Genomic DNA, 112,901 nt, shown 5'->3' with positions numbered 1-112,901 from the left:
GCCGGAGTTCCTGCCGCTGTGGGCCAAGGCCAACGGCGCCGACATCCTGTCCGCGGACGGCCGCACCGCCAGGCTCGACGACCCGAAGGTGGCCGAGGCCCTCGACTACGCCGACCGGCTGGTGGAGTCGCAGGGCGGCTGGAAGAAGCTGAAGGCGTTCACCGAGACCTTCGACTACTTCGGCGAGGAGAACCCGTTCGCCACCGACAAGCTCGGCGCCATGCTGACCGAGCAGTTCGTGGTGAGCGCCATGGCGGGCGCGACGCCGGACGCCGACATCACCGTGGTGCCGTTCAGGGACCGCCAGGGGAACCCGGTCAACAACGTGGGCGGCAACGCGTGGGTGATGCCCAAGGGCGCCAAGCATCCCGACGTCGCCTGCCGCTGGATGAAGACCATGACCTCCGCCGACACCTGGATCGCGGCGGCCAAGGCCCGTGCCGACAAGCGCGCCAAGGAGGGCAAGGTCAACATCGGCACCTACACCGGCAACGCCAAGGCCGACGACGTCATCTTCTCCCAGATCGTGAAGCCCAGCGGGCACAAGGCCTACGACGACGCGGTCAAGACGATCCGCTCGGTGCAGCAGGCCGGGTTCGTGGTGCCGCCGTCGGCGGCCGCGGCCGAGTTCACCAAGGCGTGGCAGGACGGGGCCAACCGGGTGCTGCTCGGCGAGAGGAAGCCGGCCGACGCCATGAAGCAGGCGCAACAGCAGGCGCAACAGGCCATCGACGAGGCGACCCGGTGACCGACCCGGCGATCCGCTCTTCGGTCCGCCCGGTGATCCGCCTCACCGCGGTCCTCGGGGGGCCGCGGTGAGGCGGATCCGCCCGGAGACCCGGTGGGCGTACGTCTTCCTGCTGCCGTGGCTGGTCGGCCTGGTGGTCTTCCAGCTCGGCCCGATGGCCGCCAGCCTGGTGCTGTCGTTCACCGACTTCGACCTGATCGGCAGCCCGGAGTTCGCCGGCCTCGGCAACTACACCAAGATGGCCCAGGACCCGAAGGTCCTCCGGGCCATCGGCAACACCGTCTACTACACGGCGCTGCACGTGCCGCTGTCCATCGCGCTCGCGCTCGCGCTGGCGCTCATGCTCAACCGGATCACCGGACGGGCCGCGGGCGTGTTCCGCACGGTCTTCTACCTGCCGTCCATGACCCCGTACGTGGCCGTGGGCGTGCTCTTCCTGTTCCTGCTGAACGGCCAGGCCGGAATGGTCAACCAGTTCCTCGGCCTGTTCGGGATCGAGGGTCCGCAGTGGACGACCGACCCGGACTGGATCCTGCCGGGCATCGTGCTGATGTCGCTGTGGAACCTGGGCTCGACCACGATCATCCTGTTCGCGGCGCTGCGCAACGTGCCGCGCGAGCTGGCCGAGGCGGCGATGATCGACGGGGCCGGCCCGTGGCAGCGGTTCCGGTCGGTCACGCTGCCGATGATCAGCTCGGCGGTCTTCTTCGTGGTGATCATCAACACGATCTCCGCGCTGCAGATGTTCGACCAGGTCTACGCGATGTTCTTCGGCAACCAGATCGCCCAGCAGTCGTACGGCGACGCGGCCCTGTTCTACGTCGTCTACCTGTTCCAGCAGGCCTTCCAGTTCCTGCACATGGGATACGCGTCGGCCCTGGCCTGGGTGCTGTTCCTGGTGATCATGGGGATCACCCTCATCCAGGTGAAGGTGGGCAACCGGTTGGTCTACTACGAAGCCGAGGAGCACGCCGGATGACCACCACGCTGGACCACGCACGGCCCCGGGTGGTGACCGGCGGCCCGGCCGACGACGCGGGACGCGGGACACGGAAGGTCTTCTTCCTGGTCATGCTGGCCGCGGCGTCGGTCCTGTTCCTGTACCCGTTCGTCTGGCTCGTGGTCGCGTCGCTCAAGCCGCGGTCCCGGACGTTCGCCGACCCGTTCGTCCCGTGGCCCCACCCGTTCGCGCCGGAGAACTACCTGGCGGTCTGGGACGCGGCGCCCATGCTGACGTGGCTGGTCAACACGTTGATCGTCGGCGTCGTCGCGGCGGGCGCGGCCACCCTGTCGAGTGCCTTCGTCGCCTTCGGGTTCGCCTACTTCCGCTTTCCCGGCCGCAACCTGCTCTTCGGCAGCGTGCTGGCGACGATGATGCTGCCCGCGGCGGTCACGCTGGTGCCGACCTACCTCATCTGGAACTCGGTGGGGCTGACCGGCACGCAGGTGCCGCTGTGGGCGGGCAACCTCTTCGGCTCGGCGTTCTACATCTTCCTGCTGCGCCAGTTCCTGCTGGGCGTGCCGCGGTACGTCTTCGAGGCCGCCCGGGTGGACGGGGCATCCTACCTGGACCTGTTCTGGCGGATCGCCGTGCCGTTGTCCAGGCCGGCGCTGATCATCGCCTTCGTCTTCGAGCTCAAGGCGAGCTGGTTCGACCTGATGAAGCCGCTGATCTATCTCCAGGACCCGGCGCTCTACACGCTGCCCCGCGGCCTGAAGGCGGTCGTCGACCAGTTCTACCAGGGCGGTGATCCCAAGTGGGAGATCGTCCTGGCGGCGAGCGTCATCACCACACTCCCCCTGGTCGTGATCTTCTTCATCGGCCAGCGCCACTTCGTCCAGGGCATCGCCACCACCGGACGCCGCTGAGGGACCGGGGCGCCGCCGGGCCGCCGGGGGTGCCGCCGGGCCACCGGGCCGGCGGATCGGCGGGCCACCGGGTCGGCGGATCGGCGACCCGGTCCGTCCGGCGGCCGGGCTTCCACCGTCGCTTTTCGCCATCGCTTTCGCCGCCGCTTTCGCCGCCGCCCGGACACCGGCGCCGTGGCGTCAGGCTCACGGGCCCGGCGGCCCGGTCAGCCCGGCCGCCGCTCCAGAGGCGTGCCGGGCCGGTACAGGACGGCGTCGATGCCGACCGCCGCCGCGGCCTCGACGTTGACCTCCCGGTCGTCGAAGAAGGTGACCTCGCCGGGCTCCGCGCCGAGCCCGTGCAGGACCTTCTCGAAGATCTCGGGATCGGGCTTGGCCAGGCCGAGACGGCAGCTGTAGAAGAGGTGGTCGAACGCCCGCGCCCACGGCGCCCGGTCGATGGCCGCGGCCAGCGGTTCGGGGGCGTTGGACAGCAGTGCGAGCCGGTGGCGGCCGGCGAGGGCCCGGAGGGCGTCCAGGCTCGCCGGGTTGAGGCGCGACCAGCTCGCGGTGTCGGCCGCGTCGAGCGCGGCCACCAGCGGGTCCCCCTCGGAGAACCTGCGGTCCAGCACGTCGCCCCAGTAGGCGTGGGAGGGCCTCCCCCTGTCGTAGAGGTCCCGGTGGCGCCAGTAGCGGTCGAGGAACGTCTCGGTGTCGAGATCGGCGAGGACCGCCATGGCCGTCACGTCCTCGGCGGGCTGCGGCAGCGAGATGACCTCGCCGTAGTCGAGCAGCGTCCAGGTGGTCACGCCTCTCCTCCGTCTCATGACGAACTTCGTCTCCGCACCGGAGCCGGTTGCGGCGGCCCGCCGTACCCGGCCGGCCGCCAGGGCGGACCACCGGAGACCGCCCCGGCGGCTCACCGTACGGAGGACCACCGAAGCCGATACGCAAGCCTCGCCGGTTCATTTGAACATCTCACATGTTCGAAGGCAAGTGCGGCCGGAGCATCCGGCACCGGGGAGGCGAGCTTTCACGACGCCGGACGGCGGACGGCGACGGACGGTGGACGGCGACGGCGGCGCGGTGGACGGCGAGATGGTGGAGGGCGGCGGCGCGGCACCGGACCGTGACGGCGGCGCGGTATGGGACCGTGAACGGCGGAGCGGCGCCGCCGGCGGTCAGTCGCGGCGCATGACGAGCCGGACCGTCGAACCGGCCGGCCCGGACACGATCTCCACCTCGTCGCACATCTGGCGCATCAGCCAGAGCCCGTAGCCGCGGCGGGACCCGACCTCGGGCGCGATCATGCCCGCCAGGGGATCGGTGAGCGTCCCCGCCTCGTCGCTGACCTCGGCCACGACACGGTCGGCGCACCGCCGCAGGACGAGGACGCCCGAGGTGCGGGCGTGGTCCAGGACGTTGTTGGCGGCCTCGCTTATGGCGAGGATGAAATTCGACTCCTGCCTCTCGCCCAGCTTCGCGGGGGTCAGGAACTCCCGGGCGCGCTCACGCAGCTCCGACAGGTCCCCTCCGATCGGGAAGCTCGCCACCGCGTCCCCACAGGCGTCACCGGCCATGGGACGGCTCCTCGACGATCGGGACGACCCGGTCGAGCGCGGAGAGCCGGAAGAGACCCCGCAGATGCTCTCCCACGTCGGCGAGAACGAGCTGGACGCCCCGGCCCGTCGCGTCGGTGTGGGCGTCGAGCAGCATGACGATCCCCGAGGAGTCGCAGAACGGGACGTGGGTCATCCGGATCACCAGGCGGGCGGGACGTCCGGCGAGTTCCTCGCCCACCGCGGCGCTCAACGGCTCCACGGCGTCCCGGTCGAGGTCACCGATCGGGATGAGGACCCGAGCGCCTTCTCGATCCGTCTGCCTATCCAGACGAATGCCCATATGTCCCCACGGTGGAATAGATCGATCGACCAGGTATCGTCACACTACCCAATGGATGGAAGGCAAACTCCGAGGTGAGGCCCCACGGCGGCGAGATGGGCGAGCGGGTCCGCGAGCACGACTGGGCGCGCACCCCGCTCGGTCCGATGGAGCGGTGGCCGGCGGTGCTGCGGACCACCGTCGACATCGTCCTGTCATCGCGCACCCAGATCATCCTCTTCTGGGGACCCGAGCACATCAGCGTCTACAACGACGCCTACATCACCGCGCTCGGCGCCAAGCACCCGGCCGCCCTCGGCCGGCCCGGCGCGGAGGCCTGGCCCGAGATCTGGGACACGCTGGGTCCGCTGCTCGAACGGGTACGCGAGTCGGGAGAGTCGTTCTGGGACCGTGACCGCCCCTTCCTGCTGGCACGGCACGGCTTCCCGGAGCAGACCTACTTCGACCTCTCCTACGACCCCGTCCGGCTGCCCGACGGCACCGTCGGCGGGGTCCTCTGCCTGGTCAGCGAGACGACCGGCCGGGTGCTCGGAGAACGCAGGATCCGCACCCTGAGCCGCGTCGGCCTGGCCGCGAGCGGGATGACGACGCGACCGGACGTGGCGGCGGCCGTGGTCGCCGCTCTGGCCGGACACGGCCGCGAGGACGTGCCGTCCGCCCTCGTCTACCTTCTCGGCGACGACGGCGGCCTCCGGCTCGCCACACCCCGGGACACGGCCCCCGGGCGGATCGCCGCCGGTGACGAGCAGGCGGCCGCCGCCCGCCGGGCACCGGTCATCGCGGCGTCCGGCGGGCGCTTCGGCGTGCCCGGCCCCGTCGTCGTCCTGCCGCTGGGCTCCGGGACCGGGTTCCAGGGCCTGCTGGTGTGCGGGATGAACCCCCTGCTGCCCGTGGACGAGGCCCACCGGGAGTTCTTCCAGGTGCTCGCCGAGAGCGTGTCACGGGCGCTGACCGCCGCCGAGGCCCACGAGCGGGAACGCGACCAGACGCGCGCGCTCGCCGAACTCGACAGCGCCAAGACGGCGTTCTTCGCCAACGTCAGCCACGAGCTGCGCACGCCGCTGGCCCTGATCCTGGGACCGCTGGAGGAACTGCTCGGCGACCCCTCCCTCGAACCCGCGCGGCGCGCCGTCCTCGCCACGGCCCGCCGCAACGCGACACGGCTGCTCACCCTGGTCAACGACGTGCTCACCCTCACCGGCGCCGGATCCGGCCGGCTGCGCGCCCGCTACCAGGCGACCGACCTGACCACGCAGACCGCCGGGCTGACCGGGGCGTTCCGCTCGGCGGTGGAGAGCGCCGGGCTCACCCTGCGGATGGAGGGCTCCCCCCTTCCGCGGCCGGTCCACGTCGACCGGAACCTGTGGGAGCGGATCGTCTTCAACCTGCTGTCCAACGCCCTGCGGCACACCTTCACCGGCGGGATCACGGTCGGCGTGCGGGACGGCGGCGAGCACGCCCTGGTCACGGTCACCGACACCGGGGCGGGCATCCCCGCCGAAGAGCTGCCCGGCCTGTTCGAACGCTTCTACCGCGTGCCCGGCGCGCCCTCCCGCAGCCACGAGGGCGTGGGCATCGGCCTGGCCCTGGTCCGGGAGCTGGTCGCCATGCACGGCGGCCGGATCGAGGTGACCAGCCGCGTCGGCGCCGGCACCACCTTCGCGATCAGCCTGCCGTACGGCTCGGCCCACCTCCCCCCGGAGCAGGTCGCCGAGGCGGCGACGCCGTACGAGATGGAGCCGGTCGACGCGTGGCCTCCGCCGCCGGAGCCCGGCGCCCCCTTCCCCGTGGCGCCCGCGGCCCCCGCGGTCGTTCCCGACCGGCGGGGCCCGGACGGACGGGACGCGACGGACGACCCTCTCCCGGACGACTCGGACCATCCGCTCCCGGGGAACGCGGACCATCCGCTCCCGGACGGCGTGGACGGTCCCCCTCCGGGGCGGATCGTCGTGGCGGACGACAACGACGACATGCGCGACTACCTCGTCCGTCTGCTGAGACCGTACTGGACGGTGACCGCGGTGGCCGACGGGGCCGCCGCCCTGGAGGCGGCGCGGACGTGGGCGCCCGACCTGGTCGTCAGCGACGTCATGATGCCCGGCATGGACGGGCTGGAGCTGGTACGGCGGCTGCGTGCCGACCCGGCCACCCGCACCGTTCCGATCGTCCTGCTGTCGGCCCGGGGCAGCCGGGAGGAGGCGTTCGCCGGGCTGGCCGCGGGCGCCGACGAGTATCTCGTGAAGCCGTTCCCGGCCCGTGAACTGCTCGGCCGGGTCCGTGGAATCCTGCGGCTGGCCGAGGCACGGTCCCGGCACAACCGCCGGCTGCGCGAGCTGACCGAGGCCGCGCTGGCGATCAACGAGGCGTCGACGGCCCACGAGGTGCTCGCCCTGACGGAGCGGTACGGCCGGCTGCTGGCCGACTCCCCCGGGGCGGCGGTGAAGCTCACCTCCGGCGGTCTCACGGTCACCCCACCGGACGTGACCGTCGCGAACGAGACCGCCCCGGACGGGACCACCGCGGATGGAACCGTCATGAGCGGGGCCACCGCGATTGGAACCGTCATGGACGGGACCACCGCGGATGGAACCGTCATGGGCGGAGCCGCCGTCACCGGCGAACCGGCGCTGGACCGGCTCGCCCAACTCGCCCTCGCGCGCCTGGCGAACCTGGAGCGGCTGGAACTGGAGCACCGGATCGCGACCACGCTGCAACTCGCCCTGCTGCCCGAGGTCCCCTCCGACGGCGACCTGCGGATCGCCGGTCGCTACCTGCCGGGCAGCGACGAGGCGGGGGTGGGCGGCGACTGGTACGACGTCATCCAGATCTCCGGGAACGAGCTGATGCTGGTGATCGGCGACGTCGTCGGCAAGGGCGTCGAGGCCGCCGCCACGATGGGCCGGGTGCGCAACGCGCTGCGGGCCTACGCCATGGAGGACCCCGAGCCCGGCCGCGTCCTCGCCCGTCTCAACCGGATGGCCTGCGGCCCGGGCGAGCGCATGCGCTCCACGGTCCTGTGCGTACGGATCTCCCGGGCCACCGGGCACGTGCGGTACGCCGGTGCCGGGCATCCGCCGCCCCTGGTCTGCCGGGCGGACGGGGAGCCCGAGTATCTCGACGGGGCGCTCGCCCCGCTGATCGGGGTGCTGCCCTCGGTCGACTTCCCCACCTCCGAGGTACGCCTGGAGCGCGGAGACCGGCTGCTGCTCTACACCGACGGCATCGTGGAGAGGCGGCCGACGGGCATCCTCACCGGCATGGACCGGCTCCTCGCCGAGGCCGCGCGGACGGCCGGCCTCGACCTGGAGGCTCAGCTGGAGTCGCTGCTCTCGCTCGTCGAGGGCATGGACAACCGGGACGACGTGGCCCTCCTCGGCTTCGTCCATCCGTAGGACCGAACCGGGACTCCCAGGTCAGGGCCGCGAGGCCGGGACGACGAAGCTGGAAACAGCCTAAACTTCACCCATGATTCGCCCCGCAACGCCGGATGACGTCCCCGCCGTCATCGGTATGATCCGCGACCTCGCCGACTACGAGAAGGAACTGGACAAGGTCCAGACCACCCCCGAGGAACTGCGCGAAGCGCTCTTCTGCGACTCCCCCGCGGTGTTCTGCCACCTCGCCACCGAGCGCGACGAGCTGGGTGAGGAGAAGCCCGTTGGGTTCGCGCTCTGGTTCCTCACCTACTCCACCTGGGTGGGCAGGCACGGGATCCACCTCGAAGACCTCTTCGTCCACCCCGACCACCGGGGCGGGGGGCACGGCAGGCGACTGCTCGCCGAGCTGGCGCGCATCTGCGTGGAGCGCGGCTACGGCCGCCTCGAGTGGGCGGTCCTCGACTGGAACACCCCCTCCATCGAGTTCTACCGGTCGCTGGGGGCCGTGCACCTCGACGAGTGGGACATGTACCGGCTCACCGGCGCGGAACTGGAGAAGCTCGCCACCCGGTAAGACCCCTGGGGGAGCGGCCCCGGCGGGATGCCCGGCACGTCCCGGTGATGAACCTTTCATTCGTCCTCTCGCCCCCGCGATTCTCTGACCTGCGTCGATGACGCCTGCCTCCCTCTCCGCGACCGCACCGCGTTCACTCCCCGGGAACGACGGCCTAAAGTCCGTTTCGCGTGAGCGCTTCACTGCCATGCCATGAACCAGCGGTTCGTCATCCCCGGAAGGGGGAGGTAATCCCGTGAAGAAATGGCCAGGCGCCGTCGCCGCGGGCGCGGTAGCCCTCCTGTCCGCGTTACTCGCGGTCATCCTCGTCCCCGGTCCGGCGTCGGCGCACGGCGCGATGATGGTGCCGGGCAGCCGTACGTACTTCTGCTGGCAGGACGGCCTGTCGCAGACGGGGCAGATCGTCCCCATCAACCCCGCCTGCGCGGCGGCGGTCGCGAAGAGCGGCCCCAACTCCCTGTACAACTGGTTCGGCGTGCTCCGCTCCGACGGCGCCGGGCGTACCCGCGGGTTCATCCCCGACGGGCAGCTGTGCAGCGGCGGCAACTCCACCTACAGCGGGTTCGACCTGCCGAGCGCCGACTGGCCCGTGACCCACCTGACCGCCGGAAGCTCCATCCAGTTCCGGTACAACAAGTGGGCCGCGCACCCCGGCTGGTTCTACGTCTACGTCTCCAAGGACAGCTGGGACCCCACCCGGCCGCTGACCTGGGACGACCTTGAGGCGGAGCCCTTCTACACGGCCGACCACCCGCCGAGCGTCGGCGCGGTGGGCACCGCGGACGCCTACTACTACTGGGACGCCCGGTTGCCCTCGGGCAAGTCCGGCCGGCACGTCGTCTACTCGGTGTGGAAGCGGTCCGACAGCGCGGAGACCTTCTACAACTGCTCCGACGTCGTCTTCGACGGCGGAAAGGGCGAGGTGACCGGTGTGGGCCGTCCCGGCTCGACGCCGACCGCGACCCCCACGGTGACGCCGACCTCGACCCCCACCTCGACCCCGACGTCCACGCCCACCTCCACCCCGACCTCGACGCCGGGCAACGGCGCCTGCACCGCCACCTACCGGACGGTCAGCACCTGGGGAGGCGGGTTCCAGGGCGAGGTGACCGTGACCAACCCGGGCTCCTCCCCGCTCAACGGCTGGACGGTGAGCTGGACTCCGGGCAGCGGCACCACGATCAACAGCGTCTGGAACGGCACCTACACGGCGTCCGGATCGGTCGCCGTGGTCAGGAACGCCGACTGGAACCGGACCATCGCGGCGAACGGATCGACCACCTTCGGGTTCGTCGCCAACGGCACCAGCGGCTCTCCCGCTCCGACCTGCACCAGTCCCTGACGGATCCCGCTGAGAGGCGGCCCCGGCCTGCGCCCGCATCCCGCGCCGGCCGGGGCCTCCGCACTCCTCCCGGCAGGTGCTCCCGGAGCGCCGCGGGAGGCCGCGGCCACGGAAGCGATCACGGAAGGAGGCCCCGCGGTGGCGACCCGGAGGATCGCGCCCCTGCTCGGCGTCGTCTCGCTGGGGGCCGCGGCGGCGCTGCTCGCGGTGTCCTGCGCCGGCCGTACGGCGGACACCCGGCACGCCGCCGGGCACACCGGGGAGATCCGGGGCACCGCCGGATCCCCGGCGGACACCCGGCACACCGCCGGGGACGCCGCGCCCCCCGGGGGCTCCACCGCAACCGCGGCGAAGACCCCGGACGCCGCCGGGACCGCGACGGCGTCCGCCGCCGGCTGCACCGCCACCGTCACCCTCGTCGAGTCCTGGCCCGGCGGCTACCGGGGAGCCGCGACGATCAGCAACGTCTCCGGCCGGCCGATGCGTGACTGGTACATCCAGTGGCTGCTCCCCCAGGGGGCGAAGCTCACCCAGGCGTGGAACGGCACGCCCATGCAGAGCGGCCCCATCGCGATGATCCACGCGCCCGAGGGGGCCGTCCTCGCCCCGGGGGCCACCGTCTCCGAAGTGGGCTTCGTGGGCTCGGCCGCCGCTCCCCCGGCCTTCACCGAGATCACCTGCGGCTGACCGACCAGCCGTGCGGGGCGACGACCCCGTCGAGCCCGCGTGAGGCGGGGTCCGCGTCCAGCACGGTCGCGGGGCCGACGGGCAGCTCGGCGTCGTCGAGGTTGAGGGCGAGGTCGAGCGCCTCGCCGTCCGCTTCGAGCGTGATGACGTACTGCCGGTTGCTCAGCACCCGCGTTCTCGAACAGGCGCGGTGCAGCCACGGATGCCGGCGGCGCAGCCCGATGAGCCTCTGGTGGAGGCGGAGCGTCTCCGTGCCGGAGTGGTCCGGCGCGGCGGGCCCGCGCGGCGGGAACTCGGGCCTGATCGCGTCGTCACCGCCGGCCCGGTCCTCCTTGACGGCCCGGAAGCCGAACTCGTCGCCCGCGTAGACGGCGGGGGTGCCGCCGACGAGCGCGAGGAGGGCGACGGCGTGCGGAAGGTGCCGGGGGTCGGTGATCCGGCTGGCGATGCGGGTCACATCGTGGTTGCCGACGAACGTGGCGGGCGCGAAGGCGCCGAGCATGTCGTTGTGCCGGCGGAGCGACCAGTCGAGCTCGTAGAAGTTGCCGTGCTCGATGCTCGACCAGATCGCCTTCCACAGCTCGTACTGGGTGACGGTGTCGGCGGTGCTCTCGGCGACGAACGCCGCGTAGTCGCCGTGGATGACCTCGGCCTCGAACCAGGCGCCGGGGTGGGTGTGGCGCACCTGGGGCAGCACGTCCGCCCAGAAGGCGGTGGGGACGCGGTAGGCGGCGTCCAGCCGCCACGCGTCGGCGCCCCGGTCGAGCCAGTGCCGCATGACGTCCACGACGTACCCGCGTACGGCGGGCTCGTCGTGGTCGAGCGCGACGAGCTGCTCGTGTCCCTCGAAGGTGTCGAGCCGTACCCGCCCGTCCTCGTCGGAGGCCGGCCTGAACCACCGCATCGCCTCACTGCCGAGTCCGTCCCGCAGCGCGGCCTGGACCCGGGGGTGACCGCGGCCGACGTGGTTGAACACGCCGTCGAGCTGGATCCGGAGCCCGCGGGCGCGTGCCGCGGCGACGAGCGCGTCGAAGTCGGAGTCGTCGCCGAGGCGCGGGTCGAGCCGGAAGTGGTCGAGCGTGTCGTAGCCGTGCGTCTCCGACAGGAAGATCGGGCCGAGCGCGATCCCCGAGGCGCCGAGGGAGACGGCGTGGTCCAGCCAGTCGATCACGCGCAGCAGCCGGTGCTCGCCGGGGCGCACGGGGCCGGAGGGCGGCTCGGGAAAGGCTCCGACGAAGCCGAGCGGGTAGAGCCGCCACCAGATCGCGTGCCGGACCCAGCCGGGCTCAGGCGTCATGGGGCCTTCCGATCCGGTCGGGGATCCGGGCGGCGTCCGTGGGATCGGGTGCTCGCCGCGGAGCGGGTTTGCGCGGGAACCATAGCGCTGGTGCTGCCCGCTTTCCGGTCGATGACACGGTCGCGCGTCTGCCGGTGCACCCATCGGCGCCGCCCGGCACGGCGTCGGCGGAGCAGGTTGCCTAAATGCTTTAGGAAATCACATAATCCTTTCAGGCGACTGGGAGGAGAGCCGTGGCGCGCGCGGGGCTGTCGACGGAACGCCTGGTCCAGGCGGGGGCGGAACTCGCCGACGAGGTCGGCTTCGACCAGGTGACCGTCTCGGCGCTCGCCAGGAGGTTCGACGTCAAGGTCGCGAGCCTGTACTCACATCTGAAGGGCTCCCAGGATCTCAAGACCCGGATCGCCTTGCTCGCACTGGAGGAGCTCGCCGACCGGGCCGCCACCGCCCTGGCCGGACGGGCGGGCCGGGACGCCCTGGCAGCGCTGGGAAACGTCTACCGTGACTACGCCCGGGAGCACCCCGGCCGCTACGACGCGACGCGCCTCCGGCTCGACCCGGAGACCGCGGCCGCGAGCGCCGGAGGCAGGCACTCGCAGATGACACGGGCGATCCTGCGCGGCTACGACCTGGCGGAAGCCGACCGGACGCACGCCGTACGGCTGCTGGGCAGTGTCTTTCACGGCTACATCAGCCTGGAGGCGGCCGGCGGCTTCAGCCACAGCGAACCCGGCACGCAGGAGACCTGGGAGTGGATCCTGGACCACCTCGACGGCCTGTTGCGAAGCCGGCCCACGCCCTGAGACGCGTCGGGCGGCCGGCTCGCCCGCGGCCCGGGACGGCCCCGGGACGGGCCGCACCGGGGCCGTCCCGGGATCCCGGGACGGCGGGAAGCCGCGGAACGGGGCCTCAGCGGTCCTCGCGGAACTCCACGTGCCGCCGGGCGATCGGGTCGTACTTGGCGAGCGTGAGCCGGTCGGGGGAGTTCCGCCGGTTCTTGCGCGTCACGTAGGTGTAGCCGGTGCCCGCGGTCGAGCGCAGCTTGATCACGGGACGGAGCTCGTTTCCAGCCATGGCCCTCTCCTCTTCCGGTCGATCTCTCTGACCGACCCCTCCGGTCGATCTCTCCGACCGACGGGACGCACAACACGACGACAACGATTTCCATTCCTTTCAAGTGAGGGCTTTTCGCTCCGCCTCCGGCCCGACAACCGGATAACCGGTTGAGGAGCGGGATCGCGACTGCTAGACATGCCGAGATTCCGATGAGAGCGAGCATGAGGAGCGGATCCGTGCTGACCGGAGAACTGGTGCGGCTGCGGCCGATGGAGCCGTCCGAGGCGGAACACCTGTGGCGCTGGAACAGCGACCCGGAGGTGATGCGCTGGATGGACGAGGGCTACCCGCAGACGCTCGCCCAGGTCGCCCGGCGCTGCGAGGACCGCCCGGTCAACTCCTACGACGACGTCCTCCTCGGAGTCGAGACCCTCGACGGGGGCCGCCTCATCGGGCTCGTCCGTCTGAGCGACGCCCAGCCGGAGATCGGCCGTGCCACATTCGACGTCTACATCGGCGAGAAGGACTGCTGGGGGCGCGGCTACGCCACCGATGCCACCCGGGAGATGTGCCGGTACGGCTTCGGCAGGATGCGGCTGCACTCGATCGAGCTGAGCGTGGTCACCGAGAACGTCTCCGCGATCCACGTCTACGAGAAGGTCGGGTTCGTCAGGGAGGGCCGGCTCCGTGAGGTGTTCCGCCGCGACGGCCGGTGGTACGACATGTTCCTGATGAGCATGCTGGAGGGCGAACTGCGCGACTGACCCGTCCCGGTACGACACCGAACGGAGATCCGTACGACCGGACGTGCCCGCGGGGCGAAGCCGTCGACATCATCTTGACGTCATATGACATCAAGTGAGCGCCATGAATGACGTCACTTCGCTTGACATGGCGTCACTCGTGGCGTCATAGTGATGCCCATGGACGTCACGCCCTTCGTCGAGAATCTCCGCCGCGCACTGGCCGCTTCGGCGGCGGTCGCCGACGCCGAGACCCGGGCCGCCGTGGAGAACCTCACCACCTCGCTCGACTCCGCCGTCAGGCTCACCCTCATCGAGGTGCTGTCGGCGGCGGCCGACGAGGTCACCCGCGAACTCGCGCCCGGCTCGGTCGAGGTGCGGATCCGCAACCGCGAACCCGAGTTCGTGGTGACACCGCCGGACTTCGGGGAGGCCGCGGACTTCGCGCCACCGCCCGGGGCGCCTGGAACGTTCACGCCGCCCGGCGCCCCGTACCCGCCGGGGCCGCCCGGCCTCCCCGTGCCGCCCTTCCCCCCGGCCCCGCCGTCGCCCCCGCCGCCGGCGGGCGAGGAGGGCACGGCCAGGATGACCCTGCGCCTGCCCGAGTCGCTCAAGAGCCGCATCGAGGAGGCGGCCGGCGCCGAGGGCGTGTCGGTCAACGCGTGGCTGGTCCGCGTGCTGTCCACCGCCCTGCGGGACGGCCCGCCGGAGCCGCGCTCCCGCGGGGGCGGCAAGCGCCTCAGCGGCTGGGCGCGCTGAGACGCCCGTACCCGCCCGCCCGCGCCTGAGCCGCGGGCACCCACGTCCCGGGCCTTCCGGCCCCCGCGCCCGTCCGTCCGCGCCTGAGCCGCAGGCACCCACCCCCGGGCATTCCGGCCCCCACACCGTTCCTGGTCCTCCGCCCCCGAAAGGGAGATCTCGCCATGCCCTCGTTCCCCTCCCCCGAACCCGTCACCCTGCGGGTCAAGCTGCCCGCCGGCCTCCTGGAGGTCACCGCCGCCCCACGTGAGGACGCCGTCGTCGAGGTCCGGCCCTCCCGCTCCTCAAGCTCCGCCGACGCCGAGGCCGCGAGCGGGACCCGCGTCGAGCGGCTGGCCGACGGCACGATCCTGGTCGAGGCGCCCGAGCAGCGCACGATGCTGGGACGTCAGGCGCGCGTGGACGTGCTCGTCGCCCTTCCCGAGGGGTCGGCCGTCACCCTCCAGACCGCCTCCGCGGACATCCGGACCTCCGGCCCGCTGGGGGACGTCGCGGTCGGCTCGGCCTCCGGCGACGTCCGGATCGAGCACTGCGCCCGCCTTGAGGTCAGGACGGCGAGTGGTGACGTCACATGTGACGTCACCGGCGCCGAAGCCGGCGTCAGAACCTCCTCCGGTGACATCCGGCTGCCCGAGCTGCGCGGCGGGGCGGAGATCACCACCTCCAGCGGGCGCGTCGAACTGGGCGCCGTCAACGGTGACATCACCGTCAGGAGCGGCTCCGGCGACATCACCGTCGAGGCGGCCGGCGCGTCCTTCCGGACGATCAGCGCCTCCGGGGACGTCACGATCGGGACGGCCGGCGACCTCGTGGAGACCCGCACCTCCTCCGGTGACGTCGGGATCGGGGCGGTCACCCGCGGCCGGGTGTCGGTCAACAGCGTGTCGGGCGACGTCAGGATCGGCGTCGCCGACGGGGTCAGCGCCTGGCTCGACGTCTCCACGATCTCCGGCGACCTCCGTTCCGGCCTGGAGGAGGCGGAACGGCCCGGTGACGAGGCCCCGCGAGCCGAGATCCGCGTCAAGACCGTGAGCGGTGACATCTCCCTGGTGCGCACCCCCCACCCGTAGGACCCGCGCCCGGATCCCACCGTGCCCCCCGCAGCCCCCGCAGCCCCCGGAAGGGAAGAGCCGTGAACAACGATTTCCAGATCACCGCCCTGTACCGGACGACGCACGCCGAGGCGATCGCCGAAGCCGAGCTCTCGCGCCTGACCCCCCGGCGTCCCGGTCCCGCCCGCCGGTGGACCGCCCGCGCCATGCGCCGGCTCGCCGACCGGATCAGCCCCGAGCCCACCGGAGTACGCCCCGGCCCCGCCCGCCACCGCCCGACCACCATCTGACCACCGCCTGACCACCGTTCGTCATCGCCCGGCCCCGCCCGGCCCCGCCCGGCCCCGCCCGGCCCCGTCCGCCATCGCGCGACCACCGTCCGGTCCCGTCCCACCGCCGCGCGACCACCGTCCGGTCCCGTCCCGCCGCCGCCTCCCGCCCCTCACCCCGTTCCCGGACCCCGGGGCACCGATCTCCCCCGGATCTCACCCGGACCCTGTCGGGGTCGCGCGGTAACTTTGGGGCTGCCCACAGGGCCGCCCGCCCCGGCTGCCCGTCCGAGGAAAGAGAGATCGTGACCACGTCAATTCATCAGCGGATCGCCGACGAGCTGGGTGTGCGCGAGCGGCAGGTACAGGCGGCCGTGGAGTTGCTCGACGGCGGCTCCACGGTTCCGTTCATCGCCCGTTACCGCAAGGAGGTCACGGGAGCGCTCGACGACACGCAGCTGCGCACGCTGGAGGAGCGGCTGCGTTACCTGCGGGAGCTGGAGGACCGGCGGGCCGCGATCCTGGAGTCGATCCGTTCCCAGGGCAAGCTCGACGACGCCCTCGAGGCGCAGATCGCCGCGGCCGACTCCAAGGCCCGCCTGGAGGACATCTACCTCCCCTACAAGCCCAAGCGGCGGACCAAGGCGCAGATCGCCCGCGAGGCCGGTCTCGAACCGCTCGCCGACGGCCTGCTCGCCGACCCGTCCGTCGACCCGCAGGCCGCCGCCGCGGCCTTCGTCGGCGAGGGGGTGCCCGACGCCGCCGCCGCGCTGGACGGGGCGCGGGCGATCCTCGTCGAGCGGTTCGCCGAGGACGCCGACCTCGTCGGCGGGCTGCGCGAGCGGATGTGGAACAAGGGCCGCGTGGTCTCCGCGGTCCGCGAGGGCAAGGAGGAGCAGGGGGCGAAGTTCTCCGACTACTTCGACTTCGCCGAGCCGTTCACCAAGCTGCCCTCCCACCGGATCCTGGCGATGTTCCGCGGGGAGAAGGAGGAGATCCTCACCCTCACCCTGGAGCCCGAGCCGGAGCCCACCGGTTCCTACGAGGCGAGCATCGCGCACCGCTTCGGCGTCACCGACCGGGGCCGTCCGGCCGACAAGTGGCTTGCCGACACCGTCCGCTGGGCCTGGCGCACCCGTATCCTCGTCCACCTCGGCATCGACCTGCGGACCCGGCTGTGGCAGGCGGCCGAGGACGAGGCGGTGCGCGTGTTCGCCGCCAACCTCCGTGACCTGCTGCTCGCCGCGCCCGCCGGCACCCGCGCCACCATGGGCCTGGACCCTGGTCTGCGCACCGGTGTGAAGGTCGCGGTGGTCGACGCCACCGGCAAGGTGCTGGAGACCGCCACGATCTACCCGCACGAACCGCGCCGCCAGTGGGACCAGTCGCTCGCCACGCTGGCCGCGCTGGCGAAGAAGCACGACGTGGAGCTGGTATCGATCGGCAACGGCACCGCCTCCCGCGAGACCGACAAGCTCGCCGGCGATCTCGTGAAGCTGGTACCCGGGCTGACCAAGGTCATGGTGTCGGAGGCCGGCGCGTCCGTCTACTCCGCCTCCGCCTACGCCTCCCAGGAGCTGCCCGGCATGGACGTGTCGCTGCGCGGCGCGGTGTCGATCGCCCGGCGCCTCCAGGACCCGCTGGCCGAGCTGGTCAAGATCGATCCCAAGTCGATCGGCGTGGGCCAGTACCAGCACGACCTCGCCGAGACCAAACTGTCCCGTTCGCTCGACGCGGTCGTCGAGGACTGCGTGAACGCGGTGGGGGTCGACGTGAACACCGCCTCGGCGCCGCTGCTGGCGCGCGTGTCGGGCATCACGGCGGGCCTGGCCGACAACATCGTCGCCCACCGCGACGCGTCCGGCCCGTTCCGGTCGCGCCGGGCGCTCAAGGAGGTGCCCCGCCTCGGCCCCAAGGCGTTCGAGCAGTGCGCGGGCTTCCTGCGTATCCCGGACGGCGACGACCCCCTCGACTCCTCCAGCGTCCACCCCGAGGCGTACCCGGTGGTGCGCCGCATCCTGTCGGCCACCGGCGGCGGCATCCGCGAGCTGATCGGCAACGGCACGGCCCTGCGGTCGCTGCGGCCCCAGGACTTCGTCGACGACACCTTCGGCCTGCCGACCGTCACCGACATCCTGTCGGAGCTGGAGAAGCCCGGCCGCGACCCACGCCCGGCCTTCAAGACCGCGGCCTTCAAGGAGGGCGTGGAGAAGATCTCCGACCTCGAACCCGGAATGGTGCTGGAGGGCGTGGTCACCAACGTCGCCGCGTTCGGCGCGTTCGTCGACGTCGGCGTGCACCAGGACGGCCTGGTCCACGTCTCCGCGCTGTCGCACACCTTCGTCAGGGATCCGCGCGAGGTCGTCAGGCCCGGCGACATCGTCCGGGTGAAGGTGCTCGACGTCGACATCCCGCGTAAGCGCATCTCCCTGACCCTCCGCCTGGACGACGAGCCCGCCCGGGGCGGGGGCAGGCGCGACCAGGCCGACGGCGGTCGGCGCGGCGATCGGCAGGGTCAGGGGGGCCGGCAGGGCCAGGGCGGCCGGCAGCAGGGCCAGGGTGACCGCGGCCAGGGCGGCCGGCAGGGGCGAGGCGACCAGCAGGGGCGGGGTGACCGGCGGCGCGACGCGCCGGGCGGGGCGATGGCCGACGCGCTGCGCCGCGCCGGGCTCACCGGCCCCGGCGGCGACCGGTAGGCGCCGACGCGCCACACGGTACGGCCGCCGCCCACACGGGCGGCGGCCGTACCGCGGGTCAACGCCGTACCGCGGGTCAACGCCGAGCCACCGGTCGAGGCGGTGCCACCGGTCGGAGCCGTGCCGCCCGGTGGCCGCGTCCGCCGTCCGGACCCGGGCGGGCCAGGCGCCGGGCCCATCGTCCGGGCCCATCGTCCGGGCCCGCCGTCCGGGCCCGCCGGTCAGCCGCGCGGCGCGTACATGATCACGGCCATCCCGGCCAGGCAGATCAGCGCGCCCGCCACGTCCCAGCGGTCAGGCCGGAACCCGTCCATGACCATTCCCCAGACCAGCGAGCCCGCGACGAACACCCCGCCGTAGGCGGCGAGGATCCGGCCGAAGTCCTGCGCGGGCTGGAACGCCGCCGCGAAGCCGTACGCGCCGAGCGCGAGGACACCGCCCGCGATCCAGAGCGGCCCGCGTCCCTCGCGCACGCCCTGCCAGACCAGCCACGCGCCTCCGATCTCGGCGACCGCGGCGAGGGCGAACAGCGGCAGGGAGCGGAGGACGGTCATGGGTACGACGGTACCCGGCGGCGATCAACAGCCCGACCAGGGCCAGCACCGCCACCTCGAAGACCACGACCAGCCGCTGGGTCACCCCTCCGGGGATGTCGTCGCCCGCCAGGGGGATCCCGAGCATCCGCACCACGTACGGCAGGACCACCAGCACCAGCACGCTGAGGGACGCCAGGCTCAGCAGCCGCACCGGCCGGGCGTAGGGGCCCGCGGCGTGCCGTCTGGAGAGGATCAGGCCCGCCACCGGCATGGCGAGGAAGGCCGCGAACGCCGCGTAGCGGTGGATGCCCCCGGACATCGACAGCGGCAGGCCGGGCGCGTCCGTGGGGAAGACGCCGATCAGCAGCATGCACAGGCCCCAGGCTCCGACCAGCAGTGCGGCCCCGCGGTCCGCGGTGCGCCGGGCCAGCGCGATCCCGAAGGCCGCGGCGCCGGCGGCGAAGAACGCGAGGGACACGGGCAGCAGCCACCCGTCGGGGGCGAACGCGTACTCGCTGATCAGCGTGTGCACCGGATCCAGCCCCGTGGCCACGTGCAGCCCCACCATCGACGCGGCTCCCGCGCCGATCGCCGCGTAACCGCCGCGGATCATCCCTGTTCCGGAGAAAACCTGACTCGCCATGACTCAAAAATGGCGTCCGACCAGGGGCTCGGAGTATTGGAGATGATCCCCAGGCGCCCCTGAGCCGTCCCCGATGCGCACCGGCCCGGGGTGGGGCCCGCCCTTCGGGGACGCCCCGCATGCGACGTCCCTGAGCTGCGCGGAAACCGCCGGGGGTAGGGCTTTCCCCCTCAGGGTCGGTCCCCCGGGACGCCTCCGGAGCGGAAAGCCCCCTCGCGGGACGCCTACCGCAACCGGCGCCCGCCGCCGGGACCGGCACCCGTCGCCGAAGACCTCCGGCCCCGGCGCCGGGACGCCTCCGGGACCGGTTCCGGAACGCCTCCGGGACCGGTTCCGGAACGCCTCCGGGACCGGGTTCCCGTTCGCGGGACGCGTCCCCGGAGCCGCGTGTCCCGCCCGCCGGACCTCTCCGGACCGGGCGTCCCGGGGGGCCGCTTGACTTCGAGCGCGCTCTAAGGGGCAGGGTGAGACATATGGGGATCACCATCCAGGAGGCCTCGCGCCGCTCGGGGCTCAGCGCGCACACGCTGCGGTACTACGAGCGGATCGGGCTCATCCACGAGGTGGAGCGCGACCCGAGCGGGCACCGTGCCTACACGGAGACCGACCTGGCCTGGCTCGACTTCCTGACCAGGCTGCGCTCGACCGGTATGCCGATCGCGGACATGTGCCGCTACGCCGACCTGTCCCGCCGGGGCCCGGGGACCGCCGCCGAGCGGCGGCGGATGCTGGAGGTCCACCGGGAACGGGTCAGGACGCGGATCGCGCGGCTCACCGAGGACCTGGGGTCCCTCGACTACAAGATCGACCTGTACACCGCAATGGAGGCACGATGAACAGGCGCCGTCTCGGCCGGAACGGCCCCGAGGTCTCGGCCGTCGGACTGGGCTGCATGGGGATGTCGGAGTTCTACGGCGCGGCCGACGAGGCCGAGTCGATCGCGGTCGTCCACCGCGCCCTCGACCTGGGGGTGAACCTCCTGGACACCGCCGACATGTACGGCAGGGGGCACAACGAGGAGCTGGTGGGCCGGGCGATCGCCGGCCGCAGGGACGAGGTGGTGCTGGCCACCAAGTTCGGCATCGTCAGGAGCGACGACGTCAACGCCCACGGCGTCGACGGAAGCCCCGCCTACGTCAGGAAGGCCGCCGAGGCCTCCCTGAAGCGGCTGGGCGTGGACCACATCGACCTGTACTACCTGCACCGCCGCGATCCCGATGTGCCCATCGAGGAGACCGTGGGGGCGATGGCCGAACTGGTCGCCGAGGGCAAGGTCGGTCACCTCGGCCTGTCGGAGGTGGGCGCGGAGACGCTGCGCCGGGCGCACGCCACGCATCCGATCGCCGCCCTGCAGAGCGAGTACTCCCTGTTCACCCGTGACATCGAGGCGGAGATCCTGCCGGCCGCGCGGGAGCTGGGCATCGCCCTGGTGGCCTACTCCCCCATCAGCCGGGGCCTGCTGGGCGGCACCCTGCCGCCCGCCGGGGAGCTTCCCGACGACGACTTCCGCAAGCGCCACCCCCGGTTCACCGGGGAGAACGGGGCCCGCAACGAGGAGCTCGTGGCGAAGGTGCGCGGGATCGCCGAGGAGGCGGGCTGCACCCCGGCTCAGCTCGCCCTGGCCTGGCTGCTCACCCGGGGTGAGGACGTGATCCCGATCCCGGGCACCAAGCGGCTGCGCTACCTGGAGGAGAACGCGGCGGCGGCCGGCGTCACGCTGAACCCGGACCAGCTCGCCGCGCTGGAGGCGGCGGTGCCGGGCGGCGCCCGGGGTGAGCGGTACGTGAACATGTCGCTGATCGAGCGCTGACCGCACCGGGCCGGAGCACCGGGCCCCCATCCTCCGGGCGGCGCGAGAGTCGTGACTCCTATCAGTCTCACGGCGGATGCCGCGCGTCCGGGGCCCGCCCTACCCTCGCCCCATGAGCCTCCGCCTTCCCCCCACCGCGGCCGGCCGACTGCTCGCGCTGACGCTGGCGACGGCGGTCTGCGCCGCCGCCGGTGCGGGTCTCACCGTCGCGGGCCTCGCCGTACGGCGGCACCTGCGGATCGGCCGCCGCGCGCGGGAGCGCGGCGAGACGCTCGCCCGCGAACCGGTACGCGCGAAGCGCACCGTGAACGGCCGCGTGACGAACAGCCGCGTGACGAACGGCCGCGCCGTGAACGGCCGTACGGCGAACGCGCGGGCGGCCGGCGGCCTGACGGCGGGCGAACGGGCGGACGGCGAGTGGACGGCGAGTGAGGAGCGGGCGCGGATCGCCCGGGAGCTGCACGACGTCGTCGCGCACAACGTCAGCGCGATGGTCATGCAGGCGGGCGCCGCGCGTCTGTCGCTCCGGCCAGATCAGGTCACCGAGCGCGAGGCGCTGCACGTGGTGGAGGAGACCGGCCGGGCCGCGGTGGAGGAGCTGCGCCGTACGCTGGGGCTGCTGCGCACCGGCGCCGAGGACGACGGGCTGGCGCCGCAGCCGACCCTCGCCCGCCTGGACGAGCTGATCGAGCGGATGCGCGCGGCGGGCCTCGACATACGGCTGAGCGTCGAAGGCGAGCCGAGCCCGCTGCCCCTGGGCCTGGACCTGTCGGCGTATCGGATCGTGCAGGCGGCGCTGGACAACACCCTGCGGCGCACGGGTCCCACCGCCGTCAGGGTTCGGATCGCCCACCGGCCCCGGGAGCTGGTCCTGGAGATCACCGACCGCGGCCCGTGTGACGGCCGCACCGGAGCGGCGGGCGGATCCGGATCCGGGCTGGCCGGTGTGCGGGAGCGGGTCGCGCTCTTCCACGGCAGCCTCTCCGCCGGCCCTGAGCCCGGTGGAGGATACGGCGTGCGGGCGGCCTTCCCGCTGGCCGCCCACGCGGCCAGGCCGGACAGGGTCACGGGATAGGACGGCCTCTCACCCGGCCTCCCCGGTCAGGCCGTCAGGCCGGGCAGGACCACCGGCCCCTCCGCGGCCGGGCCGGACAGGGCCACGGAACAGGGCGGCCCGCTCTCACCGGTCCGGCCGGTTCGTCCCGGCGGAACCCACGGATCCACGGACCCCACGGACCCACGGGCCCACGAAAGGGACAAAGATCACCTAGGCGATAGAAACGCCTACATTCACCCTGTCCGTAAGGCCCCCGTGACCCTCCGGCAACCTGGGATGGTTACTGTCCCGTGACATGCACAGTAAGAAGCTCGCCGTCCTCGGCGTGGCCGGGCTGACCGCCCTGGCCATCCCCCCGTCGGTCGCACACGCCTCGGCCGGCAAGTCGGTGACGGTGACCGTGATGGGCACCTCCGACCTGCACGGGAACACCCTCAACTGGGACTACTTCAAGAACGCCGAGTTCGACGACGGCAAGGGCAACGACGTCGGCCTCGCCAAGGTCTCGACGATGGTCGGCAAGATCCGCGCCGAGCGCGGCGCCGACCACACCCTGCTGTTCGACTCCGGCGACACCATCCAGGGCACGCCGCTGGCCTACTACTACGCCAAGGTCGAGCCGATCACCCAGACCGGCGAGCTCCACCCCATGGCTCGCGCGATGAACGCCATCGGCTACGACGCGGTGACCCTGGGCAACCACGAGTTCAACTACGGCCTGCCGCTGCTGGCCACGTGGATCAAGCAGATGAAGGCCCCGGTGCTCGGCGCCAACGCCGTTGACGCCACCACCGGCAAGCCCGCCTACCAGCCGTTCGTCATCAAGACGATGAAGGTCAGGGGCGAGAAGCCGGTCCGCGTCGGTGTGCTCGGCCTGACCAACCCCGGCGTCGCGATCTGGGACAAGGGCAACGTCGAGGGCAGGCTGCGCTTCGACGACCTGGTCAAGACCGCCAGGAAGTGGGTGCCGGTCATCCGCGGCCTCGGCGCGGACGTGGTCGTGGTCACCGCGCACGCGGGCGACAGCGGCATGTCCTCCTACGGCGGCGACCTGCCGGTCGAGAACGCCGCCGCCCTGGTCGGCGAGGAGGTCCCGGGCGTGGACGCCGTGCTGTTCGGGCACGCCCACAACGAGGTGCCGCAGCGGTTCGTCACCAACAAGGCCACCGGCAGGCAGGTCCTGCTGACCGAGCCGGCCAAGTGGGGCCAGCGGCTCAGCGTGCTGGACTTCACGCTGACCAAGCAGAAGGGCCGGTGGACGGTCACCGGCAAGTCCTCCACCACGCTGAACACCAACACCGTCGCCGAGGACCCGAAGATCGTCGCGCTCATGAAGAAGCAGCACGACACCACGGTCGGGTACGTCAACAAGGAGGTGGCCACCTCCAAGGACGAGCTGCTGGCCGCCGAGTCCCCCTACAAGGACACCCCGATCCTGGACTACATCCAGAAGGTCCAGACCGAGACGGTGAAGAAGGCCGTCGCCGGAACGGCGGACGCGAACCTGCCGGTGCTGTCGATCGCCGCGCCGTTCAGCCGGACCGCGACGTTCCCCGCGGGACCGGTGAGCATCCGCGACATGGCGGGCCTGTACATCTACGACAACACGCTGATGGCCGTGAGGCTCACGGGCGCCCAGCTCAAGGACTACCTGGAGTACTCGGCGAAGTACTTCGCGCAGCTCGCCCCGGACGCCCCGGTCGACCTGGCCAAGCTGACCAACGCCGGCAACATCCCCGACTACAACTACGACCAGCTCTCCGGCGTCCGCTACGAGGTGGACATCGCCAAGCCGGTCGGCCGGCGGATCACCGGCCTGTCCTACGACGGGCAGCCCGTCGCGGCCGACCAGCGGTTCGTGGTCGCGATCAACAACTACCGCCAGTCGGGCGGCGGCGGCTTCCCGCACGTCTCGACCGCGCCGGTGGTCTACAACGCCCAGGTGGAGATCCGCCAGGCACTGATCGACTACGCCACGGAGACCAAGGTCATCGACTCCGCCGACTTCGCCGAGGCCAACTGGAGGCTGACCCGCGACGGCAAGCCGCTGTTCTAGGCCCCTCATCGAGGATCCCCGCACCCGGCGGGGCGCCCGGCCCGGCTCAGCCCCGGGAGGCGCTCCGCCGGGGCAGGACGGTGACGGGTTCCGCCATGTACCACCGGGTGAACCGCTCGCCGCGGGCCAGCGAGTCGAGCCTGCGGGGCAGTTCCCGGCGGGAGAAGGGGTCCGCGCCGGCGTTGCGGATGTGGATGCCCACGGCGTACATGTCGCGGACCTCCATCAGGGTGGCGTAGCCCGGCCACGACCGCAGGTCCCGGCCGTAGGCGAGGGCGAAGGCGTCCACGTCGGCGGCGGTGAGGCCGAAGCGGCGCTGTCCGTGGTAGGTGTGGACCAGGTCCCATTCGCACGGCCCGACCGCGACGCCGTCCCAGTCGCAGAGCACGACGTGCCCGTCGGTGCCGCGCAGGAGGTTGTCGATCCAGGCGTCGCCGTGCAGCAGCACCGGGGCGCCCTTCACCTCCAGGCCCGACCACCGCTCGGTCAGCTCGGCGATGCGGTCGCGCAGCCAGGTCCGCTGACCGGGGGTGAGCACGGCGGAGCGCTCCACCTCGGCGCGGATCCCGGCCAGCGGGTTGGCGAACCGTTTCACCGCCACCGGCGGCACCGGCAGCAGGTGCAGGGTGCGCAGGATCTCGCCCAGCTCGGTGGTGGTGGGGCGCTCGGCCGCCGCCGGGACGTAGTGCCAGAAGGTGACCACCCCGCCCTCGTGGACCACCGGCTGCTCGCAGATCGTGTCGGCCGGCCGTACCGCGGGGAAGCCCTGCTGGGCCAGCCACCGGGCCACCGCCAGGACCATCGGCAGGCGGGCCCGCGCGTCGGACGCGGTGGCGATCCGCACCACGATCTCCCCGCGCAGGTTGAAGACGGCGTTGCTGCGCACCCGCAGCAACTCGGCGCCCCGGTGGTCGATCCCCAGGCCCTCGCAGACGTCGCGCAGGACCGCGAACGCGTCCCGCGCCAGCGAGCCGCCCGGACCGCCTGAACCACCGGGACCGTTGGAACCACCCGAGCCGCCTGAACCACCCGGGCCGCCTGAGCCGCCCATCAGACGGCCCGCGCCGCGTCGTCGAGCAGGTCGGCCAGCCGGCGCGCCGGCGTCGTACGGTGCCGGGTCTGCGGCATCCCCGCCAGCACCGCCCGTGCCCGGTCGAGGACGATGGAGGTGCGGTGCTCCGCCGGCACCTGGAGGAGCGCCTTCTCCGCCAGCAGGCACGCCTCCTCGACCTCGCCGCCGCGGACGAGGTGCGCGGCCCGGTCGAGCAGGATGAGCACCGGGTCGATGGCGTAGGCGCCGGAGGGACCGGGCGTCCAGTCGACCTCCTCGCCCAGCTCGATCAGGGTGCCGATCCGGTAGAACTGCATCCGCCGTTCGGAGAAGCGGAAGGCCAGGTGGTCGTGGCCCTCGGGGGGCATCCTGGCGAAGATCCGCTCCGCTTCGGCGAGCGCGACCCGGGCGGCCCGGTGCTCGCCCAGCCTGGCGAGCGCGCGGGCCTCGGCCGCCGCGCCGAGGGCCGCGGGAGAGCTGGGCGCGCTGCCGGCCAGCGTCCGCGCCTCCCGGGCGAGCCGCACGGTCTCGGCGAGGTCGCCGTAGTAGTAGGGCAGCATGGCCTCCTGCGCCCGGACCAGGGCGCGCAGCCGCAGGTCGCCCGTGTCGTCGGAGGCGGTGCGGGCGGTGCCGTACCAGGTGTGGGCCTGGCGGGTGTCGCCGAGCTTCATCAGCGCGTCGGCCGCCAGCAGCGCGAGCATCACGGTGGCGTTGAGCAGGCGCCGCTGGGCCATGGCGGGCTGCCGGGCCCCGACGAGGGTCCGCACGTCGGACAGTTCCAGCATCAGCCGGTAGAGCATGGGCAGCGGGGCGCTGGTGACGTATTCGCGCCGGTAGCGCAGCACCTGCTCGTCGAGGCGGTCGAGCTGCTCCTCGGAGACGGTGGCCGCGACGAGCGTGCGGTCGAGGTCCTGGCGGATCCGCTCGACCTCGGCGAGCAGGCGCCCGTTCAGCGGCAGGCGCCCGCCGAGCAGCGCGTGGTGGAACAGCGCGCGGCGCTCCATGCCGTCGTCGCCGCCGGCCTCCTCCTGGGTCTGGTACGGCGTGCGGCCGTCCCCCGCCGCGACCACCACGACCCTGGCCCCGCCGCCGTCGTCCTCGCAGTAGTCACCGGCCAGGCCGAGCCGTACGGCGTTGGCCCGGTACAGCCGCGCCAGCAGGTCGATGGTCTGCGGCCGCGGCCGGGCCCGGTGGTTCTCCCACGCGTTGAGCAGGTCGATGCTGGCCCGCGCCTCGCCCAGGTCGTGGCGCTCGCACAGCTCCTCCAGCTCCTCGACCGCCTGCCGGGCCGACCATCCCCGGGCCAGCCGGTGCGCCTTGAGCAGGCTCACCCCGCAGCAGCCGTGGACGGCCTGCGCCGTCTGCCAATGGGTCCATCGCCTCGCCTGCGCCTGCTCGCGCCAGCGCCGCGCGCACGCGGGCGGGTGCTCTCCTCGGGCCACGGCGCCCTCCCCGGTCGCTGTTCACCCATCACGGACGGGGGCGCACCACAGCGTGAGCGCTCCCGCGCGTCGCTTTCCCGTTATCGTGCTTTCCGCACGGAACACCGGGAATTTTCCTCCCTATTCCACCAGTTCGGTGGGAGATAGCAAGATGGGACATTGCCTGTCGGGCCGGGAAAACGCACTCTGCTGGGAAGAACGACACCAGCATCCGCCGGGAGTGATCCGGATGACGGCAGAAGACGGCCAGGCCGTTGATCATCTGCGGCGCCTCGCCGCCCAACTGGAGGCCCACTCCTTCAAGGTGTGCCTCGACGCCCCCGCGGGACCGCTGCCCCGCCTTCACGTGACGAACCCGATGGCCCCCACGGTGTCCGAGGACGTCCTCGCCGCCCACGAGGAGGACGGCGAGTGGTGGTTCTGGCTGTCGTGGGCCGGCCGCATCGGGCACGCCGAGGACGTCGCCACGGCCGCGGAGCGCGTGGCCAGCGTGCTGCACGTGGCACGCCGATAGGTGATTCTTGGCGGCCACATGGGTAAAACGTGTTCAGCCCCGAGACAGGAGTGACCGTTGAGAAGGATCCAGATCATCCAGCGGCCGCGGCCGCCCCGCACACCGGCGCCGCTCGACATGCGGACCCCCTCGGGAAAGCTCCTGCCCTTCTAACCCCTCCAGCCCCGCCGGAGGAAGCCCCCCTCCGGCCCGGCCGGCGCGGCGCGCCGGAGCGAGCGCCCCACCGGCACACGCCATCCGTACCGAGGCCGTACGGAGGTCACGCCCGAGCCTCACCCGAGGCCGCGCGGCGAGACCGTCCCGCGACCGTGCGGTGGCCGTGCCATGGGCGTTGCAAGGAGGATTCAAGCAGGTTGCAGGCGGTCCGGAGGACCTTGGGACCATGAGCAGCCGTCCCTTCCCCGTCAGCGTCAGCGTGGTGGTCCCCGCCCTCAACGAAGCCGCCAACCTCCCGCACGTCTTCGCGACCCTTCCCTCGTGGATCGACGAGGTGATCCTCGTCGACGGCAACTCCACCGACGACACCGTGGCCGTGGCCCGGTCCCTCCGTCCCGCCCTGCGCGTGGTCGTCCAGACCCGCAGGGGCAAGGGCAACGCCCTCGCCGAGGGGTTCGCCGCCGCCACGGGCGACATCATCGTCATGATCGACGCCGACGGCTCCACCGACGGCCGTGAGATCTTCGCCTTCGTGACCGCGCTGGTCGAGGGCGCCGACTTCGCCAAGGGTTCCCGCTACGCCCCCGGAGGCGGATCCGACGATCTCAGCCCGATGCGCTCGCTGGGCAACAGGGCGCTGACCATGATCACCAACGGGCTGCACGGCACCCGATACACCGACCTGTGCTACGGCTACAACGCCTTCTGGGCACGCCACCTCGACGCCCTCGGCCTCGACTGCGACGGCTTCGAGGTGGAGACCCTGATGAACATCCGCGCGGCCCGCGCCGGCCTGGTGATCCGTGAGGTGCCCAGCCACGAACGCAGCCGCATCCACGGCGTCAGCAACCTGAACGCCGTACGGGACGGCTGGCGGGTGCTCCGCACCATCCTGCGCGAGCGCCGCTCCCACCGCGCGGCCGAGTCATCGGCACCCGTACGGGCGGCCGCGACGATCTGAAACAGCCTCCTCCGACCTCAGGTCCGGCTAACGTGCGTCTCAACCCGGCCGGACAGGAGGTCCTCATGCGTGAACGGCAGGCCCAGGAGGCGGAGCGGCGTTTCGGCGAGGCCGTACGGCGCGCCGCCGCCGAAGGCGCCGAGGTGGCCGACCGGCATGGTGAGGAGGTCGCCGCCGTCATGGGCATCGCCGGATGCCGTCGACCCGGGGGCGACCTCCCTGATCTCAGGGAGTTTCTCCTCTCGGCGCCCGGCTGGGACGACGGCGTCGAGTTTCCGCGCGACCGTGACCTTCCCCGGGGGATCGATTTTCGCTGACGGGCATCGGTCATGTGCCCGGTATGAAGGTGATCTCCGGATCAAGGAGGCGGAACCGGGCTCCGCGCACCGGAGGAGACGGCCCGCTGTGGTCTGCGGGGTCTTTTCCCACCTCAGCAGGTGGTGGCTTCCAGGGCCTCGGTGACGGAGGGGAAGACCTCGAAGACCTGGGTGAGACCGGCGAGGTTGAGCCGCCGGGCCAGGTTGCCCTGGATGCCGGTGAGGATGAACCGGAAGCCCCTGACCTGGCCGTTGTGCCGTGCCTGGAGCAGCTCGCCGATGCCGGAGGAGTCGCAGAAGGTCAGGGCGGACAGGTCGAGGATGACGGTCTTCGACGGCGCGGCACCCCAGACCTTGCTCAGCTCGGCCCGCAGGATCGGCGTGTGGTAGTGATCCAGTTCGCCGCTGGCCTGCACGACGATCGTCGAACCATGCAGTCCTGACGTCGCCGTGAAACTGGGCTCCGGCTCATTACCCACGAACATGATCAACCTTCTACAGCGGCCCTTCTCAGCCATGCAACCTTCTCACACGGAGCGGACCGCCTTGGTGGTGCGGCCGTCCGGCGCCCTCGGCGCCCGGCGTCTCCACCCGATCCTCGCACGCGCCCGGTGGTGTGCGGCGCCCGCGGGTCCGGCAGGGGTTCCCCCTTCCGTGACGCCCGTCAATCCCCTTCGGGTGACAGGTGCCCCACGTCGACGGGAGTATTCAGGATCCGGGCCGTCGTCTCACGGAAGGGCCCGCGACGCCTCCGCGTGGAAGGTGTCATCGTGGATGATGCCGTCTCGACATGTGGACAAAAGATGCGAAATCCCCGAGGCGTTGACGTAGTCTCTCCGAAACTCCACCTAAAGGGAGTCGGAGATGAAAAGGGTACAAATCGTCCAGAAGCCCCGTCCGCCTCGTCCGCCCGTGCCCCTCGACCTGCGCACGCCCTCAGGCCGAAGGCTCCCCTTCTGACGGCTTCCCGCGCCGTCCGTCCTTCCTCCGCAGGAACAGCCGGTTGGCGAACCACAGGACCACCCCCACGGCCAGGAGCGCGCCCGCGCGAAGGTAGACCTCCCCTTCGCGGCCCGTGACGGGCAGCGCCAGCACGACACAGACCACCGCGCCCAGGACGGGCATCCACTTCGGGGCCCGGTAGTGCTCGTGCTCCACCGGGTCCCTGCGCAGGACCAGCACGGCCACGTTGACGATCGCGAACACGCACAGCAGCAGGAGCACGGTCGTGTCCGCCAGGCCGCTCACGTCACCGGTGATCACCAGCGCCACCGCGACGCCCACGGTGAACAGGATGGCCACCCACGGGGTGGACCTGCGGCGGTGGACGGCCGCGAAGACCCCGGGCACGATGCCCTCGCGGGCCATGCCGTACACCAGGCGCGAGGCCATCAGCATGTTGATCAGCGCGGTGTTTCCCACGGCCAGCAGGGCGATGAGCGCGAACAGCTTCGGCGGGAACGCCAGGCCCGCGACCTTGACCACCTCCAGCAGCGGCCCGGTGGACTCGGTCAGGGTCCTGGTGTCCACCAGCATCGTCGCGGTGAAGGCGACGGCCATGTAGATCAGCGCGGCCACGGTGATGCCGCCGAACAGGGCGCGGGGGAAGTCCCGCTGCGGGTCGCGGCACTCCTCGGCGAGGTTGACCGAGTCCTCGAAGCCGAGCAGCGCGTAGAAGGCGAGGGCCGTGCCGCCGAGGACGCCGAGGAACGCGCCGTTGACCGGGTGGAACTGCACCGCCCGGGCGGGCTCGCCCTCACCGGAGACCAGGGCGTAGATCCCGATCGCGACGATGACCAGCAGGCCGAACGCCTCGATGATCGTCAGGACCACGTTGACCCTGACCGACTCGGAGATGCCGGCGAAGTTCACCAGCGTGACCAGGCCGAGGAAGATCAGCGCGCCGATGACCGTCGGCAGCGTGACGAACTCGCCCAGGTAGTTGCCGCCGAAGGCGCGGGCCGCCGCGCTCGCCGAGGTGATCCCGCTCATCAGTACGGTGAACGCCACCATGAACGTGACAAAGGGGATGCCGAACGCCTTGTTGGCGTACAGCGCCGCGCCGGCCGCCCGGGGATACTTGCCGACCAGTTCGGCGTAGGCCGTGGCGGTGAGGGCCGCGAGCACGAAGGCGATGAGGAAGGGCAGCCACAGCGCCCCGCCGACGTAGCCGGCCACCTTCCCGACCAGGGCGTAGATCCCCGCGCCGAGGATGTCCCCGATGACGAACAGCAACAGCACCTTGCGCCCGATGACCCGCTTCAGCGAGTGCTGGACGGTTTCGGGATCGACGGTCGCCTCAGCCATACCGTCCCCTTACCCGAAGCGGGGCGAGGATCACGCCGAGTCACAGCCGCCGCCTTTTTAAGCATCTGTCAAGTGCCCGGCAAGTGACGCCTCTAGGGTGCACCTGTCGTAAAAGGCAATGAAAGGCAAAGATGTTCTCCCTCCTCCCCTCCCGCCGTATCGCCGCCACCGTCGCGGGAGCCGTCCTCCTCTCCCTGTCCGCCGCCTGCGGCGCGGGCGCCGACGCGGCGATGTGCGCCGACGCGCTGAAGCTCATGAACGACTACAAGACCGACGTGGCGGGCGTCGGTGTGGACATGGAGAAGCTCAACGCGGTGAACGAGAAGTTCGCCTCGGACATGAAGGCCATGGCCGCCAAGGCCGACGGCGACCTCGCCTCGGGGCTCAACGACCTGGCCGCATCCTTCGGAAGCCTGAAGGTCGACCCCAACAACCCGGGGGCCGCCGCCGGAGCGATGCAGGGCCTCAGCGGCAAGATCGTCTCGGCCGGCACCAAGATGAACGCCGCCTGCTCCTGACGCGCGCCGCGCCTCCCCGATCCCTCCCCGATCTCCCCGGGAGGCGCCCGCCCCACCGCACGGCCCGGCCTGCCCGAGGGGCCGGGCCGTGCGGCCGCACGCCCCGCCGTACCGGCCGCGCGCCGCCCGCCGTACCGGCCCGCGCACGGATCACCCGCCGGCCCCGTACGACTCCTTATAGCTCAGCCCCGCGCTCCGCGCGCCTGCTCGTAGCAGCGGTCGAAGCCCTCCAGCACGGCCGGCCAGGAGCTGCGGACCGGCTCGGTCGCGCGGTTGTGCGCCGCGATCGCCTCGCGCAGCCCGCGGTCGCGCACCAGCCCGGCCACCGCCGCGACCAGGCCGTCGAAGCTCTTTCCCAGCAGCCCCTCCTTGCCGGGCCGCACGAAGTCGGCCACCCCGCTCTGCGCCCGCGCGACCACCGGCACGCCCGCCGCCCTGGCCTCCAGCGCCGCCAGCCCGAACGACTCGCGGGGCGCGGGGGCGACGAACACGTCCGCGGTGGCGAGCAGCTCGCGGATCCGGTCGCGGTCGTAGCGGCCGGGCAGCGACACCCACCCGGTCATGCCGTTGGACCGCAGGTAACGCTCCATCTGGGCGCGCGCCGGGCCGTCCCCGACGATCGTGGCCCGCATCGGGACGTCCCGGGGGACCTGCGCCCTGGCCTCCCTCAGCAGCCGTAGCAGCCGGACCGGCTGCTTGCGGGGCGCCAGCCGCCCCACCGCGACGACGTGCACCGGCTCACCGTCCTGCGTCCGCCGGGCCGGGCCGGCGGCGCGCCAGCCGGAGACGTCGAGGCCGTTGGAGACGACGTGCACCGGGACGCCCCGGCCGGCCACCGCGCGGATCGGCCGGGCCGCCGCCTCGCTCACCGTGGTGCCCACCAGCCCCCAGCGGTGCCACTCGAACGCCAGCCGCAGACCGGTGTAGACGGCGCGGGTGACCGGGTCCCACATGCTGTGCACGGTCACCACGGCGGGCAGCCCGAGCCGTACGGCCGCGCGGACGCCCATCCAGGCGAACGGCGAGACCGCGCCGGTGTGCACGTGGACCACGTCGGGCCGCCGGGCCCTCATCAGCCGCAGCAGGTGCCCGACCCCGAACGGGTGGACCGGCAGGTCGAAGGGCAGCCCCGCGACGATCCGGTGCACCCCCGGCAGGGGCTCGCCCGGCGTGGCGGTCGCCACCTCGACGTCGTGGCCCGCCTCGCGCTGTGACCGGATCAGATCGGCGACCTGGACCTCGATCCCGCCCAGGCGCGGCAGGTAACAATCGCTGACGTGGAGGATCCTCACCGTGCCAGCGTATCCCCGCGTGAGATCATGCCTGCGTGCCCGTCTGGGGAGGCCCCATGAGCGGGAGACGGACCGCGCGAACGGAGTGAGGGCGATCAAGACCGTCAGGACAGCCGTGTTCTTCCATGCCCATCCCGATGACGAGGCCCTGCTGACCGCGGGGACCATGGCCATGCTCGCGGCCGAGGGGCACCGGGTGGTCCTCGTGGTGGCGACCTCCGGCGAGCGCGGCCAGGCCGACCTGGAGCCGGGCGAGGCGCTGGGCGCGGCCCGGGTCGCCGAGCTGTACCGGTCGGCGGCGGCGCTGGGCTGCGCCCGCGTGGTGAACCTCGGGTACGGCGACTCCGGGCTGGCGCCCGGCGGCGGGGTCGCCGACGACCGCCCGGACAACGCGTTCATCGACGCCGACACCGAGGAGGCCGCCCGGCGGCTCGCGGCGATCCTCACCGAGGAGGACGCCGGCCTGTTGACGACCTACGACCCGGCCGGGGGCTACGGCCACCCCGACCACGTCCAGGTGCACCGGGTAGGCGCCCGGGCCGCGGAGATCGCCGGCACCCCGATCGTGCTGGAGGCCACGGTCAACCGCGACCCGCTGCTCAAGGGCATCCGCCTGATCAGCCGCTTCTACCCGCAGCTCGACATCCGCGCCTTCGAGGGCGCCTACTCCCCCGGCGAGGCGATCACCCACCGGGTGGCCGTGCGGCGCTTCGCCCGCCAGAAGCGGGCCAGCATGGCCGCCCACGCCTCCCAGGCCACCGGGGCCGACACCCGGACGCTGGGCGTGATGCTCAAGGTTCCCGGACCCCTCTACCGCCTCGTCTTCGGCACCGAGTGGTACGTTCAGCGCGGCCTGCCGCCCGGCACGAGGCTGAAGCATCCCTTCGAAGTTCCGTCGAAAGGATGAGCCCCGGACCGGCAGACTGGTTCATGGGGGTGCGATGAAGAACAAGTGGGTCCAGATCGGGTTGTCGGCGGTGTCGCTGGCGCTGGCCGCCACGCTGGTGCGCTTCCTGCCGGAGATCCTGGAGGCGATGACCGGCGAGCACGTCTCCTGGTCGCGGATCGGCGCGCAGTTCGCCGGGCTGAGCTGGCAGATGGTCGCGCTGATGACGGCCGTCTGGCTGGCGAGCCTGCTGGCCTACACGTTCGTGCTGACCGCCTCCCTGCCGGGCCTGACGCACCCGCAGGCTCTGACGCTCAACGCGGCGGGCAGCGCGGTGAGCAACCTCCTGCCGTTCGGCGGCGCCGCCGGGGTCGCGATGACCGTCGCGATGACCAAGGGCTGGGGTTTCCCGCTCCGGGCCGTCGTGGTCTCCACCCTGGTCAGCGGCGTCTGGAACACCCTCTTCCGGTTCATCCTGCCCGCCGTGGGCATCGTGGCCCTGCTGTTCAGCGGCCAGGACCTCAACCCCGCCGTGACCGGCGCGGCCTGGGCGGGCGTGCTGTCCATCCTGGCCCTGGTCGCCGTCGTGACCGCCGCCCTCTACTGGGACCGCGCCGCGGCCCTCCTCGGCCGCCTCCTCGACGGCCTCGCCAGGCTGCTCCCCGCGAAGGTCAGGCCCGACCGGCACGGGCCCTCCCAGGCGCTGGAGAAGCTGCGCGCCGACACCTCCGAGATCGTCCGGCGCCGCTGGCCCGGGCTGACACTTGGCATGATCTTCTTCCTCGGGCTGCAGTGGCTGATCCTGGTCTGCTGCCTGCACGCCACCGGCGCCTACACCGGGCTGGCCCAGTCGGTCGCCGCGTTCGCGTTGTCCAGGGTGCTGACCACCGCCCTGGTGACCCCGAGCGGGGCCGGGATCATGGAGGCCGGCACCGTCGGCGCGCTGGTCTTCTTCGGCGCCCCGGTCGACTCGGCGACCGCCGCCGCGCTGCTCTTCGGGTTCTGGACCTACACTGTCGAAATCCCCTTCGGCGGCCTGGCGCTCGGCGCGTGGGCGCTTCTGCGCCGGCGTGAGAACGCCGCCCCGGCCCGCGCGGAGGAGCCGGCCCGCCGTTAGATGGGGAAAGACCTTGTGCGCGATTCGAAGGCACGCATAGCGTGGCGCCTGACATGGTGGCGTTCCGGGTTCTCGGGCCGGTCGAGGCGCATTCGGATGATGACGAGCTCGACCTCGGCGGGCTGCGTCAGCGCGCCGTCCTCGCCCGGCTGCTCGTGGCGCGCGGGCAGGTCGTCCCGGTCGACTCGCTGCTGTACGACCTGTGGGACGACGACGGGGCCCGCGGCGCCCAGGCCAACCTCCAGGTGTACGTCTCCAGGCTGCGGCGGGTCCTGGAGCCCGGCCGTCCGCGCGGGGGCCCCAACCGGCTGCTGGTGACCGTCGCCTCGGGGTACGCCCTGCGGGCCGGACCCGACCAGGTGGACGCCCTGCGGTTCGAGGCCCTGGTCCGCACCGCCGGGGAGCAGCTGGAGGGCGACGACCCCGTCTCGGCCCGGGCGCGCCTCACGAAGGCGCTGGCGCTGTGGCGCGGCACGCCCTACTCCGACTTCGCCGACCAGCCGTGGGCCGAGGCCGAGGTCAACCGGCTGGCCGAGCTGCGCCTGGTGGCGCTGGAACGGCACGCCGACAGCGGCCTGCGCCTGGGCATGCCCGCGGAGTCGGTGCCCGACCTGGAGGCGCTGACCGCGCGGCATCCGCTGCGCGAGGAGGGCTGGCGGCTGCTGGCCCTGGGCCTGTACCGCTGCGGGCGGCAGGGCGACGCGCTCGCCGCGCTCCGCCGGGCCCGCGCGATCCTCGCCGACGAGCTGGGCATCGACCCCGGCCCGGCGCTGCGCAAGCTGGAGTCCGACATCCTCGCCCAGGACCCGGGGCTGGAGCTGGCCGTGCCGGTCGTCCGGCAGCGCGCCGCGGTCCCGGCCGACACCTGGCCGCCCAGGCCCGCGGCGGGCGCGGGCGGTACGGCGGGCGCGGTGGAGCCGCCGCCGCTGGAGACCGAGCCGTTCGTCGGCCGGGACGCCGAGCTGGGCCGGTTGACCGCGGCCGCCGCCAGGACCGCCCGCTTCACCGTCTCGCTGGTCGGCGGCGACGCGGGCGCGGGCAAGACCACGCTGGTCCGCCGGCTGGCCGCGCGGCTCACCGCCGACGGCTGGGTCGCCGCCTCCGGCGCCTGCCCCGACAGCAGCGCCACCCCGCCGGGCTGGGCCTGGGTGGAGATCCTGCGGACCCTGGTGGACGCGGCCGGGCCCGGCGAGTACGCCCAGCTGCTCGCCCCGCTGCTGGACGACGCGGCCCCCGAGCCGGACGACGACCAGGCTTCGGGGGGTTTCCGGTTGCACCGGGCGGTGGGCGGTTACATCGCCGCGGCCGCCCGCTCGGCGCCGATCCTGCTGACGCTGGAAGACCTGCACTGGGCCGACGACCAGACCCTGGCGCTGCTGCGCGCGCTGCCGAGCCTGCTGTCCACCAGCCGCGTGCTGCTGGTGGTGACCTGCCGCGACAGCGAGCTGAGCGACCGGCAGGCCGAAGTGCTGGCCGCGCTGGCCCGGCTCGGACCGGTCCGGGTGGGCCTGGACGGCCTCGACGCCGACGCGGTCGCCGAGCTGGTCCGGGCGACCTGTGTGCGGGAGGTCGACGAGGACGCGGTCGGCACCATCGCCGAGCGGACCGGCGGCAACCCCTTCTTCGTCCGGGAGACCGTACGCCTGCTGGACGCCGAGGCGACGCGCGACCGCGCGACGGCCGCCGAGGTGCTCTCCGGCGTGCCGTCCGGGGTCCGCGACGTGCTGCGGCGGCGGATCTCCCGGCTTCCCGCCCCGGCCCAGCAGATCCTGCTGCAGGCCGCGGTGATCGGCCGTGACGTCGACGTGGACGTGCTGGTGGACGTCGCGGGCGACGAGGACGCCGTGGTGGACGCGGTGGAGGCGGCGCTGCTGGCCGGGCTGGTCACCGAGCCGGGGCCGGGCCTGCTGCGGTTCGACCACGACCTGGTCCGCGACACCGTCTACTCCGACGCCTCCCGGCTGCGCCGTTCCCGGCTGCACGCCGCGGTGGCCGCGGTGATCGAACGCAGGAACCCCGGCGACGTGGCGGCCCTGGCACACCACTACGACGCGGCGGGCACCACGGAGACGGCGGGCAAGGCGGTCCACTACGCCCGGCTCGCCGCCGCGCAGGCCGAGCGCCGCTTCGCCCACCGCGAGGCCGCCACGCTGTGGGAGCGGGCCGTGGCCGCCTTCGACCGTTCCGGCGTGACCCACACCCCCGAGACCACCCGCGAGCGGCTGTTGCTCACCCTGAACCTCATCAAGGCGCTGGCCCTGTGCGGGGACATGGCGGCGGCCCGCAGGCGGCGGCGCGAGGCGATGGACGCGGCCCGGCCGCTGGGCGACCTGGAGCTCACCGCTCGGGTCGCGGCCTCGCTGGCCGTACCGCACAAGGGCATGGCCCGCGACTTCACCCGCACCGCGTGGGAGATCGTCGATGTCGCCGAGCAGGCGCTGGTGGAGCTGCCGGCCGCCGAGCAGTCGCTGCGGGCGAGCCTGCTGGCCACGCTCGCGCTGGAGCTGGAGGGGTCGGCCACGCCGCGCGGCGAGCAGGCGTCGCTGGAGGCCGAGGAGCTGGCCCGGCGGACCGGTGACCCGGCGCTGCTGGCGACCGCGCTGAGCGGACGGCTGCGCCAGTCCTACGGCATCACCCCGGTCGGCGAGCGCGAGGTCATCGGCCGGGAGCTGCTGGAGGTCGGCGAGGCGAGCGGGCAGGTCTCGGTCCAGGCCCTGGCGCACCTGGTGCTGATGGAGTGCGCCGCCGCGTCGGGCGCGTTCGCCGACGCCGACGCGCACGTCGCCGCCGCCGAACGGCTGGCCCGACGGTACGGCCTGCCCGCCCCGGCCGCCGTGGGCGCCTGGTACGCCGGGCAGCGCCTGATGATCGCCGGTGACTTCGCGGGCGCGGAGCGCGCCTACCGCGACGCCGCGCGGCTGACCGCGCGGGCCGGGATGCTGGAGGGCCGCCAGGACCTGCCGCTGATCACCGCGTTCTGCCTGCGGCTGGTGAACGGCCGGGCCGCCGAGATGGTGGAGCCCCTGGCCGAGGCCCACCAGCGCGGGGCCAAGTGGACGACCGACGCCTACGCGGTGGCGCTGGCCTCGGCCGGGCACGCCCGCGACGCCGGGGCGGTCATCGCGGTGAAGACGCCGGTGCGGCCCGACTTCCTCTACGAGCTGGCGATGATCTGGCGGGCGCTGGCGGGCATGCTGCTGGACGACCGGGAGCGGATGACCGAGGCGTACGACACGCTCAAGCCGTTCTCCGAGCGGATCGCCGGGGCGGGCACCGGCGTGGTGGCGCTGTGGCCGGTGGCGCTGACGCTCGGCGACCTGGCGCTGCGGCTCGGGCTCACCGACGCGGTGCGGCCGCACTACGAGAAGGCGCTCGCGGTGGCGCGGCGGGTCGGGGTGACCCGGTGGATCGAGGCGGCGCAGCGGTCGCTCGACGGCTGACCCGGCAGAGGGGCTCCGGCCGCTCGTCCGCGGTGAAGACCGCCGCGCTCGGGACGGAGCCGGTGCGGCGGACCGTCGTTCCCGGAGCGGGGCCGGTGTGGCGGGCCGTCACGCCCGGGGCGGAGCCGGCGTGCTCCAGGGTCGTGCCCGCGTAGGCTCCGGCGAAGGCGAGGCTCGCCACGAGCAGTTTCGCGACGTTCGCGGTTCCGCTCGCCAGCACCGTGACCCAACCGCTCCGCGGACCCATGACCGCACACCTTCCTCTCCTCGTATCAGGTGTACGCGGGTACGGTTGATCTCTGCTTGACGTCCGCTTGCAGGGGTTCCGTAGTATCGAACAGGTAAGCCTGACCTAATATCCGACATATCCGTCGTGTGTCGACGATGCGAGCGTGAGGGGGGTGTTCACCGGTGCGATCTCCGGCGGCGGGCATCCCCGATCCCACCTCCGCCGCGCTGTGGGGCCTGCCGCTGTGGCTGTGGGTCGTCCTCGGCGGCATCGGGCTGTTCGGGGTGTTCCAGGTCTACTACTGGGTGGGCCACCGTCTCGGCTCCCGGCTCTACGCCTCCCGCCTGGGCCGCAGGCTCGGCCAGGAGAACATCCGCAGGGTGGAGGACGCCGTCCGGAAATGGGGGGCGCTCGCCGTCTACGGCTGCTTCTGGGTCCCCGGACTGCGGCACACGCTGCCCTGGACGGCCGGGGTGCTGCGGATCTCCTACCCCTGGTACGTCGTGGCCAGCGCGCTCGGCTGCCTGACCTGGGTGCCGGTGACGTCCTTCGGCCTCTACTCGGTGATCTGGGGCTGGCTGCGACTGGCCGCGCGGTCGCCCGCGCTGGCGGCCGTGGCCGCGGTCATGGTGGTCGCCGCCGTCACCGTCCTCGTCATGCGGCGCCGCCGTCGCCGTCGCCGCGAGGCCGAACGGCGGCCCGAGGACACCCTGACCGCCGTCTGACCGGCCTTACGGCGGTCACCGGAAAGACGTCTCACCCGAAAAACGGTCAAGGGTCGTATGCCGGCCGCCGGTTCTGTCACCATGATCCCATGCAGATCGGGGGAATCCGCCTGGGCGCCTGCGCCGCCCTCGCCGCACTGACCGTCCTCGGTGCCGGCGTGACCGCGCCCGCCCACGCCCAGCCGGGGCCCGCGCCCGCCCACGCCCAGCCAGGGCCCATGCGGGCCGGTGGCGCCGCGCCCGCCACCGCGCGGGCCGGTAGCGCCGCGCCGGCGGTCACCGGGAAGGCGGCCTACCTCTTCGACGCGGCCACCGGGACGGCCTACTTCGACAGGCAGGCGAGCAGGCGGCTGCCGGTCGCCAGCCTGACCAAGGTCATGACCGCCTACGTCGTGCTGCGGCAGGCGAGCCTCGACTCCGTCGTCAGGATCGACGCCTCGGACGTGCGGCACGCGCGGACCAACGACGCGACCTCGGCGGGACTGCGGGCCGGTGAGCGCCTGACCGTCAGGGACCTGCTCTACGGCGTGATGCTCCCCTCCGGGGCGGACGCCTCGCACGCCCTGGCCCGCGTCTACGGGCCGGGAGCGACCCGGTTCACGGCCAAGATGAACGCCGCCGCGCGTGCCCTCGGCCTGTCACTGACCCGCTACGCCAACCCGGACGGCCTCCCCAAGCCGGGCGGCGGCTACTCCACCGCCATCGACCAGGCCAAGCTGGCACAGACCGCGCTGAACGACCCGGTGCTGCGGACCATCGCCTCCACCAGGCGTCACGTCGTGCGGGCGTCGAAGCTTCACCGGGCGCACACCTGGACCAACAGCAACAAGCTGCTCGGCAGGACCCCCGGGGCACTGGGCGTCAAGACCGGTTACACCCGGGCCGCCGGGTACTGCCTGTCGTTCGCCGCCGAGCGCGACGGGCACCTGCTGATCGGCGTCGTCCTGGGCGAGCCGAGCTCGGACCGCCGGTTCAGCAGCGCCGGCCGCCTGCTGGACTGGGCGGCCGTACAGGCCGCCGGGTCACCGGACATGGACTCCGGGACCGTCGGGGACCTCTGAGCTCATTGCGACGCTGCGCGTCGCGGCTCGGGGGCTGATAACCGGTGCCTTCCCTCGTCGTTCACTCGCTACGCTCGCTCTCTCCTCAGTCCAGACACCGGCGCCCCCTCGCGGGCTCATGGCGACGCTGCGCGTCGCGGCTCGGGGCTCTTGACCCGATGTCTTCCCTCGTCACTCCGCCGCTCCGCGGCTGCGCTCCTCAGTCCAGACACCGGCGCCCCTCGCGGGCTCACGGCGACGCTGCGCGTCGCTGGCGTGCAGCACGGCGTCGAGCAGGCCGGGGAAGAGCTCGTCGAGGTCATGGCGGCGCAGCGCGTTCATCTTCGCGGTGCCGCGGTAGACCTGGCTGATCACCCCGGCCTCGCGGAGCACCCGGAAGTGGTGGGTGCTGGTCGACTTGCTGACCACCAGGTCGATCGCCGAACACGGGGCGCCCTCGTCGTCCACCCCGGACAGGAAGGCCACCACCCGCAGCCGCATCGGGTCGGACAGCGCGTGCAGCACGGCCTCAAGCCGGATGTCCTCGCGGCGGGGGTGGTCGAGAGCCCTGTCGGACGTGACCCGCATGACGACTCCTTCCCTCGGGATCATCGATTGTACGAGAACCATCATAGTTTGACATTTCTCGTACTACGAGGGTTATCGTACTAGGGTGCCCGGACGGCGAGCTCCGCTTCCGGCACGGAGTGCCCGGAACCGGGCGACCCGTACGACGACGAAGGAGCGAGGCCGTGAGCGCGCTGTTCGAACCACTCACCCTGCGGGGCCTGACGATCCCCAACCGCGCCTGGATGGCGCCGATGTGCCAGTACTCGGCGGAGGCCGACGGTCCGGAGCAGGGCGTTCCGCACGACTGGCACCTCTCACACCTGGCCGCCCGTGCGGTGGGCGGGGCCGGCCTGATCATCACCGAGGCCACGGCCGTCACGCCCGAGGGCCGCATCTCCCCCTTCGACCTCGGCATCTGGAACGACCGCCAGGTGGAGGGATTCGCCCGGATCACCCGCTTCCTGAAGGAGCACGGGGCCGTTCCCGGCATCCAGCTCGCGCACGCCGGCCGCAAGGCGTCCACCGACGTCACCTGGCGCGGCGGCGGCCCCCTCGGCCCCGACCGGTACGGCTGGCAGCCCGTCGCGCCGAGCCCGCTGCCCTTCACCGACCGCCACCCGGTCCCGGCGGAGCCGAGCGTCGAGGAGATCGGGCGGCTCGTCGAGCACTTCGCCGCGGCGGCCCGGCGGGCGCTGGCCGCCGGGTTCCAGGTGGCGGAGGTGCACGGTGCGCACGGCTACCTGATCAACCAGTTCCTGTCGCCGTACACCAACCGCCGCACCGACGCCTACGGCGGCTCGTTCGAGGGCCGCACCCGGTTCGCCCTGGAGGTCGTGGACGCCGTGCGCGCGGTGTGGCCGGAGGAGCTGCCCGTCTTCTTCCGCATCTCGGCCACCGACTGGCTGACCGAGAACCCCGAGGACGACCGCGAGGGCTGGACCGCCGGCGACACCGTGCGGCTGGCCAAGGAGCTGCTCGCCCACGGCGTCGACCTGCTGGACACCTCGACCGGCGGCAACGCCCCGGGGGCGCGCATCCAGACCGGCCCCGGCTACCAGGTGCCGTTCGCCGCGCGGGTGAAGGCCGAGACGGACCTGGCCGTGGCGGCCGTCGGGGAGATCACCGAGCCCCGGCAGGCGGAGGAGATCATCGCCTCCGGCCAGGCCGACGCCGTACTGCTCGGCCGGGAGCTGCTGCGCACGCCGTACTGGCCGAACCTCGCCGCCCGCGAGCTCCACGAACTCGGAGCCGAGCCCCGCTGGCCGGACCAGTACCACCGGGCTGTCTGACCCAGCTTTCCCCATGTTTCGGACATAAGATGATTAATATAGAAATAGGCACTTACGCTTATTTATGTATTATTTATGCACATCCAGTGACTTTTGCCGAACCGTAGGTTCTTTGCGGTGTCATGGTCGATTCCTGTCCGGCAGTGTTGTCCCCCAGGGAAACCCCGAGGACGAATCCTGTCCTCGCCTTCACCCGGAGGGTCACCATGAGGACGAAGATCACCGCCCCTGCCGTCGCCGCGGGGGCGGGGCTGCTCGCGGGCACGCTGTTCGCCACGCCGGCGGGAGCGACCGTGACACCGGTGGCGGCGCCGCAGGCTGCCTCGCAGAGCATCGCGGCCACCACGCAGACCGCCGGCCTGCAGTACCGCCCCTGCCCCCGCCATCGCGGCTGCCACCGCGGCTGGCACCGCTGGCACAGGTGGAACAACTGGGATCGCTGGGACAGGTGGGACCGCTGGGACAACGGCGGACGGTGGAACAACTGGAGCAACTGGAACAGCTGGAACGACTGGGGCTGGTGACCGGGGTGACCGGTTCGTCCGTACGGTGGCCCGCCGGACCACCTGCGGACGAACCCCGGACGAGCGGGGCGCCGCGGGCCCGGAACAGGCTGTCCTTGATCGTGGCGAGACGGGCCCCGGGTGAGCGGGGCGCCGCGGAGGGACCCGCCGCGCCGGCCCGGAACTCACCGCCCGCGCATCAGGCCGTGACAGGCGATGGCCGCCGCGGCGACCACGTTGAGGGAGTCGACGCCGAGGTCCATCGCCTGCGGGCTCATCGGGATGCAGACCGGCTCGTCGGCCTCGCGCAGCCAGCGCGAGGAGAGCCCGTCGCCCTCCGAGCCCAGCAGGAGCGCCACCCGCCCGGTCATGGCGGCCCGGTCCAGGGGCGTGGCCGACTGGTCGGGGGTCAGCGCCAGGGTGCGGAACCCGGCCGCGCGCAGCTCCGCCAGCCCGCCGTACCAGTCGGTCATGCGCGCGTACGGCACCGCGAAGACCGCCCCCATCGAGACCTTCACCGACCTGCGGTAGAGCGGGTCGGCGCAGCGGGGTGACAGGATCACCGCCTCGACGCCGAGGGCGGCGGCGCACCGGAAGATCGCGCCGACGTTGCCGTGGTCGACGAGGTCCTCCAGGACCACGACCCGCCGGGGCCCCTCCGGGGACGTGCCGCCCAGGAGCCCGGCCACGGAGGGCAGCGCCCTGCGTTCCATGGCCGCCAGCGCGCCCCGGTGCACCGGGAAGCCGGTGACCTCCTCCATGACGGCGTCGTCCACCACGTGGACCCGATCGCCGAGACCCTCCAGCACGTCGGAGAGGGAGGCGACCCAACGGCGGGTCAGCAGTACCGAGCGCACCGGGTAGCCCGCGGCCACGGCCCGGCGGATCACCTTCTCCCCCTCGGCGATGAAGAGCCCGTGCCGGGCCTCCAGGCTCTTGCGCAGCTCGACGTCGCGCAGGTTGGCGTAGTCGGCCAGTCGGGGATCGGAGGCGTCAATCACCTTGGCATACTGCCACGACCACCCCGCGCCGCTTTCCGGCGAAGCCTCGCGTACGCGCCTCCGTGACGCTCCGTGACCTGTATGTTGCTGGGAGCTTCGTCGGGGAGATCGGGGGCGTCGTGGCCGACCGGGTCGTGCTGTCACAGCCGGTGGTGGGGGACGGGTGGCTGCGCGACGCCCGCCGGGCCCGGATCCTGTCGCTGGCGACCCTGGCGTGGCTGGGCGTCGAGAGTGTGCTCGGGCTGGCCGCCGGGCTGGGCGCCCACTCGCTGGCGCTGATCGGCTGGGGGGTGTCGTCGCTGGTGGAGGCGGCGGCCAGTCTCATCGTCGTCTGGCGGTTCACCGGGTCGCGCACCCGCTCGGCCGACGCCGAGGTCAAGGCGGGCAGGGCGGTGGCGGTCAGCTTCTGGGTGCTCGCCCCCTATCTGGTGCTCCATGTGGCGCACGACCTGGACGCGGGGCACCGGGCCGAGCCCAGCCTCCTGGGCGTGGTGGTGACGTCGGTCAGCCTGGCGAGCATGCCGCTGCTCGGGCTGGCCAAGCGGCGGCTCGGCGCGCGGCTGGGCTCGGCCGCCACCTCGGGTGAGGGCACCCAGAACCTGCTGTGCGCGGTGCTGGCCGCCGGGGTGCTCGCGGGGCTGGCGCTGAACGAGACGGCCGGCTGGTGGTGGGCCGATCCCGCCGTGGCGACGCTGCTGGCGGCGGTCGCCGTGCGCGAGGGCCGGCGGGCCTGGCGCGGGCACGCCTGCTGCCACCACTGAGGATCCGCGGGAACCGCAAAGGTCTCGTCCCGGCACACGCGGCGTTCTCCGTACCACGACTGGTGTTTCACCGCACCTGTCATTCCCAGTACAGTTCCGTGCACATTGCGGGACATCTACCTATAAGGTGACCCGCCACGGCGCGTTCCGTGGAGCGTGCGCCGGCTCCAGACTTCGAACCCCTTGAGAAGGCATCGTGGGCGGACGCCACCGGACGGATGAGCTCGACGAGGGCCACCCCTCCCCCTCCTCACCGCCGGCCAGGCAGCGCCGTACCCGGCCCGGAATGGTGCTCGCCCCGCTGGCCGGCGCGGTCGCACTGGCCGTGCTGCTGGGCGTCGCCGCCTTCGTGGTCGTCAACCGGGACCGGGGATGCGCCGGGGGGCAGGTCGCGGTGCGCGTCGCCGCCTCACCGGACATCGCGCCGGCCGTGTCCCGGATCGCCGAACGCTTCACCAGGGCCCGGCACGACGTCGGCGGCCGCTGCGTCAGGGTCGCGGTGACGAAGGAGGCCCCGGCGGCCGTGGCCTCCGCGCTGGAGGACGGCGCCGGCACGCCGGGCGCGATGGACGTGTGGATCCCCGACTCGTCGCTGTGGGTGGCCGGCCTGCGGGAGAGGAACCCCGGCGTCCCGGCCCCCGGCGCGTCGCTCGCCCGCTCCCCCGTCGTCCTGGCGGCGTCCGAGGCCGTGGTGGGCGACCTGCGGAAGAACCTCGGCGAGGTGAGCTGGCGCGGTGTGGTCGACGCCGCGAACGTCGCCAACGTCGAGGGGCCGGGCCGCAAGGTGCGGGTGCTCGCGCTCGACCCCGTGGCCAACGCGGCCGGGCTGGGCGCGCTGCTGGCCGCCTCCGGAGCGGCCGCTGCCGCCGGGACGAGCCAGGAGCAGCTCGCCGGCGCGCTGAAGACGCTGTCCGGCTCCGCGGTCCGCGACCCGGAGGCGCTGCTGTCGAGCCTCGGCGTGAAGGGCAGCCGCGCCCCCGTGGGCGTCGCCTCCGAGCAGGGCGTGTGGGCGTTCGGCGCCGCGGAGAAACCCGAGGTCCCGGTCGTGCCGCTCTACCCGGCCGAGGGGACCCTCGACCTGGACTACCCGCTGGTGGTCACCGGCGCCGACCCGGCCGTACGGCGGGCGGCGGCGGCCTTCGCCGCCGAGTTCGGCACCGAGGCCGCCCGCGAGGAGCTGCGCCGCCAGGGCTTCCGCACCCCGGACGGTACGGCCGGCGCGGCGCTCTCCCCCGGCGGCGGCTTCCAGGCCGAGGCGCCCCGGCGGCTGAAGACGCCCGGCCCCGCGGAGATCACGCGGATGACGCGGTCGTGGTCGCGGCTGAACCTCGGCACGCGGCTGCTGGCGCTGGTGGACGTCTCCGGCACGATGGCCCTGCCGGTCCCCGGAACCGGACGCGACCGGATGGAGGTGATCTCCAAGATCGCCATCGAGGGCATGCGGCTGTTCCCGCCCAAGAGTGAGATCGGCGTCTGGGAGTTCTCCACCGACCTCGACGGCCCCGGGGTGGACTTCCGGAAGACGGTCCCGGTCGGCCCGCTGGCCGAGCGCGTCGACGGCGTGCTCCGCAAGGACCTGCTGGCCCGGAAGTTCGCGGCGATCCGGGCCGTGCCCACCGGCGACACCGGGCTGAACGACACGCTCCGGGCCGCTTACGCGCAGATGACCGAGGAGTACCGGGATGACAAGATCAACACGGTTCTGGTCCTGACCGACGGCGCGGGCAACGACGACCCCGGCGGCGGCCTGTCCGACTCGGAGATCCTGAAGTACCTGCGCGACGCCTACGACCCGGACAGGCCGGTCAGCATCCTGCTCATCGCCTTCGGGCCGGATGCCGCCAAGGGCAAGGTCCGGATGGACGCGCTGGCCGAGGCGACCGGCGGCGAGGCGTTCATCGCCAAGGACATCCTCCAGGTCCGCACGTTCTTCCTGGAGGGAATGCGGCGCCGCACCTGCCTGCCGGACTGCTGAGTCCCCGCCGTTCTCCGCCGTTCCCCGCGGGGGCGGCCCGGCGCGTCCCCTCCGGCGGCGCCCGTCCCGGCGTCCGTCTCCGGTCGCGAACGGCCCCGCGGCGAGCGTCACGAGGCTGTTCACAACAGCCCCATGAATCACAGTTTCCCCAGTTCATACCGTATGCGCATGGCATGGGGCTTTCAGGACAACCTGCCGCCCAGGGGTGGCGTCTCCTACGCGTGTGGGGTCTCGGGCATGGCCCGTGAACGAGCCCGTCCCGCGGGGAGGAACGCACGTGCCCGGATGGCCGGCCACAGGCCGAACCGATGATCGACGATTGGTGGAGGAGCTCCGGCGTGCCGGCGCGGCGGCGCCGGCGACCCTCTACGACTCCTATGCCGACCGTCTCCATGACTACGCCCACTCACTGCTGGGCGACCGTGACGGCGCGGCCGGCGACGCGGCCGACGCCGTGCACGACGCCCTGGTCACCGCCCGGGAGCGGGTGGACCTGCTGCGCGACCCGGGACGGCTGCGCCCGTGGCTGTACGCGCTGACCCGGGTGGAGTCCGCCGGGCGGTCCCGGAACCCGCGGGAGCCGGCCCGCACAGCGGTCCTGGAGGTCATGGACCCCGAAGACCTCCCCGACGACCCCGGTGAGCGGGAGCTGGCCCTCCTGGTGCACGAGACCCTGGCCGAGCTTGACGGGCAGGAGCGTGAGGTCCTGCTGCTGTCTGCCCGGCACGGCCTCGACGCCGCGGAGGCCGGCGCCGTGCTGGGCCTGGGCTCCCGGCAGGTCGCGGCCCGGCTCGCCCGCGCCCGCGACCACCTGGAGAACACCGCCGCCGCGGTGGTGCTGGCCAAGGTCGGCCGGGCGCACTGCCCGGACCTGTCGGCCATGGTGGACTCGCTGGAGGGCCCGCTGCCGGCCATGCTGCGCAGGCGTCTGTCGAGCCACATCGCCCGCTGCGAGGTCTGCGTGGAGCGGCGAGGCCGGCACGTGCCGGCCGAACGGCTGCTCGACCTGGTGCCGGCGGCCTTCGCGCCGCTGTCCCTGCGCCGCCGGGTCATCGCGACCTGTGTGGATCCGGAGCTGCGTGACGCCCGTGCCGCCGTCGCCGGGCCGGTCGGCCGCTTCGACCGGTCCGGGTTCCCGGTGGTCGCCGGGGGGCGCGGGGGGCGGCGCCGTACGGCGGGGGCGCGGCGCGCGAGGACGGACCGGGGGCGCGAGGCCGCGGGCCGGACGGGCGGAGACACGGGCCGGACGGGCGGGAGCGCGGGCCCGGCCGGTGGAGGCGTGGGCCGAGCCGGTGGAGGCGCGGGCCGGGCGGGCGGGAGTGCCCGGCGTGCCCCGCGGGGGGCGAAGCCGGCGGTCGTGGCGGCGGCCTGCGTGCTGGCGGCGACCGGGGTGATGGTGGCCGTCACCGGAGGCGGTTTCGCCGGAGGTCCGGCACGGGGCGCCGCGCCCGCCGGGGAGCCCGCCGTGATCTCCCTGGGCCCCGGGCCGGAGGCGGACCCCTCCGAGCCCGTGCCCGGCGACCCGGCGGACGCCGGGGAGACCGCGCCGGAGGACCCGGAGCCGACCGGGGACGAGGAGGACGGGTCCGAATCCAGGACGTCCGCCCCGGCCGTCCCCACCCCCTCGCGCGCCGCGGGCCCTGCCCGGCCCGCTCCGCCGCGGCCCGCTCCCCGGCGCAGCCCCTCCCGCCGGGCCACCGCGACTCCGACGACACCGGCGGCCGGGCGGCCGGCCGTCTCGTGTCCCGCGAACCTCGGCAGGGGTGCGGGGCAGGTCAGCCTGACGGCGAGCGGCGGCGCGCTGTCGTGGTCGGCGTCCGCCTCGGGCGGGCTGGACGTCAGCCCCGCCTCGGGACGACTGACGGCCGGCAGGAAAGCGGTGATATGGGTCACTGCCGCCGACCCGAGCGAGAGCGGCTCCGGGCGGGTCTCGATCAGAGCCGCAGGCCGTGTCCTCGGCTGTGCCCTTTCTTGGGAAGCACCTGGTCAGGAGGAGGAAGACCCGCCGGGCGACCCGCTGCCCGTCCCCTCGTCCGACCCTTCCTCCGCCACCTCCGCGGAGGTCCCGAGCGCTCCGGAGGCGACCTGAGTCACTGACCTTCGGCCGACCGAATTCGGCATTTCTTTTTACGATCCTGTAAACCGGGCACCTCTGCCAGGCGTCGGCATTGACGTGCAGTGGAGTGGTTGGTCACATGAGACTGCGATCAACCGTGTGAAGACGAGTGCTGAAACGAGATCGGATCGGGGAGTCAGGAGATGCCGGGTCACCGCGTGGTGCTCAGGTGGATCCTGGCGGTGGCCTGCGCCGGGGGCGCCGTGATCGCGCTGGTGGGGATCGACACCCCGCTGCGGCCGGCTTTGACGGGTCTGTTCGTTTTGCTTACCCCCGGGGTCGCCGTGGTAGGACTGTTGCGGGATCGTGACTCTCTTACGGCAATATCGACAGGGGTAGCGGCAAGTCTGGTCATGAACGTTTCCCTTGCCACCTCGATGCTGATCCTTGACGCATGGTCGCCTCGCGCCGGAGTGGCGACGATCGCGGTGCTCAGCGGCTTCATCTACGTACTACGCCTGCTGCAGCCGAAGAACGCACGCTTGCGGACCGAACAGGGGGCCGGGTCGAAGTGAAGATCACCGTCGTGAGTCCGAGGGATCTCGGGGAGTCCGAGGCGTCACGGTGGCGCGAGCTCCAGAAGGCCTCCCCCAGCCTCGACAACCCCTTCCTGTCGGTGGAGTTCACCCGGGCCATGGGACGGCTGCGCAACTACGTGCGGGTCGCCGTGATCGAGGACGACGGCGTCATCGCCGGGTTCTTCCCCTACGAGCGGCACGGCCTGGGCGTCGGCAGGCCGCTGGGCGGCTTCCTGACCACCTGCCACGGGCTGATCTCCGTACCGGACCTGCGGCTCGACTCCCGCGAACTGCTGCGCGGCTGCGGGATCTCCGCCCTCGAGTTCGAGTACCTGGTCCCGGGCCAGCCGACGTTCGCCCCGTACGAGACGGACGTGCGGCCGGCGCCGCTCATGGACCTCCGCGGCGGCTTCGACGCCTACGTCGAGCAGGTGCGCGCCCAGTCCTCCAAGAACTACAAGACGGTCCGCTACAAGGAGCGCAAGCTCGGCCGCGAGCAGGGTGAGATCCGCTTCGAGTACGACTCCGCCGACCCCGCGACGCTGCGCACGCTGCTCGGCTGGAAGTCCGACCAGTACCGGCGGACCGGCCGCGTGGACCGTTTCTCCCAGCCGTGGATCGTCCGGCTCGTCGAGGAGCTGCACGACGGGCCGTCCGCCGACTTCGCGGGCGTCCTGACCATGCTCTACGCCGGTGACACGCCCGTCGCCGGGCACTTCGGCCTCCGTACGGAGACCACCCTCGTCGGGTGGTTCCCCGCCTACGACCCCGAGTACGCGCGGTACTCGCCCGGGATCATGCACCACCTGCACATGGCCGAGCACGCCGCCGCGGCGGGTCTCGCGCAGGTGGACATGGGCAAGGGCGGGCGCGAGTACAAGGACTGGCTCAAGACCGGTTCCGTCATGGTCGCCGAGGCGCGCGTCTCGCGGCCGTCCCCCGTCGCGGCCGCCCAGTGGCTGCGACGGGTGCCCGTCAACCGGCTTCGCGCCGTCGTGGTGGAGAACCCCACGCTGTTCCGCGCGGCCGACCGTGTGCTCAAGGGCTACGGCCGGGCACGGTCGAGCCTCCAGTCGCGCACCACCCCGCGGGAGAACGGCCTCGCGCCGCGGCCCGCCGCGGGGGAACCGCGAGCCGCCGTCCCGGAACGGTCCGCCGTCCCGGAGCGGCCCGCCGCTCAGGAGTCGTCGCGGGCGCGCTGACACCCTCAGCCCCTTCAGCCCCCCTCGACGGCCCCCGGCCCCCTCTTCCCCTCCAGTCCCTGTCCCTGTCCCCGACGTCCCCGATCGTCCCCAACGCAAGCTCCCTCTACCGAAGTCACGCCGTTCTCATTTCCCGAGTGAGGGCGAGCGGGCGGAAGGACCAAAGGAACATCCGTCATCATGAATCCTGACACCGTCAGACAGAACACCAAGCAGCTCGGCGTGCTGCGCTCGGTGCCGCCCATCGAGCGCTTCACTCCCATCACCCCGCACATGGCCGTCTCCCCGACCGTCAGCGTCGTCGTGCCCGCTATGAACGAGGCGGAGAACCTCCCGCACGTCTTCGCCACGCTGCCGCAGTGGATCGACGAGATCGTCCTCGTGGACGGCAACTCGGTGGACGACACCGTGGCCGTGGCCCGGCGGCTGCGTCCCAACGTGAAGGTCGTCACCCAGCGCGGCAAGGGCAAGGGCGACGCGCTCTCGGCGGGCTTCGCCGCGTGCACGGGCGACATCATCGTGATGATCGACGCCGACGGCTCCACCGACGGCCACGAGATCATCCAGTTCGTGGGCGCCCTGGTCACCGGCGCCGACTTCGTCAAGGGGTCGCGCTACGCCGCGGGCGGCGGCAGCGACGACCTGACCTTCAGCCGCCGGGCCGGCAACACGGTCCTGACCACGCTGGTGAACTGGTTCTACGGCACCCGCTACACCGACCTCTGCTACGGCTACAACGCCTTCTGGGCCCGGCACCTGCCGGCCCTCGACCTCGACTGCGAGGGTTTCGAAGTCGAGACGCTGATGAACATCCGCGCCGCCAAGGCCGGGCTGCGCATCCAGGAGGTGCCCAGCCACGAGCGGTGCCGGATCCACGGCGAGAGCAACCTGCACGTCGTCCGCGACGGCCTGCGCGTGCTGCGCACCATCCTGCGCGAGCGCCGCCGGCGTCCCGCCGCGGCGCTGCCGGAGCCCACTGCCACCCCCGCGGCGGATCAGGGCGCGGCATAGCCATGAAGATCAGTGTCGTCATCTGCGTCTACACCGAGGACCGCTGGGAGGACATCCGGGCGGCCGTCCGGTCCGTGCTGGACCAGCGACGCACGCCGTACGAGGTCATCCTCGTGGTCGACCACAACCCGGACCTGCACCTGAGACTCAAGCAGGAGTATCCGGACGTGGTCGTGGTGGAGAACACGCACCAGAAGGGCCTGTCCGGTGGCAAGAACACCGGCGCGGAGATCGCCACCGGCGATGTCGTGGCCTATCTGGACGACGACGCGGTGGCCGAGCCTGGCTGGCTGGAGGCTTTGGAGGAGGGCTTCCAGACCCCGTCCGTCGTGGGGGTGGGCGGGCTGACCAGGCCGTTGTGGGCCACGGGGCGCCGCCCTCGCTGGTTCCCCGAGGAGTTCGACTGGACCGTGGGCTGCACCTACCGGGGCATGCCCACGGTCCGGGCTCCGATCCGCAACGTCATGGGCGGCAACGCCGCCTTCCGCCGCGAGGTCGTCGGCGAGGTCGGCGGCTTCCACACCGGGATCGGCCGCAGCGTGCAGGGGCGTAAGAGCCGCCCGCTGGGCTGCGAGGAGACCGAGTTCTGCATCCGCCTGTCCCAGCGGCGCCCCGGGTCGGTGATGCTGTTCGAGCCGGGAGCGGTGATCGGCCACAAGGTCCCCGCGCCCCGGATGGGCTTCGCCTACTTCCGGTCGCGCTGCTACGCCGAGGGCCTGTCCAAGGCCCTGGTCGCCTCCAGCGTCGGCGCCCAGGACGGCCTGTCGAGCGAGCGGAGCTACGCCACGAGGACGCTGCCCCTGGGGGTGCTGCGCGGCGTCGGCTCGGCGCTGCGGGGCGACCTCGCCGGCCTCGGCCGGGCCGCGGCGATCATGGTCGGCCTGGCCTGGACCGCCTGGGGGTACGCGGTGGGCACCGCCCGGCTGAGGCTGGGGCGGTCATGACCGGCGTTCCGATACTGATGTACCACGCGGTGAGCGACACCCCGAACGACGCGACCCGGCCTCTGGCCGTCTCGCCGGGGCGCTTCGCCGATCAGCTCGGCCTGCTGCACGACCGGGGCTTCACCCCGATGACGCTGTCGGACCTGGTCGCGGGCGTGCACCGGACCGGGAGGCTGCCGGCCAAACCGGTGGCGATCACCTTCGACGACGGCTACGCCGACTTCCACAGCGACGCGCTGCCGATCCTCGACCGGTTCGGCTATCCCGCCACGGTCTTCGTGACCAGCGGCTGGGTCCAGGACGCCGGCCCCCACGCGGCCGGGCGCAGGCTGGCGCCGATGCTGGCGTGGAGCCAGGTCCGCGAGGCCGTCTCCTGCGGCATCGAGATCGGCGGGCACAGCCACAGTCACCCGCAGCTCGACCAGCTCCCCGACGCCGAACTCCGCAACGAGCTGCGCACCAACCGGACCCTCCTGGAGGACCAGATCGACCGCCCGGTGGCCACGATGGCCTACCCCTACGGCTACTCCAGCGCGCGGGTGCGCAGGGAGGTGCGCCGGGCCGGGTACTGGACCGCCTGTGCGGTGGCGAACGACGCCTTCGAGGAAGGCGACGAGATGCTCTCGATCCCCCGCCTGACGGTCACCGAGCGGACGTCCATGGCGAAGTTCACCAGGGCCGTCGAGGGAGAGGCGCTGCCCCTGCTCTACCTGCGGGAGCGGGCCCTCACCAAGGGTTACGCGCTGGTGCGCCGCACACGCTACGGGTGGCGCCAGGTCTCGACGCTGTACGCGCGGGGGCGGGTAACGGCAGGTGAGTGACACGAGTCTCTCCAGTGGAACGGCGGAGACCCGGGTGACGCGGGACGGGCCGCTGAAGAACCTGTGGAGCCGTCTTCCCAAGGACCTCAACGACCCCCTGCTGCGCAACGCCTACTCGCTGATCGTCAACGCGGGCGCCGCGGGCGCCCTGGGGCTCGCCTACTGGACGGTGGCCGCCCGGTTCTACTCCGAGGGCGACTACGGCCGTTCCTTCGCGCTCATCGCCGCGATGCGCCTGCTCGCGGCGATGACCGCGTTCGGGTTCGTCGGCGCGCTGACCCGCTTCCTGCCCGAGGGCGGGCGGGCGACCGGGCGGCTCGTCGGCGCCGCGTACCTCGTGGGCGGTGGCGCGGCGGCCCTGGCCACCGGCTTCTTCCTGGCCACGCTCGACCTCTGGGGGCCCAACTACGGGAGCCTGCACGGGATCGGCACGGCCGGGTGGTTCCTGTTATCGGTCGTCCTGTGGTCGGTCTTCACCCTCCAGGACGTGGTGCTCACCGCCCTGGGCAAGGCCACCTGGGTGCCGCTGATCGGGGTGGGCGTCGGAATCGCCAAGATCGTCCTGGTGGCGGTGCTGGCCCCGGTCTTCCCCGGCACCGGGATCTTCCTCGCCTGGACGATCCCGGTGGCGATCACCGTCGTGCCGATCAGCATCGCGATCTTCGGCAGGCTGTCGCCGATGGCCGCCGCCAGGGGCGCCCACCGCGCCCCGCCCCGCCCGCGCCGCATCGGCCGCTTCCTCGCCGGGGACTTCCCCGGCACGCTGCTCATCCTCATCAGCGTCTACCTCGTGCCGGCGATCGTGTCGGGCGGCGTCGACGCGAAGGTCGCCGGATACTACGGCGCGGCCGTCACGCTCGTCGGCGTCTTCGACATGCTCGCCCTCAACATGGCCATCTCGCTGACCATCGAGGGCTCCGGCGACCCCTCGCTGCTGGCCGGCAAGTGCCGCCTCGCGCTGCGGCGGACCCTGATGCTGCTGGTCCCGGTGGTCACCGTGGCCGCGCTGAGCGCGCCGCTCGTGCTGCGCCTGGGCTGGGGTCCCGCCTACGCCGATCACGGGGCGGCGGTGCTGCGGCTGCTGGCCCTCGCGTGCCTGCCGCACGCGGTGATCGAGATCTATCTCGGTGTGCTCCGCGCGCGCAGCCGGGTACGGACGCTCCTGATGCTCCAGGCGCTCCTGTGCGTGCTGGTCGTGAGCCTGTCGTTCGTCTTCTTCCGGCTCTACGGCATCACCGGCGTGGGCATCGGCGCGCTGACCGCCCAGCTGGTCGTGGTGGCCGTCGTCACGCCCGGCCTGGTCTCCGTGCTGCGCGCGGCGCCGCAGGCCCCGGCCGCGGAGGCCGATCTCTCGCCGGACGAGACCCCGACCCTGGTGATGATGATCGTGGACGCCCAGCCCACCGTGGCGACCGTGGCGTCGTCGGCGGCGCACGGCCCGGACCGGGCCGCGGGGCGGGAGGCCGCACCCGTACGGCCCCGCGTGCCCCTGGCGGTGCGGGCCAGAGCCTGGCTGCCGCCGCTGATCACCGCCGAGGGACTGGCGGTGGTCGCGCTCGCCGCCGTGTCCGGCGGCGCCCCGTCGTTCCCGTCCACCGCCGCGGCCGTCGCCGGCGCCGGGCTGCTGATCGTGGCCTTCGCCGCCGAGCTGCTGATGAACCGCCGCCGCCCGGTACTGTGGACGCAGCTCGTCGCCGTCGCGGTGTGCCTGAACGCCACCGCGGCGCAGGCCGGTCCGGCCGCGGAGCTCGCCGGCCGGGTGCTGCGGATCATGACCACCGGCGAGGCCCCGGGCGGCGACCTGCTGCTGGCGCTGCCGGCCTTCCTGGCGCGTGCCATGGGCCTGACCGACCCGACCTGGCTGCTGGCGTGGGCGCCGGCCGCCTTCGCGGTGGCCGCGCTGGCTCCGGCGGCGCTGGCCGTACGGACGCTCCGTGCCGGTGAGCGGCTGCGCTGGCCCGCGGTGATGCTGGTGACGATCGTCTTCCGGCTCGTCTCGACGGGGTCCCCGCAGGTGGCCCTGGCCGTCCTGCTCGGCCTGTGCGCCGCCGCGCTGGCGCTGACACCGGCGCGCAGGACACGGCGCGGACCCGAGCCGGCCGTCTCCTCGACGGACGAGCCTCTGAGAACGGCGGCCTGAACCACCTAGACTGCCGCCACGGCGCTCGACCTGCGTCTCCCCACAGCTCAAGCTCCATTGAAAGGACCCATCGTGAACGACTGGCCGGCGGTCACCGCAGTCATTCCCACCCGCAACCGCCCCGACTTGCTCCGTGAGACGATCGACTCGATCCTCGGCCAGGACTACCCGGGCGACGTGACGTGCGTCGCCGTCTTCGACCAGAGCGACACGGACGAGTCGTTCGCGTCCGACGCCCCGGGACGCCGCGTGCTGGTCACCCCGAACAAGCGGCAGCCGGGGATCGCGGGGGCCCGCAACACCGGCAGCCTCATGGCCGACAGCGAGCTGGTCGCCTTCTGCGACGACACCGACCTGTGGCTGCCGCACAAACTCCGCGCCCAGGTGGCCGCGCTCGGCGACGGGCACTTCGTGACCTGCGGGGTGGAGATGTTCAACGACACCTCCTCCTATCCCAGGTCGATCCCCATGACCTCGGTGACCCTGCGCGACCTGCTGAACAAGCAGCTCCCCGCGATGCACCCCTCGACCTACCTGATGCGGCGCGAGGCGCTGGTGGACGGTTTCGGGCTGGTCAGCGAGGAGCTGCCCGGCGGCTACGGGGAGGACTACGAGCTGCAGCTCCGGGCCGCCAAGCTGGGGCCGATCACCAACCTCCCCGAGATCGGGGTGCGGCTGCGGATGCACAACTCCTCCTACTTCTCCTTCGTCGACATCAGCGCGACCGTCTCCGAGGCGCTGCGCTGGATACTGGACCAGTACCCGGAGTTCGCCGGGGCGGGCGGCTACGCGCAGCTCAGCGGGAAGATCGCCTTCGCCGAGGCGTCCATGGGCCACTCCTCGCAGGCGCTGCGCTGGATCGGCCGCACCGTGCGCAAGCGCCCCTGGGAGCCGCGCGCCTACCTCGCGCTGGCCGTGATCGCCGGGGTTCCCGCCGATGCGATCGTGAGCCGGCTGCTGCGGATCGGCCGCGGCATCTGACGGACGCCAGACCCCGCCGCGGCGGGATTCGCGTCCACGGGGGACCGGAGAAAGCGGCGTCCGGCGGAAACCGATGGAATCCGTGAGTCCACAGATTCACAGGAAACCGTAAGAAACGGCAGAAGCGGCGACCACCTGCGGTTAAGCGCGTCTCCTTATGCTCGCCATAACAGCGGACGGGCATGATCTCATATAAAAATCAATTAAAATTCGAACGACCTGAGAAGACGCGCTCTATGTTGATCGTCACCGTTCTCTCGGCCTCACCCACTCGGACGGACTCATGAGCCAGCCTGGAAACAGAAGGCACGCCAGACCCGCGGGGAAATCCCCGGTCTCACGGTGGCTGCTCGTCGCCCTGGCCGGCGTTCTCGTGGCCGCGGCGGGCGTCTACGCACTCGTCTCCAGAGGCGGCGGCGATCGCGAGGCGGCCGCGCCCCCTCCCCCGACGATCCCCGGAGAGAGCGCCTCTCCCACCTCCTGCGCTCCCACCGACAAGCTCGTGCCGCCCTGCGGGGCCTGGTGGGGCATGCACGTGCCGGTGACCAGTGACGCCCAGCTCGTCTCCGGCGTGGAGGCCGTCGAGAAGCAGATCGGCCGCAAGCTGGACATCACTATCAGCTACCACGACATGTCCGACAGCCCGTCCGGGCGGTTCTTCCGGGACGGCGAGGTCGCGCTGAGCTCCGACCGTCTCACCCTCCTCGGCTGGGAGTCGTCGATCTGGAGCGACAACCTCGACATCCCCTGGAAGGAGATCGCGGCCGGATACTACGACCAGGCCATCATCGACCAGGCCGCCCGGGTCAGGGCGTACGGCAAGCCCGTGCTGGTCGGCTTCGACGGCGAGAAGGACCGTGACGAGACCGGCCAGGACCCGAAGGACTACATCGCGGCCTACAAGCACATCGTCGACGGCTTCCGCCAGGAGGGCGCGGACAACGCCGTCTGGGTCTGGGGCGTCACCGGCTACTACCCGTTCCGCGACCGGTGGAAGTCGTACTACCCGGGCGACGACTACGTCGACTGGATCAGCTACGACCCCTACAACTTCGCCTCCTGCCGCAAGGCCCCCTGGCAGGACTTCGAGAAGACGGTGCGGCCCACCTACGACTGGTTCCAGGAGAACGGCTTCGCGGGCAAGCCGATGATGCTGGCCGAGTACGGCACCGAGAGCGACAAGAGCGACTCCTCCGCGCGTGCCGACTGGTACCGCGACATCCCGGACGTGGCGAAGACGATGCCCAACCTCAAGGCGTTCATCCAGTGGAACAACGTCGACGGCGAGTCCTGTGACTTCAGGCTGACAGGTTCCGGCGTCATGGAGGCGTTCGCCGAGGCCGGCCGGGACCCCTACTTCAAGCAGCCGGGCGCGGCGCAGGGCGGCGAGGCGCAGGCCACGGGCTGAGCGACGACGCGCCGCCGCCCGGGGACGACCCGGACGGCGGCGCTTCGGCGACGGGCGCGGGCGATGACGGCACCGCGCCGGGAAGGGACCCGGCCTCGGACGGCGGTATGCCGGGAATCTGGTGGATCCCGATGGAACACGCCAGGCGGGAGTCCCGGCAGCCAGGCACGGAGGAGAATCCGCGCGGAGTAAAGTCGGGGTCTGGCATTGGCATGACGGGGACCGGGAGAGGGCGACGTGGCGGGCAGGAAGGCCGAAGAAGTCAACGAGGAGCCGGCCACCCGAGCGTTCTCGCGACCGCCGTCCACTCCGGCCGCGCCTCCCGGAAGCCCCGGGGAGACCGAGGCGTCCGGGACGCCGGAACGTTCCCGGGGCGACGAGGAGCCCACGGACGAGGCTGAGCCCAGGGACGGCGGGAAGTCGCCGGACCGTGTGGAGTCCTCGCACGAGGACCAGTCCACGGACGGCGGGGAGTCTTCGGACGAGGCTGAACCCTCGGGCGGCGGGACCGCGTCCGGAGCGGCCTCGGGTCGCACCGTCGCGTCCGGGGAACCCCCGGACGGCGCCGTCGGCGACGAGGAGCCCTCGGGCGGCATCGCCGGCCACGAAGCGGCCTCGGACGGCGAGGATGACGAGCCCTTCTGGCCCGTGTGGCCCGTCCTGCGGACCGAGGACCGGACCGAGAGCCAGGACCGGACCGAGAGCCAGGACCGGACTGAGGACGAAACAGGGGACGAGGTCCCCGGTGGTGGCGGACCCGCCGACGAGGAGGCCCCCGGCGGGCCCGCCGACAGGGACGGGTCCGCCGAGGAGGACGCGGTCCCCGGCCGGGACGGACCCGGTGCGGAGGGCGCGACCGTCGTCGTGACCGGCGCCTCGCTCGCGGCGCTCCGCGCCGACGCCCGCGCCGACGCCCGCGACAGCGACAGCGACAGCGACAGCGACAGCGACAGCGACAGCGACAGCGAAGACCGTGGCAGAGCCCGCGACGGAGCCGGCGACCGTGACGAGGACGAGATCGAGATCCTCATCGCGGAGGAGGACACGGACACGGACGCCTCACCAGGCGGCGAGGACGAAGGCTCCTCACCCGGTGACGGGACCGGCCGGGACGGCGAGAGCGACGCGGAAGAGGAGGCGGATGACGCCTCACCCCCGGCCTCGTCCCGGACCCCGTTCGGCGACGCCTCACCCGAAGGCGGGAGCGACGAAGGCGACACACCCGGGGAGGAAGAGGGAGCCGAGGAGTTCGTCGTCCTCGCTCCCCCCGTGGAGGACGACGACGCCACCGTGAGCTGGCGCGTCCCGGCCGACCTCCTGAGCTCGCGGGCCCGCGGGTCCTCCGTACCCTCGTCCGTACCGTCCGGCGGATCGTCCGGCGCGGTGTCCGCCGGTTCGGTGCTGACGGCCGGGAGGACGGCGGTGCGGACCGCGGAGCCGTCCCTGTCGGTGGTCCTCGCCGGCGACTCCATGGACTCCCGGGCCCGGCTGACCACCACGGTCGCGGCGCTGCGCGCCCAGGACCCGGCGCCCGAGGAGATCATCCTGGTCGTCGACCGGTGTCCGGAGCTGGCCTCCTGGGCCGAGGCCGAACTCGCCGGCGTCACGGTGCTGCCGGGGCGTGAGGCGGGCGGCGCGGCCGCGGCGCGCAACCTCGGGCTGGCGAACGCCCGCGGTGACGTGATCGCTTTCCTGGACGAAGGTTCACTGCCCGAGCCCGGATGGTCGGCGTCCCTGCTGGCCGCCTACGCCGACGACGACGTGGTCGCGGTGCGCGGCCGGGTGACGCCGCGCTGGAGCGCCGGCCGTCCCGACTGGTTCCCCACCGAGCTGTCCTGGGTCCTGGGGGTGCCGTGCACCGGCGCACCCGAGGAGACCGAGGAGATCGACGACCTGTACGGCGGCGCCCTGTCGTTCCGGCGCCGGACGCTGTCCGAGGCGGGCGGCTTCCCCGAGACGCTGGACCGCCGCGCGGGCGACGCCGCCGCCGAGCCCACCGGGGGGACCGCGACCGAGCTCCGCTCCCGCCTGCGGGAGCTCGCGCCCGAGGCGAAGCTGATCCACGAGCCCTCGGCCGCCGTGCGGCTGAACGTCCCGCCGCGCCGGGCCCGCCTGTCCTACTTCCTGGCCCGGTGCTTCGCCGAGGGCCGGTCGCAGGCGGGCGTGCCGCGGCGGGCCAGCGGACGGGAGGGGGCACTGGCCCACCTGGCGCCCGTCCGGGCCGGGCTGCCCAAGGCGATCTTCCGGGCCGTCACCTTCACCGGCCCGGTGGACGTCAAGGGCTGGAAGGCCCTGCTGGTCATGCTCCTCGGCCTGGCGGCGGTCAACGCCGGCTACGTCGCCCGGCGGCTGCGGACCACGCGCACCGAGGGGACCGCCCGGCAGGTGAGCACCCTGACCTGGTTCGTCTCCCGCACGTCGCTGCCGCTGGCCAGCATCCTGTGGGGGCTGTCGCTCCGAGGCGTCCACCTCGACGGGATGACCGACCTCGGGCTGATCACGGTCATGCCGGTCACGTTCTGGCTGGCGATCGCGGTCATGGTGATCGGATTCGTCTGCCTGCTGGGCGACCGGGAGGCCCTGGAGTTATGGCACGCGGGCTACGTGCTCGTGCTGATCGCCGTGCTCCACGCGACCCCCGCCCTGCTCTACCCGTCGCTGCGCTACTCCTGGGCGTGGAAGCACGTCTCGGTCATCGACTACCTGATCAGGTACGGCGCGACCGACCACAGTGTCACGTCGCTGTCGGCCTACCACCAGTGGCCGGGGTTCTTCTCCTTCTTCGCCCTCATGACGAGGGCCGCGGGACTGGAGAACGCCCTCGGCATCGCCGTGTGGGGACCGGCCGCCTTCAACGCCGCGCTGCTCCTGCCGTTGCTGCTGCTCTGGCGAACGGTGACCCGCAACCGGCAGCTGGTGTGGGGCGCGGTGTGGATCTACTTCTCCTGCTCCTGGGTCGGGCAGGACTACTTCTCCCCCCAGGCCACCACCCTCGTCCTCTACCTGATCGTGCTCTCGGTCGTGGTCAGGCGCTTCCGGCGCGGCCCGATCCGGGCCGGCGAGGATCCCGAGGCGCTGGCCGCCGAGCCTCCGCCCGTCTCCGGCACCCGGACCCGCCTGATCTGGTCCTGCCTGCTGGTCGTCGTCGTCCTGGGCATCGCCTCCTCCCACCAGCTCACCCCGCTGGTGCTGACGGCCGCGCTCTTCTCCCTGGTCCTGCTGCGCCGCCACCGCAACCTCGGCATCCTGGCGGTCACCGCGATCGTCGTGGTGGGGTGGGACCTGCTGGCCGCCCGGCAACTCCTGGAGGAGCGTCTGGGGGACATCCTCGAGTCGCTCGGCGACGCCGGCGGCAACCTCGACGACGGCCTCATCGCCCTCGGTGACGCCTCCCCGGGTCAGGTGATCGTCGCCTACGCCGACCGCGCGCTGTCCGCCGGGCTGTGGCTGCTGGCGCTGGCCGGAGCCTACAAGCGCCGCCACCTGCTCAGGCGAGCGTGGCTGCCACTGGTCGCGATCGGGCTGAGCCCGCTGCTGTTCCTCGCCGGCGGAAGCTACGGCGGCGAGATCGTCTTCCGGGTCTACCTGTTCACGCTGCCGCTGACCGCGTTCCTGGCCGCGGCCCTCTTCCTGCCGGCCCGCCGGGAGTGGGTCCGCCTGACGGTGCTGCCGCTCGTCTTCCTGCTGATGGTCACCGGATTCTTCTTCGGCAACTACGGCAAGGAGCAGACGAACTACTTCACCCCCGAGGAGGTCGCGCTCGTCCAGGCGGTCTACAAGGTCGCACCGCCCGGCTCGCAGATCATCGCGCCCACGTTCGTCCTCCCCGGGGCCTACGACTACTACGAGCGCTACGACCGCACCTGGCTGGACGAGCTGCCGCCGTCACGCACCGCCGTGAAGGACCTGCCCGACAACGTCCCCACCCTGCCGGAGATGATCAAGAATCCGATACCGTCGCTGACCAGGCTGATGTCCTGGCTTCCGCCGGACGGCAAGGCGTATCTGATCATCAACCGGGCGCAGAAGGCCGCCACCGAGACCGCGGGCACCTTCCCCAAGGGGACGGTGGACCGGCTCGACAAGAGCGCCGCCGCGTCGAGCCGTTTCAAGCTGCTCCTGCGCACCCCCGGGGGCGTCGTCTACGAGATGATCCCGGAGAAGAGCAAGTGACCCCCTCGAACCGGCCGAGCTGGCCGATGCCGCTGCTCGCCCTCACCGGATGGCTGGCCCTGCTGGTGACGCACGTGGCCGACGTGGGCTTCCTGCGGGTCACGGTGACGATCGTCTTCATGCTCACCTGCCCGGGGACCGCCGTGCTGGCACTGGCGCGCCCGCTGTTCGGACGCCGTGACCACGCCGGGGACGCCACGGAGAGCACGGCGCTCGCCCTGGCCCTCAGCGTGGCCCTCGGGATGATCGTGAGCGAGGCGTTCTTCATGAGCGGCACGTTCACCACGGACCGGGCGATGATCGCGCTGGCCTCCGTCACCACGGTCGCCGCGCTGGGCGCGCTGCTGACCGGGCGGCTGGCACGGCGTTCCCGTCGCGGTGCCCGCCGCCGCGCCGTGGCGGCCTCCACCGACCCCTCCTGACGTAGGGCACCGCCCGGCCGCCGCCGTACGCCGGGGACCGTGCGGGTGGGAGGCCGTACGCGTGGGGAGAGCCGTGCGGCCGGGAGCGGCGCGGCGGCGGGCGTGAACCCGGGGGCGGGGGTGTGGCGATACACCATGACCACCCGTCCCACGGAAGGCCGGCCTTGATGCCATGGTGCCCGCGATGACCGCTCCGCCCACCGCCCGGAGCCTCGACTCCGACCTCGTCAGGGAGTCCCTGACGCGGCCGGAGGCGTTCTCCGCGCTGTTCGACCGTTACGCGGCGATGCTCTACCGGTACGTCTCCCGCCGGCTCGGTCCGGAGAGCGCCGAGGACCTCGTCGGGGAGACGTTCCTGGTCGCCTTCGCCCGCCGGAGGAGCTACGACCTGACCTACGACGACGCCCGGCCCTGGCTGTTCGGCATCGTCACCAGGCTGGTCTCCCGGCACCGCCGCGCCGAGGCCGCCCGCTACCGGTCGCTGCTGCGCACCGCCCCCGAGGACGTCGTGGAGTCGCCCGCCGACCGGGTGGCAGCCGGGGTCACCGCCCAGGCGTCACGGCCCGCGCTCGCCCGCGCCCTGGCCGGGATCGCGGCCCGCGACCGCGACGTCCTGCTGCTGGTCGCCTGGAGCGACCTGTCGTACGAGGAGGTGGCGCGGGCCCTGGACATCCCGGTCGGCACCGTGCGGTCCCGCCTCAACCGGGCCCGGCGCAAGCTCCGCGCGGCGCTCGGCGACACCAACCCGTTGCACCAGGAGGAGGCGTGACCATGGACGACCTGACGATGCTCCGCGACCTCGGCCGCGATCTGGAGCACGAGCCGCCCGCGACGCTCACGCACCAGCGGCGGCGTCTCCTCGGCGCCGCGTCCCGCCCGCAGCGGACGTCCCGGATGTTCCCGGCCGCCCGGCCGCTTCGGACGCTCCGGGTGACGCGCGGCTGGGCGGCGCTCGGCCTGGCCGCCGCGGTCACCGCGGCCGCCGCCGTCGCCGTCCCCGTGGTGCTCCGGGCCTACGGCTTCCAGGCGGCCGTCGGGGACCCATCCGTCACGGCCCCGGAGGGCAGGCGCCCGCCCGCCGCCGACGGGACCCTCGACATCCTGTTCGTCGGAACGGACAGCGAGGCGTTCAACCCCCGCTACAAGGGGAACATCGGCGACCGCAGCGACACGATGCTGCTGATCCACCTGCCCGCCGGACGGAAGAAGGCCACGGTCGTCTCCTTCCCCCGCGACTCGATCGTCCGGATCCCCTCCTGCCGGGCCTCCGGCGGGAAGTCCGTCCCGGCCCGGACCGGAATGATCAACTCTGCTTACACGGAGGGCGGGCTGAACTGCGCGTGGAAGACGGTGGAGTCCCTGACCGGGATCCGCGTCGACCACGCGATGGAGACCGACTTCTCCGGGTTCGCGAAGCTGGTGGACGCGCTGGGCGGGGTGGAGGTGACGCTGCCGCGGGCGGTGGACGACCCCAAGGCGAAGGTGAAGCTCCCCGCCGGCCGGCAGACGCTGGACGGCAGGGCCGCGCTGGGCTACGCGCGGATCCGCTACACCCTGGGCGACGGCTCGGACCTCATACGCGTCCAACGCCAGCAGGGGCTGATGGCCGCCTTGGTGAAGAAGGCGGAGAAGCTGACCGGCGATCCGGCGAAGCTGGCGGGCTTCCTCACCGAGGCGCGCAGGTGGGTCAGGACCGACCCCGGGTTCGATGCGGAGACGATGCTCAGCGTCGCCGCGAGCCTGCGAACGGTCAAGCCCGGTGACGTCGAGTTCGTGATCGTGCCGGTGCATCAGCACCCCGCCGACGTGAACCGGCTGCAATGGAACGCCCGCGCCTCCGAGCGGCTGTTCGCCGGGCTCCGGAAGAAGTAGGGCCGCCTCGCTCCCCGGCGGGCGGGCCGGGGAGCGCGACCGGAGCGAGCGCGCGCCCGGGAGGGGGGCGCGTGCGGGACGGGGGCGCGTGCGGGACGGCATCACGACGAGGACGAACTTCGCGGTGAGGACGGAAGCACGGTGGAGCATGGCGGGGGTCGGGGCCGCGGTGAAGGGAACGGATCAGAGGCCCTCGTCCAGTGCCCGGTGCGCCCGGGCGACCAGCAGCGGCACCGCGGCTCCGATCTCGTCGAACCCCTCCCCGACCGTCTTGCCCTGGACGAAGCGGGCGTGGATGCCCTCCACGATGACCGCCAGCTTGTAGTTGCCGAACGCCAGGTAGAAGTCCAGGTCGCCCAGGTCGGCGCCGGACACCCGGGCGTAGTGCTCGGCGAACCCCCGGCTGTCGAGGAAGCCGGGGGTGAGCGTGATGTCACCGGCGACCGGCAGGGCGGCCCGTTCGTCGTCGCCGGGGTCGTGCCAGTAGGTCAGGGTCAGGCCGAGGTCCGCGATCGGGTCGCCCAGGGTGGACATCTCCCAGTCGACGACCGCCCGGATGTCGGGGGCCGCGCCGGGTGCGAGCCGTACCAGCGTGTTGTCCAGGCGGTAGTCGCCGTGCACGAGGGCGGCGCGGGAGGCGGCGGGCAGGCGGTCGCGCAGACGCGCGGCGAGCCGGTCGTACTCGGGCAGCTCGCGGGTCTTCGAGCGCTCCCACTGCTGCCCCCAGCGTTCGAGCTGGCGTGCCATGTACCCGTCGGGGCGGCCGAACCCGGCCAGGCCGACGGCCTCGTAGTCGACGGCGTGGATGGCCGCCAGGATCTCGGCGAGCCGTTCCGAGAGCGCCCTGGCGTCCCCGGGCGACAGCTCGGCGTCCTGCCGCCCCCTGACGGCCCGCCCCTCGACGTGTCCCATCAGGTAGAACGGCGCGCCGATGACGTCCTCGTCGACGCAGAGGGCGATCGGCTCGGGCACCGGCACCGCCGTCCCGGCCAGCGCCGAGATGACCCGCCACTCCCGGCGCATGTCGTGCGCGGTGGGCAGGATGTGGCCGAGCGGGGGACGGCGCAGGACCAGGGCGCGGTCCCCGGCGCCGGTCGGGGTGTCGGTCCGGGTGTCGATGCGGGTGTCGATCCGATACGTCAGGTTGGACTTCCCGCCCGAGATGAGGGAGACCCCGGTGGGCTCCCCCAGGTCGGGGACGTTGCTCGCCATCCAGGCGACCAGGCGGGACCAGTTGATGCCGGGCGTGCTCATGACCAAACATTAGAACGCCATTCGGCGCTCATCCGCCAGACGGGTCACCGCCGTATGTCCCCGATCAACTCGGCGATCACCGCGGCTCCCCGCCTGACCTCGGTCAGCGAGGCGGCGCCGTACCCGAGCACCAGCCCGTACCGGCGCGGCCGATCGCTGCGGCGTGGGCTCTCGGTCCAGTCGACGAGCACGCCCCGCTCCGCGGCGCGGGCGACGACGGAGGGGACGGCGGAAGGCGGGATCTCGATCATCACGTGCAGCCCCGCGGTGTCGCCGCTGACCAGCGGGCCCAGCGCGTCGACGACGGCGGCGCGTCGGCGGGCGTACTCCAGCCGCATGCGCCGCAGGTGCCGGTCCAGGTCTCCCCTCTCCAGCAGTACGGCGACCGCCTGCTGGACCGGGCCGCCGGTACGGTCGGCCAGGTCGTGGCGGGTCCGGGCGACGGCGGCGAGCAGGCCGGGGGCGGCCACCAGCCAGCCGACCCCCACGTCCGGGGACAGGGACTTCGACAGCGTGCCGAGCAGGACGACGCGTTCGGGGTCCAGGCAGTGCAGCGCGGGCAGCGGGGCGACGTCGTAGCGGAACTCGGCGTCGTAGTCGTCCTCCACGACGATCGCGCCGGTACGGCGGGCCCAGGCCAGCAGGCGCTCCCGCCGCGGGATCGGCAGGCGTCCGCCGAGCGGGTACTGGTGGGCGGGGGTGGTGTAGAGGACGCGCAGGTCGTCGGGGAGCTCCTCGACGACGACGCCGTCCCGGTCCACCGGGCAGGGCACGATCTCGGCGCCCCGGGCGGCGAAGACGTTGCCCGCGACCCGGTAGCCGGGGTCCTCGACGCCCGCCCGGTCGCTGGGACGCAGCAGCGTGGCGGCGATGAGGTCGAGGCCGTTGCCGGTGCCCCGGGTGACCATGATGTCCTCCGGGCCCACGGCGACCGTCCGGGTCCTGCGCAGGTGCTCGGCCAGCGCCTCGCGCAGGCGGGGCAGGCCGTAGGGGTCGGGGTCGTCCCCCGGCGGCAGGTCGGCGGCGGCCCGCCAGGCCCGGCGCCAGGCGGCCCGGTCGAGGTCGCGGACCCAGGGCCGGCCGGGACGCAGGTCGATCACGTGCTTCGCGGGAGTCCCGCCCGGGCCGGCGGAAGCGACGCCCCTCACGGCGGGAACGGAACCGGCGGGAACGGCGTCCCCCGCGGCGGGAACGGGACCGGTGGAAGCGGCGCCCCTCACAGCGGGAACGGGACCGGCGGAACCGGACCCGGGGGCTCCGGCGGCCCCCGCCGCTCCGGCCGACGCGACGGGAGCGGGCGCGGGCGCGACGGCGGGGGCGACCGGCGGGAAGGGCGCGTGGACGACCACGTCGGCCACGTAGGTGCCCGAGCCGTGGCGGCCGTCCAGCCAGCCCTCGGCGTACAACTGCTGGTACGCCTCGGTGACGACGGTGCGGCTGACCGCGAGCTGCCGGGCGAGGGCGCGGGTGGAGGGCAGGCGCTCGCCGGACTTGATGGTGCCGTCGCGCATGGCGGCGCGGAGCCGGTTCCCGAGCTGGACGGTGAGCGGGACGAGGGCGTCACGGTCCACCGAGACGGGCAGGTCGACGGAGGTGCGCGGCAAAGTGGTCTCCCGGAAGCACAGAAAAGTGGCCATGTTCCCCATGTCCACTTCTCCATAGGTTAGAGGCATGCTTTCCACGACTCCGCGCACCCGTCCCGGCCGCATGGGGGAACGGGCCAGGACCGGCCGCGAGGACCTGTACGAGGTGCTGGACGCCGGGCTGATCTGCCATCTGGGCGTGGTGCGGGCCGACGGGGCGCCGATGGTGCTCCCCACCTGCTACGGCCGCGTCGGCGACACCCTCTACCTGCACGGCTCGACCGGCTCCTCGTCGCTGCGGGCGGAGGGCGAGGTGTGCGTCACGGTGACCCACCTGGACGGGATCGTGCTGGCCCGCTCGGTCTTCAACCACTCGGTGAACTACCGCTCCGCCGTGGTCTACGGCCGTCCCCGCGTCGTGACGGACCCGGAGGAGCGGATGGAGGGACTGCGCGCGATCACCGAGCAGCTCGCGCCCGGTCAGTGGGACGCCGTCCGCCCGCCGACGCGGAAGGAGCTCGCCGCCACCGCCGTGGTGGCCCTCTCCCTGGCGGAGGCGTCGGTGAAGGTACGGCAGGGCCCGCCGGGTGACGAGGAGGAGGACTACGCGCTGCCCGTCTGGGCCGGGGTGTTGCCGCTGCACGCCTCCTGGGGCGAGCCGGAGGCCGATCCCGCCCTGGCCGCGGGGGTGGACGTCCCCGGGCACGTCGTCTCCCGCGCCGCGCCGGGCCGATAAGGCACGCCGTCTCCCAGGCCGTGCCGGGCCGATAAGGCACGTCGTCCCCGCGCCGGGCCGACAGGGCACACCGGTCCCCCGCGCCAGACCGGTGGGGCGCATCGTCCCCCCGCGCCGGGCCGGTCACCGCCGCCGCCGGAAGGGCTTCCCGCGGGCCGTACACCCTCGCTTTTACAGGCGTTCTGATGATTTGTGGTTAATCACCGGAAACCGAGGTTCTGTCGCTAAGCTACGGTCCGTCTTTCATGGGTGGGGGCCCAGTCAACTGAGGAGACCGCATGTACGGCACGTCATCGGCCTGGCGAGTCCCCGGCTATACGGAGATCCGCGAGCTGGGCGCCGGTGCCGCCGGCCGGGTGATGATGGCCCGGCACGACGCCGACGACGTCCTCGTGGCGATCAAGTACCTGTCCGACAGGCTCAGGGGCGACGTCGGCTTCGTCGCGCGCTTCCGGCACGAGGCCCGGGTGCTCTACACCCTCGACAGCCCCCACGCCGTCCGGCTCTACGACTACGTCGAGACCGGCGAGGGCGCCGCGATCGTCATGGAGCTGGTCAACGGCGTCCCGCTGCGGGCCGTCCTCCGCTCGGAGGGGCCGACCGGCCCGGAGGCCGCGCTGACGGTGCTCAAGGGGGCGCTCACCGGCCTGGCCGCCGCCCACAAGATCAACGTCGTGCACCGCGACTTCAAGCCCGAGAACGTCCTGATCGAGCCCGACGGCACGAGCCGGCTGGTCGACTTCGGCATCGCCGTCCGCTCCGGCGAGGGGGACGTCCCGGCGGGCACGCCGCCCTACATGGCGCCGGAGCAGTGGTCCGGAGGCCCGGCCTCCCCCGCCACCGACGTCTACGCGGCCACCGCCGTGTTCTTCGAGTGCCTGACCGGCGCCCGCCCGTTCCGCGGGACGAACATCGCCGCGCTGGCCCGGCAGCACCAGAGCATGGCCCCTCCGACGGAGGAGGTGCCCTCGGCCCTGCGGGGCCTGGTGGAGCGGGGCCTGGCCAAGCACGAGACCGACCGCCCGCCGACCGCCATCGCCTTCCTCACCGAGCTGGAGGCGGTGGCCGCCGACGCCTACGGCCCCGACTGGGAGGAGCGGGGACGCCGCCGCCTGGCGGCGCTCGCCGGGATCATGGCGTCGCTCCTTCCCTTCCCGCGCAAGCCGGCGACCTCGGAGGCGCACACCTCGCTCGCCGAGACCGACCTGGGCGACCCGGTGCCGGGAGGGACCGGGTCGGACGAGCATGAGGACCTGGACCTGGACGACCACGGCTGGCGGGCGGTGATGTCCAGGCGGCGCTCCAAGATCCTGGTCGGCGTCGGGTGCGTCGCGCTGATCGGCGTCATCGGGATGGTGCTGGTCAACTCCTCCGGCTCCAGCGAGATCCAGGCCCGCAGCTCGGCCGCCACCGTGAGCGCGACCCCCTCGGAGCCGGTGGAGTCGATCACCCCCGGGGAGACCGACGAGCCGCAGGAGGAGACGTCGGAGGAGCCCACGGCGAAGGCCACGCCCAGCCCGTCGGCGACCGACGAGCCCCCGGCGGCGACCTCCGCGGCCAGCCCGCCGCCGGTGCCGCCCGCGCGCCGGCCCACCGCCCGGCCTTCCAGGGCCACCGCGAAACCGTCGGCCACCCCGACGCGGACCCGCCGCCCGCACCGGCCCGCCCCCAGCCGGAAGCCCTCACCGACCGCGACCGCGACCGAGGAGGAGACCTCCGACATCGGCGGTCCGGGCGAGCAGCCGACGCGGACCTCGCCGCCGCGGGCCACCTCCACACCGCGGCCTTCCGCCCCGCAGGCGACGCAACCGCCGAGGACGCCGAAGCCCGAGAGCCCCACCCCCACCGAGGGTGGCGGCGAGACCAACCCCACTCCGACACGCTCCGGCGAGGGCCGGCCCAGCCTCAGCCTCTCCCCCGCCCCGCCCGAGGAGACCGCGTCCACCGCGTTCCTCGCCCTCGGGGCGCTGACCGGCGGCGCCGTCCCGTTCGCCGCCGGTCGGGGCACGGCCGGACGGCGCCGCGGGCGCCCGGACGGCCGGACCTGGCGGTGAACCCGGGCCCGGAGGGTCTCGCCGGATTCCGGCCGGCCCGCCGGACACGCACCGGGGAACTGGGCGACTGGTGGTCGGCGGTGACGGCCGACGGACGGCCGGGCGGCGCCCTGCGCTTCTCCCCGGAGCTGGTCGCCGACCCGGCGGCGCGGCGGCGGCTGGCCGGGACCGTGACCTCCGACCTGGATCTCGCCCGGGGCGGCCGGATCGGGCTGCTCCCGGTCGCCGACCTGGTCGCGGCCGGGGACGACGTCTGGCTGCTCACCTCGGAGCCCGCCGGCCCCACGCTGGCCGACCTGCTGTCCGAACCGCCCGCCGCCCAGGGGCCCGGTGCGGGCGGCGCGGCCGCGGTCCTGGTGGAGACCGCGCAGACGCTCCTGGCACTGCACGCGGCGGGCCTGGCCCACGGCGCGCTGCACCCGGGCACGGTGGTGATCGCCGCCGACGGGTCGGCGCTGCTCGCCGAGCGCGGGCTGACCGGGGCGCTGCGCGACCGTCCCGCGGCCCCGGAGCACGACATCACGGCGTGGGCCTCGCTCGCCATGGACCTGGCCGCCCGCTGGGCGGCACCGTACCCGGAGGCGGCCGGGCTCCTGGAGCGGGCGGCGGCGACCGCCTCCGCCCGGGGCCTCACCCAGGCCCGTGACGTCCTGCTGGCCGGACGCGACCTGCTGCCGGAGGGGTTCGCCGGGCGCGACCGGCTGGCGGAGGCCGCGCGCCGGCGACAGGCGGAGGCCGCCCTTGCTCCGGGCCTCCCGGGGCCCGTTCCCGGGACCCCACCGCCGGACGAGGGGGGGATCGCCACGCTGCTGCCCGCCGCCGCGGGCGGCGGACACGCGGGAGGCGACGAGAGCACGGTCCTGCGGTTCGGGCCCGGGGTGCCGGCGGAGACCGACGCCGCGCGGATCTGGCGGAGCGGCCGTGACGGGTCTTCCGGCGCGGCCTCCCGCGGGCGGCGGGCCTCCGGCGGCCGGGTCCGGCGCGGCCGTACGGCTCTCGCCTCGGTGATCATCGCGCTGATGGTGGCCGCCGGGGTGCTGGCCTGGCTGTTCCGCGTGCCGGAGGACCCGGGGACGCCGCTGGCGGTGACCGGGGTGCGGGTGATCCCGCCGAAGAAACCGAAGGACTGCTCCGTGCTCGTCAGGATCACCGGCGTGCTCTCCACCAACGGCTCCGCCGGGAAGGTCCGCTACCGGTGGCGGCAGAGCGACCGCAGGACACCGGTCGAGAAGACCGAAGTGGTCGAGGCCGGGAAGACCTCGCACGAGGTGACCCTGCGGTGGAGTATCAACGGCAATGGGGACTTCCGGGGGACCGCCACCCTGCAGGTCCTCTCGCCCCTGCCCAAGGGGAAGAAACTCCAGGACAAGGCCACTTTCACCTACCGATGCACGTCATGATCCGGATATGCCGATAATGCAGGATAAATAGGTTCTTACTACTCTGACGGCCATGACCACGCAGACCCCCGCCGGCTGGTACCCGGATCCCTACGGCTCACCGCAGCTGCGATGGTGGGACGGGAACCAGTGGACCGACGCCACCCATCCGGTGGAGACCCCCGCCGGACCGGCGTCCCCGCCCCCGACCGGGCAGCATCCCGGACAGCCGGGCCCCGCCGGGCCGCTCCCCGGCCAGGCGGGCCGGACCGGTCCGCACGACCATCCGGCCCCGGCGGGCCCGCCCGTCCAGCCGGGACAACCGGGACAGTACGGCCCGCACGAACATCACGGCCGGCCCGGCCAGTCCGGTCAGTACGGCCGGCCTGGACAATCTGGGCAACCGCCGTGGGACGGCCCGCCGAACGTCACGGCGCAACTGCCCGCGGGCGCGTACGGCCCGCCGCAGCCGCGCCGGAACGCCTCCCTGCCCTGGATCCTCGGCGTCGGCGGCGCGGTGGTCCTGGTCGTGGCGATCGTCGCCGCCGCGTTCCTCATCAACCCCGGGGGCCGTGAGCGCGCGGACGACCGCCCCCCGTCCCCTACGGCTGCGACCACGGAACCGACGCCCTCGCCGTCGGACCCGGCGACGCCGGAGCCGCTCCCCTCGGACGGCCCCGAGCTGCCCCAGCCGGAGGACGGGCGCATCTCCGACTCCACCTCCGGCCTGTCCTACGACTTCCCCGGCGAGCCCTGGAAGGTGCCGCCCGGCACCCGTACGGACGGCACGAGCTTCCTGGGCGGCAGCAGGGTCGAGGCGATCTCCCAGAAGGACTTCGACGGCGAGGGCCACGACTGGGTCGGCAACGTCTTCACCGGCGAGCTGCCGGACAGGTTCGGCTACGACGGCGTCCCCGGCATGCGGGCCACCCTCGCGTCACTGCTGCTGGGCATCGAACCGGTCTTCTACAGCCCCCCGCACGACAAGAAGATCGTCGAGAACAAGGCGATCAAGGTGAGCGGCAGGGACGCCTGGCTCCTCGTCTTCGACATGGACTTCTCCAAGGAGGCCAAGGCCAACGGCTGGAAGTTCAAGAAGGAACGCGGCGCCATGGTGCTCGTGGACCGCGGCGCGGGCAGACGCCCGGCGCTGATGTACATGTCCGTGCCCGACAACCTCGGTCTCCAGGTGGTCGACCGGGTGGTCGGCTCCCTCAAGCTCTCCTGAAGGTGGGACTACGCTGAAGGCTATGAGTGACCTGCTGGTCTGGATCGACTGTGAGATGACCGGGCTCGATCTCGGCCGAGACGCCCTTGTCGAGGTGGCCTGCGTGGTCACGGACAGTGAGCTGAACCAGCTCGACGAGGGCATGGACGTGGTGATCAAGCCCCCGCCGGAGGCGGTGGAGCAGATGTCGGACGTCGTCCGGGAGATGCACACCGCGTCCGGGCTGCTGGAGTCCCTTAAGGGCGGGGTGACCCTGGCCGAGGCCGAGGCCATGGTCCTGTCCTACATCAGGGGCCACGTCCCCGAGGCGAAGCGGGCGCCGCTGTGCGGCAACTCCATCGCCACCGACCGCTCCTTCATCGCGCGCGACATGCCGGGGGTGGACGCCTTCCTGCACTACCGGATGGTCGACGTGTCCTCGATCAAGGAGCTGGCCCGGCGGTGGTACCCGCGGGTGTACTTCTCCGCACCGGAGAAGCAGGGCGGGCACCGGGCGCTGGCCGACATCACCGAGAGCATCCGGGAGCTGCGCTACTACCGCGCGGCGGTCTTCGTGGCCCAGCCGGGGCCCGACTCCGCCACGGCACGCGAGCTGGCCGAGGGCGTCTCGGCGGAGCCGGCCTGACGGCGCGGGACGCCCGCGGACGGGGCACGGACCAGGCCGCGGGCACGGCACGGAACGGGCGTACGGGCCGGGAGCGGAACGCGTTCGCGAAACGCGGTACGAAACGACTCCCGGGAACCGCTACACTTTTCCATGTGCTGCCACGGCAGACGCGGTGGGTGTAGCTCAGTTGGCAGAGCGCCAGGTTGTGGTCCTGGATGTCGAGGGTTCAAGTCCCTTCACTCACCCCACGGGGAACGGCCGGTCCTACGGGACCGGCCGTTCCGCTTTCCATCCGCGACTGGATCACCAAATCCAGATATAACCGGTTATGCTCACTTCATCGCCTCGCCGTAAGACCGGGGGGTTTCGGCGACCTGACCGTGTAGCCGCCACGGAGGCCGGATGAGATCCGACGACGCCCCCCACTCCCCCCATCCCACCGACCCGCGGGTCGCGACGGGCCTGAGCAGACGCGAGGCGGAGGTCATGGAGCTGATAGCCACGGGCCGCTCCAACGGGCAGATCGCCCAGCACCTCTTCCTCAGCGAGAAGACCGTGAAGAACCACGTGAACCGGATCTACGCCAAGCTCGGCGCCGACTGCCGGATGACCGCGATCGGCCTGTGGAGGCAGCGGGAGGCCTCCAATGAGGGCCGAATACGATGATCATGTGATCAAGAATCGCGACATATCGTCAAACAGGTCACCTCTGCGGTTCGTCGTACTGCTCATCGGGTTGTCCGTGCCCTTCTGGCTGCTCGGCGCCCTGGGCGGGAAACCGGCGGAGTCGTTGGGCGCCGATCTCCCGGTGAGCGCGTTCATGGCGGTCTGCCCGCCGCCGGCGGCGATGCTGCTCGTCCGCGGGGAAAGCCGGCGGCCACCCGCGGGCTGAAGGCCGTGAGGATTGGACCGGTCATCCGGCACGGAACCGGATCTTACCCGTGGTCCGGTCGCCGTCGTAGGTTCCTGTTCACCAGCCCGCCCGTTTTCACGGGCCCGCGGGACCCGTGTACGTCGCGCGGACGTGCGGCCCGCGGCGTCCCGCCGTCCCCTTCCGCCGGGACACCACGTGAAAAGGAGATCCACCGGTGATCGTCATCGCCCACCTCAGCGACATCCACATCGACGACGGACAGCGCAGCGCCGACCGCGCCCGCGCGGTCATGGACCATCTGGAGGGGCTGCCCTGGGACCTGGACGCCGTCGTGGTCACCGGTGACATCGCCGACCACGGTCTGGCCGGCGAGTACGAGCTGGCCCGGCGGATCCTCACGTCCCGCCACCCGGTGCTGACCTGCCCCGGCAACCACGACGAGCGCGCCGCGTTCCGCCGTGTCCTGCTCGGACGGCCCGCGGAGGCGGGGCGGACGGCGACGGAGACAGGACGGACGGAGACGGAGGCGGAACCGGCGGCGGCGGAGGCGCCCGGGACGACCGCGACGGGGGAACCCGGAGCCGCAGACGCGGTGGACGAGGTCGCGGCGCCGGTCAACCAGGTCCACCGGGGGAACGGGTTCGTCCTCGCCCTGTGCGACTCCTCGGTGCCCGGCAAGGACCACGGCCACCTGGAGGAGGAGACGCTGGCCTGGCTGGCGGACGTCCTCGACGGCACCCCGGACACCGTTCCGGTGCTGGTCGGCTTCCACCACCCGCCGGTCCCGCTGGCCATCCCCTACGTCGACGAGATCCGCCAGTTCGGCGAGCGGCGCCTGGCCGAACTGGCGGACCGCCACCCGAACCTCCTCGCCTTCCTGAGCGGGCACGCCCACACCCCCGCGGCGACGACCTTCGCCGGCCGGCCCCTCCTGGTGGCCCCCGGGGTGGTGTCCACGCTCCGGCTGCCCTGGGACCACCGGGCCCACGCCGACGACCACGCCGACCTGACCCACCCGCCCGCTCTCGCCTTCCACGTCCTGGACGACGAGGGGAGGCTGACGACCCACTACCGGTGGGTCCCCGGCGCCTGACCTCCGCCCCGCCGTACGGTGCCCCACGAAGCGGAGCGGCTTCGTACGGCGGGGCGGCCCGTACGGCTAGGCCGGCGGGGGCGCGTCCCGCAGGGCGGTCAGGGCGCGGGAGACGGCCTCCGTCCCCTCCTCCAGCTCCTCGCGGGTGATCGACAGGGCCGGGCGCAGCCGTACCGACCGCTCGCCGCAGGGCAATACGAGCACGCCCTCGTCCTGCCGGAGCAGGGCGACCAGCCGGTCGCGCGCGGCCGGGTCCGGCAGGTCGAAGGCGCACATGAGGCCGCGCCCCCGGGCGTTGCCGACCAGCTCGGGGAAGCCGGCCTGGATCTTCTGCAGCGCGGCGAGGAGCTCGGCTCCGAGCTCGCCGGCCCGGGCGATGAGCCCGTCGCGCTCGATGATCTCCAGGATCCGGCGGGAGCGGACCATGTCCACCAGCCCGCCGCCCCAGGTGGAGTTGATCCGCCCGCTCACCCGGAAGACGTTGTCGGGCACCAGGCCCACCCGGCGGCCCGCCATGATCCCGCCGACCTGGACCTTCTTGGCGAAGGCCACGATGTCGGGGCGCAGGCCGAGCTGCTGGTGGGCCCAGGGGGTGCCGGTGGTGCCCGCGCCGGTCTGCACCTCGTCCACGACGAACAGGGCGTCGTGCTCGTGGCAGAGCCGTTCCATCGCCTGGAGGAACTCCGCCCGCATGTGGTTGTCGCCGCCCTCGCCCTGGATGGGCTCGGCGATGAAGCAGGCGATGTCGTGCGGGTGCCGTTCGAAGGCCGCCCTGGCCTGGGCCAGGGCACGCTCCTCGGCCGCCTCGACGTCGCCGAGATGGACGGCGGGCACCTCGATCCGCGGCCAGTCGAACTTCGGGAAGCGGTCGGTCTTGACCGGGTCGGTGTTGGTCAGCGAGAGGGTGTAGCCGCTGCGGCCGTGGAAGGCCCGGGTGAGGTGGAGGACCCGGGTGCCGAGTCCGGGAGAGCGGCCCTCGGCCTCGTTGCGGCGGCTCTTCCAGTCGAAGGCGCACTTCAGCGCGTTCTCGACGGCCAGCGCGCCGCCCTCGACGAAGAAGAGGTGCGGCAGCTCGGGGTCGCCCAGCACCCGGACGAAGGTCTCGGTGAAGTCGGCGAGGTGGACGGTGTAGAGGTCGGGGTTGGCCGGCTTGTTCGCGGCGATCCTGCCGAGGAGGGCCAGGAAGGCGGGGTCGTCGTCGAACGGGTTCACACCCAGCGGCGCGGAGGCGAAGAAGGTGTAGAAGTCCAGGTAGGTCCGGCCGGTGCGGGCGTCGACCAGCCGGGAGCCCCGGCTGCGTTCCAGATCCAGCACCAGGCGGTAGCCGTCGACGAGCAGATGACGAGAGAGCCGGCCGTGAACGTCCATGTCGCCTCCACAGGGTGTGGGAAGATGATTCCCCGTTGAACGGTCATCCCTATGGAGACGTTACGCAGAAGAGGCTGTTTTTATAAATATTCTTCGGTGTCTCCCCGTGGTGACCTTTTCGGGCGTCCGGTACGGCGGAGCCGCCTCCCCGATGCCGGACAGGCGGCTCCGGGCCCGGCGACCCCCGGGTCAGGCGGGGGTGGGAGCGGCCCCCGCGGGACCGGCCCTGCGGGAGTGGAGTGCCCGCACCCGGAAGGCGAGCGCCACCAGGGCGACGCCGTAGACGATCGCCATCGTGCCGATGAGCCAGACGACCGCCAGCGCGCCGGCGGCCGGCCAGGCGAACAGCAGGACGCCGAACAGGACCGCCAGCACCCCGCTGAGGATGAAGGCCCACTCCCCCGTGGCGGCCCTGCGCAGGCGGATCCCCGCCATGATCTCCGTGACGCCGACGACGACGGCCCAGGCCGCGATCAGGAGCAGCAGGGCGAGCGCGGTGATCCCCGGCCAGACGAGGGCCGCGACGCCGGCCAGGACGCTCAGCACGCCGTAGGCGATCATCCAGGCCCGGGAGCCGCTCTCCCGCGAACCGAACAGGGCGAACACGCCGTTGACGACGGCGTAGACGCCGAAGACGACGACCAGCGCGAAGACCGTGATGCCCGGCCAGAGGATCGCCAGCAGGCCGAACAGGATCGCGCAGGCTCCGCGAACGAGATAGACCCACCATGTACGGGTCAGCTCTTCCATGACCCACCTCCCCTTTTGACCGATTTATGCCCAGAAATCCCCTGGCAGCAGGCCACGGATCGGTCAAAAGGGTCTTATCTTCCCGAGATCCACCGGCTCAGCGGCTCGCCCCGTTCTCACCGTCCTGCTCAGCGGTCCGCCCCGCGCTCCCCGCCCACCTCACCGGTCCGCTCCACGCTCCCCGCCCGCCTCGTCCTCCTCGCGGGGCCGCACGACCGCGACCGGGCAGTGCGCGTGGTGCAGCACGCCATGGCTGACCGAGCCCAGTACGGCCGAGCCGAACCCGCCCAGCCCCCGCGCCCCGACGACGACCAGGTCTGCGCTCCGCGACTCCTCCGCCAGGAGGGGCACCGGGTGCGCCGGAACGGCCGACTCCGCCACCTCGACGTCGGCGTACTTCTCCCGCCAGGGCTCCAGGCGCTGCCGGGCCGTACGGACCTCCGCCTGGAACGACTCCTCCAGCAGGGATGCGTGGTCGAGGGCGCGGACGGGGAGCACCGGGTTCCGCCGGCCGTGGACCACGCGCAGTCGGGCCCCGCGCAGCCGGGCCTGGGCGAACGCGTGACCGAGGGCGGCCTCGGAGTGCTCGGAGCCGTCGAAGCCGACGACGACCGTCCCGTGGACGGTCCGGGCGGGGGCGCGGACCACGACGACCGGGCCGGGGGCCCGTCCGGCCAGGCCCAGCCCCACCGACCCGAGCAGCAGCTCGGCGAAACCGCCCGCCCCCCTGCTGCCGATCACGACCTCGTCCGCCCGTTCGGCCTCGTCCCGTAGCCTCTCGACCACCGCGCCGGTCACCACGGCGCCGGTGACCTCGATCTCCGGCGCGCACTCGCGGGCCCGCCGTACCGCCGCGTCCAGCACGTCCTCGCAGTAGCGGGTCCGCACGTCCTCGTTCGCGCCGGTCCCGGCCGGCGGGAACGCGGCGGCCCACGGCTCACGTACGTGCACGACCCTCAGCGCCGCGCCGCCGCGCGCGGCGTCCAGCGCGGCCCACTCCACCGCGGCCGTCGCGGACTCGGAGCCGTCGGCCCCGACGACGATCGATCCGGTCATCGTTCTCCTCCTCGATGGTCTTCGCTCGCGCCCCGCACGCTCCTGCCGGACGTACCCGCGCCGTCCCGATCCTCCCGCTTCCCGGCACGCGCCCGTCCGGACATGCCGGCGCCCGCCCCGGGGGCGGGGGCGGGCGCCGGACGGGGACGGGTCTCACCTCAGGATCGGCAGGCGGCGGACCAGGGCGGTGGCGCCCCACCACCGTCCCAGACCCAGGGTCCCGCCCGCGCCGGCCAGGGCCAGCCCGATGAGGACGACGGCGTAGACCAGGTGCTCGTCCAGGAAGGGGTTGTTGGCCAGCGGCAGCTCGGCGGCCCACATCAGCACCAGCATCAGGGTGCCGGCGGCGGCGGCGATCCGCATGCCCACGCCGAGGATGAGCGCGACGCCGATGCCCAGCAGGCCGGTCATGAACAGCCAGTCGACCCAGGCGTGCCCCGCCAGGGCGCCGAACAGACCACCGAGGGCGTTGTCACCGGCGCCCTTGAGGAAGCCGGTGGTGGGGCTGCCGCCGTTGAGCCAGGCGCGGTCGGCGGGGGTGGCGAAGCCCCAGCCGAAGACCTTGTCGAGGAAGGCCCACAGGAAGATCCAGCCGATGCCGATCCGGGCCACGGCCCAGGCGTAGGCGGCCGGCCGCGCCGTGGCCGCGGTCTCCCCGGCGGTGGTGACGGCGTCGTCCCGGGTCGGGGTGGCCACGGCGGCGGGCCGGTGGGTGAGCTTGCGGTTGGTGTGGTGGTGCGCGGTGGCTGCCATGGGGGGCTCCTTCGTCGCCGGCCGCTGCCGGTGTTCCCTGCTCTCCTGGTACGTCTCCATCAAATCCTTTGCACCGCCTTTGCCGGAGGTGCCGTACGGCTCACTCCGGGGCGGCGGAGGTCCCGTCCATCCGGGACCTTGGTCACTCACCGCCCACACGGGCCGTCCGCCGCCTGGCGCTCGCCGCGGGCTGAGCCCTGGAAGCGGGCGGGAGCGGGCGAACGGTCCGATCGGGCCGGGAGGCCGCCCGGCGCGAAGGCTCCGTGGACGGCCGGCGCGTCAGGAGGCTCCGTAGACCACCAGCGAGACGGCGACGTACTGGACGACGTAGGCCGCGACGGTGAAGGCGTGGAAGACCTCGTGGAAGCCGAACCATCGGGGCGAGGGGTCGGGACGGCGCAGGCCGTACACCACACCGCCCGCGGTGTAGAGCAGCCCGCCCGCGATCACCAGGGCCACCGCGGCCACCCCGGCGCCGGACAGGAGCTGGGGCAGCACGAACACCGCCGTCCAGCCCAGCGCGATGTAGAGGGCGGTGGACAGCAGGCGCGGGGCGGAGATCCACAGCACCCGGAACAGCACCCCGGCGATCGCGCCGGTCCAGATCACGGCCAGCACCACGACACGGGCCGGGCCGTCGAGGGCGAGCAGCGCGAACGGTGTGTAGGTGCCCGCGATGATCAGATAGATGTTGGCGTGGTCCAGGCGGCGCAGCACCCTCTCCAGCCGCGGGGAGAGCGTGCCGCGATGGTAGGTGGCCGAGACGCCGAAGAGCAGGCCCGAGGTGATCGCGTAGACCGCGGCGGCGAGCCGCGCCTGCAGGGTGGGGCCCAGGGCGACGAGGACGTACCCGGCGATGATCGCGACGGGCAGCGCGCCGGTGTGCAGCCAGCCGCGCAGCCGCGGCTTGATCGACATGGAGATGGACGGTCTCTGGGTGCCGGTCGAGCTCATGAACCTACGGTAGCGTAAGTTACGTAGCCGTAAGTTGTGACCTTCCCTACACCGTCGCAGCCCTCCCCCGGCCGCCCGCGTCGAACCATCGGGCGCCGGCCCGTCGCCGTCCCCGACCACCCGCGCGGAACCACCTTGTCCATAAAGACAACCTGGTTTACCATATGGACAACCTGATTGACCTTCGGATCCGGCGCATCGGTCACCCGTGCCCGGAACCGCCCGGTCGTCCCCGCGCGGCCCTCCCGGCCGCCGGCCCCGTCCCGCCCCGTCTCCACTCCGCGCCCCGCTCACCGGGCCCGGAGGGAACCCCCGACACCGGAAGAGAGCCATTCCGTGACCAACGACCTCTTCGTCCCCCACACCCTCGAAAGCGCCCCCGCCGAGGCCCGCCCCACCATGGAGGCCACCGTCCGCAAGTTCGGCCACCTCCCCGCGGCGGTGGCGCTGATGTCCGAGTCCCCGCACCTGCTCAAGGGATTCCTCGCGGCCAACGCCGCCTTCGAGCAGACCTCCCTGACCCCGCTCGACCGCGAGGTCGTCGTCATGACGGTCGCCACCCGCAACGCCTGCCACCTCTGCGTGGCGATGCACACCGCCGCGCTGGCCGGGCAGGAGGCGCCCGCCGAGCTCGTCGAGAGCCTGCGGGAGCGCAAGCCCCTCTCCGACCCCCGGCTGGAGGCGCTGCGGCTGTTCACCCTCGCGGTCATGGACCGCCTCGGCGCGGTCACCGACGAGGAGATGCGCGCCTTCCTCGACGCCGGCCACACCCCCAGGAACGCCCTGGAGGTCGTCCTCGGGGTCGGCGCCTACACGATCTCCACCTTCGCCAACCGGATGACCGCCGCGCCCCTCGACCCCTCGCTGCGGCCCTTCGCCTGGGAGGGCGAGCCGAGCTGACGGGACGCCCGTTCACCCGGAAACGCGCCCGGAGGCGTGCGCCCGCCCGACGGGTCACCCGTTCACCCCGAAGCGCGCGCCCGGCCGGGACGCCCGTTCACCCCGGGAACGCGAGCCGCCCGGCGGGACGCCCGTTCACCCCGGGAACGCGAGCCGCCCGGCGGGACGCCCGTTCACCCGGAAGGGCGAGCGGACCTGGAAGGATGGACGGCCGGGAGACGACGTACCAGGAGAGGCGGGCCGCGGGCCATGAGCAGGCGGGAACCACGGGAGCCGATGCCGGGCCGCTACCCGGTCACCTTCGGCGAGGTAGAGCTCCTGGCCGACCTCGACCGGCCCACCGGGTGGGTGATCTCCTCCGGGGGTGTGCCCCAGTCCTACGTGGACCTGGACGATCCCACGTACCTCGACTTCGAGTACGTCCAGCTCATGGCCATCGTGATCGACCTCCTCGCGGAGGGGCCGGTGGACGCCGTGCACGTGGGCGGCTGCGCCTGCACGCTGCCCCGCTACGTCGCCGCGACCCGTCCGGGGTCGCGGCAGATCGTCGTCGAGCCGGACGGCGGTCTCGTCCAGCTCGTCAGGGACCAGCTCCGCCTGAAGTCGGTGCCCCGGCTCAAGGTCAGGATCCTCGACGGCCGCACCGCGACCGCCGCGCTGCCGGACGCCTCGGCCGACCTGTTCGTGCTCGACGCCTTCAGCGGCGCCACGATGCCGCTCGACCTGGCCACCCGCGAGTACATGGACGACGTCGTCCGCGTCCTGCGCCCCGGCGGCACCCTGCTCGTCAACGTCGCCGACGGCAAGGGCCTGGCCTTCGCCCGCCGGCTGCTCGCCACCGTCGGCGGCGTCTTCCCGCACACCGCCCTGCTCGCCGAACCGGGCGTGCTGCGGGGACGCCGCTTCGGCAACCTCATCGTCGCCGCCTCCCGCTCCGAGCTGCCCACCGACGGCCTGACCCGCCGGAGCGCGGGAGGTCTCACCCAGGCCAGGTGCGTGTACGGCAGGGCGCTGACCGACTTCGTCGCCGGAGCGCCACCGCTGCGTGACGGCGACCCGGTGGTCACCCCGGTCCCGCCTCCGGGCGTGTTCGGCTGAGCGCGGGGCGCGGCGGACGGCCGAACCCCTCTCGGCCACCGCCGGGGAGACGTCACGGTGATCGCAATATACTATTTTCATGTGGGTAAAGAAGGTTTTGTACCGTACATGATCATGTCTCCCGACGCCGTGAAGCAGTCCGTCGCGAGACCCTTCACGACGGAGGGCGCCGAGCTGACCGAGGCGGCCGTCGCCGAGGCGAACGAACTGTACGCGGTGGGAAACTTCTGGGGCGACGACCAGGCCGGGAGGATCTTCTACCACGGCGACTCCGGATCACCGGGCTACCGGGACATGGCCGAGGGGGTCATGGGCGAGGCGCACGCGCTCGGGGGCCTCTGCGTCCGGATCGGGGACCGCATCTTCACCATGGGAGCGAACGTCGAGGCCGCCGAGTGGGAGGCCATCTCCCACGTGCCGCGGATGCCGTGGTGAGGCTCGGACGCCCGGCGCTGTACCCGCTGGGCCTCACCGGGATGGCGGCCCTCGTCGCCTACGACGTGTACGAGCACTGGCCGGAGGGCGACCCGGAAGGGGCGCGCGCCGCGGCGGCCGTCTGGAGGTCGCTCGGCGAGCGGGTCCGGAGAGCGGCGAACGCCCTCGACCCGGTGGCGGCGCGGATGTGGCGGGACCACCCCGGCGAGGGCAGCACGGCGTTCCGGCGGTTCTGGCAGGGCGGCCTGCTGGCCGTCGCCGCGCGCCCCACCGGCGGCGGGGACGAGGGCGTCCGCCTCTCCTTCGAGGAGTACGCGGGGGCCGTCGCCGCCCACTGCGAGATGACGGCCGAGGCGTGCGAGGGGTACGCGGAGGCGGTCGAGGCGACCCGGCACGCCCTGGAGGTCCTGGCCGCGACGAGCATGGCGCAGCTGGCGTTCGCCGGATCCTGGCCGTGGCTGGGCGGGCCCGGCACGGCCGCCGTCAAGTGGGCCGCCGAACGCCTGTACCGGCGGATGCGGGCCCGGCTCATCGGGCAGCTCCTCGAACGGCACGTCGCGCAGATCGTGCGGGAGAAGGCGGCGACGTACGTCGCGGGCAGCGCCTTCTTCGCGCTCGGCGACACCGCCCTGTCGATCGGCGCGAAGGCGGCCTTCGGCGACGGCCCCGGCTCCTTCGAGGACAACGCGGTGGCGACCATGAAGGACTTCGCCTCCTGCCTGGTCTTCTTCGGCGTCTGGGACCTCACCAAGGCAGGCCCCCTGTCCCGGGTGTTCCGGAACAACGACCTGGGGGACTTCGCCTCCTACTACACCGGGTCGACCTCCTACACCGTCACCTACAACGCGCTGAGCGGAAAAACCGGGACCGACCTGGCGCCCACCCCGGAGCAGCTCACCGGCAAGCTCTTCATCGGTACGGCACAGCGCGGCAAGGCCCCCGGATGACCCGGTGACCCGCGCCTGTCCGGCACGGAATAGTTGAAGTATCAACTGAGTTGACGTCAACGAGTTCTTTGGAAGGAGCCGTAAATGCCCGCCGTGACCGTCGATAACCCGCTGACCCTGCCGCGTGTGGCCGCGCCGGCGGACGCCGTGCCGCGCCCCGTGATCGGCGTGACGACCGCACCGAGCGGTTTCGAGGGTGAGGGCTTCCCCGTCCGCCGGGCGTTCGCGGGGATCCATCACCGCCATCTGGACCCGTTCATCATGATGGACCAGATGGGCGAGGTGGAGTATCAGCCCGGGGAGCCGAAGGGAACCCCGTGGCACCCGCACCGCGGCTTCGAGACCGTCACCTACATCATCGACGGCGTCTTCGACCACCAGGACTCCCACGGCGGTGGCGGCACGATCACCAACGGCGACACCCAGTGGATGACGGCCGGCTCCGGCCTGCTTCACATCGAGGCTCCGCCGGAGCACCTGGTCATGTCCGGCGGGCTCTTCCATGGCCTCCAGCTGTGGGTGAACCTCCCGGCCAGGGACAAGATGATGGCCCCCCGCTACCAGGACATCCGCGGCGGCAGCGTCCAGCTGCTCACCTCCCCGGACGGAGGCGCGCTCCTGCGCGTCATCGCGGGCGAACTGGACGGCCACGAGGGTCCCGGCGTCACGCACACGCCGATCACCATGATCCACGCGACGCTGGCGCCGGGCGCGGAGATCACGCTGCCGTGGCGGGAGGACTTCAACGGCCTCGCGTACGTCCTGGCGGGCCGCGGGGCGGCCGGCGCCGAGCGCCGGCCGATCCACCTGGGCCAGACCGCGGTCTTCGGCGGCGGCGGCTCGCTGACCGTCCGCGCGGACGAGAAGCAGGACTCCCACACGCCCGACCTGGAGGTCGTGCTGCTGGGCGGGCGGCCGATCCGGGAGCCGATCGCTCACTACGGCCCGTTCGTCATGAACACCCGGCAAGAGCTTCAGCAGGCGTTCGAGGACTTCCAGAGAGGCCGGCTGGGCACGATCCCGGCCGTGCACGGAATGTCCGGGGGCGGCCTGTAGGGCACGCCGGGCCGCGCGGGGACGGATCCGGCCAGGCCATGGGCGGCTCGTGGAGCGAGGTCCGCCCGCCCCGCGCCGGCCGGTCCCGCCGGCCGCCTCCGAGGCCCGATACCTCCCCGCCCCGCACAGCGCCCTACAAACTTCACGGCCGGACCTTTGTCCGGTCCGGCCATTGGGCTGACCGGCGCCGGGTCCGAAGATCGGTTCCATGGATCTGCTGACCCGGCTGGTGGACAAGGGCATGCGCGGCGAGTCCGCGACGCGCGAGGAGGCGCTGGCGGTGCTGGCGACCTCCGACGACGACCTGCTGGCGGTGGTCGCCGCGGCGGGACGCGTGCGGAGGCGGTGGTTCGCGAACCGCGTCAAGCTCAACTACCTCGTCAACCTCAAGTCCGGCCTGTGCCCGGAGGACTGCTCCTACTGCTCCCAGCGGCTCGGCTCGACCGCGGGCATCCTGAAGTACAGCTGGCTCAAACCGCAGGAGGCGGCGGAGGCCGCCGAAGCGGGCGTGGCGGGCGGCGCCAAGCGCGTGTGCCTGGTGGCCAGCGGGCGCGGGCCCACCGACCGCGACGTCGAGCGGGTGGCCGACACCATCGCGGCGATCAAGGACCGCGCCCCGGACGTGGAGATCTGCGCCTGCCTGGGACTCCTGTCGGACCGGCAGGCCACCCGGCTCCGCGAGGCCGGAGTGGACGCCTACAACCACAACCTCAACACCTCCGAGGAGGTCTACGGCGAGATCTGCACCACGCACACCTTCGCCGACCGCGTCCGGACGGTGCGCAGCTCCCACGAGGCGGGCCTGTCGGCCTGCTCGGGGCTGATCGCGGGCATGGGAGAGACCCCCGGGGACCTGGTGGACACCGTCCTCGCGCTGCGCGAGCTGGCCGTGGACTCGGTGCCGGTGAACTTCCTGATCCCCTTCGAGGGCACCCCGCTGTCGGAGAACTGGACGCTGACCCCGCAGCACTGCCTGCGGATCTTGGCGATGACCCGGTTCGTCTGCCCCGACGTGGAGGTACGGCTCGCCGGCGGCCGGGAGATCCACCTGCGAACCCTCCAGCCGCTCGCCCTGCACGTGGTGAACTCCATCTTCCTGGGCGACTACCTCACCAGCGAGGGGCAGCCGGGCGCGGCCGACCTCGACATGATCGCCGACGCGGGCTTCGAGGTCGAGCAGGCCGGTGAGCCGTCGCTTCCCGAGCACCGCCGTACCCGGGACGGTGACACGGCCCCCGCCCCCGCCGCCGATCGGGAGGGCACGGCCGCCGACGCGTCCACCGGCGCCGCCGGTTCCCCGGCGCCCGCCCGCACCGACCTGGTCGCGCTGCGCCGTCGCGGCGCGGGTACCGACCTGCCGCCCAATGCCTGACCCCGGCACGCCCGCCCGGGGCGACGTCGCGCGACTGCTGGAGCTGGACCGGGCGCACGTCTGGCACCCGTACGGGCCGATGCCGGGGCAGGAGGCCCCGCTGCTGGTGGAGTCCGCCTCCGGGGTACGGCTGCGCCTGGCCGAGCCCGTCGAGGGCCGGACCGAGCTGATCGACGCCATGTCGTCGTGGTGGGCCGCCATCCACGGATACGGCCACCCGGCGCTGGACGCCGCCGTCCGCGACCAGCTGGGCCGGATGAGCCACGTGATGTTCGGCGGGCTCACCCACGAGCCGGCGATCCGGCTGGCCGCCCGGCTGGTGGAGGTCACCCCCGATCCGCTGGAGCACGTCTTCCTGGCCGACTCCGGCTCGGTGTCGGTCGAGGTGGCCGTCAAGATGTGCCTGCAGTACTGGCGCTCGCTCGGCAGGCCGGCCAAGCACCGCCTGCTGACCTGGCGCGGCGGCTACCACGGCGACACCTTCCTGCCGATGTCGGTGTGCGACCCCGAAGGCGGGATGCACGCCCTGTGGACCGGGGTGCTGCCGCGGCAGGTCTTCGCCGACGCGCCGCCCCAGGGGTTCGACACCGAACCCGACCCCGCCTACCTCGCCCACCTGGCCGATCTGATCGGACGGCACGCGCACGAGCTGGCGGCGGTCGTCGTCGAGCCGGTGGCGCAGAACGCCGGCGGCATGCGCTTCCACTCCCCCGGCTACCTGCGGGCGCTGCGCGAGCTGTGCGACGCCCACGACGTGCTGCTGGTCTTCGACGAGATCGCCACCGGCTTCGGCCGCACCGGCGCCTTCTTCGCCGCGGACCACGCGGCCGTCTCGCCCGACGTGATGTGCGTGGGCAAGGCCCTCACCGGCGGCTACCTCACCATGGCCGCCGCCCTGTGCACCTCGGAGGTGGCGTACGGCATCGGCCGCGGGGAATATCCCGTGCTCGCCCACGGGCCCACCTTCATGGCCAACCCGCTGGCCGCCGCCGTGGCCTGCGCCTCCCTCGACCTGCTCGGCGACGGGGCATGGGAGGCGCGGGTCAAGCGGGTCGAGGCCGGGCTGCGGGCGGGGCTGGCCCCGGCCCGTGAGCTGGACGGCGTCCGCGACGTGCGGGTCCTCGGCGCGATCGGGGTGATCCAGCTCGACCGGGAGGCGGACCGGGTCGCGGCGACCCGCGCCGCCGTACGGCACGGGGTGTGGATCCGGCCGTTCCGCGACCTGATCTACACCATGCCGCCCTACGTCACCGATGACGCCGATCTGGCCCGGATCACGGCCGCGCTCGTGGCGGCCGCCGACGCGGTCGGCTCGGCATGAGAGTGACGCGGGCGACGTACGGCTGTCGGTTCGGCATGGGGGTGACGCGGGCGAGGCGCGGCGCGGTCAGCTCGGCATGAGGGTGACGCAGGCGACGCGGGCGCCGGCCGCGCCGGCGTCGGGGCCGGACGCCTTGGTGGGCTCGGCGTGGATGACGAGGGAGCGGGGCCGATGGGCCGGGGTGAACGCCCAGTCCTGCCGGGAGGTGGCCGTGGCCGCCCCGGTGGCGTCGGTGGTGAAGTCGAGCCAGAACTCGGTGGCGGCGCTCGCCCCGGCGGTCTCGTGCCCGTGCCCCGCGTCGGCACGCGGGTGACCGCCCTTCGCGTCATGCCCGTGACCGGCCTTCGCCCCGGGTCCGTGGTCCGTGCCGGGATGTGAGTGGCCGGGGTCACCGGGTCGCCGGAAGTGCGGGCCGGCGGCGGCGGGCTTCTTCCCGCAGGGGTCGACGTGCAGGTGCGCGCCGTACGTCCGGCCGGGGAGGAAGCCGCTGACCGTGGCCGTGGTGACGGCGAACACCGACCCCGACTCGGCGGTCACCTGGACCGAGGCGCCGGGCGGCGCCAGCGCGGCGTCGTAGACGATCGCCGTGGCCTTGGGGGTGGCCGCGGTGAGCACTCCGCCCCCGGAGAGACGGACCGCGGCCGGAGGCGGGTCCTGGGCCGGGATGGGGTCCTGGGCGGGGATGTGGCCCACCGGGTGGGACGCCACCTCCCGCTGCTCCCCGCAGGCCGCGCAGAGCAGCCCGGCGGCGGCGAGGACGACGACGGCGGCACGCATACGGCATCTCCTTCGGCGGATACGGCGTGGGCGGCCACTCTATTGAGTGACCGCATGATCACGCATGGTATTCGCCGTTCCCGTCGCGGCCGCCCCACCGCCGGCCGGGAGCGGCCGCCCGCGCCGCCGTCCGGTGGTCCGCCGTCCTCCCGGGCCCGCCCCGGCGAGCGGGTCTCCCCGCCGGCCGGCCGTTCCCGCCGCCGCCGTCAGGCGTGGGAGGCGGCGATCTCGTCGATCCGCGCGGCCAGGGCGAAGTCCAGCTCGGTCAGGCCGCCCGCGTCGTGGGTGGTCAGGGCGAAGCTGAGCTTGCGCCAGCGGATGTCGATGTCGGGGTGGTGGTTGAGCTTCTCCGCCTCGACGGCGATCTCGTCGACGATGCGGATCGCGGTGGGGAAGTCGCGGGCCTCGATCACGCGGCAGATCTCATGGCCCTCCAGCCACCATTCGGGTACGTCGTTCATCTTCCGGGTCACGGCGGAGTCGTCAAGCGGGTCCATCGGGCCATGACATCACACCGGGGACGGCCGCGCGGGTACGGCCCGGCGTCCGGTGCGTGGACCGGGTTTGCTGCCTTTCGTCGCGAACGCCTACTTTGATCGCATGTTGCTGGCGGAGCAGCGGCGCCTGCTGTGTGAGTACGGCCGCCGGGTGGTCGAGACCGGACTTGTGCTCGGGACGTCCGGGAACCTCAGCGTACGCGCGGGCGACCTGGTCGCGGTCACCCCGGCCGGGGGCGCCCTGGACCGGCTGGAGCCGGAGTCGTGCCCGGTGGTCGACGTCGGGGGCCGCCTGGTCGACGGGGATCTCCAGCCGTCCTCGGAGACCCCGATGCACCTGGCGGTGTACGCCTCCGCCGACGTCCGGGCCGTGGTGCACACCCACTCCACCTTCGGCACCGTGATCGCCACGACCATGACCGAGCTGCCGCCGATCCACTACAACACCCTGCTGCTGGGCGGCGTCGTCCGGGTGGCCGGATACGCCACCTACGGCACGCCCGAGCTGGCCGCCAACGTCCGGGCCGCGCTCGACGGCAGGCGCGCCGCGCTGCTGGCCAACCACGGCGGGGTCACCGTCGGCGACGACCTGGAGGCCGCCTTCGAGGCGGCCCGGCTGCTGGAGTGGCTCTGCGAGGTCTACGTCCGCGCCAGGTCCGTGGGCGAGCCCCGGGTGCTCACCGAGGAGCAGCTCGCCGCGGTGACCCACCGTTCCCGGAATCCCCCGGAGTTCCCGCGCCGCGGCGATTGACCGCCCCGCCCCACCCCCGTCGGAGGTTCGACCCATGCCCCTGCAGCTCACCGGCACCCCCGGCGATCCCGACCTGATCCGGCTGCCCTGGGACCGGCCGCTCGCCGAGTGGCCCGAGCACCACCTCGTCTCGCTCCCGCGGGGCATCTCGCGGCACGTCGTACGCTTCGCCCGCCTGTCGGGCCGGGTCTACGCGATCAAGGAGATCAGCGAGTACTACGCCAAGCGGGAGTACCGCCTGCTGTGGGACCTGCACCGGATGGACACCCCGGCGGTGGAGCCGGTGGCCGTGGTCACCGGGCGGACCGGCCCGGACGGGGAGCCGCTGGACTCCGCGCTCATCACCCGTCACCTGCAGTTCTCGCTGCCCTACCGCGCGGTCATGTCGGGCACGCTCCGGCCCGAGACGCTCAACCGGCTGCTGGACGCGCTCGCCGTGCTGCTCGTGCGGCTGCACCTGACCGGGTTCTACTGGGGCGACTGCTCGCTGTCGAACGTGCTGTTCCGCCGGGACGCGGGCTCGTTCGCCGCCTACCTGGTGGACGCCGAGACCGGCGAGCTGCACCCGATGATCAGCGAGGGGCAGCGCCTGTACGACATCGACGTGGCGCACGTCAACATCTTCGGGGAGATGCTGGACCTCCAGGCGGGCGGCCTGCTGCACCCCTCCATCGACCCCGAGGAGGTCGCCGGCTCGGCCCGCGACCGCTACCACGGCCTGTGGGGCGAGCTCACCTCCGACGCCATCATCGAGGAGGTGGACTGGCACGTCATCGACCAGCGCATCCGCCGGCTGAACTCCCTGGGCTTCGACGTCGCCGAGATGATGGTCCGCCGCAAGGCGGGCACCGGGCGGCTGATCGTCCGTCCCAAGGTCGTGGACGCCGGCCACCACCAGCGCCGGCTCCTGCGCCTGACCGGCCTGGACGTGGAGGAGAACCAGGCCAGGCGGCTGCTCAACGATCTCGACTCCTTCCGGGTGTCGCACGGCCTGCGCCACGAGGACGAGGCGATCGTGGCGCACCGCTGGCTCGCGGAGGTCTTCCTGCCGACGGTGGACGCGGTCCCCGGGGAGCTGCGCGGCAAGCTGGAGCCGGCCCAGTTCTTCCACGAGGTGCTGGACCACCGCTGGTTCCTGTCGGAGGAGGCCGGCGGTGACGTCGGGCTGACCGCCGCGGTGGAGTCGTACGTGAAGCACGTTCTCGTTCACAAGCCGTATGAGGAAGCGCTCATCTCCGATGAATGAGCCGGGGTGGATGATGTTTCCCCCCTAGGGATGAACATCCTTATCCTCGGATGGGAAATATCACCTCCTGACATATCTATCTTTCACATAGAAAGCTTCCTTCCTCAGGAATGTCCCTACGCTGACCGGGCGACGCCTTGGAGTCGTCGGCGAGGGAGGTCCCGTGCTCGGAATCGAAGACTGCGTGACGGAGGCCATGGCCATCCCCGGCGCGCTGGACGCGCTGCTGATCGACCAGACCAGCGGGATGGCGGTGGCGGTGGGCGGCGGCCGCGACGAGGACGTCGACGGGGCGGCCGCCGCACTGAGCGAGACCCTGCGGGCCGCGATGGACGGCCTCGCCCTGAATTCACCCGGCGGAACGATCCGAATAAACGACATGATCGTAACCGCGGATAACGGACATCATTTACTCCGGCCGATGGAAACGGCCTTCGACGGCCCGCTGGTGATTTATGTCCGCCTTGACCCTGAACGCTCGAACCTCGCCCTCGCCCGCCACCGCCTGCGGTCCATTTCCGGCCGACTCGTCACGACGTGACGCCATGCCGACGATGGAGAGCGTTCTCAGCGACCTGGCCGAGGACCGCGTCACCGGCGCGCTGCGCCTGGACGAGGCGGGGACGGTCTACCTGACCGACGGCCGGGTGACCTACGCCGAGACCCCGGCCGTCCCAAGGCTGGAGGAACTGCTGACCGCGGGCGACAGGATCCCGGCGCAGGCCGTACGGCAGGCCAGGCAGGCGGCCACCGAGGACCGGCCGGGCGGTGAACGGCTGGTCGGGCAGGGCGTGCTGACCCGCGGCGAGCTGGAGTTCTGCGTGCTGAGCGCGGTGCTCGACGCCGCGTACTTCCTGTCCGGCGCGGCCGCGCACCGGAAGGGGTTCCGTTCCGGGGACCGGCACTGGCTCGGACCCCAGTGGTACTTCGACGTCGCCGGGCTGTCCCGGGAGTGCGAGCGGAGGAGGGCCCAGTTGGACCGTGCCTGGCCGTCCGGCGAGCTGGACACGCTCCCGGTCGTCCCCCTGGCGCGCATCCCCGCCCAGCGGGTGGTGCTGACCTCACTGCAGTGGGAGGTCCTGGTCGCGGCCGACTCCGCCGCCACCCCCGCGGAGCTGGCGCGCAGACTCGGCCGGCCCGCCTACTCGGTGCTGCTCGCCGTACGGCGGCTGGCCGCGGCGGGGCTGCTCCGCGTCCCGGAACCGGGCGAACGGCCCGGGGTCGCGCCCGTCTCCGGGACGGGGGCACCGGCGTCCCGGATCCCGCAGGCGCCGTCACCCCCGCAGACGCCGCGGGCTTCACAGGCACCGTCACTCCCGCAGAAGCCGCAGACGCCGTCGGCCCCGCCGGCGCTGCCGCGGCGCCCGAAGACCACCGGGGAGCCCCGGGCGGGCGGGGAACCCCGGGACGGCGCCGCGGGGGGCACCGCGTCCGCGCGGTGGCTCCCCGCGGCGACCGGGGACCCCGCCGACGTGAACCTGCTCATCCGGCTGAGGAACGCACTGGAGGCACTGACATGAGCTCGTCCCGATGCCGCTGAGGTTGCGGACGTTGAAGCTGATCGGAAGGAGACCGCCGGTGGAGGCGCGTGACCGGGAACCGCAGGCGACGCTGCCGACACGCGACCGGCCGTACCCGGATCCCGCCGCGTCCCGCGACCGGGACCTCGTGCCGTTCCGCGAGTCCGGCGCCGAGTCTCCCGGACCCGCCACCGGACCGTCCGGACCGTCCGGACCGTCCGGACCGTCCGGAGCGGGCACGCCGGGCACGCCGGGCACGCCGGGCACCGTACCGGCGTCCCCCGCACAGACCCCTTCCACGCCGGACGGGGAGGGGGTGTCGCGCCGCGAGCGGGCCCGGCGGGAACTGGCCCTGCTGCGCGACCGGCTGCACGAGGAGATGGCGCTGCTGCGCGAGCGCGTGCCGGAGGTGAACGGAAGCATCGCCTGCAGCGTGGACGGCCTGACGCTGGCGAGCGACCTGCGAGGCGAGACCGAGCAGATCGGCGCGCTGTCCTCCGCGGTGCTCGCGCTCAGCAGCCGGCTGACGGCCATGGCCGACAAGGGCTCCTTCGAGGAGACGCTGATCTCCGGTGACAACGGCTACGCGGCCTTCTACGCCGCCGGCCCCACGATCGTCCTCACGGTGCTCGCCCGGCCCGGGACCAACCTCGGGCTGCTGCGCCTGGAGGGCCGCAAGACGGCGGTGAGAATGGCCGCCCTCACGTCCCGCACATCGACAACCCACTGATCGGAGTCAGACATGGGCAACATGGATATCTCTCTCAAGGAAATGATGGGCATCGACGGCGCGGTCGGCGCGGTCGTCGTCGACTACAACAGCGGCATGGCGCTGGGCGCGCTCGGCGGCTCCAAGGACCTGGACCTCCAGGTGGCCGCGGCGGGCAACACCGAGGTCGTCAAGGCCAAGCTGCGGACGATGGACTCCCTCGGCCTCAAGGACACCATCGAGGACATCCTCATCACGCTCAGCGCGCAGTACCACATCATCCGCCCGGTCACCGGCCGGAGCGGCAAGGGTCTCTTCCTGTACCTGGCGCTGGACCGCAACCGGGGCAACCTGGCGCTGGCCCGGCACACCCTGCGGATGATCGAGGAGAGACTCGAGGTCTGATCCTCCGGTACGGCTCCGCGCACCGGGAGCGCGGGCCGTACCGGAGCTCACCGCTCGGCGGAGGCGGTGAGCTCACCGATCGCGTCGGCGAAGGCCGGCCAGAGCAGGCGCGGCAGGTCGTGGCCCATGCCGGGGAAGGTGACCAGTCTGGCGCCGGGGATCGCGTCCGCCGTGGCGATCCCCCCGGCCACCGGGATGAGCTGGTCGGCCTCGCCGTGCAGTACGAGGGTGGGTACGGTGATCTTCCCGAGCAGCGCCGTACGGTCGCCCGAGGCCAGGATCGCGGCGAGCTGCCGGGCGGTCCCGGCCGGGTCGAGGCCGCGGTCGTAGCTGAGTTCGGTGATCTGGGCGACGCGCTCGCGGTCCATCCGGTATCCGGGGGATCCGAGGATCTCCCAGGTGCTCAGCGCCTGACGGATCGCGGCCTCGCGGTCGGGCGGCGGCGGCGCCATGAGCACCGCCATCGCCGCCTCGGTGGGCGGGGCGACCGCGTGGCCGGGGGTGGACATGATCGAGGTGAGGCTCCGCACCCGGCGCGGATGGCCGATCGCCATCGCCTGGGCGATCATGCCGCCCATCGAGGCGCCGACCACGTGGGCCGACTCCCAGCCGAGCGCGTCGAGCAGCCCGGCGGCGTCGTCGACCATGTCGTCGAGCAGGTAGGGGGCCCGGCCGCCGCCGAGGGCGGGCGCCCCGGCGTCGTTCAGGTGGGTGGACTCGCCGGCGTCGCGGTTGTCGAACCGCACCACGTGGTGCCCGCGGCCGGCGAGCAGCTCGCAGAACTCCTCGTCCCAGTGGATCATCTGGGCGCCGAGACCCATGATCAGCAGAAGCGGCCGGTCGCCGGGAGACCCGAAGGTCTCGTAGGCGATCTCGATGCCGTTGGCCCGGACGCGCGTCGTCATGTCGCTCCCTCTCCCCCGTCCGTCCCCGGGCGGGCCGGGTGGCCGCCCGGACGGTTCCCGCCGCCCGGAGACGACGGACCGGTAACCCGGAACAGAATGTCATTCTGCCCAGGTCGGGGCAAGACATCCCGTGCCGAAGGGCCGGAGAGCGAAAAGCAGGAGCGGACGCCCTGCGCCGGCGTCCGCTCCCGTGTCCAGGAAAGGCTGAGGTGAAGCTCTTCGCTTCCGGCCGTCACGGCCTGACCGGGCCGTCACGGCCCGGTGGGGCCGTCACGGCCCGGTGGAACCCTTATGACCCGGTGAGCCGTCACGGCCCGACGGTGCCGCCCTGGCGCGGGGCGGCGTCGTGACGGTCCGGCGGCGGCGCCGTGACGGTGCGGCGGCGCCGTGACGGTGCGGCGGCGCCGTTCCGGCCGGTTACGGCTTGACGGTGATCTGGACCGGCTTGGCCGGGTCGCCGTCCCGCTTGCCCCAGGCACCGGTGGAGAAGGGGACCGGGTCGTTCTTCTTGCCCGGACCGTCGCCCCACTTGGTGATGACGTAGTCGACCTTGATGTGGCCCATGCCGCCGTTGCCGTCCACGCCGAGGGTGCCGGGGTTGAACGTGCCGCCGGTCAGGTCGGCGAAGGTCTTGGCGTCGAGGTCGATCATGACGCCGCTGCTGGAGGGGACGCCGGGGCCGCGGTCGCCGACGAAGAACTTGGCCTTCTTGCCCTTGTAGATGACGTAGCCCTCGGTGAACAGCGGCCAGCTCGGGCTGGCGATCATGCCCTTCTGCATCGGCTTGCCACTGGCGGGGAGGCCGGTGTCACCGGCGCGGCCGGAGGAGTCGTCCCAGAAGTAGGAGGCCTTGGTCTGGCCCTTCAGCATGACGGTCTTGGTGACCTTCTGCGGCTTGGCGGGGGCGGCCTGCTCCGGCGCGGCGGCCTGCCCGGGAGCGGCCTGCTCGGGAGCGGCGGCGGCCTGGGCGGGGGCGGCCTCGGGGACCGCGGCCGCGACCGGCTCGCTCACCGCGGTGACCCCGGCGCCGGCCGCCGAGGCGGCGGGCGCGTCCCGGTCGACCGAGGGGAGGGCCGAGACGGCGGCGGCGGAGGCGAGGAGCCCGGCGCCGACCAGGCCGGCGACGGCGTATCGGGTCTTGCGGGCGGACGTGCGGGGATCCAGGGAAGGCATGAGGAAACGAACTCTTTCGCGAGGGAACGGGGCAGCCGGACGCCATGCGTGAAGGGAGGCGTCGGCGGGGTCGCGCTCACAGGGAAGAAGAGGCGCAGGGATGGATCAGGTGGCGCTACACGGAGCGCTGGGGGATGCCGCGACCGATCGCGGCGGAAGAACCCAGGGGATGTGAAAGTCTCAGAGGACCGGCAGCGAAATGCGGTATACCGGTACGAAGGTGGCGCGGTCTCCCACTGAGGGATCTCCTCTCCATCTCGTCTACCGGGTTAGCTGACGGGTTCGGGCGGTGGAGTGCCCTACCACCGCGTTCGCGGCGGATTCACCCCGGAAGGTGGGTCCCCGGCTCCCATGCCATGACGGCTTCGGGATTCGACGTCGGCCCGGTCGCCCCCTCGGATGAGGGTGCAGGTCACCTGCCGATGACTAGGACACTACCGGGCAAATCAGACAAAGCAAAGCAGAACCCATGGAATGACCAGAAGATCTACCTTCTATGGCCAAGAAAGGGCACATGATCCGGTTTATCGGCCCCTGAACCGGCGCGGACCAGGGCGTACACGCCGTGGCGAACCACATACGGGTGATTCACCGCCGCCATTTCCCGCGGCCCGCGGTCCCGCCCGGAACCCCGGGAAACGGCCGCCCGCCCCGGTCAGTCCCACCAGAACGACCAGGCGTTCCTGCCCATGATCTGCTCGGCGTAGCCGGCGAGCGTGCCGGCGCTGTAGACGACGCTGTCCGGGCAGAACGTCCAGTGCTCCGCCGCGACGTGCAGGGCGTGCTCCGCCGTCGTGGGGGGCGCCGCGACGCTCAGGTCGAGGGTGTTGAAACCCACGCCCACCAGCCGCGCCCCGAACCGCTCCTCCCAGCTCCGCACCACGGCGGCCAGCGGGACCATCCACTCGTTGTGGTTCAGCGCGCCCTGCCACCCCATGACGGCCAGCGCGTCGGCCCCCCGGTCGACGGCCACCAGGCCCAGAGGGGTCCTGCGCTCGGCGACCAGCCCGGCGTACCAGTCGGCGACCACGTCGGGGTCGGTGGCGAGCCTGCCCGCGGGGGCCGGACCCGGGCACCGCGCGCCGAACGGAGCCAGCAGCTCCAGCTGCTCGGCGTCCGCCCTCTCGGTCCAGTCGGCCCAGACCTCCGCCATGAAGGCGGCGGTGTGATAGTTGTCGATCTCCTCCACCGTGTCCGGGGCGATCTGCCCGGACGACCACGGCTGGACGGAGTCCTCCAGCAGCAACGGCCACAGGCCCGAGCGCGGGTGCTCGGCCCGCAGGCCGGACCACAGCCCGGCGGAGACCGGCTCGTCACTGAGCCAGAACGCCGGACGATAACCGACCATCAGCTGGGAGTAACCGGGGTCGGGCCACACCACGTCGCCTGGAGGCAGCTCGACCGAGAGCGCCCGCCCCTCACCGCCGCCGGCGAACAGCTGGCCCAGCAACGGCGGAAGTTGCCCCCGCTCGCAATCGCTCATCCCTGTCGATCCGATCCTGACCACGGACCAATTTTGGCCTGTCAGGCGGCGGGAGGACAGTTCTCCCCCCAGCGCGGCCGAAAAACACCGCCTTCACGGCCCTCGCGGGGAGGGCCGAGGGGCCGTCGCGGGCTCCGCGAGCTCGCGGACCACCTCGGCGAATCCGCGCACCAGCGGGTCGTCCGCACCCCTGGGCCAGGCCAGGGCCACCCGCAGCGGCTCGACGTCGGTGAGGGGCACCCAGGCCAGGTCGGGGCGGGCGTAGTAGCGGGCCATGCTCGACGGGGCGAAGCAGACGGCGGCGCCCTCGGCCACCTGCTCCAGCATCTCCTCGACGTTGTCGTTGGTCGGCCCCCAGCGCGGGGCGGAACCGTCCGGCCGGGGGTTGACCGCCCACCATTCCACCCATTCGCGCGGCGCCCGTTCGGTCCACATCAGGGGCTCGCCGGCCACCTCCATGACGGAGACGCCGTCGCGACCGGCGAGCGGGTCGTCGCGGTCGGGCTGGACGTCACCGACACCGCCCGGATCGCCGCCGTGGTCGCCGAGGTCGTCCTCTGGTACGGGCGCGTGGACGTGCTGGTCAACAACGCCGGGCGCGGACTGGTCGGCGCCGTGGAGGAGACCTCGGACCGCGAGCTGCGCGACCTGATGGAACTGCACTTCTTCGGCCCGGCGGCGCTGACGCGGGCCGTGCTGCCGCACATGCGCCGCCAGGGATCGGGTGCGATCGTGCAGATGAGCAGCATGGGCGGCCGGTTCACCTTCCCGGGCGTGGGCGCCTACTCGGCGACCAAATTCGCCCTGGAGGGGCTCTCGGAGGCGCTCGCCCAGGAGGTCGCGCAATTCGGGATCAAGGTGCTGGTCGTGGAGCCGGGGGCGTTCAGGACGGGCTTCGCCGGCGGCGGTGCCCTGCTGCAGTCGGCCGTCATCCCCGCCTACGAGACCGTCGTCGGCCCGGTCCGCTCCGGCCTGCCGGAGTCCGACGGCAGGCAGCCCGGCGACCCGGCCAAGGCGGCGGCGGCCGCCCTCGACGCGGAGGAGACCCCGCTGCGCCTCCCGCTGGGCGACGACGCCGCCGACGCGATCGCGGCCAGTCTGGAGAACGCCCGCGCGGAGTTCGCCGCCTGGGAGAAGGTGGCCCGCGGTACCGGCTTCGACGCCTGACCGGCCCGGCGCCTCCTCCGGGGACCGGTGGGCCGGCCCGCTCTTCCCGGCCGCGCGGGAACGCTCAGCCCCGTCCCGGAGACGGCGGGGGCGGCCAGGGTCCGGCCGGCAGGACACGCGTGCCGTCGGGCCCGGTCGGCTCGTGGCCCGGCACGGGCGGCCTCGGGCCGTACGGACCCTGTGCGGCGTGCGGCGGGGGCTCCACGCGGGGAGGGAGCGGCGGGACCGGCGTACCGTGCGGAGGCGGCTGCGGGTGACGCGCCGGGCCGGGCGGCGCCTGGTGAGCCGGGTACGGGGTCGCCTGAAGGGAGAGGTGCGGCGACGGCGGCATCTGGTGAGGGTGCGGCGGTGGCATCTGATGGGGATGCGGCGATCCCGGGCCGTGCGGGAGGTACGCCGGGCCGGGCGGAGGGAACGCCCCACCCGGCGGGGGAACCGGACCGCCGGGCGGCATGCCGTACGGCGAAGGCGGTACGGCCGGCCCGCCGGGTGGCGCGCCGTACGGCGGGAGCGGGGCGGACGGGGAAAGCGGTACGGCCGGCGCCGCGCCCGCGCGCCGCGCCTGGCGGCGGTTGCGGATCACGAAGAACACGACGAGGACCGGGACCAGCACCATGACGACCGTCTGGGCGATCGCACCCGGCACGCTCGAGACGCCGACTTCGATCCAGGGCCCGTCGTCCTCGGTGGGCTCCGGGCGGGGCGTCGGAGTGGGTGAGGGGGGCGGGGTGCCGAGCGGGTTGGCCTTGACGGTCCTCACCTTCGCGGTCAGCGCCCGCACCGGGTCGACGACGCCGCGGCTGAAGGCCGCCTTGTCAGAAAGGAGCGGGCTGTCGTGCGCGGTGCTCACCAGACGGTTGATCACGTCCCTCGCGCGCAGGTCGGGTTCCTTCGATCTGATCAACGCCGCCACCCCGGCCACGATCGCCGCCGCGTCGCCCGTGCTGCTCCCAATGCCGTACCCGTTGCCGGACTCCCGGCGGGGCAAGGAACCGATGATTTTCTCGGCGGGAGCGGCGAGCGCCACCTGCCGTCCCACAACGGAGCCGGACCACAACCTCCCCGACCGGGTCGTACCGCCGACCGAGACGACGCCCGGGATCGACGCCGGGCACCTGAGGTTGTAATCGTCACGGTTGTCACCGGCCGCCGCGACCACCACGACATCACTGGAAAGCGCGTAGCGGACGGCCTCGATGTCCTCCTGGAGGCAGAACCGGAGGTTCTCCGACAGCACGATGACCCGCGCGTCGTTCCGCACGGCCCAGCGGATGGCCTGACCGTAGGTCTCGTGGTCGTATCTCCGGCCGAGGTTGACCGGCAGGATCCTGGCGTCGGGCGCGATGCCGAGCAGGCGCATGTCGCTGCCGCCGGGCCCCACGATGAGCCCGGCCATGCCGGTGGCCCGTCCGTCGTCCACCTCCTCCCGCCCGTCGGCCGCCACCGCGGTGTCGAAGGAGTGCCCCCGTAGGACGCGGCCCTTTATGCCTATAACTGATCGTTTCAGAGTGAGGTTCGCAGGCGGCGGAGGCATGTGAGGCTGCAGGCCGGTTCGAGCAGCCCGTAGTGGGGGTCGGCGCGTCGTTCGTAGCGGGCGTGGAGTCGTTTGAACCGGTGCAGCCAGGCGAAGGCGCGCTCGACCACCCAACGCACCTTGCCCGGTCCTGAGCCGTGGGCGACACCGCGTCGGGCGATCCTGGGCATGATGCCGCGCTTCCACAGCAGGCGGCGGTACTTGTCGAGGTCGTAGCCCCGGTCGGCGTACATACGCCGGGGCTTGCGGCGGGGACGTCCGCGTGGACCCCGGATCGGTGGGACCGCGTCCAGCAGTGGCAGAAGCCGGGTGACATCGTGCCGGTTGCCACCGGTGAGCGTGACGGCGAGCGGGGTTCCGTGACGGTCGACGATCAGATGGCGATTGGAGCCGGGGCGGCCCCGGTCAACCGGCGAGGGGCCGGTGCAATCCCCCCTTTGAGTGCCCCAATGTGCGAGCCGCCCACCGCGCAGTCGTCGAGGTCCGGCAGGCCTCAGAGTGACCAATTCTTCAGCTTTATTGGATTCAGAATCAGCCACACGTTCGTGACGCCTTCATCGCTGACACCAAAGGCAACCACTCCGTATTTACGCCCCTCATTTCGAAGAATGTATCCGAGACCGTCAGCCGTGTCGCATCGCTCAAGACCGAGGGCGGACCGCTTGCGCATCACTCCCACGAACCACCGGGCCACATGATCCGACCCACGGATGACCCGAGGTGCGGCATTGACGAAGCCGCCGCCGTCCACTCGCAGTTCGACGTCTGGAGCCAACACGTGGAGCAGGCCCTCGATGTCCCCTCTGACAGTTGCACTACGGAATGCCCGAACGACCTCATCATGCTGGTGGGGAGAGACCTGTGCGCGTCTTCCTCGTCGAACGTGGCGGCGTGCGGACGTTGCCAGTTGCCTTGTCGCCGCCACTGAACGGCCTACGACACCAGCAATCTCGTCAAACGGGACGCCGAACACATCATGCAGGACGAACGTCACTCGCTCTGCCGGGGTCATGGCCTCGAGGACCGTCAACAATGCCATGCTGACGGCATCATCGAGGGTGACACGTTCGAGCGGATCAGCAGCGAGATGACTGGAGTTCAGTGGCGCAACGGCTGTGCCTGCAAAGAGGTCGGCCGGAACCGGCTCCGGCAGCCATTGCCCGACGTACGTCTCCCGTCGCGCCCGCGCGGAACCCAGCAAGTCGAGTGAGATGCGGCTCGCAACCCGAATAAGCCATGCCGCAGGCGCGGCAATTTTGTCGCGTTCCTCGGGCTCAAGGCGGTACCACCTCACATATGCCTCTTGCACGACGTCCTCGGCATCGGCCAAGGTGCCCATCATGCGAAAGGCCAGCGACAGCAGACGATGCCGCTCCGCCATGACCGAATCGAGAGCCCATGATCCATCACGCTCGGCTTTTCCGAACTCCGCGGATTCGACAGGAAGATCTCCCGACATGGGGCACCCTTTCCCATTGGAGCACAGCACGCCTGATATTGCCTGGCGGTCAGACGTTCCTGCCTCGCTCCACCATCGTATTCAGGCGGTGGGGATCCCTGTAATCGGGTACCGCACGGTGCCTGTCCGGTACGCGCCGCGCGGAACCATGGCATCGAGGGGCTCCTGTCCGTCCACGGTCACAACCTCACGATCGTCTCCGCGATCGGCCAGAGTGGCACGGAAGAGGTCGTCATGGTAGAACCGGTCGGGTCCAGCGATCTCGACCACACTTCCCGGCTCCAGCGTCGTGACAGCCTCGGCGAGCAGCTCGACGACTTCGTCCAGCTCGACGGGCTGGATGAATGACCTCGGAGCGAGAACCTTTCCGTCCACGGTGTGCTGGTCGATGAGGACAGGGATGTAGCTCTGGAACTGGGTGGCCCGAATGATGGTGGCGGGGATCGAAGCGGATCGCACGGCCTTCTCCTGCGCCACCTTGCCGAGGTAGTACCCGATCTCAGATGCGTCCCCTTCCCCGACGCCGACAATGGAGAGCACGATGTGATGACCCACACCTGCCCGCTTGCCCTCCGTAGTCAGGTTGTTGATCGCCCCCTCGAAGAACGAGATTGCCCCCTCCGCATCAAAGCGGGGGGTGTTGAGGACGTTCACGATCGTGTCGACTCCGACGAGAGCCTCGGCGAGTCCCTTGCCCGAGATCACGTCGATCCCGTCCTCGAGTCCTCCCGAGACCACCTCGATGCCCTTGGCCTCCAGGTTGTCAGCAAGGCGGGACCCGACACGGCCGCGCCCACCAGCGATGAAAACCTTCATTCCCTCACTCCGTTCCAGGGCACCGGTCGCCGCCCTCACCAACAGACGACGCAGGCCGGAAAAATGTGAGGTTGCGAAGCAGGCTTGCTACTACCGACGGCGTGTTCGAGTAGTGATCGTTTGGTTCGGCGCGTTCGTTTGAGTGTGCGTGGTCCAGGTCGATGAGCGGAAGGACCTCGGTGAGACGACGCGCCAGCATGTTGATCACGGCCCATCGGATCATCGCCTCGCTGATCGGCGGCTGACGCTCATAATCACGGGCCAGCCGCCGATACGTCATCATCCAGGCCAGCGTCCCCCCTTTGAGCGCGCGGACATGGGAGCCGCCGATGGCCGCGACCTCCGGGTCGAGCAGGCCCGCGGCCCGTAGCTCAGCCGACAGCAACGCACGCAGGCGCGGCCAGACACCGGCCTCGGTCCAGTCGCGCAGCCGTCGCCGGCAGGTCACGCCCGAGCAGCCGATCGCCGAGGCCGGCACATCGCGCCAGACCACGCCGGTGCGCAGGACCTAGATGATGCCGGCCAGGGCCATGCGGTCATCGATCGGCCGCCGCCCCGGAACCCCCGCCCGAGCCGGCCCTCGCCCGCGCCCCGGGAAGTCCCCGGCCGGCCCGCCCAGAGGCGCATCGGCACCCCGAATCAGATCACGGAAAGATAACGGTTGACGGTCACCGTCCCGGTGAAGATCGAAAACGGATATCCAGGAGCGGCTCCGCCCCTTTTCGACCTGGAAGACGGCCCATGTCCCAGCCTGAACGCCCCCGACGCCCGCGCCGCGCCCCGCGCCCCCGGTCCGCCTGGCCCGTCCGGCTCGCCCGGAGCCTCCCCGTCCGGGTGGTCCTCGTCGCGGCCGTGTCCCTGGCCGCCTTCGCCTACTCCAACAACGGCTCCTGGCGGGCACACGGCAAGGGCGAGCCGCTGATCCTCGCCCACCGCGGCATGGCGCAGACGTTCGGCTTCGAGGGCATCACGAACGAGACCTGCACGGCCGGGCGCATCCACCCGCCGGAGCACCCCTACCTGGAGAACACGCTGCCCTCCATGCGGGCGGCCTTCAAGGCGGGGGCGGACATGGTCGAGTTCGACGTCCAGGTGACCCGGGACCGCAGGATCGCCGTGTTCCACGACGCCACCCTCGAATGCCGCACCGACGGCCGGGGCGAGGTCCGCGACCACACCCTCGCCGAGCTGCGGCGTCTCGACGTCGGTTACGGATACACCGCCGACGGCGGCGCGACCCACCCCTTCCGCGGCAAGGGCGTGGGCCGCATGCCGGCCCTGGAACAGGTCCTCGCCGCGTTCCCCGAGCAGAAGCTGCTGATCCACGTCAAGAGCGACGTGGCGGCCGACGGCGAGCTGCTCGCCGCCCGTCTGGCCACGCTGCCTCCGAAGCGGCTCGCCGCGCTCACCGTGTACGGCGGGGACAGGCCGGTGGCCGCGCTGGCCGCGCGGCTGCCGGCCGTACAGGTGATGTCGAAGGCCCTCATGCTGGACTGTCTGAAGGGTTATCTCGCCGTGGGCTGGACCGGATACGTCCCCGGCTCCTGCGCCGGTCTGGAGCTGCACGTCCCGGAGAAGTACGGCCGGTGGCTGTGGGGCTGGCCCAACCTGTTCGTCGAGCGCATGCGCGCCCACGGCACCCGCGTCATCGTCGTGGCGGGATCCGGCGACTTCTCCGAGGGCTTCGACGCCCCCGCCGACCTCTCCCGCCTGCCCGAGGACTACACCGGCGGCGTCTGGACCAACCGCGTCGACGTCGTCGCCCCGCTCCTCCGCCGATGATCCCGGCCGGAGCACACGGCCCGGCCGCCGGGGACGGAACGGGACCGGCGGCATCGGACGACGTCCACCGTCCCCGCCCGGTCACCCGTGTCAGCGGCCGACGGCCGACCGTACCTCTCTCATCAGGGCCGCCGCCTCGGCGACGGTTTCGGCGATCGGCTCCGGCGGCTCGCCGACGCGGCCGAGCAGCCGCCCCGCCCGTACGGCGAAGCCCCCCGGCGCGCCGGGCAGCCGGCCCGCCGAGGCCACCATGCCCTTCTCGTTGATCAGCCACCTGCCGGCGTGCCCGTGCAGCGCGTGGCAGGCGACGCCGACCGCGCGGAACAGGCAGCCGGCCGCGTAGGCGGGGTCGGCGCCGGACACCCCGTAGCGGGCCAGCTCGACGCAGAAGTCCGCCTCCCACATCCCGTCGGCGAGCGCGTCGCCCAGCGCGGGCGGATAGGCGCGGGCCCGCTCCCGCAGGTCCGTCAGCTCCCCGCCGGGGTCGGCCAGCACCCGGCACAACGCGACCTCACCGGCGTAGGCGTGGGAGTAGAAGCCCAGCGGGTGGCCGGCCTGGACGCCGATCTCGTAGCGGCCCTCCCGGCAGTCGTCCCAGATCCGGTGGACCCTGTCCAGGTCGCGATAGATCCAGTCGACCCGGTGACCGTCGACGGTCAGCCAGCCCCCGCCGTTCACCCAGGGCCCCCAGCCGCCCGGCGCGGTCAGCTCGGCCCGGTCCCCCGCCTCCCGTACGGCCAGCGCCCGGAGCGCCGCGACGTCCGGCTCTCCCCGGTAGTACAGCCCGAGGTCGAAGTCGGAGTCGGGGCGGTGCGTGCCGCGGGCCCGGCTTCCGCCGAGCACCACCGCGACGACTCCGGGCACCTCCGCCAGCCGCCCGGCGAGCGCCTCCAGTCTCATGTCGTCCATGACGGCATGATCACACAGCGGCCCGCCCGGCGAGCCGCGTGGGCTCGTCACGGGGTACCGGGGGCCGGACCTCCTGAATTCCCCGGGCGCGCCGAAGCGCGGACCGGGGCGTCCCCCGCGCCCCGGTCCGCGGTGACCGGCGGTGCCGGCGTCAGTCGTCGTCCTGGCCGTTCTTCTCCTGGGCGTCGTCCTTGTCGTCGTCGTCCTGGCCGGCGGCGGCCGTCGAGGTGATCCCGCCGGTGGCGGCGTCCACGACGACCTCCTGCACCGCGCCCTTGCCGTCGGCGACCTCGACCTCCCACGAGGCCGCGTCGCCCTCGGTCTCCAGTTCGGTGGAGACGACCCATCCGCCGCTCACCTTCGACAGCGCGGTCCGCTGGGCCTGCTCCGCCGGAACGGCGGGCTTGCGCAGGGCTTCCGTGCCGTCGCCGGAGCCGGTCCCGGGGGCGGCGGACTGAGACGGCGAGGCCGGGTCGGCCTGGATCCCGTCGGCGAGGGCGGCGCCGCCGCCGGCCACGAGTCCGGCGAGGGTGAGTCCGGCAACGATGATCATCGGCTTGCGCATCGGGCTTTCTCCGTATCCGTTGAGAGGCGCGGTTCCGTGGAATCCGCGACGACCCCTCAAGGCTGCTCGCCCGGGTGATAGCGCGTTGCTGCGAAGTTCCTAAGGAATCGTTAACAGACCGCTCCGGACGGCCCGCCGGCGCCTCAGGACCGGCCGGCGGACCGGAGACCGCGGCCACGCCCGCACGGGCCGCGTTCCCGGTCCGCCTGGGATCGACGCCCGTGCGCGCCGGTCAGGACGTCACGGCGCACTGCCCTCTGTCCTGCCTGACGGGACCGTCCCCGCCGGGGCGGATGTCGAAATCGAACATCTCCGTGGGCAGGTAGAGCGTGCAGCAGGCGTTCGGGACGTCGACGATCCCGCTGATCCGCCCCTCCACGGGCGCGGAGCCGAGGAGCAGGTACGCCTGCTCGCCCGTGTAACCCCACTTCTTGAGGTATTCGATGGCGTTGAGGCACGCCCGGCGGTAGGCCAGCGTCGCGTCGAGGTGGTGGTTGACGTCCCTGTCATGGTCGACCGAGATGCCGACGAACGACAGGTAATCCGAATAGTTCGGTTCCACCCTCCCGGGCATGAAGACCGGGTTGGTGGTCACGCCGTACTTCTCCATGCCCCCCTTGATGAGGTCCACGTGGAAGTCGATGAAGCCACCCATCTCGACCGCGCCGCAGAAGGTGATCTCACCGTCGCCCTGGCTGAAGTGCAGGTCGCCCGCGGAGAACTTGGCGCCCTCCACGTAGACGGGGAAGAAGACCCGCGCCCCGCGGGTGAGGTTCTTGATGTCCTGGTTGCCACCGTTCTCCCGGGGCGGCACGGTGCGGGCGCCCTCGCGGGCGATCCGCACGGCCAGTTCGCCGGTGGCCGTTCCGGCGAGGGCGCCGTCGGGCACCGGCGGCAGGGCCAGCGGCGGGACCCGGTCGGGAGCGGTGTCGATGAGGGCCTGCTCCCGGCGGTTCCAGCGGCCGAGCATCTCCTCCGACGGCGCCGTGCCGAACAGCCCCGGATGGGTGATGCCGGCGTACCGGACGCCGGGCAGGTGGCGTGACGTCGCGAACACGCCGTGGAAGTCCCAGACCGCCTTGTAGGCGTCCGGGAAGTAGTCGGTCAGGAAGCCGCCGCCGTTCGCCCTGGCGAAGATCCCGGTGTACCCCCACCCCTGTCCGGACACCGGACCGGACTGCTGGGGAATCGGACCGAGTTCGAGGATGTCGACGACCAGGAGGTCGCCCGGTTCCGCGCCCTCGACCCCGATGGGACCGCTCAGCATGTGCGGGACGGACAGGTCCACGTCCCGCACGTCGTCGGCCGAGTCGTTGTTCCCGATCTGGGAGTCGGTCCAGTCGCGGCACTCCAGCCGGAACTCGTCTCCCGGGCGCACCATGGCGACCACCGGGATGTCCGGATGCCACCGGTTGTGGCCAGGCACGTCCTGGTCCCGCATGGATTTCGACTGGTCCACACCGAACACGACCTCTGGCATGACAGCCCCCTTTTCATGGAATCCGTACACGCGGCGGGTGATCCCGCGCCTCTCACGGCCTGGGCAGGCGTGCCGTCGCCGGGTGCGGGGAGCAAGCGGCCCGCCGACCGGGCGGCACGGGGACGACCTCGGGCGCCTCCCGGCTCCGCTCCTCCCGGTCGAGGGCGGCCGACAGCGCGGAGGACACCCGGGACAGGCGCGGGGCGGACGGGACGCGCCGCGCGGCCCGCTCGCAGGCGGGGCAGTCACGGGCAGGCGGCGCGGCCCCCATCGGCAGGGGCACCTCGAAGCGGCCGCACTCCGGGCAGAGAAACTCGTAGGTGACCATGGGCACCCCTCCGCGTCGAGTGGATGGATCTCCGGTGCGGCCACGGGGCCGGCCCCGGAATCGGACGGACCGCCTCTCATCACGCAGGAAGACCCGGACACGCGTTCCCGTCGGGCCGGTCGTGTTCCCCCGGGCGCCCGGCGATGTCTCCCGGGCGGTGTTTCCCACGGACGACGCCTCCCGGGGTGACCGCGGACGTTTCCCGGCAGACGGGACGTCATCCCGCCGCCCGGCGTCCGACCGGCGAGAATCCATTTCATACCCGCCCTTAGTAGGGCAAATCCTGATTAATCGGATATGGGTCCCTTCTCAGCGGGCCGGGCCGGGGCCGAGTTCGACGACGACCTCGGCTCCCCCCGAGGCGCGCGTGCGGGCCAGCAGGCCGCCCCCCGACTCCTCGGCGGTGCGGCGCGCGATGTCGAGGCCGAGACCGGTGGACGCGCCGCCACTCACCCCCCGGCCGGTCGGATCCGCGTGGGCGAAGCCGGGCCCCTCGTCGCTGATCACGAGCCGGGCCCCGCCCCCGGCAGGCCGGGGCGTCAGCTCGACGGCGAACGGGGTGCCGTCGGGGGTGTGGGCGAACACGTTCTCCAGCAGCAGGTCCACGCAGGCCGCGAGGTCGTGCTCGCTCACCCCCACGGGGATCGGGCCGTCCGCGAGGTCCAGCCGCAGCGGCCGGTCCTGGTCCTCGGCGAGCGCCGACCAGAAGGCGACCCGTTCGCCGACGACCCGGGGGGCGTCGCAGCCCGGCGCGCCGTCCCGGTCGAACCGGCGCGCCTCGCGGATGATCTGGTCGACCATGCGCTCGACGCTGTCGACGACCCGTCCCACCCGTTCCGCCTCGTCCCGGTCGCGCATGCCGTCGGCCTCCAGCCGGAGCGCGGTGACCGGGGTGCGCAGCCGGTGGGAGAGGTCGGCGACCGCCTCGCGTTCGTGGGCGAGCAGCTCGCGGATGCGGGCGGCCAGGTGGTTGAGGGCGCTGCCGACCTCGCGGATCTCCGGCGGGCCCGCCGGTTCCACCCGCGCCCGCAGGTCGCCGCGGGCCAGCCGCCGGGAGACCTCCGCGACCTGCCCGACCGGCCGGATCAGCGAGCGGGCGAGCCGGTCGGCGACGGTGATGCCGACGGCGAGCAGCGCCAGCCCGGTCAGGCCGAGCACCAGCCAGGCCCACCCGACCCCCCGGCGCAGCCGTTCGGCGTCCACGAACGCGCGGACGACCACGGTGCCGCGCTCCCCGCCCTGGACGGCCACCAGCACCTCCCGGCCCGCGGGCGTGTCGACCGTGATGCTCCGCCCGCGCGCGGCCAGCTCCACGCCGGGTCCGCGCGGCGCCGCCGCGCCGATGAAGCCGTGGCCGGGCAGGAAGACGGTGATCGGCACCCCGCCGGAACCGCTCGCCTGCCGTACGGTGGCCTCCAGGACCTTCGGGTCGTCCAGGGCCGCGGCGGTGGCGACCGACTGCGCCCACGTGGTGGCGGCGGCCGTGGCCCGCTCGGCCGCCAGCGTCCTGACCAGTACGGCGAGCGGCACGAGGAAGGCGATCAGGACCAGCGAGGTGGTCGCCACCGCGAGCAGGGCGAGGCGTCGCCTCATCGGGGGCCCCTCACGTCCCCGGATCGACGATCTTCACGCCCACGCCGTGGACGGTCTGCAGGTAGCGGGGCCGCTGGGCGCTCTCGCCGAGCTTGCGCCGCAGCCACGACAGGTGGACGTCGACGGTCTTGTCCGCGCCGCCGTACGCCATCCGCCACACCTCGGCCAGCAGTTCCCGTTTGGGGACGACCTGGCCGGGGCGGAGCGCGAGGTAGTGCAGCAGGTCGAACTCCTTGGGCGTCAGGTCGAGGCGCTCCCCGTCGAGGAACGCCTCCCGGCCGGCCGGCTCGATGAGCAGCCCGCCGACCCGCACCGGCTCCGCCTCGGCGCCCGCGCCCGGTTCGCGGCCGCGGCGCAGCACGGCCCGGATGCGCGCGTCCAGCTGGGCCGCGCTGAACGGTTTGACGACGTAGTCGTCGGCCCCGGCGTCCAGCGCCCGGACGATCTCCGGCTCGGCGTCGCGCGCGGTCGCCACGATGACCGGGACGGCGCTGACGGCCCGGAGCATGCGCAATACCTCGCAGCCGTCGAGGTCGGGCAGGCCCAGGTCGAGCACGACCAGGTCGGGACGGTCCTCCACCGCCAGGGCGAGTCCGGGCATGCCCGCGACGGCCGAGGTCACGGCGTGACCGCGGTCGGTCAGCGCGCGGCTCAGCGCGGATCGCACCTGGGAGTCGTCCTCGACGAGCAGCAACCGGGCCACGGTGACGTACCGCTCCCTCCTGGCTGGTTAACGGTCCCGACGAGAGTGGAAGGTTCCCCGTCGGACAGGAAAGACACCGGAAGACCGACGACCGCGTGTCCGACGGGAGGGATGTGATGGGACGCCGCGCGTTGCTGGGGGCGGGGGGCTGGCTGGCCGCCGCCGTCCTGACCACGATCGCCGTCGTCTGGGCGGTCTCCCTGATCGGCACCGACATCACCGGCCCCGCCGCCCGCCCCATGACCCTGGAGGAGGTCGAGCGGGCCCTGGCCACCGCTTCCGCCGCGCCGGGCGCCGGGCCGCCGGTCTCGGCCGGTCCCGGCTCGCAGGCCCTCGGCTTCTCCTACGCGGCGGGGTCGGTGACCGCCGTCTGCGACGCCGGGCGGGCCCTGCTGCTGTCCTGGACGCCCGCCCCCGGGTACGGCGTCGACGACGTCGAGCGTGGTCCGGCCCGCACCGCCTCGGTGGTCTTCGAGTCGGACGACCGCAAGACCACGGTCAGCGTGACGTGCCGCTCGGGAACGCCCGTCGCCGCGGTCCGTTCCGTCGCCGAACGCGACGACGACTGACCGCCCGCGACGACGGGCGGCGGGGCGCCCCCGCCGCCCGGGGTCCGGACCGGTGACGGCGGCGTCCTCGTACGGACGGACCGGGCACGGAGCCCGCCGACCGGGCCGGCGGCCGGTTCCGGGCGGTCAGGTCTCGGTGGAGACGACCGGCGGCGCGTCCTGAGCCGCGGCGGCGTCCCGGCCCGCCGCCAGCCGGTGCCGTCCGGCGAACAGGAGGAGGGCTCCTGCGGCGGTGCCCGCCGCGCCGCACGCGGCGGCCCAGTTGGCGCTCGCGTGCTCCAGGACGAACCCGGCGACCGCCGACCCCAGCGCCGTCCCGCTGGTGATCAGGGTGACCAGCCAGGCGAACGCCTCGGTCACCGTCCCGCGTGGAGCGAGCTCCCCGATCAGGGCGAACGTGACCGTCAGCAGGGGCGCCAGGAACAGCCCGGTGACGACCATCAGGCAGGCCATGAGGGGCGGGGCGGGCAGCAGGCAGAGCAGGGCGTAACCGCCGGCCAGCCCCGCGGCCAGCGGCGGCACCCGCCGCGCGGGGATCGCCGCGGGGCGCGCCGCGCCGTACAGCAGGGCTCCGATCATGGCCCCGAGGGCGTTCAGCGCCAGGAGCGCCGGGGCGCCGCCGAAGACGCGGTTCTCCTCGGCGTAGGAGACCACCAGGACGTTGAGCGTGCCGAGGGAGACGCCCGCGCCGGTGAGTCCGGCCAGCAGGAGGACCAGGGCGCGGCTGCGCAGCGGCCCGAGCCAGTCGGTCGAGCGGAACGGGGCCCGCCAGCCGCGGGAGGGCGGGGCGGTCACGACCAGCAGCACCCCGGCGACGCCCAGGGCCGCCCCGGCCCACAGGGCGGCGACCGGCGAGGCCAGCGCCACGGCGCCGGCCACCACCAGCGGCCCGGCGATGAAGATCAGCTCCTGGGCGGCGGCGTCGAGGGCGTAGGCGGGGCCCAGCAGCTCCGGGCCGACGAGGTTCGGCCACAGCACCCGCAGGCACGGTTCGAGCGGCGGCGTCGCCGCGCCCGCGAGGACCGCCCCGGCCAGCACCGCGTACGGGTTCCCGGGTGCGACGGCGATGGCCGCGAACCCGGCGGCCGCCGCGAGCGCCGCCGGGAGGAGCACCCGCACCTGTCCCGCCCGGTCCACCATCCGCCCCAGGACGGGCCCGCCCACGGCCGCCGCGACGGCGAAGGCCCCGGCCGCGGCCCCGACGAAGGCGTAACCGGCGCCGTTCTCCCGCAGCGCCAGGGGGATGGCCACGGCCGCCATCGCGCTGGGCAGGCGGCCGACCAGGCTGCCCAGCAGCAGCCGGACGACGTACTGGAGACGGAGCAGACTGAGATATCCCATCCGAGCATTCTGGCCTCACCCGCGGGTGTCCGGGAGGTGCCGTCCGCCCCCGCCGCCACCCCGGCCCCGCGTCCGTCAGGACGATCGACGAGATCGCCGGCGACCGGGGCCCCTGACCGGCCGATGGCGCGGCGCGTCATCGGCCGGGCGGTGATCGCGCTCGACCGGATCCCCCATCCCCCGATCCCGGCGGCCCCCATGGCCGTCCGTCAGTTCAGGCGCCATCGGTTGAAAACATATTTTCAATCTGTTTTTATAGACACATAGAGGAGGTGGTGACATGCGAGCCATCATCATCGGAGCGGGGATCGCCGGGCTGGCCGCCGCGCTGCGACTGAAGCAGGCCGGCTGGGACACCCTCGTGGCCGAGCGGGCGCCGGAGCGCCGCAGCGGCGGCTACGGCGTCACTTTCGGCGGGATCGGCCACGACGGCGCCGAGCGGATGGGGATCCTGCCCGCCCTGCGGCGACGGGCCTTCGTCACCCGGGAACTGGTCTACCGCAAGCCGGACGGAGAGCCTCGCTTCACGCTCAGCGGCCCGGTCATCGCCGCCACCATGGGCGCCAGATCCTTCAACATCCTGCGCGGTGACATCGAGGCGGTGCTCCACGAGGCGGCCGGGGACTCGGCCGCGATCCGCTTCGGCACCACGATCACCGCGGTCGACCAGGACGACGAGACCGTGCGCGTCACCCTCAGCGACGGCACCGTCGAGCACGCCGACCTGCTCATCGGCGCCGACGGGCTGCACTCCGCGACGCGCGCCCTCGTCTTCGGCCCCGAGGAGGACTACCGCCTCGACATGGGACACCGGGTCGCGGTCTACATGCTCGGTGAACGGCCCGCCGGACTGCCGGACGGCGTCACGGGAACCATCAGCGCGGGCGGACGCACGTTCGCGATGATGAGCGTCGGTGACGGCCGTACGGCCGCCTTCTTCGGCTACCGCAGCGACCTCGGCCGTCCACAGAGGTCACCGGAGGAACTGCACGAGGTCTACGGCGACATGGGCTGGCTGGTCCCGCAGGCGCTGGAGGGCCTCAAAATCGCCGACTCGGTCTATTTCGACACCATCAGCCAGATGGTGGTGGACCGGTGGAGCCGCGGCCGGGTCGTGCTGCTCGGCGACGCCGCCTGGTGCGTCACGCTGTTCGCCGGCTACGGCTCCTCCCTCGCCGTCGGCGGTGCCGACCTGCTCGGCGCCGCCCTGGAACGCCGTCCCGGCGACGTCCCGGCCGCGCTCACGGAATGGGAGGCCCGGCTGCGGCCGGAGGCGGAGAGGAAGCAGCGGCTCGGCCGCCGGGTCAGGGGCGTATACGCCCCGCGCAACCCGGTCGCGCTGGAGCTCACCCAGCTCCCGCTGCGGCTGTCCTCGTGGGGACCGGTCCGGCGGCTGGTCGAACGTGGGTTTCAGCTGCGGGAATGAGGTCGTGCCCTTCTGAAAACATATGATCAGCATGTTCATGTGGAAGGGACCCGCTCATGCCCCCAGCCTTCTCCGCCGAGGAGCGACTTCGCATCACCGGGCTTCTCGTGGCCAACGGCCGGCGCCTGTTCACCACCCAGGGCCTGCGCAAGACCTCCCTGGAGGAGCTGGTCACCGGCACCGGCATCGCCAAGAGCACCTTCTACGTCTTCTTCGACTCCAAGGAAGCGCTCTACCTGGAGCTGATGCTCGCCCAGATGGCCGAGATCAAGCACCGCGTCATCGACCAGGCACTGCTGGGCGGGCCCGACACCCGCGCGGGGCTGCGCCGCTTCCTGTACGCCACCATCGAGGAACTGACCACCGACCCGCTGTACGGCAGGCTGATGTCCCATCCCGAGGAGATGGAGGCCGTGACCCGGAAGCTGGACCCCGCCCGGGTGGCGTCCGCGCCGGAGAACCCGGTCACCGCGCTGGCCGCCTTCCTCACCCGGCACGGCGAGGACTTCGTCGACGCCGACCCCGCCGTGATCACCGGTGTCCTGCAGGCCGTCCTCCTGATGCCCATGCACAGGGACCGGCTCGCCCGCCCCGACCTGTACCCGGAGATCCTCGACCTGCTCATCGACATCGTCGCCACGGGTCTGACCGAGAGACCGCCGCGATCCCGCCCCACGTGACGGCACGGCCACCCGCCTAGTAGTGCTTTGTTAGGTGGTTAGGGCGGCCGTCTGCGGCAGGTCGGGCATCGGCCTGTCCAGGCTGCCAGCAGGGCCTGCAGCTCCTTGAGG

General features: G+C 72.8%; 105 protein-coding genes, 1 tRNA gene, 3 pseudogenes and 1 riboswitch (1 of these 110 running past the window's edge). Of the genes and pseudogenes, 70 read left to right on the top strand and 39 right to left on the bottom strand.

The features are described 5' to 3' along the window. The 3 genes from ACZ6W9_RS28320 to ACZ6W9_RS28310 all read left to right on the top strand — a co-directional run. Window positions 1–748 carry the 3' portion of an extracellular solute-binding protein gene (locus ACZ6W9_RS28320; protein WP_470120452.1) on the top strand. Its footprint begins 611 nt before the window's first position, so 748 of the gene's 1,359 nt are visible here — the last part of the coding sequence; its start codon lies beyond the left edge, outside the window; it ends in the stop codon at window positions 746–748. Window positions 749–815: 67 nt separating this feature from the next. Beyond that, entirely contained in the window at window positions 816–1,727 is a 912-nt protein-coding gene (locus ACZ6W9_RS28315; protein ID WP_389966222.1) for a carbohydrate ABC transporter permease, read from the top strand. After that, window positions 1,724–2,617 (top strand): carbohydrate ABC transporter permease, encoded by an 894-nt coding sequence (locus ACZ6W9_RS28310; protein ID WP_389966225.1) that lies wholly within the window; start codon window positions 1,724–1,726, stop codon window positions 2,615–2,617. Before ACZ6W9_RS28315 ends, ACZ6W9_RS28310 begins: the two co-directional genes overlap by 4 nt. Window positions 2,618–2,823: 206 nt before the next feature. On the opposite strand, the gene ACZ6W9_RS28305 is transcribed toward ACZ6W9_RS28310, so the two are convergent. The 3 genes from ACZ6W9_RS28305 to ACZ6W9_RS28295 all read right to left on the bottom strand — a co-directional run bounded on the left by ACZ6W9_RS28305 (window position 2,824) and on the right by ACZ6W9_RS28295 (window position 4,498). Next, window positions 2,824–3,405 (bottom strand): HAD family hydrolase, encoded by a 582-nt coding sequence (locus ACZ6W9_RS28305; protein ID WP_389966228.1) that lies wholly within the window; start codon window positions 3,403–3,405, stop codon window positions 2,824–2,826. Between the two features lie 372 nt (window positions 3,406–3,777). Further along, window positions 3,778–4,176, bottom strand: coding sequence for an ATP-binding protein (locus ACZ6W9_RS28300; RefSeq protein WP_389966231.1), 399 nt, complete (start codon window positions 4,174–4,176; stop codon window positions 3,778–3,780). Continuing rightward, complete coding sequence (locus ACZ6W9_RS28295) at window positions 4,166–4,498, bottom strand: STAS domain-containing protein (RefSeq protein WP_389966234.1); 333 nt, start codon at window positions 4,496–4,498, stop codon at window positions 4,166–4,168. The genes ACZ6W9_RS28300 and ACZ6W9_RS28295 overlap by 11 nt, the downstream gene beginning before the upstream one ends. 74 nt (window positions 4,499–4,572) lie before the next feature. Between ACZ6W9_RS28295 and ACZ6W9_RS28290 the strand changes: the two genes are divergently transcribed. From ACZ6W9_RS28290 to ACZ6W9_RS28275, 4 genes are all read left to right on the top strand, one after another. Continuing rightward, window positions 4,573–7,890: a SpoIIE family protein phosphatase gene (locus tag ACZ6W9_RS28290; RefSeq protein ID WP_470120449.1), complete on the top strand. Its 3,318-nt coding sequence runs from the start codon at window positions 4,573–4,575 to the stop codon at window positions 7,888–7,890. Window positions 7,891–7,963: 73 nt separating this feature from the next. Beyond that, window positions 7,964–8,449, top strand: a complete 486-nt coding sequence (locus ACZ6W9_RS28285; protein ID WP_389966240.1) for a GNAT family N-acetyltransferase — start codon at window positions 7,964–7,966, stop codon at window positions 8,447–8,449. A gap of 235 nt (window positions 8,450–8,684) precedes the next feature. Continuing rightward, on the top strand, window positions 8,685–9,791 hold the full coding sequence (locus tag ACZ6W9_RS28280; protein WP_389966243.1) for a lytic polysaccharide monooxygenase auxiliary activity family 9 protein: 1,107 nt from the start codon (window positions 8,685–8,687) through the stop codon (window positions 9,789–9,791). A gap of 138 nt (window positions 9,792–9,929) precedes the next feature. Then, a complete protein-coding gene (locus tag ACZ6W9_RS28275) occupies window positions 9,930–10,478 on the top strand; it encodes a cellulose binding domain-containing protein (protein WP_470120446.1) in 549 nt (182 codons plus the stop codon). On the opposite strand, the gene ACZ6W9_RS28270 is transcribed toward ACZ6W9_RS28275, so the two are convergent. Continuing rightward, window positions 10,465–11,775, bottom strand: coding sequence for an alpha-amylase family protein (locus ACZ6W9_RS28270; RefSeq protein ID WP_389966249.1), 1,311 nt, complete (start codon window positions 11,773–11,775; stop codon window positions 10,465–10,467). The genes ACZ6W9_RS28275 and ACZ6W9_RS28270 overlap by 14 nt on opposite strands. Window positions 11,776–12,008: 233 nt before the next feature. On the opposite strand from ACZ6W9_RS28270, the gene ACZ6W9_RS28265 reads away from it, so the two are divergent. Beyond that, window positions 12,009–12,578, top strand: coding sequence for a TetR/AcrR family transcriptional regulator (locus tag ACZ6W9_RS28265; protein ID WP_470120444.1), 570 nt, complete (start codon window positions 12,009–12,011; stop codon window positions 12,576–12,578). A 106-nt stretch (window positions 12,579–12,684) separates the two neighbouring features. Here ACZ6W9_RS28265 and rpmG read toward each other — a convergent pair whose 3' ends face one another. Next, window positions 12,685–12,849, bottom strand: a complete 165-nt coding sequence (rpmG, locus tag ACZ6W9_RS28260) for a 50S ribosomal protein L33 (protein ID WP_355638788.1) — start codon at window positions 12,847–12,849, stop codon at window positions 12,685–12,687. 203 nt (window positions 12,850–13,052) lie between these two features. Here rpmG and ACZ6W9_RS28255 point away from each other — a divergent pair, with 203 nt between their 5' ends. From ACZ6W9_RS28255 to ACZ6W9_RS28235, 5 genes are all read left to right on the top strand, one after another. Further along, window positions 13,053–13,595 (top strand): GNAT family N-acetyltransferase, encoded by a 543-nt coding sequence (locus tag ACZ6W9_RS28255; protein WP_389966256.1) that lies wholly within the window; start codon window positions 13,053–13,055, stop codon window positions 13,593–13,595. Between the two features lie 159 nt (window positions 13,596–13,754). Continuing rightward, window positions 13,755–14,333, top strand: coding sequence for a toxin-antitoxin system HicB family antitoxin (locus tag ACZ6W9_RS28250; protein WP_389966259.1), 579 nt, complete (start codon window positions 13,755–13,757; stop codon window positions 14,331–14,333). 164 nt (window positions 14,334–14,497) lie between these two features. Then, on the top strand, window positions 14,498–15,403 hold the full coding sequence (locus ACZ6W9_RS28245) for a DUF4097 family beta strand repeat-containing protein (protein WP_389966262.1): 906 nt from the start codon (window positions 14,498–14,500) through the stop codon (window positions 15,401–15,403). Between the two features lie 62 nt (window positions 15,404–15,465). Then, entirely contained in the window at window positions 15,466–15,675 is a 210-nt protein-coding gene (locus ACZ6W9_RS28240; protein WP_389966265.1) for a hypothetical protein, read from the top strand. A 284-nt stretch (window positions 15,676–15,959) separates the two neighbouring features. Continuing rightward, window positions 15,960–18,350, top strand: a complete 2,391-nt coding sequence (locus tag ACZ6W9_RS28235; protein ID WP_389966268.1) for a Tex family protein — start codon at window positions 15,960–15,962, stop codon at window positions 18,348–18,350. A gap of 221 nt (window positions 18,351–18,571) precedes the next feature. Here the strand turns inward: ACZ6W9_RS28235 and ACZ6W9_RS28230 are convergent, their stop codons facing one another. Next, the gene (locus tag ACZ6W9_RS28230; protein WP_389966271.1) at window positions 18,572–18,904 is read right to left on the bottom strand and encodes a YnfA family protein; all 333 of its coding nucleotides are present in this window, start codon (window positions 18,902–18,904) and stop codon (window positions 18,572–18,574) included. Between the two features lie 88 nt (window positions 18,905–18,992). Continuing rightward, window positions 18,993–19,454: pseudogene (locus ACZ6W9_RS28225) on the bottom strand (DUF998 domain-containing protein); the annotation flags it as partial. 548 nt (window positions 19,455–20,002) lie between these two features. Here ACZ6W9_RS28225 and ACZ6W9_RS28220 point away from each other — a divergent pair. From ACZ6W9_RS28220 to ACZ6W9_RS28205, 4 genes are all read left to right on the top strand, one after another. Continuing rightward, window positions 20,003–20,365, top strand: coding sequence for a MerR family transcriptional regulator (locus ACZ6W9_RS28220; protein WP_389966274.1), 363 nt, complete (start codon window positions 20,003–20,005; stop codon window positions 20,363–20,365). Further along, a complete protein-coding gene (locus ACZ6W9_RS28215) occupies window positions 20,362–21,339 on the top strand; it encodes an aldo/keto reductase (protein ID WP_389966277.1) in 978 nt (325 codons plus the stop codon). The genes ACZ6W9_RS28220 and ACZ6W9_RS28215 overlap by 4 nt, the downstream gene beginning before the upstream one ends. Before the next feature lie 112 nt (window positions 21,340–21,451). Continuing rightward, window positions 21,452–22,414: a sensor histidine kinase gene (locus tag ACZ6W9_RS28210; RefSeq protein WP_470120439.1), complete on the top strand. Its 963-nt coding sequence runs from the start codon at window positions 21,452–21,454 to the stop codon at window positions 22,412–22,414. Between the two features lie 277 nt (window positions 22,415–22,691). Beyond that, a complete protein-coding gene (locus ACZ6W9_RS28205; protein WP_389966283.1) occupies window positions 22,692–24,452 on the top strand; it encodes a 5'-nucleotidase C-terminal domain-containing protein in 1,761 nt (586 codons plus the stop codon). A 46-nt stretch (window positions 24,453–24,498) separates the two neighbouring features. Here the strand turns inward: ACZ6W9_RS28205 and ACZ6W9_RS28200 are convergent, their stop codons facing one another. After that, a complete protein-coding gene (locus ACZ6W9_RS28200; protein ID WP_389966286.1) occupies window positions 24,499–25,503 on the bottom strand; it encodes a phosphotransferase enzyme family protein in 1,005 nt (334 codons plus the stop codon). Next, window positions 25,503–26,945 carry an XRE family transcriptional regulator gene (locus ACZ6W9_RS28195; protein ID WP_389966289.1) on the bottom strand — a complete coding sequence of 481 codons (1,443 nt, stop codon included), beginning with the start codon at window positions 26,943–26,945 and terminating at the stop codon, window positions 25,503–25,505. Before ACZ6W9_RS28195 ends, ACZ6W9_RS28200 begins: the two co-directional genes overlap by 1 nt. A gap of 229 nt (window positions 26,946–27,174) precedes the next feature. On the opposite strand from ACZ6W9_RS28195, the gene ACZ6W9_RS28190 reads away from it, so the two are divergent. From ACZ6W9_RS28190 to ACZ6W9_RS28180, 3 genes are all read left to right on the top strand, one after another. Further along, window positions 27,175–27,459 (top strand): hypothetical protein, encoded by a 285-nt coding sequence (locus ACZ6W9_RS28190; protein WP_362930092.1) that lies wholly within the window; start codon window positions 27,175–27,177, stop codon window positions 27,457–27,459. Between the two features lie 382 nt (window positions 27,460–27,841). Then, a complete protein-coding gene (locus tag ACZ6W9_RS28185; protein ID WP_389966293.1) occupies window positions 27,842–28,576 on the top strand; it encodes a glycosyltransferase family 2 protein in 735 nt (244 codons plus the stop codon). 65 nt (window positions 28,577–28,641) lie between these two features. Then, window positions 28,642–28,893, top strand: a complete 252-nt coding sequence (locus ACZ6W9_RS28180; protein ID WP_389966296.1) for a type II toxin-antitoxin system Phd/YefM family antitoxin — start codon at window positions 28,642–28,644, stop codon at window positions 28,891–28,893. Window positions 28,894–29,006: 113 nt separating this feature from the next. Here ACZ6W9_RS28180 and ACZ6W9_RS28175 read toward each other — a convergent pair whose 3' ends face one another. Next, the gene (locus ACZ6W9_RS28175; RefSeq protein ID WP_362930086.1) at window positions 29,007–29,378 is read right to left on the bottom strand and encodes an STAS domain-containing protein; all 372 of its coding nucleotides are present in this window, start codon (window positions 29,376–29,378) and stop codon (window positions 29,007–29,009) included. 451 nt (window positions 29,379–29,829) lie between these two features. Beyond that, complete coding sequence (locus tag ACZ6W9_RS28170; RefSeq protein ID WP_362930084.1) at window positions 29,830–31,200, bottom strand: APC family permease; 1,371 nt, start codon at window positions 31,198–31,200, stop codon at window positions 29,830–29,832. Between the two features lie 131 nt (window positions 31,201–31,331). Between ACZ6W9_RS28170 and ACZ6W9_RS28165 the strand changes: the two genes are divergently transcribed. Further along, entirely contained in the window at window positions 31,332–31,718 is a 387-nt protein-coding gene (locus ACZ6W9_RS28165; RefSeq protein WP_362930082.1) for a hypothetical protein, read from the top strand. Between the two features lie 182 nt (window positions 31,719–31,900). On the opposite strand, the gene ACZ6W9_RS28160 is transcribed toward ACZ6W9_RS28165, so the two are convergent. Next, complete coding sequence (locus tag ACZ6W9_RS28160; protein WP_362930080.1) at window positions 31,901–33,010, bottom strand: glycosyltransferase family 4 protein; 1,110 nt, start codon at window positions 33,008–33,010, stop codon at window positions 31,901–31,903. Window positions 33,011–33,095: 85 nt separating this feature from the next. Here ACZ6W9_RS28160 and ACZ6W9_RS28155 point away from each other — a divergent pair, with 85 nt between their 5' ends. From ACZ6W9_RS28155 to ACZ6W9_RS28135, 5 genes are all read left to right on the top strand, one after another. Beyond that, a complete protein-coding gene (locus tag ACZ6W9_RS28155) occupies window positions 33,096–33,917 on the top strand; it encodes a PIG-L deacetylase family protein (protein WP_470120434.1) in 822 nt (273 codons plus the stop codon). A gap of 34 nt (window positions 33,918–33,951) precedes the next feature. Beyond that, window positions 33,952–35,013: a lysylphosphatidylglycerol synthase transmembrane domain-containing protein gene (locus ACZ6W9_RS28150; protein ID WP_470120432.1), complete on the top strand. Its 1,062-nt coding sequence runs from the start codon at window positions 33,952–33,954 to the stop codon at window positions 35,011–35,013. 41 nt (window positions 35,014–35,054) lie between these two features. Beyond that, window positions 35,055–38,453 carry a BTAD domain-containing putative transcriptional regulator gene (locus ACZ6W9_RS28145; RefSeq protein WP_362930074.1) on the top strand — a complete coding sequence of 1,133 codons (3,399 nt, stop codon included), beginning with the start codon at window positions 35,055–35,057 and terminating at the stop codon, window positions 38,451–38,453. A gap of 411 nt (window positions 38,454–38,864) precedes the next feature. Further along, entirely contained in the window at window positions 38,865–39,407 is a 543-nt protein-coding gene (locus tag ACZ6W9_RS28140) for a DedA family protein (protein WP_362930072.1), read from the top strand. A gap of 89 nt (window positions 39,408–39,496) precedes the next feature. Further along, the gene (locus tag ACZ6W9_RS28135; protein WP_362930070.1) at window positions 39,497–40,468 is read left to right on the top strand and encodes a D-alanyl-D-alanine carboxypeptidase family protein; all 972 of its coding nucleotides are present in this window, start codon (window positions 39,497–39,499) and stop codon (window positions 40,466–40,468) included. Window positions 40,469–40,639: 171 nt separating this feature from the next. Here ACZ6W9_RS28135 and ACZ6W9_RS28130 read toward each other — a convergent pair whose 3' ends face one another. Then, window positions 40,640–41,035: an ArsR/SmtB family transcription factor gene (locus ACZ6W9_RS28130; protein WP_362930068.1), complete on the bottom strand. Its 396-nt coding sequence runs from the start codon at window positions 41,033–41,035 to the stop codon at window positions 40,640–40,642. A 164-nt stretch (window positions 41,036–41,199) separates the two neighbouring features. Here ACZ6W9_RS28130 and ACZ6W9_RS28125 point away from each other — a divergent pair, with 164 nt between their 5' ends. Continuing rightward, on the top strand, window positions 41,200–42,306 hold the full coding sequence (locus ACZ6W9_RS28125) for an NADH:flavin oxidoreductase/NADH oxidase (protein WP_362930066.1): 1,107 nt from the start codon (window positions 41,200–41,202) through the stop codon (window positions 42,304–42,306). 206 nt (window positions 42,307–42,512) lie between these two features. Beyond that, entirely contained in the window at window positions 42,513–42,830 is a 318-nt protein-coding gene (locus ACZ6W9_RS28120) for a hypothetical protein (RefSeq protein WP_362930064.1), read from the top strand. 164 nt (window positions 42,831–42,994) lie between these two features. Here ACZ6W9_RS28120 and ACZ6W9_RS28115 read toward each other — a convergent pair whose 3' ends face one another. After that, complete coding sequence (locus ACZ6W9_RS28115; RefSeq protein WP_362930062.1) at window positions 42,995–43,810, bottom strand: TrmH family RNA methyltransferase; 816 nt, start codon at window positions 43,808–43,810, stop codon at window positions 42,995–42,997. A 62-nt stretch (window positions 43,811–43,872) separates the two neighbouring features. Here ACZ6W9_RS28115 and ACZ6W9_RS28110 point away from each other — a divergent pair, with 62 nt between their 5' ends. From ACZ6W9_RS28110 to ACZ6W9_RS28040, 15 genes are all read left to right on the top strand, one after another. Beyond that, window positions 43,873–44,571 (top strand): cation efflux transmembrane domain-containing protein, encoded by a 699-nt coding sequence (locus tag ACZ6W9_RS28110; RefSeq protein WP_389966330.1) that lies wholly within the window; start codon window positions 43,873–43,875, stop codon window positions 44,569–44,571. 196 nt (window positions 44,572–44,767) lie between these two features. Further along, complete coding sequence (locus ACZ6W9_RS28105) at window positions 44,768–46,546, top strand: substrate-binding domain-containing protein (protein WP_389966333.1); 1,779 nt, start codon at window positions 44,768–44,770, stop codon at window positions 46,544–46,546. Window positions 46,547–46,868: 322 nt separating this feature from the next. Beyond that, window positions 46,869–48,635, top strand: coding sequence for a sigma-70 family RNA polymerase sigma factor (locus ACZ6W9_RS28100; RefSeq protein ID WP_470120549.1), 1,767 nt, complete (start codon window positions 46,869–46,871; stop codon window positions 48,633–48,635). Between the two features lie 230 nt (window positions 48,636–48,865). Next, window positions 48,866–49,177 carry a hypothetical protein gene (locus ACZ6W9_RS28095; protein ID WP_389966336.1) on the top strand — a complete coding sequence of 104 codons (312 nt, stop codon included), beginning with the start codon at window positions 48,866–48,868 and terminating at the stop codon, window positions 49,175–49,177. An 11-nt stretch (window positions 49,178–49,188) separates the two neighbouring features. Then, window positions 49,189–50,382, top strand: a complete 1,194-nt coding sequence (locus ACZ6W9_RS28090; protein ID WP_470120427.1) for a GNAT family N-acetyltransferase — start codon at window positions 49,189–49,191, stop codon at window positions 50,380–50,382. Between the two features lie 180 nt (window positions 50,383–50,562). Further along, window positions 50,563–51,393, top strand: a complete 831-nt coding sequence (locus ACZ6W9_RS28085) for a glycosyltransferase family 2 protein (protein WP_362930052.1) — start codon at window positions 50,563–50,565, stop codon at window positions 51,391–51,393. Between the two features lie 2 nt (window positions 51,394–51,395). Then, window positions 51,396–52,337, top strand: coding sequence for a glycosyltransferase family 2 protein (locus ACZ6W9_RS28080; RefSeq protein ID WP_389966343.1), 942 nt, complete (start codon window positions 51,396–51,398; stop codon window positions 52,335–52,337). Next, window positions 52,334–53,158 carry a polysaccharide deacetylase family protein gene (locus ACZ6W9_RS28075; protein ID WP_389966346.1) on the top strand — a complete coding sequence of 275 codons (825 nt, stop codon included), beginning with the start codon at window positions 52,334–52,336 and terminating at the stop codon, window positions 53,156–53,158. Before ACZ6W9_RS28080 ends, ACZ6W9_RS28075 begins: the two co-directional genes overlap by 4 nt. Continuing rightward, the gene (locus ACZ6W9_RS28070) at window positions 53,151–55,298 is read left to right on the top strand and encodes a lipopolysaccharide biosynthesis protein (RefSeq protein ID WP_389966349.1); all 2,148 of its coding nucleotides are present in this window, start codon (window positions 53,151–53,153) and stop codon (window positions 55,296–55,298) included. The genes ACZ6W9_RS28075 and ACZ6W9_RS28070 overlap by 8 nt, the downstream gene beginning before the upstream one ends. A gap of 72 nt (window positions 55,299–55,370) precedes the next feature. Next, a complete protein-coding gene (locus ACZ6W9_RS28065; protein WP_389966352.1) occupies window positions 55,371–56,279 on the top strand; it encodes a glycosyltransferase family 2 protein in 909 nt (302 codons plus the stop codon). 283 nt (window positions 56,280–56,562) lie between these two features. Next, on the top strand, window positions 56,563–57,687 hold the full coding sequence (locus ACZ6W9_RS28060; RefSeq protein WP_470120424.1) for a glycoside hydrolase family 26 protein: 1,125 nt from the start codon (window positions 56,563–56,565) through the stop codon (window positions 57,685–57,687). A 237-nt stretch (window positions 57,688–57,924) separates the two neighbouring features. Next, the gene (locus ACZ6W9_RS28055) at window positions 57,925–61,860 is read left to right on the top strand and encodes a glycosyltransferase (protein WP_470120422.1); all 3,936 of its coding nucleotides are present in this window, start codon (window positions 57,925–57,927) and stop codon (window positions 61,858–61,860) included. Continuing rightward, window positions 61,857–62,282, top strand: a complete 426-nt coding sequence (locus ACZ6W9_RS28050) for a hypothetical protein (RefSeq protein WP_389966361.1) — start codon at window positions 61,857–61,859, stop codon at window positions 62,280–62,282. The genes ACZ6W9_RS28055 and ACZ6W9_RS28050 overlap by 4 nt, the downstream gene beginning before the upstream one ends. A 184-nt stretch (window positions 62,283–62,466) precedes the next feature. Next, window positions 62,467–63,051, top strand: coding sequence for an RNA polymerase sigma factor (locus ACZ6W9_RS28045; protein ID WP_470120420.1), 585 nt, complete (start codon window positions 62,467–62,469; stop codon window positions 63,049–63,051). Between the two features lie 2 nt (window positions 63,052–63,053). After that, complete coding sequence (locus ACZ6W9_RS28040) at window positions 63,054–64,154, top strand: LCP family protein (RefSeq protein WP_389966366.1); 1,101 nt, start codon at window positions 63,054–63,056, stop codon at window positions 64,152–64,154. Between the two features lie 183 nt (window positions 64,155–64,337). Here ACZ6W9_RS28040 and ACZ6W9_RS28035 read toward each other — a convergent pair whose 3' ends face one another. Then, window positions 64,338–65,408: a phosphotransferase family protein gene (locus ACZ6W9_RS28035; RefSeq protein ID WP_470120418.1), complete on the bottom strand. Its 1,071-nt coding sequence runs from the start codon at window positions 65,406–65,408 to the stop codon at window positions 64,338–64,340. A gap of 44 nt (window positions 65,409–65,452) precedes the next feature. Then, the gene (locus tag ACZ6W9_RS28030; RefSeq protein ID WP_470120416.1) at window positions 65,453–67,045 is read right to left on the bottom strand and encodes an aminotransferase-like domain-containing protein; all 1,593 of its coding nucleotides are present in this window, start codon (window positions 67,043–67,045) and stop codon (window positions 65,453–65,455) included. A gap of 34 nt (window positions 67,046–67,079) precedes the next feature. Between ACZ6W9_RS28030 and ACZ6W9_RS28025 the strand changes: the two genes are divergently transcribed. From ACZ6W9_RS28025 to ACZ6W9_RS27985, 9 genes are all read left to right on the top strand, one after another. Further along, complete coding sequence (locus tag ACZ6W9_RS28025; protein WP_389966375.1) at window positions 67,080–67,727, top strand: pyridoxamine 5'-phosphate oxidase family protein; 648 nt, start codon at window positions 67,080–67,082, stop codon at window positions 67,725–67,727. 278 nt (window positions 67,728–68,005) lie between these two features. Next, window positions 68,006–69,781, top strand: coding sequence for a serine/threonine-protein kinase (locus ACZ6W9_RS28020; protein ID WP_389966378.1), 1,776 nt, complete (start codon window positions 68,006–68,008; stop codon window positions 69,779–69,781). After that, entirely contained in the window at window positions 69,778–71,181 is a 1,404-nt protein-coding gene (locus ACZ6W9_RS28015) for a hypothetical protein (protein ID WP_389966382.1), read from the top strand. Before ACZ6W9_RS28020 ends, ACZ6W9_RS28015 begins: the two co-directional genes overlap by 4 nt. Before the next feature lie 52 nt (window positions 71,182–71,233). After that, window positions 71,234–72,388 (top strand): DUF2510 domain-containing protein, encoded by a 1,155-nt coding sequence (locus tag ACZ6W9_RS28010; protein ID WP_389966385.1) that lies wholly within the window; start codon window positions 71,234–71,236, stop codon window positions 72,386–72,388. Between the two features lie 22 nt (window positions 72,389–72,410). Further along, window positions 72,411–73,013: an oligoribonuclease gene (gene orn, locus ACZ6W9_RS28005; protein ID WP_470120414.1), complete on the top strand. Its 603-nt coding sequence runs from the start codon at window positions 72,411–72,413 to the stop codon at window positions 73,011–73,013. Between the two features lie 154 nt (window positions 73,014–73,167). After that, window positions 73,168–73,243, top strand: a tRNA-His gene (locus ACZ6W9_RS28000). Between the two features lie 154 nt (window positions 73,244–73,397). Further along, window positions 73,398–73,661 (top strand): helix-turn-helix domain-containing protein, encoded by a 264-nt coding sequence (locus ACZ6W9_RS27995; protein WP_389966390.1) that lies wholly within the window; start codon window positions 73,398–73,400, stop codon window positions 73,659–73,661. A gap of 4 nt (window positions 73,662–73,665) precedes the next feature. Further along, a complete protein-coding gene (locus ACZ6W9_RS27990; protein WP_389966393.1) occupies window positions 73,666–73,887 on the top strand; it encodes a hypothetical protein in 222 nt (73 codons plus the stop codon). A 196-nt stretch (window positions 73,888–74,083) separates the two neighbouring features. Next, window positions 74,084–74,962, top strand: coding sequence for a metallophosphoesterase (locus ACZ6W9_RS27985; protein WP_470120412.1), 879 nt, complete (start codon window positions 74,084–74,086; stop codon window positions 74,960–74,962). 66 nt (window positions 74,963–75,028) lie between these two features. Here ACZ6W9_RS27985 and lat read toward each other — a convergent pair whose 3' ends face one another. The 5 genes from lat to trhA all read right to left on the bottom strand — a co-directional run bounded on the left by lat (window position 75,029) and on the right by trhA (window position 79,843). Next, complete coding sequence (lat, locus tag ACZ6W9_RS27980; protein WP_389966399.1) at window positions 75,029–76,330, bottom strand: L-lysine 6-transaminase; 1,302 nt, start codon at window positions 76,328–76,330, stop codon at window positions 75,029–75,031. A 189-nt stretch (window positions 76,331–76,519) separates the two neighbouring features. Then, the gene (locus ACZ6W9_RS27975; RefSeq protein ID WP_389966402.1) at window positions 76,520–77,080 is read right to left on the bottom strand and encodes an HdeD family acid-resistance protein; all 561 of its coding nucleotides are present in this window, start codon (window positions 77,078–77,080) and stop codon (window positions 76,520–76,522) included. Between the two features lie 159 nt (window positions 77,081–77,239). Next, window positions 77,240–78,136, bottom strand: coding sequence for a universal stress protein (locus tag ACZ6W9_RS27970; RefSeq protein ID WP_389966405.1), 897 nt, complete (start codon window positions 78,134–78,136; stop codon window positions 77,240–77,242). A 153-nt stretch (window positions 78,137–78,289) separates the two neighbouring features. Next, window positions 78,290–78,889 (bottom strand): hypothetical protein, encoded by a 600-nt coding sequence (locus tag ACZ6W9_RS27965; RefSeq protein WP_389966408.1) that lies wholly within the window; start codon window positions 78,887–78,889, stop codon window positions 78,290–78,292. A gap of 279 nt (window positions 78,890–79,168) precedes the next feature. Further along, a complete protein-coding gene (gene trhA, locus ACZ6W9_RS27960) occupies window positions 79,169–79,843 on the bottom strand; it encodes a PAQR family membrane homeostasis protein TrhA (protein ID WP_389966411.1) in 675 nt (224 codons plus the stop codon). Between the two features lie 336 nt (window positions 79,844–80,179). On the opposite strand from trhA, the gene ACZ6W9_RS27955 reads away from it, so the two are divergent. From ACZ6W9_RS27955 to ACZ6W9_RS27925, 7 genes are all read left to right on the top strand, one after another. Beyond that, window positions 80,180–80,743 (top strand): carboxymuconolactone decarboxylase family protein, encoded by a 564-nt coding sequence (locus ACZ6W9_RS27955; RefSeq protein ID WP_389966414.1) that lies wholly within the window; start codon window positions 80,180–80,182, stop codon window positions 80,741–80,743. Window positions 80,744–80,992: 249 nt separating this feature from the next. Continuing rightward, window positions 80,993–81,841, top strand: a complete 849-nt coding sequence (locus ACZ6W9_RS27950; protein ID WP_470120408.1) for a spermidine synthase — start codon at window positions 80,993–80,995, stop codon at window positions 81,839–81,841. Between the two features lie 114 nt (window positions 81,842–81,955). Next, window positions 81,956–82,276 carry a hypothetical protein gene (locus ACZ6W9_RS27945; RefSeq protein WP_470120406.1) on the top strand — a complete coding sequence of 107 codons (321 nt, stop codon included), beginning with the start codon at window positions 81,956–81,958 and terminating at the stop codon, window positions 82,274–82,276. After that, window positions 82,273–83,223, top strand: a complete 951-nt coding sequence (locus tag ACZ6W9_RS27940; RefSeq protein WP_470120404.1) for a WXG100-like domain-containing protein — start codon at window positions 82,273–82,275, stop codon at window positions 83,221–83,223. The genes ACZ6W9_RS27945 and ACZ6W9_RS27940 overlap by 4 nt, the downstream gene beginning before the upstream one ends. 84 nt (window positions 83,224–83,307) lie before the next feature. Continuing rightward, window positions 83,308–84,279: a pirin family protein gene (locus ACZ6W9_RS27935; RefSeq protein WP_470120402.1), complete on the top strand. Its 972-nt coding sequence runs from the start codon at window positions 83,308–83,310 to the stop codon at window positions 84,277–84,279. A 208-nt stretch (window positions 84,280–84,487) separates the two neighbouring features. Further along, window positions 84,488–85,651 carry a biotin synthase BioB gene (gene bioB / locus ACZ6W9_RS27930; protein ID WP_389966428.1) on the top strand — a complete coding sequence of 388 codons (1,164 nt, stop codon included), beginning with the start codon at window positions 84,488–84,490 and terminating at the stop codon, window positions 85,649–85,651. Further along, window positions 85,644–86,972, top strand: a complete 1,329-nt coding sequence (locus tag ACZ6W9_RS27925; protein WP_470120400.1) for an adenosylmethionine--8-amino-7-oxononanoate transaminase — start codon at window positions 85,644–85,646, stop codon at window positions 86,970–86,972. The genes bioB and ACZ6W9_RS27925 overlap by 8 nt, the downstream gene beginning before the upstream one ends. A 66-nt stretch (window positions 86,973–87,038) precedes the next feature. Here ACZ6W9_RS27925 and ACZ6W9_RS27920 read toward each other — a convergent pair whose 3' ends face one another. Both ACZ6W9_RS27920 and ACZ6W9_RS27915 read right to left on the bottom strand, forming a co-directional pair. Next, the gene (locus ACZ6W9_RS27920) at window positions 87,039–87,749 is read right to left on the bottom strand and encodes a hypothetical protein (protein ID WP_389966434.1); all 711 of its coding nucleotides are present in this window, start codon (window positions 87,747–87,749) and stop codon (window positions 87,039–87,041) included. A gap of 206 nt (window positions 87,750–87,955) precedes the next feature. Further along, on the bottom strand, window positions 87,956–88,246 hold the full coding sequence (locus ACZ6W9_RS27915; RefSeq protein WP_389966437.1) for a 4a-hydroxytetrahydrobiopterin dehydratase: 291 nt from the start codon (window positions 88,244–88,246) through the stop codon (window positions 87,956–87,958). A 103-nt stretch (window positions 88,247–88,349) separates the two neighbouring features. Here ACZ6W9_RS27915 and ACZ6W9_RS27910 point away from each other — a divergent pair, with 103 nt between their 5' ends. The 6 genes from ACZ6W9_RS27910 to ACZ6W9_RS27885 all read left to right on the top strand — a co-directional run bounded on the left by ACZ6W9_RS27910 (window position 88,350) and on the right by ACZ6W9_RS27885 (window position 92,877). Further along, entirely contained in the window at window positions 88,350–88,997 is a 648-nt protein-coding gene (locus tag ACZ6W9_RS27910) for a class II aldolase/adducin family protein (RefSeq protein WP_470120398.1), read from the top strand. 34 nt (window positions 88,998–89,031) lie between these two features. Further along, complete coding sequence (locus ACZ6W9_RS27905; RefSeq protein WP_389966443.1) at window positions 89,032–90,243, top strand: DUF4032 domain-containing protein; 1,212 nt, start codon at window positions 89,032–89,034, stop codon at window positions 90,241–90,243. Window positions 90,244–90,406: 163 nt separating this feature from the next. Beyond that, a complete protein-coding gene (locus ACZ6W9_RS27900; RefSeq protein ID WP_362929984.1) occupies window positions 90,407–90,784 on the top strand; it encodes a roadblock/LC7 domain-containing protein in 378 nt (125 codons plus the stop codon). Window positions 90,785–90,788: 4 nt separating this feature from the next. Further along, window positions 90,789–91,763 carry a hypothetical protein gene (locus ACZ6W9_RS27895; protein WP_389966446.1) on the top strand — a complete coding sequence of 325 codons (975 nt, stop codon included), beginning with the start codon at window positions 90,789–90,791 and terminating at the stop codon, window positions 91,761–91,763. A 58-nt stretch (window positions 91,764–91,821) separates the two neighbouring features. Next, on the top strand, window positions 91,822–92,493 hold the full coding sequence (locus ACZ6W9_RS27890; RefSeq protein ID WP_470120396.1) for a roadblock/LC7 domain-containing protein: 672 nt from the start codon (window positions 91,822–91,824) through the stop codon (window positions 92,491–92,493). Window positions 92,494–92,505: 12 nt separating this feature from the next. Then, window positions 92,506–92,877 carry a hypothetical protein gene (locus ACZ6W9_RS27885; RefSeq protein ID WP_362929978.1) on the top strand — a complete coding sequence of 124 codons (372 nt, stop codon included), beginning with the start codon at window positions 92,506–92,508 and terminating at the stop codon, window positions 92,875–92,877. Between the two features lie 47 nt (window positions 92,878–92,924). Here the strand turns inward: ACZ6W9_RS27885 and ACZ6W9_RS27880 are convergent, their stop codons facing one another. The 4 genes from ACZ6W9_RS27880 to ACZ6W9_RS27865 form a co-directional block, all read right to left on the bottom strand. Then, a complete protein-coding gene (locus ACZ6W9_RS27880) occupies window positions 92,925–93,782 on the bottom strand; it encodes an alpha/beta fold hydrolase (RefSeq protein WP_362929976.1) in 858 nt (285 codons plus the stop codon). A gap of 417 nt (window positions 93,783–94,199) precedes the next feature. Then, window positions 94,200–94,955, bottom strand: coding sequence for a hypothetical protein (locus ACZ6W9_RS27875; RefSeq protein WP_470120393.1), 756 nt, complete (start codon window positions 94,953–94,955; stop codon window positions 94,200–94,202). A gap of 243 nt (window positions 94,956–95,198) precedes the next feature. Then, window positions 95,199–95,342: riboswitch (cyclic di-AMP (ydaO/yuaA leader) on the bottom strand. A 268-nt stretch (window positions 95,343–95,610) separates the two neighbouring features. Next, window positions 95,611–96,438, bottom strand: coding sequence for a DUF4253 domain-containing protein (locus ACZ6W9_RS27870; protein WP_470120391.1), 828 nt, complete (start codon window positions 96,436–96,438; stop codon window positions 95,611–95,613). Between the two features lie 93 nt (window positions 96,439–96,531). Beyond that, the gene (locus ACZ6W9_RS27865; protein ID WP_470120389.1) at window positions 96,532–96,891 is read right to left on the bottom strand and encodes a LysR substrate-binding domain-containing protein; all 360 of its coding nucleotides are present in this window, start codon (window positions 96,889–96,891) and stop codon (window positions 96,532–96,534) included. Window positions 96,892–96,975: 84 nt separating this feature from the next. Here ACZ6W9_RS27865 and ACZ6W9_RS27860 point away from each other — a divergent pair, with 84 nt between their 5' ends. After that, entirely contained in the window at window positions 96,976–97,605 is a 630-nt protein-coding gene (locus ACZ6W9_RS27860) for an SDR family NAD(P)-dependent oxidoreductase (RefSeq protein ID WP_470120387.1), read from the top strand. A gap of 64 nt (window positions 97,606–97,669) precedes the next feature. On the opposite strand, the gene ACZ6W9_RS27855 is transcribed toward ACZ6W9_RS27860, so the two are convergent. From ACZ6W9_RS27855 to ACZ6W9_RS27835, 5 genes and pseudogenes are all read right to left on the bottom strand, one after another. Further along, window positions 97,670–99,025: a S8 family serine peptidase gene (locus ACZ6W9_RS27855; RefSeq protein WP_470120386.1), complete on the bottom strand. Its 1,356-nt coding sequence runs from the start codon at window positions 99,023–99,025 to the stop codon at window positions 97,670–97,672. An 83-nt stretch (window positions 99,026–99,108) separates the two neighbouring features. Then, window positions 99,109–99,623 (bottom strand): annotated as a pseudogene (locus tag ACZ6W9_RS27850) (IS5 family transposase); the annotation flags it as partial. A 9-nt stretch (window positions 99,624–99,632) separates the two neighbouring features. Beyond that, window positions 99,633–100,598, bottom strand: a complete 966-nt coding sequence (gene sigJ, locus ACZ6W9_RS27845; RefSeq protein WP_389966462.1) for an RNA polymerase sigma factor SigJ — start codon at window positions 100,596–100,598, stop codon at window positions 99,633–99,635. A gap of 81 nt (window positions 100,599–100,679) precedes the next feature. Next, window positions 100,680–101,414, bottom strand: a complete 735-nt coding sequence (locus tag ACZ6W9_RS27840; RefSeq protein ID WP_389966465.1) for an SDR family oxidoreductase — start codon at window positions 101,412–101,414, stop codon at window positions 100,680–100,682. Window positions 101,415–101,709: 295 nt separating this feature from the next. Beyond that, window positions 101,710–101,991, bottom strand: a pseudogene (locus tag ACZ6W9_RS27835) (transposase); the annotation flags it as partial. A 164-nt stretch (window positions 101,992–102,155) separates the two neighbouring features. On the opposite strand from ACZ6W9_RS27835, the gene ACZ6W9_RS27830 reads away from it, so the two are divergent. Further along, window positions 102,156–103,196, top strand: a complete 1,041-nt coding sequence (locus tag ACZ6W9_RS27830; RefSeq protein ID WP_389966467.1) for a glycerophosphodiester phosphodiesterase family protein — start codon at window positions 102,156–102,158, stop codon at window positions 103,194–103,196. A gap of 90 nt (window positions 103,197–103,286) precedes the next feature. Here ACZ6W9_RS27830 and ACZ6W9_RS27825 read toward each other — a convergent pair whose 3' ends face one another. The 6 genes from ACZ6W9_RS27825 to ACZ6W9_RS27800 form a co-directional block, all read right to left on the bottom strand. After that, window positions 103,287–104,105: a nucleotidyltransferase domain-containing protein gene (locus ACZ6W9_RS27825; protein ID WP_470120383.1), complete on the bottom strand. Its 819-nt coding sequence runs from the start codon at window positions 104,103–104,105 to the stop codon at window positions 103,287–103,289. A gap of 151 nt (window positions 104,106–104,256) precedes the next feature. Next, on the bottom strand, window positions 104,257–104,670 hold the full coding sequence (locus tag ACZ6W9_RS27820) for a PepSY domain-containing protein (RefSeq protein WP_389966473.1): 414 nt from the start codon (window positions 104,668–104,670) through the stop codon (window positions 104,257–104,259). A 232-nt stretch (window positions 104,671–104,902) separates the two neighbouring features. Then, window positions 104,903–106,150, bottom strand: a complete 1,248-nt coding sequence (fmdA, locus tag ACZ6W9_RS27815) for a formamidase (RefSeq protein WP_389966476.1) — start codon at window positions 106,148–106,150, stop codon at window positions 104,903–104,905. Between the two features lie 52 nt (window positions 106,151–106,202). Beyond that, a complete protein-coding gene (locus ACZ6W9_RS27810; protein WP_389966479.1) occupies window positions 106,203–106,478 on the bottom strand; it encodes an FmdB family zinc ribbon protein in 276 nt (91 codons plus the stop codon). Window positions 106,479–106,787: 309 nt separating this feature from the next. Next, window positions 106,788–108,071 (bottom strand): HAMP domain-containing sensor histidine kinase, encoded by a 1,284-nt coding sequence (locus tag ACZ6W9_RS27805; protein ID WP_389966482.1) that lies wholly within the window; start codon window positions 108,069–108,071, stop codon window positions 106,788–106,790. 10 nt (window positions 108,072–108,081) lie between these two features. Continuing rightward, window positions 108,082–108,774: a response regulator transcription factor gene (locus ACZ6W9_RS27800; RefSeq protein ID WP_362929948.1), complete on the bottom strand. Its 693-nt coding sequence runs from the start codon at window positions 108,772–108,774 to the stop codon at window positions 108,082–108,084. A gap of 116 nt (window positions 108,775–108,890) precedes the next feature. Between ACZ6W9_RS27800 and ACZ6W9_RS27795 the strand changes: the two genes are divergently transcribed. Then, on the top strand, window positions 108,891–109,343 hold the full coding sequence (locus ACZ6W9_RS27795; RefSeq protein WP_389966485.1) for a hypothetical protein: 453 nt from the start codon (window positions 108,891–108,893) through the stop codon (window positions 109,341–109,343). Window positions 109,344–109,469: 126 nt separating this feature from the next. On the opposite strand, the gene ACZ6W9_RS27790 is transcribed toward ACZ6W9_RS27795, so the two are convergent. Further along, complete coding sequence (locus ACZ6W9_RS27790) at window positions 109,470–110,684, bottom strand: MFS transporter (protein WP_389966488.1); 1,215 nt, start codon at window positions 110,682–110,684, stop codon at window positions 109,470–109,472. 280 nt (window positions 110,685–110,964) lie between these two features. On the opposite strand from ACZ6W9_RS27790, the gene ACZ6W9_RS27785 reads away from it, so the two are divergent. Next, a complete protein-coding gene (locus ACZ6W9_RS27785; protein WP_389966491.1) occupies window positions 110,965–112,110 on the top strand; it encodes an FAD-dependent oxidoreductase in 1,146 nt (381 codons plus the stop codon). 56 nt (window positions 112,111–112,166) lie between these two features. Next, on the top strand, window positions 112,167–112,790 hold the full coding sequence (locus tag ACZ6W9_RS27780) for a TetR/AcrR family transcriptional regulator (protein ID WP_389966494.1): 624 nt from the start codon (window positions 112,167–112,169) through the stop codon (window positions 112,788–112,790). Window positions 112,791–112,901: the final 111 nt, after the last annotated feature.

The organism is Streptosporangium sp. NPDC053982 (genome assembly GCF_055585205.1).
This window is presented reverse-complemented; position numbering and strand designations above follow the sequence as displayed.

Excerpts from the sequence above, each read along its gene's own strand:
- ACZ6W9_RS28310 (WP_389966225.1), top strand. The coding sequence starts at position 1,724 with ATGACCACCACGCTGGACCACGCACGGCCCCGGGTGGTGACCGGCGGC.
- ACZ6W9_RS28300 (WP_389966231.1), bottom strand. The coding sequence starts at position 4,176 with ATGGCCGGTGACGCCTGTGGGGACGCGGTGGCGAGCTTCCCGATCGGA.
- ACZ6W9_RS28295 (WP_389966234.1), bottom strand. The coding sequence starts at position 4,498 with ATGGGCATTCGTCTGGATAGGCAGACGGATCGAGAAGGCGCTCGGGTC.
- ACZ6W9_RS28285 (WP_389966240.1), top strand. The coding sequence starts at position 7,964 with ATGATTCGCCCCGCAACGCCGGATGACGTCCCCGCCGTCATCGGTATG.
- ACZ6W9_RS28270 (WP_389966249.1), bottom strand. The coding sequence starts at position 11,775 with ATGACGCCTGAGCCCGGCTGGGTCCGGCACGCGATCTGGTGGCGGCTC.
- rpmG (WP_355638788.1), bottom strand. The coding sequence starts at position 12,849 with ATGGCTGGAAACGAGCTCCGTCCCGTGATCAAGCTGCGCTCGACCGCG.
- ACZ6W9_RS28255 (WP_389966256.1), top strand. The coding sequence starts at position 13,053 with ATGAGGAGCGGATCCGTGCTGACCGGAGAACTGGTGCGGCTGCGGCCG.
- ACZ6W9_RS28250 (WP_389966259.1), top strand. The coding sequence starts at position 13,755 with ATGGACGTCACGCCCTTCGTCGAGAATCTCCGCCGCGCACTGGCCGCT.
- ACZ6W9_RS28245 (WP_389966262.1), top strand. The coding sequence starts at position 14,498 with ATGCCCTCGTTCCCCTCCCCCGAACCCGTCACCCTGCGGGTCAAGCTG.
- ACZ6W9_RS28230 (WP_389966271.1), bottom strand. The coding sequence starts at position 18,904 with ATGACCGTCCTCCGCTCCCTGCCGCTGTTCGCCCTCGCCGCGGTCGCC.
- ACZ6W9_RS28220 (WP_389966274.1), top strand. The coding sequence starts at position 20,003 with ATGGGGATCACCATCCAGGAGGCCTCGCGCCGCTCGGGGCTCAGCGCG.
- ACZ6W9_RS28215 (WP_389966277.1), top strand. The coding sequence starts at position 20,362 with ATGAACAGGCGCCGTCTCGGCCGGAACGGCCCCGAGGTCTCGGCCGTC.
- ACZ6W9_RS28210 (WP_470120439.1), top strand. The coding sequence starts at position 21,452 with ATGAGCCTCCGCCTTCCCCCCACCGCGGCCGGCCGACTGCTCGCGCTG.
- ACZ6W9_RS28205 (WP_389966283.1), top strand. The coding sequence starts at position 22,692 with ATGCACAGTAAGAAGCTCGCCGTCCTCGGCGTGGCCGGGCTGACCGCC.
- ACZ6W9_RS28200 (WP_389966286.1), bottom strand. The coding sequence starts at position 25,503 with ATGGGCGGCTCAGGCGGCCCGGGTGGTTCAGGCGGCTCGGGTGGTTCC.
- ACZ6W9_RS28190 (WP_362930092.1), top strand. The coding sequence starts at position 27,175 with ATGACGGCAGAAGACGGCCAGGCCGTTGATCATCTGCGGCGCCTCGCC.
- ACZ6W9_RS28185 (WP_389966293.1), top strand. The coding sequence starts at position 27,842 with ATGAGCAGCCGTCCCTTCCCCGTCAGCGTCAGCGTGGTGGTCCCCGCC.
- ACZ6W9_RS28180 (WP_389966296.1), top strand. The coding sequence starts at position 28,642 with ATGCGTGAACGGCAGGCCCAGGAGGCGGAGCGGCGTTTCGGCGAGGCC.
- ACZ6W9_RS28175 (WP_362930086.1), bottom strand. The coding sequence starts at position 29,378 with ATGTTCGTGGGTAATGAGCCGGAGCCCAGTTTCACGGCGACGTCAGGA.
- ACZ6W9_RS28170 (WP_362930084.1), bottom strand. The coding sequence starts at position 31,200 with ATGGCTGAGGCGACCGTCGATCCCGAAACCGTCCAGCACTCGCTGAAG.
- ACZ6W9_RS28165 (WP_362930082.1), top strand. The coding sequence starts at position 31,332 with ATGTTCTCCCTCCTCCCCTCCCGCCGTATCGCCGCCACCGTCGCGGGA.
- ACZ6W9_RS28150 (WP_470120432.1), top strand. The coding sequence starts at position 33,952 with ATGAAGAACAAGTGGGTCCAGATCGGGTTGTCGGCGGTGTCGCTGGCG.
- ACZ6W9_RS28135 (WP_362930070.1), top strand. The coding sequence starts at position 39,497 with ATGCAGATCGGGGGAATCCGCCTGGGCGCCTGCGCCGCCCTCGCCGCA.
- ACZ6W9_RS28130 (WP_362930068.1), bottom strand. The coding sequence starts at position 41,035 with ATGCGGGTCACGTCCGACAGGGCTCTCGACCACCCCCGCCGCGAGGAC.
- ACZ6W9_RS28120 (WP_362930064.1), top strand. The coding sequence starts at position 42,513 with ATGAGGACGAAGATCACCGCCCCTGCCGTCGCCGCGGGGGCGGGGCTG.
- ACZ6W9_RS28085 (WP_362930052.1), top strand. The coding sequence starts at position 50,563 with ATGAATCCTGACACCGTCAGACAGAACACCAAGCAGCTCGGCGTGCTG.
- ACZ6W9_RS28080 (WP_389966343.1), top strand. The coding sequence starts at position 51,396 with ATGAAGATCAGTGTCGTCATCTGCGTCTACACCGAGGACCGCTGGGAG.
- ACZ6W9_RS28075 (WP_389966346.1), top strand. The coding sequence starts at position 52,334 with ATGACCGGCGTTCCGATACTGATGTACCACGCGGTGAGCGACACCCCG.
- ACZ6W9_RS28060 (WP_470120424.1), top strand. The coding sequence starts at position 56,563 with ATGAGCCAGCCTGGAAACAGAAGGCACGCCAGACCCGCGGGGAAATCC.
- ACZ6W9_RS28045 (WP_470120420.1), top strand. The coding sequence starts at position 62,467 with ATGACCGCTCCGCCCACCGCCCGGAGCCTCGACTCCGACCTCGTCAGG.
- ACZ6W9_RS28040 (WP_389966366.1), top strand. The coding sequence starts at position 63,054 with ATGGACGACCTGACGATGCTCCGCGACCTCGGCCGCGATCTGGAGCAC.
- ACZ6W9_RS28035 (WP_470120418.1), bottom strand. The coding sequence starts at position 65,408 with ATGAGCACGCCCGGCATCAACTGGTCCCGCCTGGTCGCCTGGATGGCG.
- ACZ6W9_RS28030 (WP_470120416.1), bottom strand. The coding sequence starts at position 67,045 with ATGGCCACTTTTCTGTGCTTCCGGGAGACCACTTTGCCGCGCACCTCC.
- ACZ6W9_RS28025 (WP_389966375.1), top strand. The coding sequence starts at position 67,080 with ATGCTTTCCACGACTCCGCGCACCCGTCCCGGCCGCATGGGGGAACGG.
- ACZ6W9_RS28020 (WP_389966378.1), top strand. The coding sequence starts at position 68,006 with ATGTACGGCACGTCATCGGCCTGGCGAGTCCCCGGCTATACGGAGATC.
- ACZ6W9_RS28010 (WP_389966385.1), top strand. The coding sequence starts at position 71,234 with ATGACCACGCAGACCCCCGCCGGCTGGTACCCGGATCCCTACGGCTCA.
- orn (WP_470120414.1), top strand. The coding sequence starts at position 72,411 with ATGAGTGACCTGCTGGTCTGGATCGACTGTGAGATGACCGGGCTCGAT.
- ACZ6W9_RS27995 (WP_389966390.1), top strand. The coding sequence starts at position 73,398 with ATGAGATCCGACGACGCCCCCCACTCCCCCCATCCCACCGACCCGCGG.
- lat (WP_389966399.1), bottom strand. The coding sequence starts at position 76,330 with ATGGACGTTCACGGCCGGCTCTCTCGTCATCTGCTCGTCGACGGCTAC.
- ACZ6W9_RS27975 (WP_389966402.1), bottom strand. The coding sequence starts at position 77,080 with ATGGAAGAGCTGACCCGTACATGGTGGGTCTATCTCGTTCGCGGAGCC.
- ACZ6W9_RS27970 (WP_389966405.1), bottom strand. The coding sequence starts at position 78,136 with ATGACCGGATCGATCGTCGTCGGGGCCGACGGCTCCGAGTCCGCGACG.
- ACZ6W9_RS27965 (WP_389966408.1), bottom strand. The coding sequence starts at position 78,889 with ATGGCAGCCACCGCGCACCACCACACCAACCGCAAGCTCACCCACCGG.
- trhA (WP_389966411.1), bottom strand. The coding sequence starts at position 79,843 with ATGAGCTCGACCGGCACCCAGAGACCGTCCATCTCCATGTCGATCAAG.
- ACZ6W9_RS27950 (WP_470120408.1), top strand. The coding sequence starts at position 80,993 with ATGAGCAGGCGGGAACCACGGGAGCCGATGCCGGGCCGCTACCCGGTC.
- ACZ6W9_RS27945 (WP_470120406.1), top strand. The coding sequence starts at position 81,956 with ATGTCTCCCGACGCCGTGAAGCAGTCCGTCGCGAGACCCTTCACGACG.
- ACZ6W9_RS27935 (WP_470120402.1), top strand. The coding sequence starts at position 83,308 with ATGCCCGCCGTGACCGTCGATAACCCGCTGACCCTGCCGCGTGTGGCC.
- bioB (WP_389966428.1), top strand. The coding sequence starts at position 84,488 with ATGGATCTGCTGACCCGGCTGGTGGACAAGGGCATGCGCGGCGAGTCC.
- ACZ6W9_RS27925 (WP_470120400.1), top strand. The coding sequence starts at position 85,644 with ATGCCTGACCCCGGCACGCCCGCCCGGGGCGACGTCGCGCGACTGCTG.
- ACZ6W9_RS27920 (WP_389966434.1), bottom strand. The coding sequence starts at position 87,749 with ATGCGTGCCGCCGTCGTCGTCCTCGCCGCCGCCGGGCTGCTCTGCGCG.
- ACZ6W9_RS27915 (WP_389966437.1), bottom strand. The coding sequence starts at position 88,246 with ATGGACCCGCTTGACGACTCCGCCGTGACCCGGAAGATGAACGACGTA.
- ACZ6W9_RS27910 (WP_470120398.1), top strand. The coding sequence starts at position 88,350 with ATGTTGCTGGCGGAGCAGCGGCGCCTGCTGTGTGAGTACGGCCGCCGG.
- ACZ6W9_RS27905 (WP_389966443.1), top strand. The coding sequence starts at position 89,032 with ATGCCCCTGCAGCTCACCGGCACCCCCGGCGATCCCGACCTGATCCGG.
- ACZ6W9_RS27895 (WP_389966446.1), top strand. The coding sequence starts at position 90,789 with ATGCCGACGATGGAGAGCGTTCTCAGCGACCTGGCCGAGGACCGCGTC.
- ACZ6W9_RS27885 (WP_362929978.1), top strand. The coding sequence starts at position 92,506 with ATGGGCAACATGGATATCTCTCTCAAGGAAATGATGGGCATCGACGGC.
- ACZ6W9_RS27880 (WP_362929976.1), bottom strand. The coding sequence starts at position 93,782 with ATGACGACGCGCGTCCGGGCCAACGGCATCGAGATCGCCTACGAGACC.
- ACZ6W9_RS27875 (WP_470120393.1), bottom strand. The coding sequence starts at position 94,955 with ATGCCTTCCCTGGATCCCCGCACGTCCGCCCGCAAGACCCGATACGCC.
- ACZ6W9_RS27870 (WP_470120391.1), bottom strand. The coding sequence starts at position 96,438 with ATGAGCGATTGCGAGCGGGGGCAACTTCCGCCGTTGCTGGGCCAGCTG.
- sigJ (WP_389966462.1), bottom strand. The coding sequence starts at position 100,598 with ATGTCGGGAGATCTTCCTGTCGAATCCGCGGAGTTCGGAAAAGCCGAG.
- ACZ6W9_RS27840 (WP_389966465.1), bottom strand. The coding sequence starts at position 101,414 with ATGAAGGTTTTCATCGCTGGTGGGCGCGGCCGTGTCGGGTCCCGCCTT.
- ACZ6W9_RS27830 (WP_389966467.1), top strand. The coding sequence starts at position 102,156 with ATGTCCCAGCCTGAACGCCCCCGACGCCCGCGCCGCGCCCCGCGCCCC.
- ACZ6W9_RS27825 (WP_470120383.1), bottom strand. The coding sequence starts at position 104,105 with ATGGACGACATGAGACTGGAGGCGCTCGCCGGGCGGCTGGCGGAGGTG.
- ACZ6W9_RS27820 (WP_389966473.1), bottom strand. The coding sequence starts at position 104,670 with ATGCGCAAGCCGATGATCATCGTTGCCGGACTCACCCTCGCCGGACTC.
- fmdA (WP_389966476.1), bottom strand. The coding sequence starts at position 106,150 with ATGCCAGAGGTCGTGTTCGGTGTGGACCAGTCGAAATCCATGCGGGAC.
- ACZ6W9_RS27810 (WP_389966479.1), bottom strand. The coding sequence starts at position 106,478 with ATGGTCACCTACGAGTTTCTCTGCCCGGAGTGCGGCCGCTTCGAGGTG.
- ACZ6W9_RS27805 (WP_389966482.1), bottom strand. The coding sequence starts at position 108,071 with ATGAGGCGACGCCTCGCCCTGCTCGCGGTGGCGACCACCTCGCTGGTC.
- ACZ6W9_RS27795 (WP_389966485.1), top strand. The coding sequence starts at position 108,891 with ATGGGACGCCGCGCGTTGCTGGGGGCGGGGGGCTGGCTGGCCGCCGCC.
- ACZ6W9_RS27790 (WP_389966488.1), bottom strand. The coding sequence starts at position 110,684 with ATGGGATATCTCAGTCTGCTCCGTCTCCAGTACGTCGTCCGGCTGCTG.
- ACZ6W9_RS27785 (WP_389966491.1), top strand. The coding sequence starts at position 110,965 with ATGCGAGCCATCATCATCGGAGCGGGGATCGCCGGGCTGGCCGCCGCG.
- ACZ6W9_RS27780 (WP_389966494.1), top strand. The coding sequence starts at position 112,167 with ATGCCCCCAGCCTTCTCCGCCGAGGAGCGACTTCGCATCACCGGGCTT.